The organism is Oculatella sp. LEGE 06141 (assembly GCF_015207605.1).
Taxonomy (GTDB): Bacteria; Cyanobacteriota; Cyanobacteriia; order Elainellales; family Elainellaceae; genus Oculatella.
The window spans coordinates 1-104,424 of record NZ_JADEWO010000019.1; the positions used below are offsets into that span (position 1 = coordinate 1).

The 104,424-nt window shown below is 51.9% G+C and carries 101 protein-coding genes; 59 read left to right on the forward strand and 42 right to left on the reverse strand.

The window, feature by feature from the left end:
• Positions 1 to 189: 189 nt before the first annotated feature.
• The 5 genes from IQ268_RS14560 to IQ268_RS14580 all read left to right on the forward strand — a co-directional run bounded on the left by IQ268_RS14560 (position 190) and on the right by IQ268_RS14580 (position 4,283).
• On the forward strand, positions 190 to 1,644 hold the full coding sequence (locus IQ268_RS14560) for an HNH endonuclease (RefSeq protein ID WP_193880122.1): 1,455 nt from the start codon (positions 190 to 192) through the stop codon (positions 1,642 to 1,644).
• A gap of 169 nt (positions 1,645 to 1,813) precedes the next feature.
• Positions 1,814 to 2,641 (forward strand): helix-turn-helix domain-containing protein, encoded by an 828-nt coding sequence (locus tag IQ268_RS14565; protein ID WP_193880125.1) that lies wholly within the window; start codon positions 1,814 to 1,816, stop codon positions 2,639 to 2,641.
• 843 nt (positions 2,642 to 3,484) lie between these two features.
• Entirely contained in the window at positions 3,485 to 3,718 is a 234-nt protein-coding gene (locus tag IQ268_RS14570; protein ID WP_193880128.1) for a hypothetical protein, read from the forward strand.
• Between the two features lie 60 nt (positions 3,719 to 3,778).
• Complete coding sequence (locus tag IQ268_RS14575) at positions 3,779 to 4,054, forward strand: BrnT family toxin (protein ID WP_193880131.1); 276 nt, start codon at positions 3,779 to 3,781, stop codon at positions 4,052 to 4,054.
• Positions 4,038 to 4,283, forward strand: a complete 246-nt coding sequence (locus IQ268_RS14580; protein WP_193880134.1) for a hypothetical protein — start codon at positions 4,038 to 4,040, stop codon at positions 4,281 to 4,283. The genes IQ268_RS14575 and IQ268_RS14580 overlap by 17 nt, the downstream gene beginning before the upstream one ends.
• A gap of 81 nt (positions 4,284 to 4,364) precedes the next feature.
• On the opposite strand, the gene IQ268_RS14585 is transcribed toward IQ268_RS14580, so the two are convergent.
• The gene (locus IQ268_RS14585) at positions 4,365 to 4,508 is read right to left on the reverse strand and encodes a hypothetical protein (RefSeq protein ID WP_193880137.1); all 144 of its coding nucleotides are present in this window, start codon (positions 4,506 to 4,508) and stop codon (positions 4,365 to 4,367) included.
• Positions 4,509 to 4,666: 158 nt separating this feature from the next.
• Between IQ268_RS14585 and IQ268_RS14590 the strand changes: the two genes are divergently transcribed.
• Both IQ268_RS14590 and IQ268_RS14595 read left to right on the forward strand, forming a co-directional pair.
• On the forward strand, positions 4,667 to 5,038 hold the full coding sequence (locus IQ268_RS14590; RefSeq protein ID WP_193880140.1) for a response regulator transcription factor: 372 nt from the start codon (positions 4,667 to 4,669) through the stop codon (positions 5,036 to 5,038).
• Between the two features lie 12 nt (positions 5,039 to 5,050).
• The gene (locus IQ268_RS14595; protein ID WP_193880143.1) at positions 5,051 to 6,475 is read left to right on the forward strand and encodes a cell wall metabolism sensor histidine kinase WalK; all 1,425 of its coding nucleotides are present in this window, start codon (positions 5,051 to 5,053) and stop codon (positions 6,473 to 6,475) included.
• Positions 6,476 to 6,531: 56 nt separating this feature from the next.
• Here the strand turns inward: IQ268_RS14595 and IQ268_RS14600 are convergent, their stop codons facing one another.
• A complete protein-coding gene (locus IQ268_RS14600) occupies positions 6,532 to 6,942 on the reverse strand; it encodes a hypothetical protein (RefSeq protein ID WP_193880146.1) in 411 nt (136 codons plus the stop codon).
• A gap of 73 nt (positions 6,943 to 7,015) precedes the next feature.
• Between IQ268_RS14600 and IQ268_RS14605 the strand changes: the two genes are divergently transcribed.
• The gene (locus tag IQ268_RS14605) at positions 7,016 to 7,249 is read left to right on the forward strand and encodes a hypothetical protein (RefSeq protein ID WP_193880149.1); all 234 of its coding nucleotides are present in this window, start codon (positions 7,016 to 7,018) and stop codon (positions 7,247 to 7,249) included.
• 93 nt (positions 7,250 to 7,342) lie between these two features.
• Here the strand turns inward: IQ268_RS14605 and IQ268_RS14610 are convergent, their stop codons facing one another.
• Positions 7,343 to 8,932, reverse strand: coding sequence for a hypothetical protein (locus IQ268_RS14610; RefSeq protein WP_193880152.1), 1,590 nt, complete (start codon positions 8,930 to 8,932; stop codon positions 7,343 to 7,345).
• A gap of 273 nt (positions 8,933 to 9,205) precedes the next feature.
• Positions 9,206 to 9,598, reverse strand: coding sequence for a hypothetical protein (locus IQ268_RS14615; RefSeq protein ID WP_193880155.1), 393 nt, complete (start codon positions 9,596 to 9,598; stop codon positions 9,206 to 9,208).
• Positions 9,599 to 9,658: 60 nt separating this feature from the next.
• On the opposite strand from IQ268_RS14615, the gene rppA reads away from it, so the two are divergent.
• Positions 9,659 to 10,339: a two-component system response regulator RppA gene (gene rppA / locus IQ268_RS14620; protein ID WP_193880158.1), complete on the forward strand. Its 681-nt coding sequence runs from the start codon at positions 9,659 to 9,661 to the stop codon at positions 10,337 to 10,339.
• A 7-nt stretch (positions 10,340 to 10,346) separates the two neighbouring features.
• Here rppA and IQ268_RS32895 read toward each other — a convergent pair whose 3' ends face one another.
• Positions 10,347 to 10,472: a hypothetical protein gene (locus IQ268_RS32895; RefSeq protein ID WP_255527198.1), complete on the reverse strand. Its 126-nt coding sequence runs from the start codon at positions 10,470 to 10,472 to the stop codon at positions 10,347 to 10,349.
• Positions 10,473 to 10,710: 238 nt separating this feature from the next.
• Between IQ268_RS32895 and IQ268_RS14625 the strand changes: the two genes are divergently transcribed.
• The 3 genes from IQ268_RS14625 to IQ268_RS14635 all read left to right on the forward strand — a co-directional run bounded on the left by IQ268_RS14625 (position 10,711) and on the right by IQ268_RS14635 (position 13,337).
• The gene (locus IQ268_RS14625) at positions 10,711 to 11,088 is read left to right on the forward strand and encodes a NirD/YgiW/YdeI family stress tolerance protein (protein ID WP_193880161.1); all 378 of its coding nucleotides are present in this window, start codon (positions 10,711 to 10,713) and stop codon (positions 11,086 to 11,088) included.
• A gap of 140 nt (positions 11,089 to 11,228) precedes the next feature.
• Entirely contained in the window at positions 11,229 to 11,747 is a 519-nt protein-coding gene (locus IQ268_RS14630; protein ID WP_228035370.1) for a response regulator transcription factor, read from the forward strand.
• A 321-nt stretch (positions 11,748 to 12,068) separates the two neighbouring features.
• Positions 12,069 to 13,337, forward strand: coding sequence for a cell wall metabolism sensor histidine kinase WalK (locus IQ268_RS14635; RefSeq protein WP_228035371.1), 1,269 nt, complete (start codon positions 12,069 to 12,071; stop codon positions 13,335 to 13,337).
• 37 nt (positions 13,338 to 13,374) lie between these two features.
• Here the strand turns inward: IQ268_RS14635 and IQ268_RS14640 are convergent, their stop codons facing one another.
• The 5 genes from IQ268_RS14640 to IQ268_RS14660 all read right to left on the reverse strand — a co-directional run bounded on the left by IQ268_RS14640 (position 13,375) and on the right by IQ268_RS14660 (position 21,838).
• Positions 13,375 to 14,514: an iron-containing alcohol dehydrogenase gene (locus tag IQ268_RS14640; protein ID WP_193880168.1), complete on the reverse strand. Its 1,140-nt coding sequence runs from the start codon at positions 14,512 to 14,514 to the stop codon at positions 13,375 to 13,377.
• A 68-nt stretch (positions 14,515 to 14,582) separates the two neighbouring features.
• Positions 14,583 to 15,488, reverse strand: coding sequence for a phytanoyl-CoA dioxygenase family protein (locus IQ268_RS14645; RefSeq protein WP_193880171.1), 906 nt, complete (start codon positions 15,486 to 15,488; stop codon positions 14,583 to 14,585).
• Positions 15,489 to 15,669: 181 nt separating this feature from the next.
• Entirely contained in the window at positions 15,670 to 17,415 is a 1,746-nt protein-coding gene (locus IQ268_RS14650; RefSeq protein WP_193880173.1) for a C2 family cysteine protease, read from the reverse strand.
• A 790-nt stretch (positions 17,416 to 18,205) separates the two neighbouring features.
• A complete protein-coding gene (locus IQ268_RS14655; protein ID WP_193880175.1) occupies positions 18,206 to 19,561 on the reverse strand; it encodes an alkaline phosphatase PhoX in 1,356 nt (451 codons plus the stop codon).
• Between the two features lie 159 nt (positions 19,562 to 19,720).
• A complete protein-coding gene (locus IQ268_RS14660) occupies positions 19,721 to 21,838 on the reverse strand; it encodes a TIGR00300 family protein (protein WP_193880177.1) in 2,118 nt (705 codons plus the stop codon).
• Positions 21,839 to 22,499: 661 nt separating this feature from the next.
• Here IQ268_RS14660 and IQ268_RS14665 point away from each other — a divergent pair.
• From IQ268_RS14665 to IQ268_RS14680, 4 genes are all read left to right on the forward strand, one after another.
• Positions 22,500 to 23,351 (forward strand): Tab2/Atab2 family RNA-binding protein, encoded by an 852-nt coding sequence (locus IQ268_RS14665; RefSeq protein WP_193880179.1) that lies wholly within the window; start codon positions 22,500 to 22,502, stop codon positions 23,349 to 23,351.
• 69 nt (positions 23,352 to 23,420) lie between these two features.
• The gene (locus tag IQ268_RS14670; RefSeq protein ID WP_193880181.1) at positions 23,421 to 24,395 is read left to right on the forward strand and encodes a hypothetical protein; all 975 of its coding nucleotides are present in this window, start codon (positions 23,421 to 23,423) and stop codon (positions 24,393 to 24,395) included.
• Between the two features lie 11 nt (positions 24,396 to 24,406).
• Positions 24,407 to 24,616 (forward strand): hypothetical protein, encoded by a 210-nt coding sequence (locus IQ268_RS14675; protein WP_193880183.1) that lies wholly within the window; start codon positions 24,407 to 24,409, stop codon positions 24,614 to 24,616.
• A 132-nt stretch (positions 24,617 to 24,748) separates the two neighbouring features.
• Complete coding sequence (locus IQ268_RS14680) at positions 24,749 to 25,630, forward strand: S-methyl-5'-thioadenosine phosphorylase (protein WP_193880368.1); 882 nt, start codon at positions 24,749 to 24,751, stop codon at positions 25,628 to 25,630.
• Between the two features lie 280 nt (positions 25,631 to 25,910).
• Here IQ268_RS14680 and IQ268_RS14685 read toward each other — a convergent pair whose 3' ends face one another.
• Complete coding sequence (locus IQ268_RS14685; protein WP_193880186.1) at positions 25,911 to 27,098, reverse strand: NAD(P)H-quinone oxidoreductase subunit H; 1,188 nt, start codon at positions 27,096 to 27,098, stop codon at positions 25,911 to 25,913.
• 386 nt (positions 27,099 to 27,484) lie between these two features.
• On the opposite strand from IQ268_RS14685, the gene rsmH reads away from it, so the two are divergent.
• Positions 27,485 to 28,357, forward strand: coding sequence for a 16S rRNA (cytosine(1402)-N(4))-methyltransferase RsmH (gene rsmH / locus IQ268_RS14690; protein ID WP_339383312.1), 873 nt, complete (start codon positions 27,485 to 27,487; stop codon positions 28,355 to 28,357).
• Positions 28,358 to 28,402: 45 nt separating this feature from the next.
• On the opposite strand, the gene IQ268_RS14695 is transcribed toward rsmH, so the two are convergent.
• The gene (locus IQ268_RS14695) at positions 28,403 to 29,317 is read right to left on the reverse strand and encodes a branched-chain amino acid transaminase (protein WP_193880192.1); all 915 of its coding nucleotides are present in this window, start codon (positions 29,315 to 29,317) and stop codon (positions 28,403 to 28,405) included.
• A 690-nt stretch (positions 29,318 to 30,007) separates the two neighbouring features.
• On the opposite strand from IQ268_RS14695, the gene IQ268_RS14700 reads away from it, so the two are divergent.
• The 3 genes from IQ268_RS14700 to IQ268_RS14710 all read left to right on the forward strand — a co-directional run bounded on the left by IQ268_RS14700 (position 30,008) and on the right by IQ268_RS14710 (position 33,286).
• The gene (locus IQ268_RS14700; protein WP_193880195.1) at positions 30,008 to 30,721 is read left to right on the forward strand and encodes a response regulator transcription factor; all 714 of its coding nucleotides are present in this window, start codon (positions 30,008 to 30,010) and stop codon (positions 30,719 to 30,721) included.
• 408 nt (positions 30,722 to 31,129) lie between these two features.
• The gene (locus IQ268_RS14705; RefSeq protein ID WP_193880199.1) at positions 31,130 to 32,854 is read left to right on the forward strand and encodes a SpoIIE family protein phosphatase; all 1,725 of its coding nucleotides are present in this window, start codon (positions 31,130 to 31,132) and stop codon (positions 32,852 to 32,854) included.
• Positions 32,855 to 32,857: 3 nt separating this feature from the next.
• The gene (locus IQ268_RS14710; protein ID WP_193880202.1) at positions 32,858 to 33,286 is read left to right on the forward strand and encodes an anti-sigma regulatory factor; all 429 of its coding nucleotides are present in this window, start codon (positions 32,858 to 32,860) and stop codon (positions 33,284 to 33,286) included.
• Positions 33,287 to 33,338: 52 nt separating this feature from the next.
• Here the strand turns inward: IQ268_RS14710 and IQ268_RS14715 are convergent, their stop codons facing one another.
• Positions 33,339 to 34,250 carry a phosphodiester glycosidase family protein gene (locus IQ268_RS14715; RefSeq protein ID WP_228035373.1) on the reverse strand — a complete coding sequence of 304 codons (912 nt, stop codon included), beginning with the start codon at positions 34,248 to 34,250 and terminating at the stop codon, positions 33,339 to 33,341.
• Between IQ268_RS14715 and IQ268_RS14720 the strand changes: the two genes are divergently transcribed.
• Positions 34,249 to 35,082, forward strand: a complete 834-nt coding sequence (locus IQ268_RS14720) for a pentapeptide repeat-containing protein (RefSeq protein WP_193880373.1) — start codon at positions 34,249 to 34,251, stop codon at positions 35,080 to 35,082. The two genes, IQ268_RS14715 and IQ268_RS14720, sit on opposite strands and share 2 nt — an antisense overlap.
• A 78-nt stretch (positions 35,083 to 35,160) precedes the next feature.
• Here the strand turns inward: IQ268_RS14720 and IQ268_RS14725 are convergent, their stop codons facing one another.
• The 3 genes from IQ268_RS14725 to IQ268_RS14735 form a co-directional block, all read right to left on the reverse strand.
• On the reverse strand, positions 35,161 to 37,812 hold the full coding sequence (locus IQ268_RS14725; RefSeq protein WP_193880206.1) for a glucosidase: 2,652 nt from the start codon (positions 37,810 to 37,812) through the stop codon (positions 35,161 to 35,163).
• A 183-nt stretch (positions 37,813 to 37,995) separates the two neighbouring features.
• Positions 37,996 to 38,805: a glucose 1-dehydrogenase gene (locus IQ268_RS14730; RefSeq protein WP_193880209.1), complete on the reverse strand. Its 810-nt coding sequence runs from the start codon at positions 38,803 to 38,805 to the stop codon at positions 37,996 to 37,998.
• A 304-nt stretch (positions 38,806 to 39,109) separates the two neighbouring features.
• Positions 39,110 to 40,279 carry an IscS subfamily cysteine desulfurase gene (locus tag IQ268_RS14735; RefSeq protein ID WP_193880212.1) on the reverse strand — a complete coding sequence of 390 codons (1,170 nt, stop codon included), beginning with the start codon at positions 40,277 to 40,279 and terminating at the stop codon, positions 39,110 to 39,112.
• Positions 40,280 to 40,367: 88 nt separating this feature from the next.
• Here IQ268_RS14735 and IQ268_RS14740 point away from each other — a divergent pair, with 88 nt between their 5' ends.
• The 4 genes from IQ268_RS14740 to folE all read left to right on the forward strand — a co-directional run bounded on the left by IQ268_RS14740 (position 40,368) and on the right by folE (position 43,980).
• Positions 40,368 to 40,886, forward strand: coding sequence for a GNAT family N-acetyltransferase (locus tag IQ268_RS14740; protein ID WP_193880215.1), 519 nt, complete (start codon positions 40,368 to 40,370; stop codon positions 40,884 to 40,886).
• Positions 40,887 to 40,997: 111 nt separating this feature from the next.
• Positions 40,998 to 41,981 (forward strand): acetyl-CoA carboxylase carboxyltransferase subunit alpha, encoded by a 984-nt coding sequence (locus IQ268_RS14745; RefSeq protein ID WP_193880218.1) that lies wholly within the window; start codon positions 40,998 to 41,000, stop codon positions 41,979 to 41,981.
• A gap of 493 nt (positions 41,982 to 42,474) precedes the next feature.
• Complete coding sequence (locus IQ268_RS14750; RefSeq protein WP_193880221.1) at positions 42,475 to 43,194, forward strand: SDR family oxidoreductase; 720 nt, start codon at positions 42,475 to 42,477, stop codon at positions 43,192 to 43,194.
• Between the two features lie 57 nt (positions 43,195 to 43,251).
• A complete protein-coding gene (gene folE, locus IQ268_RS14755; protein ID WP_193880223.1) occupies positions 43,252 to 43,980 on the forward strand; it encodes a GTP cyclohydrolase I FolE in 729 nt (242 codons plus the stop codon).
• A gap of 83 nt (positions 43,981 to 44,063) precedes the next feature.
• Here folE and IQ268_RS14760 read toward each other — a convergent pair whose 3' ends face one another.
• The gene (locus IQ268_RS14760) at positions 44,064 to 44,729 is read right to left on the reverse strand and encodes a phosphoribosylanthranilate isomerase (RefSeq protein ID WP_193880377.1); all 666 of its coding nucleotides are present in this window, start codon (positions 44,727 to 44,729) and stop codon (positions 44,064 to 44,066) included.
• Positions 44,730 to 45,132: 403 nt separating this feature from the next.
• On the opposite strand from IQ268_RS14760, the gene psaK reads away from it, so the two are divergent.
• From psaK to IQ268_RS14775, 3 genes are all read left to right on the forward strand, one after another.
• Positions 45,133 to 45,396 carry a photosystem I reaction center subunit PsaK gene (gene psaK, locus IQ268_RS14765; RefSeq protein ID WP_193880226.1) on the forward strand — a complete coding sequence of 88 codons (264 nt, stop codon included), beginning with the start codon at positions 45,133 to 45,135 and terminating at the stop codon, positions 45,394 to 45,396.
• 244 nt (positions 45,397 to 45,640) lie between these two features.
• Complete coding sequence (locus tag IQ268_RS14770; RefSeq protein WP_193880229.1) at positions 45,641 to 46,852, forward strand: site-2 protease family protein; 1,212 nt, start codon at positions 45,641 to 45,643, stop codon at positions 46,850 to 46,852.
• Between the two features lie 278 nt (positions 46,853 to 47,130).
• Positions 47,131 to 47,778 carry a calcium-binding protein gene (locus IQ268_RS14775; RefSeq protein ID WP_193880232.1) on the forward strand — a complete coding sequence of 216 codons (648 nt, stop codon included), beginning with the start codon at positions 47,131 to 47,133 and terminating at the stop codon, positions 47,776 to 47,778.
• Positions 47,779 to 47,782: 4 nt separating this feature from the next.
• Here IQ268_RS14775 and IQ268_RS14780 read toward each other — a convergent pair whose 3' ends face one another.
• From IQ268_RS14780 to IQ268_RS14795, 4 genes are all read right to left on the reverse strand, one after another.
• Positions 47,783 to 48,457 carry a biotin/lipoate A/B protein ligase family protein gene (locus tag IQ268_RS14780; protein ID WP_193880380.1) on the reverse strand — a complete coding sequence of 225 codons (675 nt, stop codon included), beginning with the start codon at positions 48,455 to 48,457 and terminating at the stop codon, positions 47,783 to 47,785.
• A gap of 62 nt (positions 48,458 to 48,519) precedes the next feature.
• Complete coding sequence (locus IQ268_RS14785; protein ID WP_193880235.1) at positions 48,520 to 49,002, reverse strand: YbjN domain-containing protein; 483 nt, start codon at positions 49,000 to 49,002, stop codon at positions 48,520 to 48,522.
• 283 nt (positions 49,003 to 49,285) lie between these two features.
• Positions 49,286 to 51,370: a single-stranded-DNA-specific exonuclease RecJ gene (recJ, locus tag IQ268_RS14790; protein ID WP_370584666.1), complete on the reverse strand. Its 2,085-nt coding sequence runs from the start codon at positions 51,368 to 51,370 to the stop codon at positions 49,286 to 49,288.
• Positions 51,371 to 51,509: 139 nt separating this feature from the next.
• Positions 51,510 to 51,932 (reverse strand): hypothetical protein, encoded by a 423-nt coding sequence (locus IQ268_RS14795; protein WP_193880238.1) that lies wholly within the window; start codon positions 51,930 to 51,932, stop codon positions 51,510 to 51,512.
• Positions 51,933 to 52,685: 753 nt separating this feature from the next.
• Between IQ268_RS14795 and IQ268_RS14800 the strand changes: the two genes are divergently transcribed.
• From IQ268_RS14800 to argB, 5 genes are all read left to right on the forward strand, one after another.
• Complete coding sequence (locus tag IQ268_RS14800) at positions 52,686 to 55,115, forward strand: ribonuclease R family protein (protein ID WP_193880241.1); 2,430 nt, start codon at positions 52,686 to 52,688, stop codon at positions 55,113 to 55,115.
• Between the two features lie 239 nt (positions 55,116 to 55,354).
• A complete protein-coding gene (locus tag IQ268_RS14805) occupies positions 55,355 to 55,996 on the forward strand; it encodes a flavin prenyltransferase UbiX (protein WP_193880244.1) in 642 nt (213 codons plus the stop codon).
• An 80-nt stretch (positions 55,997 to 56,076) separates the two neighbouring features.
• Positions 56,077 to 57,069 (forward strand): hypothetical protein, encoded by a 993-nt coding sequence (locus IQ268_RS14810; RefSeq protein WP_193880247.1) that lies wholly within the window; start codon positions 56,077 to 56,079, stop codon positions 57,067 to 57,069.
• Positions 57,070 to 57,124: 55 nt separating this feature from the next.
• Positions 57,125 to 57,697 (forward strand): shikimate kinase, encoded by a 573-nt coding sequence (locus IQ268_RS14815; RefSeq protein ID WP_339383315.1) that lies wholly within the window; start codon positions 57,125 to 57,127, stop codon positions 57,695 to 57,697.
• Positions 57,698 to 57,779: 82 nt separating this feature from the next.
• The gene (gene argB, locus IQ268_RS14820; protein WP_193880250.1) at positions 57,780 to 58,673 is read left to right on the forward strand and encodes an acetylglutamate kinase; all 894 of its coding nucleotides are present in this window, start codon (positions 57,780 to 57,782) and stop codon (positions 58,671 to 58,673) included.
• A gap of 47 nt (positions 58,674 to 58,720) precedes the next feature.
• Here argB and IQ268_RS14825 read toward each other — a convergent pair whose 3' ends face one another.
• The gene (locus tag IQ268_RS14825) at positions 58,721 to 60,118 is read right to left on the reverse strand and encodes a glycosyltransferase (RefSeq protein ID WP_370584665.1); all 1,398 of its coding nucleotides are present in this window, start codon (positions 60,116 to 60,118) and stop codon (positions 58,721 to 58,723) included.
• Positions 60,119 to 60,517: 399 nt separating this feature from the next.
• Between IQ268_RS14825 and IQ268_RS14830 the strand changes: the two genes are divergently transcribed.
• Positions 60,518 to 61,546, forward strand: coding sequence for a carboxylesterase (locus IQ268_RS14830; RefSeq protein ID WP_193880253.1), 1,029 nt, complete (start codon positions 60,518 to 60,520; stop codon positions 61,544 to 61,546).
• A 1-nt stretch (position 61,547) separates the two neighbouring features.
• On the opposite strand, the gene IQ268_RS14835 is transcribed toward IQ268_RS14830, so the two are convergent.
• The gene (locus tag IQ268_RS14835; RefSeq protein WP_193880256.1) at positions 61,548 to 62,030 is read right to left on the reverse strand and encodes a hypothetical protein; all 483 of its coding nucleotides are present in this window, start codon (positions 62,028 to 62,030) and stop codon (positions 61,548 to 61,550) included.
• Positions 62,031 to 62,373: 343 nt separating this feature from the next.
• Here IQ268_RS14835 and IQ268_RS14840 point away from each other — a divergent pair, with 343 nt between their 5' ends.
• The 7 genes from IQ268_RS14840 (at position 62,374) to IQ268_RS14870 (ending at position 71,004) form a co-directional block, all read left to right on the forward strand.
• A complete protein-coding gene (locus tag IQ268_RS14840; protein ID WP_193880259.1) occupies positions 62,374 to 62,907 on the forward strand; it encodes a hypothetical protein in 534 nt (177 codons plus the stop codon).
• Between the two features lie 122 nt (positions 62,908 to 63,029).
• The gene (locus IQ268_RS14845; protein WP_228035377.1) at positions 63,030 to 63,899 is read left to right on the forward strand and encodes a DUF3153 domain-containing protein; all 870 of its coding nucleotides are present in this window, start codon (positions 63,030 to 63,032) and stop codon (positions 63,897 to 63,899) included.
• A gap of 146 nt (positions 63,900 to 64,045) precedes the next feature.
• Complete coding sequence (locus IQ268_RS14850; protein WP_193880262.1) at positions 64,046 to 64,408, forward strand: lipopolysaccharide assembly protein LapA domain-containing protein; 363 nt, start codon at positions 64,046 to 64,048, stop codon at positions 64,406 to 64,408.
• A gap of 249 nt (positions 64,409 to 64,657) precedes the next feature.
• Positions 64,658 to 65,518, forward strand: coding sequence for a segregation/condensation protein A (locus IQ268_RS14855; protein ID WP_193880265.1), 861 nt, complete (start codon positions 64,658 to 64,660; stop codon positions 65,516 to 65,518).
• Positions 65,519 to 65,882: 364 nt separating this feature from the next.
• The gene (locus IQ268_RS14860) at positions 65,883 to 67,055 is read left to right on the forward strand and encodes a sugar phosphate nucleotidyltransferase (RefSeq protein WP_193880268.1); all 1,173 of its coding nucleotides are present in this window, start codon (positions 65,883 to 65,885) and stop codon (positions 67,053 to 67,055) included.
• Between the two features lie 133 nt (positions 67,056 to 67,188).
• Positions 67,189 to 69,513, forward strand: coding sequence for a CHASE domain-containing protein (locus IQ268_RS14865; RefSeq protein WP_193880271.1), 2,325 nt, complete (start codon positions 67,189 to 67,191; stop codon positions 69,511 to 69,513).
• Positions 69,514 to 69,573: 60 nt separating this feature from the next.
• On the forward strand, positions 69,574 to 71,004 hold the full coding sequence (locus IQ268_RS14870; protein ID WP_339383316.1) for a phospholipase D-like domain-containing protein: 1,431 nt from the start codon (positions 69,574 to 69,576) through the stop codon (positions 71,002 to 71,004).
• Positions 71,005 to 71,227: 223 nt separating this feature from the next.
• Here the strand turns inward: IQ268_RS14870 and IQ268_RS14875 are convergent, their stop codons facing one another.
• Positions 71,228 to 72,103 carry a DUF6875 domain-containing protein gene (locus tag IQ268_RS14875; protein ID WP_193880274.1) on the reverse strand — a complete coding sequence of 292 codons (876 nt, stop codon included), beginning with the start codon at positions 72,101 to 72,103 and terminating at the stop codon, positions 71,228 to 71,230.
• A gap of 248 nt (positions 72,104 to 72,351) precedes the next feature.
• On the opposite strand from IQ268_RS14875, the gene IQ268_RS14880 reads away from it, so the two are divergent.
• Positions 72,352 to 75,087: an amino acid adenylation domain-containing protein gene (locus tag IQ268_RS14880; protein ID WP_228035379.1), complete on the forward strand. Its 2,736-nt coding sequence runs from the start codon at positions 72,352 to 72,354 to the stop codon at positions 75,085 to 75,087.
• A gap of 95 nt (positions 75,088 to 75,182) precedes the next feature.
• Here IQ268_RS14880 and IQ268_RS14885 read toward each other — a convergent pair whose 3' ends face one another.
• Positions 75,183 to 75,596, reverse strand: coding sequence for a lysozyme inhibitor LprI family protein (locus tag IQ268_RS14885; protein WP_193880277.1), 414 nt, complete (start codon positions 75,594 to 75,596; stop codon positions 75,183 to 75,185).
• Positions 75,593 to 75,904, reverse strand: a complete 312-nt coding sequence (locus tag IQ268_RS14890; protein ID WP_193880280.1) for a lysozyme inhibitor LprI family protein — start codon at positions 75,902 to 75,904, stop codon at positions 75,593 to 75,595. Before IQ268_RS14890 ends, IQ268_RS14885 begins: the two co-directional genes overlap by 4 nt.
• Here IQ268_RS14890 and IQ268_RS14895 point away from each other — a divergent pair.
• From IQ268_RS14895 to IQ268_RS14905, 3 genes are all read left to right on the forward strand, one after another.
• Positions 75,885 to 76,163, forward strand: coding sequence for a hypothetical protein (locus IQ268_RS14895; protein WP_193880283.1), 279 nt, complete (start codon positions 75,885 to 75,887; stop codon positions 76,161 to 76,163). The genes IQ268_RS14890 and IQ268_RS14895 overlap by 20 nt on opposite strands.
• A 385-nt stretch (positions 76,164 to 76,548) precedes the next feature.
• Positions 76,549 to 77,739, forward strand: a complete 1,191-nt coding sequence (locus IQ268_RS14900; protein ID WP_193880286.1) for an NAD(P)/FAD-dependent oxidoreductase — start codon at positions 76,549 to 76,551, stop codon at positions 77,737 to 77,739.
• Positions 77,740 to 78,387: an HAD family hydrolase gene (locus tag IQ268_RS14905; RefSeq protein ID WP_193880289.1), complete on the forward strand. Its 648-nt coding sequence runs from the start codon at positions 77,740 to 77,742 to the stop codon at positions 78,385 to 78,387.
• 49 nt (positions 78,388 to 78,436) lie between these two features.
• On the opposite strand, the gene IQ268_RS14910 is transcribed toward IQ268_RS14905, so the two are convergent.
• Positions 78,437 to 79,771, reverse strand: coding sequence for a D-Ala-D-Ala carboxypeptidase family metallohydrolase (locus IQ268_RS14910; RefSeq protein ID WP_193880292.1), 1,335 nt, complete (start codon positions 79,769 to 79,771; stop codon positions 78,437 to 78,439).
• 238 nt (positions 79,772 to 80,009) lie between these two features.
• Here IQ268_RS14910 and IQ268_RS14915 point away from each other — a divergent pair, with 238 nt between their 5' ends.
• On the forward strand, positions 80,010 to 80,264 hold the full coding sequence (locus IQ268_RS14915; RefSeq protein WP_193880295.1) for a TIGR03643 family protein: 255 nt from the start codon (positions 80,010 to 80,012) through the stop codon (positions 80,262 to 80,264).
• Between the two features lie 96 nt (positions 80,265 to 80,360).
• On the opposite strand, the gene IQ268_RS14920 is transcribed toward IQ268_RS14915, so the two are convergent.
• Together IQ268_RS14920 and IQ268_RS14925 are read right to left on the reverse strand one after the other, a co-directional pair.
• Positions 80,361 to 81,236, reverse strand: a complete 876-nt coding sequence (locus IQ268_RS14920; RefSeq protein WP_193880298.1) for an MBL fold metallo-hydrolase — start codon at positions 81,234 to 81,236, stop codon at positions 80,361 to 80,363.
• A gap of 230 nt (positions 81,237 to 81,466) precedes the next feature.
• On the reverse strand, positions 81,467 to 84,202 hold the full coding sequence (locus IQ268_RS14925; RefSeq protein ID WP_193880302.1) for a GUN4 domain-containing protein: 2,736 nt from the start codon (positions 84,200 to 84,202) through the stop codon (positions 81,467 to 81,469).
• Positions 84,203 to 84,471: 269 nt separating this feature from the next.
• Here IQ268_RS14925 and IQ268_RS14930 point away from each other — a divergent pair, with 269 nt between their 5' ends.
• From IQ268_RS14930 to IQ268_RS14945, 4 genes are all read left to right on the forward strand, one after another.
• A complete protein-coding gene (locus IQ268_RS14930; protein ID WP_193880305.1) occupies positions 84,472 to 84,675 on the forward strand; it encodes a hypothetical protein in 204 nt (67 codons plus the stop codon).
• A 97-nt stretch (positions 84,676 to 84,772) separates the two neighbouring features.
• Entirely contained in the window at positions 84,773 to 85,528 is a 756-nt protein-coding gene (locus tag IQ268_RS14935; RefSeq protein WP_228035381.1) for a phosphatase PAP2 family protein, read from the forward strand.
• A gap of 65 nt (positions 85,529 to 85,593) precedes the next feature.
• Positions 85,594 to 86,160, forward strand: a complete 567-nt coding sequence (locus IQ268_RS14940; protein WP_193880308.1) for a hypothetical protein — start codon at positions 85,594 to 85,596, stop codon at positions 86,158 to 86,160.
• A 203-nt stretch (positions 86,161 to 86,363) separates the two neighbouring features.
• Entirely contained in the window at positions 86,364 to 88,205 is a 1,842-nt protein-coding gene (locus tag IQ268_RS14945; RefSeq protein ID WP_193880311.1) for an ABC transporter ATP-binding protein, read from the forward strand.
• Between the two features lie 309 nt (positions 88,206 to 88,514).
• Here IQ268_RS14945 and IQ268_RS14950 read toward each other — a convergent pair whose 3' ends face one another.
• Positions 88,515 to 89,096, reverse strand: a complete 582-nt coding sequence (locus IQ268_RS14950) for a hypothetical protein (protein ID WP_193880313.1) — start codon at positions 89,094 to 89,096, stop codon at positions 88,515 to 88,517.
• Positions 89,097 to 89,579: 483 nt separating this feature from the next.
• On the opposite strand from IQ268_RS14950, the gene IQ268_RS14955 reads away from it, so the two are divergent.
• From IQ268_RS14955 to IQ268_RS14970, 4 genes are all read left to right on the forward strand, one after another.
• On the forward strand, positions 89,580 to 90,482 hold the full coding sequence (locus IQ268_RS14955; protein ID WP_193880315.1) for an alpha/beta fold hydrolase: 903 nt from the start codon (positions 89,580 to 89,582) through the stop codon (positions 90,480 to 90,482).
• A gap of 236 nt (positions 90,483 to 90,718) precedes the next feature.
• A complete protein-coding gene (gene bcp, locus IQ268_RS14960; protein WP_193880317.1) occupies positions 90,719 to 91,189 on the forward strand; it encodes a thioredoxin-dependent thiol peroxidase in 471 nt (156 codons plus the stop codon).
• 65 nt (positions 91,190 to 91,254) lie between these two features.
• Positions 91,255 to 91,710, forward strand: coding sequence for an NUDIX domain-containing protein (locus tag IQ268_RS14965; protein WP_193880319.1), 456 nt, complete (start codon positions 91,255 to 91,257; stop codon positions 91,708 to 91,710).
• A 21-nt stretch (positions 91,711 to 91,731) separates the two neighbouring features.
• Entirely contained in the window at positions 91,732 to 92,544 is an 813-nt protein-coding gene (locus IQ268_RS14970) for an alpha/beta fold hydrolase (RefSeq protein ID WP_193880321.1), read from the forward strand.
• 36 nt (positions 92,545 to 92,580) lie between these two features.
• Here IQ268_RS14970 and IQ268_RS14975 read toward each other — a convergent pair whose 3' ends face one another.
• A complete protein-coding gene (locus IQ268_RS14975) occupies positions 92,581 to 93,372 on the reverse strand; it encodes a pantothenate kinase (protein ID WP_193880323.1) in 792 nt (263 codons plus the stop codon).
• Here IQ268_RS14975 and IQ268_RS32900 point away from each other — a divergent pair.
• The 4 genes from IQ268_RS32900 (at position 93,371) to IQ268_RS14990 (ending at position 95,594) form a co-directional block, all read left to right on the forward strand.
• Positions 93,371 to 93,499, forward strand: a complete 129-nt coding sequence (locus IQ268_RS32900) for a hypothetical protein (RefSeq protein ID WP_255527199.1) — start codon at positions 93,371 to 93,373, stop codon at positions 93,497 to 93,499. The two genes, IQ268_RS14975 and IQ268_RS32900, sit on opposite strands and share 2 nt — an antisense overlap.
• 175 nt (positions 93,500 to 93,674) lie before the next feature.
• Positions 93,675 to 94,757, forward strand: coding sequence for a hypothetical protein (locus tag IQ268_RS14980; RefSeq protein WP_193880325.1), 1,083 nt, complete (start codon positions 93,675 to 93,677; stop codon positions 94,755 to 94,757).
• A gap of 2 nt (positions 94,758 to 94,759) precedes the next feature.
• Entirely contained in the window at positions 94,760 to 95,149 is a 390-nt protein-coding gene (locus tag IQ268_RS14985; RefSeq protein ID WP_193880328.1) for a hypothetical protein, read from the forward strand.
• Entirely contained in the window at positions 95,121 to 95,594 is a 474-nt protein-coding gene (locus tag IQ268_RS14990) for a hypothetical protein (protein ID WP_193880331.1), read from the forward strand. The genes IQ268_RS14985 and IQ268_RS14990 overlap by 29 nt, the downstream gene beginning before the upstream one ends.
• 152 nt (positions 95,595 to 95,746) lie before the next feature.
• On the opposite strand, the gene IQ268_RS14995 is transcribed toward IQ268_RS14990, so the two are convergent.
• The 6 genes from IQ268_RS14995 to rnc form a co-directional block, all read right to left on the reverse strand.
• Complete coding sequence (locus IQ268_RS14995; protein ID WP_193880334.1) at positions 95,747 to 96,163, reverse strand: peptide chain release factor 1; 417 nt, start codon at positions 96,161 to 96,163, stop codon at positions 95,747 to 95,749.
• Positions 96,164 to 96,304: 141 nt separating this feature from the next.
• A complete protein-coding gene (locus IQ268_RS15000; RefSeq protein WP_193880337.1) occupies positions 96,305 to 97,219 on the reverse strand; it encodes a transporter substrate-binding domain-containing protein in 915 nt (304 codons plus the stop codon).
• A gap of 41 nt (positions 97,220 to 97,260) precedes the next feature.
• On the reverse strand, positions 97,261 to 97,611 hold the full coding sequence (gene rplT, locus IQ268_RS15005; protein ID WP_193880340.1) for a 50S ribosomal protein L20: 351 nt from the start codon (positions 97,609 to 97,611) through the stop codon (positions 97,261 to 97,263).
• Positions 97,612 to 97,684: 73 nt separating this feature from the next.
• Positions 97,685 to 97,882: a 50S ribosomal protein L35 gene (gene rpmI, locus IQ268_RS15010; RefSeq protein WP_193880343.1), complete on the reverse strand. Its 198-nt coding sequence runs from the start codon at positions 97,880 to 97,882 to the stop codon at positions 97,685 to 97,687.
• An 83-nt stretch (positions 97,883 to 97,965) separates the two neighbouring features.
• The gene (locus IQ268_RS15015) at positions 97,966 to 98,667 is read right to left on the reverse strand and encodes a rhomboid family intramembrane serine protease (protein WP_193880346.1); all 702 of its coding nucleotides are present in this window, start codon (positions 98,665 to 98,667) and stop codon (positions 97,966 to 97,968) included.
• A 394-nt stretch (positions 98,668 to 99,061) separates the two neighbouring features.
• A complete protein-coding gene (rnc, locus tag IQ268_RS15020) occupies positions 99,062 to 99,745 on the reverse strand; it encodes a ribonuclease III (protein ID WP_193880349.1) in 684 nt (227 codons plus the stop codon).
• Positions 99,746 to 100,002: 257 nt separating this feature from the next.
• Between rnc and IQ268_RS15025 the strand changes: the two genes are divergently transcribed.
• A complete protein-coding gene (locus IQ268_RS15025) occupies positions 100,003 to 100,212 on the forward strand; it encodes a hypothetical protein (protein ID WP_193880351.1) in 210 nt (69 codons plus the stop codon).
• A gap of 17 nt (positions 100,213 to 100,229) precedes the next feature.
• Here the strand turns inward: IQ268_RS15025 and IQ268_RS15030 are convergent, their stop codons facing one another.
• From IQ268_RS15030 to IQ268_RS32280, 5 genes are all read right to left on the reverse strand, one after another.
• Positions 100,230 to 102,758 carry a sigma 54-interacting transcriptional regulator gene (locus IQ268_RS15030; protein ID WP_193880354.1) on the reverse strand — a complete coding sequence of 843 codons (2,529 nt, stop codon included), beginning with the start codon at positions 102,756 to 102,758 and terminating at the stop codon, positions 100,230 to 100,232.
• 158 nt (positions 102,759 to 102,916) lie between these two features.
• Positions 102,917 to 103,447, reverse strand: a complete 531-nt coding sequence (locus IQ268_RS15035; RefSeq protein WP_193880357.1) for a DUF4330 domain-containing protein — start codon at positions 103,445 to 103,447, stop codon at positions 102,917 to 102,919.
• Positions 103,448 to 103,682: 235 nt separating this feature from the next.
• Positions 103,683 to 104,081, reverse strand: coding sequence for an endonuclease domain-containing protein (locus IQ268_RS15040; protein ID WP_193880360.1), 399 nt, complete (start codon positions 104,079 to 104,081; stop codon positions 103,683 to 103,685).
• The gene (locus tag IQ268_RS15045) at positions 104,047 to 104,259 is read right to left on the reverse strand and encodes a hypothetical protein (protein ID WP_193880363.1); all 213 of its coding nucleotides are present in this window, start codon (positions 104,257 to 104,259) and stop codon (positions 104,047 to 104,049) included. The genes IQ268_RS15040 and IQ268_RS15045 overlap by 35 nt, the downstream gene beginning before the upstream one ends.
• Positions 104,240 to 104,424 (reverse strand): hypothetical protein (locus tag IQ268_RS32280; RefSeq protein WP_228035384.1); only part of this gene is annotated, 185 nt, incomplete at its 5' end. The genes IQ268_RS32280 and IQ268_RS15045, both read right to left, overlap by 20 nt.

Below are 104,424 nucleotides of genomic sequence, written 5' to 3' on the forward strand. Positions count from 1 at the left end.
GTAGATCAACAGCAACCCCGCTGTTGATCTAGTCATATGGGATGGATCTACAGCAAAGTAGCCGTTGATCCATCCAAATCTGGGTAGATCAACAGCAAAGCTCTGTAGAATAAATTGTTAGCTTGCTTGATCCCTGGGTGTGGGAGTTGCTGATAGTTCACTTTTAGACGTAGTTATTATCTGGATGCCATGTCTGATCTAAACCAAACTTGGAAATGCGTGGCTGAATTGAGAGGTCATTCCAGTTGGATTTATGGAGTTCCAATTACTTCTGATGGAATGTTAGCTAGTGTTAGTGGTAGTAAAATCCTATTCTGGAATTTAGACACTCAAGAAATAGATTCTGTTCTTGAAGAACATACGGATACCATACCCTCTCTCAGTCTTAGCCCTGATAATCGGACTTTGGCTAGCGGCAGTCTTGATAAAACGGTTGGTTTGTGGAATTTAGAAACAAAAGACCTGATTTGTACGCTTGCCAAACGCAAAGATCCGATTTATTCAGTTGTGTTTAGTCCTGATAACAAGTTACTTGCAAGTGGAGGAGAAATTAAATACAGAACTGCCGATGGACAAAAAACAACTATTTATCTTTGGAGTATTGATAACAAGGAACTAATCCGCACTTTTGTAGGACATGATCTTAGAGTAAATACTCTTGCTTTTAGTCCTGATGGTCAAACCTTGGCTAGTGGAAGTAACGACAATACTGTTAGATTATGGGATGTCAATTCGGGTAGGCAGTTGCATATCTTAGAGGGGCACTCTAGTAACATTGGCACAGTTGCCTTCACTCTAGATGGTAGTAGTCTAATTAGTAGTGGTGGCGGTGGTATCAAAGTCTGGAATGTACAGACTGGAGAAATACAACAAAGCCTAGCTGAGCAGTCCGAATATACTAGATGCTTTGCAATTGATCCTACTGGTCAACTTCTAGCTTTTGAAGTACGCAATGGGATTGAGATATGGAACCTAAGAAGCAGCGAAAAGTTGCAATACTTAGATTTCAAGTGGCCAATTAGTATGAATTTCAGTACTGATGGGAAATTACTGGCTAGTGGAGATGCAACTGCGTTTACCGAAGATGGTGGTCTAGTTAAGGTGTGGAGTGTTCCAACGTTAGAGCGTGTAATACCAATTGACCAAAACTCTGAGCAATTTGAGTTAGCTGCTGAGCGTCAGAAAATTGAATCTGAGGGGTATTTTGATGCTGAGACTCTTGAAGATGCTAGAAGACGAATAACAGCTTCCATTGTACAGAGACAGGGACAGGCTGAATTTCGGCGTAAGTTACTGAAATCTTACGGTGGTCGATGTCCAATAACTAATTGCGATGTAGAGTCAGCTATTGAAGCAGCACATATCATCCCATATCAAGGAACTGAAACTAATCACCCAACAAATGGTTTACCGCTCAGAGCTGACATACATACTCTGTTTGATTTGCATCTACTGTCAATCCAATCGGATACCTTTGATGTAGTAATTGCCCCTAGACTTGTCAGTACCTGTTACCAAGACTTGGCTGGTCGGAAACTGACTTTACCGCAGGATCAAAACGCTGTACCAGATCGAAATGCTCTTAGTAAGCATTATGAAACTTTTCTTAGTAAGTGCAAGAATACTCAACCGCCAGCAAGCTAACAACCGTGGCGCAGCGGACTGTTGCAAGCCGTTGGCGATGTAGCAAAAGTGATCGGCAGCCGCTGACCACGAACGTTATGCTTCTAATCCACTAGTAAGGGTTAATTAGGATCAGTAACCTGAATCAGAAATGTAGCTACAATTGGATGTATATTTTTCCTCTACAAGCATGACAACCTCATCAAAATCTCAACCGAAAGGAATTAAAGAAGAATTTGCTAAGTTTTACGAAAACCCAAGTCGCGATAAATTCAGAGATTTAATACGAGACAATCTTGGAGAATTTTCCCATCTTGACTTTAAGGAAGACTGGTCAAGCCTTTCAAAAATAGCTCGACATATTTTGGGTCTAGCTAACTCGGACGGGGGCTGCATAGTTGTTGGAGTTGCTGAGAAAGAGGATAAAACGCTAGAGGCAACAGGAGTAGAAAATTTAAAGGACAAAGCTGAGATTGTTAAAGGAACTCAGAAGTTTCTACCTAATGTATTGTCAGATAGGGTAGAAATTTTAGACTTTACATATGAAGCTTCTGAATATCCCAAAATAGTTGGGAAGAAATTTCAAGTAATTCTTGTTGGAACTGATCCTAAGCATTTGCCTTTTATCTCAATGGCAGAAGGTGAAGGAATTCAAAAAAATAAAATTTATGTGAGGCGAGGCACTTCAACCGAAGAAGCAAATTATCAAGAGCTACAGAATGTTATTAATAAGCGGCTTGAAACAGGTTACTCATCCAGGAATGAGATTGATTTAAGAACACACATAGAAGAGCTTGAGATGCTGTATGGGCTACTCAAATCTAGCTATGTCATTCCTACAGGGTTTATAAGCTCCCAACTGGGGCTATTGGGTTCTACCCTTAAAGATCTTGCTAGTCAATATAAATCTGTTCCAAATCCTCATTATCCAGCGGAAAGTTATGAAGAATTTATTGCCAGAATGATTGAAAAGAAAAAGAAGCGAATTGAGATACTCCTTGATGTTGCTGATCTATGAGAAGCCTTACTAACCCTTTGAGTATTTTACTTAGTCAAAGCATAATCGGGTAACAGGGAGGTTTTCCCTCCCCGTCCCCACAACACCCCTCATGCGGGTCCGCAAGGGGCGTTTCCCCAAAGAGGTTTAGACAGCTCAATTCCAAAGAATTGATGTCCAGGGTCGGCTACGCAGTTAAGCGCCGACTGATGGCTCCCCCATCCGGGTTCATCGCCTCGCCGAGCTTTGCGACTCCTCCCTGCTCTTTGAAGTTCGGTCCTTCGCCTTATCTCACCCATTACGCTAAGCGTTTGACTACTATGACCTCTGCTGACTTCTGCCCAATCACGCCTAGCATTTCTACCAGACGCGCTGCCTGAATGACCGTAGGGTTCTGTGGGTTGTCCATCCCTTTCGAGATGGCCCTCAGTCAGACTCCCATAATCACCAGACCGCCATTTGGGCAGATCTCCCCAGATAAGAACATGAACCTTCACTGCACAACTGCGCCATTTACCGTGCCCCTTGAACCAGTGGATTTCGTTGTGTTGTGCCAACTCATCCTGAGGGTCTCGGCCTTCTATGGCATTTCTGTCCGTCAGCTTGCAGCTTTGCCGCTGGCTTCCTCCAGACATTCCCTCGCGGGTTTGCCCTTGCCTTAAGCTAGTAGTTGTCGTCACTCGGATCGTTTGGATCATTTGGACGTTGGTTCTCCTACAGGGGACTTTCACCCCATTGATTCATGCCCATGCTGGGCGTACACAACCGTGTTGCAGCAGACGGAACAGAGTTATTGGTGAGATGCAAAGGTTTCTAGCCGCCGCTGAACACAACCGTTAGCTGGCTATCTACTTGCTACCGAAAATGTCTAAGTATTGGCGTTATCCAGCAAAAGTTTTAGGTTGTTTACGGGGCGGAGAGATCACAATAATTCTTTGCGCTGGTATCGGATTAACAAATGGTGGAGGTCGGCAAGAACTTCCTATTCAATTGGTTTCAGTTGATTTAAGAATGCCAAACAGCGAATTTGATGTTCTGTTCGAGCGGGCTTCAGGACATTTTGTTAAAGTTTTGCGTAAAGAAGAAGCTTGCCCTTAAACTGACTGAAGAAGGATTAGCTGCTAGACTTCGAGGATAGTTGGCAGTGAGTGATTGTGGATGAAATTTGAATGGAATCCAGATAAAGCAAATTTGAACTACGAGAAACATAATGTTTCCTTTGAGGAAGCTGCTACTGTTTTTAACGATTTGCTATCAGTCACATTTCCAGATCCAGATCATTCAGTTGGCGAGAGCCGTTACGTTATCATTGGTATGTCCAGGTTTGGGCAGCTTTTGATCGTATCTCACACCGACCGAGGAGAAAAAGTACGCATCATCAGTGCCCGAAAAGCCACTCGTCAGGAGCGGAGATTTTATGAAGAAGGAAGTTGATAATGAGATGGACGACGAGTTACGACCTGAGTATGATTTTTCTCAGTTAGCGGGAGGAATTAGAGGAAAATATGTTGAGCGTTATCGAGCAGGAACCAATCTTGTTCTTCTAGCTCCTGATGTAGCTCTGGCATTTCCGAACGACGATGCTGTTAATGAAGCATTGCGCTTATTAATGCAGATTGCCCAGCGCCATCCAGCTAACAACCCGGTTGGAGCAGACGAATAAAGTTTTCGTGCTTTGTTTCAATTCGGCTTGTTGCTGCTCAACCGGAACGTTATCTGGCTTCGCACAAAGGTCTTGCACTGATCATTGAAGGCGATCGCGCTTATCCAAAACGTCACAGTCTCGATCGAAGTAGACTGTGTTTTGAGGCGATCGGGTTAGTTGCAACCGTTCCAGAAGGTGATGGTGGAGACAAGTGATTAGGGGCGATCGCCTCAGCTTCTCCAAGAGCCAGTTTATGCTCAGTGCTTCGACAAAGGGTAATAACCGCTGGAAGTGAGTGGGAACAACCTCTGCAACTTGATCCAGTGATTCAATATGTGTTCTTACACGGCCAGAGAGATACAATAGTCGTTGATCCAGAGTCGATGTTCAGTAGATCAGCCATGCCCCATGTTCTGTTAGTAGATGATGAAGCTCCTCTACGGGAAAGCCTGACGTACGCCTTGGAGAAAGAAGGCTACGACGTAACCACCGCTGCCGATGGAGCCGACGCTATCAAACAGTTTCACAAACAGGTACCTGATGTCATCCTTCTCGATCTGATGTTGCCGCAGATCGATGGCATGGAGGTCTGTTGGCGAATTCGAGCCTTTTCTGATGTGCCAATTGTGATGCTAACGGCTAAAGACCAGGATATTGAAAAAGCGTGGGGTTTAGAAGCAGGTGCCGATGACTATGTCACCAAACCGTTTGACACTAACGACTTGCTGACCCGCATTGAAACCGTGTTGCGCGATCGCCAAACCACCGACTAGCCTGGGTTCGAGATGCGTTGGCCGTTTGCCAAAATTAAGTGGAACTCCATTCACACGCAACTGCTGGCAACCTATCTGCTGTTGACGGCGTTGGGCACGTCTCTCCTGTCGGCCTATGTCCTGTGGTCTTTTTACGCCTACTTTATTCAAACCAGACAGGCTGACCTGAACGACTGGAGTGCAGCCCTCACCGAAAGTATTGCCGATGAGGTAGAGCAGGAAGACCTTGAGCGCATTGATTTGCTGGTGCAGCGCTATGGTGCGGCAGAAACCATGACGCTTCGCATTTTCGATGCTCAAGGGGTATTATTGGCAACTTCTAGTCCTCAGCTAGATCAACAGGTTGTCAACTGGGGTGAGGTCGTTGGGGTGAGAACGGCACTCAACGGTCAGGTTATGCAAGGCAAGGCAAAAGGGGTGCTGTCAGACGACGATCGCCTCTACATTGCACGACCGATTTTGCGGCAGGGGCAGGTGTGGGGTGTTCTCCGCATGTCGATCACATTGGAGCAGCTTCAAAGCCAGTTTGCCAGCGTCATCTGGACAGTGTTGGGCACGCTGGGTCTAACGATTTTGCTGTGTACTTTAATTAGTAATTGGCTGGCTCGCAGTCTGTCGAAACCCATTCGCACCATGCAACATTTTGCGATTCGCCTGGGGAGTGGGCATTTTGGCGATCGCCTCACCATTCACCAGAGTAACGAGCTAGATCAGTTAGCCTACGAATTGAACCGGATGAGCGAGCGCCTGGCTTCGTTAGATCAGGAACGGCGCGTATTCCTGGCGAATGTGTCTCACGAATTGCGGACGCCTATTAGCAATGTTCAAGTCACCGTTGAGGCATTGAGGCGAGGGGCGAAAGACGAGCCAGAACTGCGCGATCGCTTCCTGCAAACGGTAGAAGACGAAACTAGGCGCTTATCCCGGCTGATTCACGATTTGCTGGAACTGGGGCGACTGGAAGCAGGAGCAACTGCCCTAGAGAAGCAAGTGCTTTCGCTACAACCATTACTAGAGCGAGCCGTACGGGCAATGGAAACGCGAATGCAAGCTCTAGAGATCAGCGCTCAACTCAATGTTGCCGATCTGCGGGTAGAGGGCGACCCAGAACGGCTGTTGCAAGCCTTCTTAAACGTTCTAGACAACGCGATTAAACACTCCAAACCCAACTCGCAGATTTCTATCTCGGGGCAGAGGGATGGTAAATCCATCGTTGTCACCGTTCAAGATCAGGGGGTAGGTATCAGCCCAGACAAGCTCTCCCGCATTTTCGAGCAATTTTATACAGCAGACCCTTCTCGCCAGGGAAGTGGTACCGGGCTGGGGTTAGCCATTGCGAAGCGAATTGTGGAAGCCCATCAAGGCAGCATCGCGGTCAGCAGCACCGTTAATCAAGGCGCAACCTTTATCATTCGGCTACCGCTATCCAGTCTGTAGCTGGCTGGCTCTGGCTGCACTGGGTTGGCAAGCAGCCAGCGGAACCAGAACGCTGACTATTTTCCCGGATAGTTTTCTTTAATCCACAGCCGCAACTCTGCTTCAGAATCGGCATAGACATAGCGACCTGTTTGTGGATCAACAGCATACCACCAGCGATCGCTGCCATTGACAAACTCACACACGTTCAGCTCGGAGCGGCGGGAGAAGGCTTTAGCGAGGCGTTGGCTAGCTGTCTGCAACCAGCTCAGCAGCGATGTGGGCAGGGGCGCGGTTTTGCGAAATGGCGCAATGTTGTTGCGAACAGTGTTAGAGGTCAGTTGCCGCTGCTCCTGTTCTAACAGAGCAACGAGCTGACTATTGTTAGCGGTTCGGGCTACTTCCAGTCGGTGAGCCAGAGAGGCCATCATGTTGTCCTGATGGCGAGCCAGGAGACGAGAGGAATTGGGGCGGAGTACGTGAGCCATAATCTTCTATTAAATCGTAGGGGTAAATTGCGTTTGTCTCTACCAAACGATTATAAAAAACTTTCTGTAGCGTTTGCTACAAAAAACTGCGTTTGATGACATTTCGGCACCTGTGGGGCAAATACCTGATTGGCAAAACTCTCAAACACCTGATTCTGGTTCAGGATGGGTTATCGTAACTCACCCCACCCTGAATGAACAGGCGTTGCTGAATCGGGGTATGGATTTGACCCTATTGCCTCCCTGGAAGCGTCCGAACCTTCAAAGTTTCTCAGAGTTGGAGGATATCGGATGCGATCGCAGATAACCGCCCACGGCTTCATCCGGCAACGCCATGAATGTCAGCCTGAACGCTGTGAACCCCAAACTCCACAGAACACTGTGACAGGCAACTAACCCTTTACCTGCGACCCAATGCTGCAATGAAACGAATCACTCGGCTGGCCCAATGATTAAAGAAATGCTCGGTTAATGTGTCTTCCCCCCCCCATGCCGGAATTTTTTCACCGACCCTGGTCAAGAAGTCATACACAATAAACTGAGCAATTTTGCTTTGCTTACCAGCGGCTGAATAAATGAGTTGCACCGGATACGCGACAAACCCAACGGTTGGCAGTAGGCCAACCCAAAACGCCACCCACGGGATCTCTTGCCTGTTGAATGCGGCTTGAATCATTCGAACTACTGTATACAGGGTTCGATGCACTGGCCCACCTGCAACTAGCCATACCATCAGCATCAGTCCATCAATGAATCCTACGGCATACAGTAGTGGAACTAATACATACTCCAAACCTTTGATCGACAGTTTAAGGCCAAGATGGACGCTGAAATCATTCAGGTAATCGCTCGCCTTCTCACTGTTCAACCGCTGCAATAAATGATCAGCTTCATCATCGTTTAACTGGTTGCGGTGATGCCATTTCTCAATTCTGGCTGCAACATACTCTCTGGCGATCGCCAACCGATAGCGTTGGGAGGTAATGAGACAATATACTTTCAGCAGCAGCTTCCGGTAGTGAGTCGATAGCAGTTTGTTAAAGAGTGTTAGGGGAAGTTCAATCAGCAGCTTTTTGAAGCAAACGGCCACGAATCGGTCGAATTCGCGTGCGTACCAGGCTAGTGGATGTTGCGTATACCAACGGGCTTGCTCGTCAGTGATGTATCCTCGTTTGAGCTGATATTGAATGCTGCGATCGACCCGCCTCATCTGTTTCCACTGCTGCTGATACTGCGCCAACTGAGCGATATACCTTAACAGAGTGACGTATTGTTCCTGACCGATCGCGGTTGTTAAATCGGCCTGGCAAGCCTTAACATACCGCCTCAACTGCTGCGTATTTACATCATCAAACAAGGCACGACGATAGTAAATGGATTTGGGCAGGTAAAACCGGAATAACTCTAAAACGTTGAGCGGAAACAGGGCAGGCACCCCCGATTCCATATCGATCCACACAAACGATCGCGCTCTGTTCGTAGCGGTTTGCATCATGAAGTTATTCAAAGCAGAGGGGCTGCCTTTGCCCGCTTGCCAGAGCAACCCATCAAACCCAGCGGCCATTAAATGCTGTTGCAGCCGCTGCATCACGGCCAACAAAGTATCTAACTCTTGATGCTGGTGCGGTTGGAACGGTTGTTGCAAAGCAATGTGTTTGCCTGAGATAAATTGGGTATCGAGTTGATAGGCTCTGAAGGCAGGATTCCATTTTGTGGCGATCGCGTCTGCTACATCGAGCGTTCCGTCAAACCAAAAGAGAACCAGCTCTTTAAGAATTTTTCTGCGGTAATAGGCGCATGCGATCGCCCCTTCGTTCCACACATAGGGATTGGGCGCGCCAAAAAAGATGTAATGAATGAACGTGGCTATTTTGTCTTCAAAGAATATCTTGCGGGCAACGTTGCCCTGGTGGGAATCGACCAAAAAGACCTGCCCCGATCGCCCTGCACCCAACAGTTTGACGCTTGAACCCTGCTGCAACTCTGTCATCTTTTAACGGCCAATAAACCATTCAACACTTGACCACAGCAACAGGGGAACAGCAGGCGTTCATGCAACGCCATCACGTCAACACTATCATGGTTAATGCCACGACGATCGCTGTTTAACACCCGATTCGACCCCAGCGTGCTAGAAAGGGAATCCTCGCCAGCGGTTCGCTTATTGTTTCACCGTTGTGTTAATCCGTCGTCTAGCTTTTGTCTTAGATGTTGAGGGTTGATGTAGAGGTCATGGCGATCGCTCTATCCCAATGGGAGCATCTTAGTCAATGCGGTAGCGCGTCAGCCGCTTGACTAGCTCGCGGGACAGTCCCAACTCTTGCACCAGCGCATCTTCCACCTCAGCAAACTCCGTCACCGGAAAATCCATCTCTAGCTCTCGCAAAATAGAGTCGCTGGTTTTCACTGTGACTTCGGTTACGTCTTCTCGTCGGTCAATTTCTGCTTCGATCGCCACAATCCGCACCGTGAGAGAAAGGTTAACCTGAGGCTGCTCATCTGACTGGAGCTGAACCGTTGTTTCATAAGCATGAGACATAACCCGTTCTGTAATCCAGCCGGTGCCCAATAGGAACCCTAGCCCAACCAGAGGCAGCGGCAACCAAACGGCTAAATTCAATCTGCTCAAAGACGATCGCCAGGAAGATTTAAGCATGAGAATGTAGAAGGCTGTAAAACGCCAGTGTGATGTAGAAAAGGGTAGTCTAGGTACGATATGAGAATTCTACTGGTGGAAGACGACCCGGAACAATTAGAGCCGCTTCGCACCGTTCTCATCAAATCGGGGCATGTGGTGGATGGTGTCGAAGATGGTGCGATCGCCCAACAGCTAATTTATGCCAAACCCTACGATTTATTAATTTTGGATTGGCTGTTACCCAACGTTAGCGGCATTGACCTCTGCAAACAATTCCGCCAGGCAGGGAAGACCGCTCCTGTTTTAATGCTGACCGCCAGAGACGCGATCGCCGATAAAGTGACGGGGCTGGATGTGGGGGCAGATGATTATTTAGTCAAACCCGTGAATGCAATGGAACTGCTGGCACGGGTGCGGGCACTGGGACGGCGATCGCCCCTGTGGCAAGGAGACAGCCTGCATCTTGATGACCTTCAGCTTCACCTCACGACTCTCATGCTAGAGCGGCAAGGTACGACGGCCTCGCTGTCCGGACGGGAGTTTCAGCTTATGGAATACCTGATGCGCCATCCCAAACAAGTGTTAAGCCGTGATCAAATTGAGCAATCGCTGTGGGAGTGGAATACCTTCCCGGAGAGCAAAGCGGTGGCCACACTGGTATACCGCTTGCGGCAGCGCTTACAGACGGTCGGTGCAGACGAGTGGCTACAAACGATTTATGGCATGGGTTATCGCCTTGCTCCACCCGAAAGGGAATGAGCAAACTCTACTCATCACTGGGATTTGGCGATCGCTTCGGTACTGTAGAGACGTATATCATCCGGTAGTGAACGAGGCGATCGTCTACCTGTAATCTAATCACTGTGAACTTGGTGTGATGTTTGTCCTTCATTCTTAGAGGATGTCTTAAAAGTGCTAAGCTCCAACTCGAACCGCCCCCTAATCCCCCAATTTTGGCTTCGACGTGAGCGCTCAGCCGAACGGGGACTTCCGAATCAATTCTGTTTCAAAGTCCCCCAAAATTGGGGGATTTAGGGGGCTAATTTAGAATGTTGAGCCATTCTCAGACACCCTCTTAGGAATAGGCACAGACCACTCCATTCGATGTATAGATTCTAGAGAGAACCACCATGAAACGTATCATTCTTTTAACCAGTTTGGCGATCGCGGCTTTGGCGGCCTGTACGCCTGCGGCAGACCAAACGGCTCAACCCGTCCCCACGACTCAAGCTAGCCCTCCGGCCCAGCAACCGCAGACAAATACGGAAACGGCTCAAAATCCCAACTCGGTAACCATTTCCGGTGAAGTTGTCCGCGTAGAAGACGATGACGTTATCATCAACGACGGCACTCAAGAAATTCGCGTCGATGCAGATGATGATGTGTTGCGGCAGGCCAACCTGGCAGCGGGCGATCAAATTACCGTCGTTGGAGAGTATGACAACAACGAATTTGATGCAGTCACCATTACGCTAGAAAGCGGTGAAACGCTGGTTGTAGACGACTAAACTGCTGATAGATTGGCACCTGATGTCAGAGGTGCTGATAGGGACGTGGCATAACCCTGCGGGAAGCAAGCGACGGGCAAGACATCTGAGTTTATTTCAGGGTTGACCTGCTGGGTGCTACGCCCTTAGAGGCATTCGCTATGTTTCAAGTTGAAATGGGCATAGAGATGAGCAACAACTATTCAACGGTGATGGCGATCGCCACCACCAATCCCTTAGCCAATCCTTTGGTTAGCAGGGTAAAGCAAAACCAGGGGCGATCGAGTCATCAAACGGTTGACTTAATGCAGCCGAATTTCAACAAGATGAACCGCATCTTAATTGTTGAGGATCAACCGCGAATCGCTGCTTTTTTAGAGAAAGGGTTGCGGCAGGCAGGATTCATTACCACGGTTGCTCAGGATGGTTGGGAAGCGTGGCATTTAACCAGCAATGAGCCGTTTGATCTCATCATTCTAGATTTGATGCTGCCCGATCGCCACGGATTTGATGTGCTTCAAGATCTTCGCCACGAGGGGTATCACTTGCCTATCATGATCTTGACGGCTTCAGACAGTTTGCAAAATCGAGAACTTGGCTTTCAATATGGCGCAAATGATTACCTGATGAAGCCATTTAAGTTTTCAGACCTGCTCGAACGAGTTCGGGCACTGCTGTAGCGCTGGTTATATCTTCCTCACGCTCTCACTGTAACAGTTCAGATATAGGCTTACAGCAGTTCTCAATCGAGTCAGCCACAGTCTCGCCAAGATGGGTGTAGGGTTTGAGGCGTGGTGAATGCAAATGAAAATGGCTGTAATTAAGGGGCAGAGGCGATCGCTCTTCAATGTGGGTCTGCTTACTTTGCTTTACAGCTTAATATGCATGAAGTTGAGCTTCAGTACAGGCTCAAGTGCATCAACCCCAGTTAGTGAGTTTAAATCTCGATTTTCATGTTCAACCGCAGTCGTCAAGACCTTGCTTGTTGGTTTACGCTCTCCATGGGAAGCATCCTGATCATCTTTGCAGGTGTGCTTTACTTTCTGGAAGCCAAAGACCAGGTGCAGGCATTTGATCGACGGCTATACGATATCTGTCAGTTTATGGCAGCGGGTGTTGAAGACGGAAATTACCAGGATCGGCGGCGAGTGGATCTAGAAAACGTGCCAATTTTGGGAAGTGATGCCCTACCCCTGAGTACGACCCTGGTGTTTGCCCGCTGGTATAGCCCTGAACGGGAGTTAATTCAATTTTCGGGAGACATTCCACCACAGCGGTTAGAAAGCAAACTGGGGTTTCAAACCCTTGTAGAGGGCGATCGCGAACTGGCTTTCTTGCAGAGCTATACCTCAACCGTGCCGTTTGTCCGGCTGCGGCAGCTTACCTTGCCCGTGTTGCAAAACGGGGTATTGATTGGGTTTCTTCAGGTGGCCATGCCCCTCACTCCGGTGGAAAACGACCTGTGGCAATTGCGGTTATTTCTGGTGGTTGGTGTACCCGTTGCCCTGGGTGCGATCGCCCTCACAGGCTGGTTTCTGGGTGGATTAGCCATGCAGCCGATTCGGCAATCCTACAGCCAGCTTCAGCGCTTTACGGCAGATGCATCCCACGAACTGCGGGCACCGCTGGCGGCGATCGTCAACCATGCCCACGTTGGGTTGATGAGTCCTGCCGAGCCGCAAGAGCAGCAGTTTCGGCTGGAAAAAATTGTCAAAGGAGCCGAATCGATGGGAAAACTGGTCGGCGATTTGCTGTTTCTGGCACGCAATGAAGGACGATTGGCACCGGGTTCGCTGCAATCGGTTGATGTAGTTCAGGTGTTGCGATCGCTGCTCAACGAGTTTCGCCACCAGGCTGCCATCAAAGACATCACGCTGGTGGCTGACCTGCCAGACCAACCGCTGCTGCTCAAAGCAGAGCCAGATTTGTTGCGCCAAGCCATTGCCAACCTCCTCAGCAATGCCCTACGCTACACGCCCGATGGTGGCACTGTTACCGTTAAAGCCTGCTTGCGATCGCAACGAGCCATCATGCAAATTACAGACAGCGGGGTTGGCATTGCAGACAGCGATTTACCCCATATCTTTGAGCGCTTTTATCGAGCAGATAAGGTGCGATCGCGCCATACGGGTGGCTTTGGCTTAGGGTTGGCGATCGTCCAGCAAATTGTTGAGGCTCATGCCGGAAAAATCACGGTAACAAGCCAGTTAGATCAGGGTTCCACCTTTCAAATTGAGCTGCCTCTCCTGGCAAAATTAACGGCGAGCTGAACCCAGAACCCAATCCATCACAGTCCATCACAGTTCATCACAGAGCCGCCAGGTAAATACTGCGAATATCAGCCGCACTACAGGCGCGAGGGTTGAGAGGATGACAGCCATCGGCATAGGCCACCGCCACCAGTTCATCAACCTTGTGCTCTGCCACTCCAATTTGCGAGAGCGTTTTGGGAATCCCCACCTCTGCTTTTAACGTTTCCAGCCAGTCAATAAAGCGATCGCCCGTTGGCTCCACCCCCACCACTGCTGCCAACATTGCCAACTTTTCCGGAACGGCTGCCAAATTGAACTGCATGGCGTAGGGAATCATCAGCGCATTGGCTAACCCGTGATGCACGTCATACACCGTCGAGAGCGCATGGGCACAGGAATGGGTTACACCCAACCCCTTTTGAAAGGCAACCGCCCCCATCATGGCAGCGGCCAGCATATCGCTGCGAGCGTTCAAATCAGTACCGTTGTGTACGCTGGTTGCCAAGCTTTTCGCCACCAGCCGCACGCCTTCCAGGGCAATGCCGTCACACATGGGCTGATATCCTTTGGCAAGATAGGCTTCAACGCAATGGGTCAGCGCATCCATACCCGTAGCCGCTGTAATTTTAGGCGGCAACCCCAGCAGCAATTCTGGATCGGCAAAGACCGTTTTGGGCAAGATGTGCGGCGAAAAGATGATTTTCTTGGCGTGGGTGTCGTCATCGGAAATGACGCTGCTGCGCCCCACTTCGCTGCCGGTACCAGCGGTGGTAGGTACCGCAACCAGATACGGAATGGGTTGATCGACCGGACGAGCATCCGGCTTGCCGTCTTCGTAATCAAACAGGTTGCCCGGATGGTGTGCCATGAGCGCGATCGCTTTTCCCACGTCCATTGCGGCACCGCCACCCACGGCTGCGATCGCATCTGCCTCATGCGCCTGAAAAACACTCACCCCAGCAGTGACGTGCGACTGAACGGGATTGCCTTCCAGGTCGCTAAAGCTAGCCGCTTGCAAGCCAGCCGACTTGAACGAGTGCAGCATTTCCTCAAAGAAAGCAAGAGACACAACGCCGCGATCGGTCACCAATAGCGGACGTTGAACCCCTGCTGCCTTTAGCGCATCGGCTATTTCATGCCGCGACCCTGCCCCAAACCGAATGGTTGTTGGAAAGCAAAATTCATAAATGCCCATAGGTCGCTTCGTCTGGTGAATTGGCGGGTAAATTGGCAGATGAAGTAATGGGTGGAAATCTCAATTCCCTAAACTCCAACCGTTTGCCGATGATGCGATCGCACAATGGCATCGTCGCAATAGTCAGCCAGGTGGGGCGATCGATACCCGTCCTTTGTCCACAAAATGGGGAAAAAGTTTTCATCCATCGTGGTATCACCCACCCGCTTGTAACGCCCATAGATGTAGGCGGCTCCAGTGGGTTGAAATTGGGCTTCAGAACTGAGGGTATGAACAGCGAGGCTGCGACGGGTGCGATCGGGCGATCGGTTTTTGTCTGACCCATGCCAGGTCTTACCGTGATGAATCACGCAACTTCCAGCCGCCATTTCAATTGGCACCACTGTTGGGTTCGTTACTCCGGCTTCTGCGGCAGCTCGGTGCATAGCGCTGCGGTAATCAGAGTGGGGGGCGTGAAACTCGCCCATCTGTGTGATTAATGCCCATTGGTGCGACCCCGGCACATATTCAATCGTGCCGATCTCGGCGGTGACATCATCCAGGGCAATCCAGCAGGTAATCATTTCGGGTGGGTCAATGTAGCTGATGTAGGTGCCATCCTGATGAAGCGCCACTTCTTTGGCTCCGGCAGGCTTCATCCAAACGCTGTCCTGCCCAATTCGTGCGCCGTTCCAGCCAGCTAGCGTAGCGCTCAAGCGTCCAATTTCGGCGGAGAGGGCGATACTGGCGATCGCCAAATCGCTTTTCCAGGCATTGCAAATTTCGCGGGTGACATCGGGCAAGCTCAACCCGGCACGCCAATGCCATTCGTCGGGATAAATTCCGGTTTCAAACTTACCGTGAAATAAGGGTTCAATGCGATCGCCCACCCGCCTGGCTAAATCTGCATCCAACAGGTTCTCAACGACCAAAAAACCATCACGATGGAAGCGCTCAATGGCTTCGGCTGTTAACTGAATCGGCTCACGATCCATACGCTGTTCCCCCGTCTTAACGTCACATGTTATAACAAGACACGGGCGATCGAGTTGTATCGCTGCGTACGGTTATGGCTAATTGACCGATAAAACGCTCAAAAACCAACCCAGGAACATTGCTCAGTTAACCAGGCGTTGGAATAGATGCTTCCCAGCAGCCTGCTTGTCAACCCATATTTCAAGCTGTGGTGTAGACCTGCTCATTGAAGTTAGCTGTAATCTCGCTCCAGGTGAGTTTCACGAATCCAGGCGCATAGGTTGACTTGTAGTATCCCCCATCGACTCCCCAGGGATTGAAAAGTGTAAACGTTCGCGTGGACGAGTTGTAGTCTACCAGAGCATAGGAATGTCCAGGAACCAGATTAGAAGCGATCTGACCCTCACCTTTAGTGCCAAAGGTGATGAGTTGTCCTGAGTTGAATGCCTGGATGGCTTTGCTGTCTGTTGAGGCGGTTGTCAGCTCGTTGTACACCGCGTTTCGTGCTGTAATTTGAGTCAGGGCGACAGCCGAGTGCCCGATCTCAATGCCGTTGTAAGAGTTGGTTCCATCTTGCCCAATCCACTTCGATTCGTTCAGTTGAGCATATGCCTTTTCGGCCAAGGCCACCCACAACTCATTAGACGTGCTGCTGTACGAGGTGCCTCTTCCCTGCGCGTAAACAAATTGTCCGGCAGAGTTGGTGGGCAAATACCGATCGACCGTTACATAGTCGGCAACGCCCTGGTTATACAACCGAACGGTGTAGGTGTTGTCGCCATTATCGATGAACATGTTTTTAATCATCTCAGGCGAGCGAAAGGCAGTGGTTGTCAGTCCCACCAGGAAGTAGCAGTCGCCAAGCGTTCCCTGAGCAACATCACGGTAGTCGATGCCGTTTTGGAACAACGCGCCACTGGTCGAGCGGTAGGTGTAAGAGGTTGCAGGGCGATCGCCTCCCAAAAACCATTTATCAATTAGCTTTTCCATGTGCGTATCCAGGCTGTCTGCGACCAGATTGCCCAAACGATCGCCCTTGTAGTGTTCGTTCGCCACGTTCCCGTTGACAACCTTATCTGCCAGCACTCGCACATAGTCTGGAATCTGCAAATAGGATGCGCTGTTCACCAGAGTGCGAAGATCGGTCAGTTCAGTTTTATCGATCTTGCTGCCATCTTTGGCGTTTCGCAGGATATCAACGACATCGGTACGGTCTAAACGGTTGTCTGCAAAGCGAGAACGAGCGATCGCCTTTAGCTCGGCATCCTGAATGTTGCGATCAAACCAGTCAGGAATGAGTGATGTGGAGGATGAGCCGGGTTTGGGGTTGCCAAACAGGGTAGTAGCACTGGTAGGGGCTGGGGCGATCGCACCCGGTGTGGGGGAAGTGGAGACAGGAGCATCAGCCGTCTTAACATCAGAGACGGTCGTTGCGGGCATCGATGAGGGGAACGGCTCAGGCGATGCAGAAGGGGTAGAAGGGGTGTTTGTGGATAATGGAACTGGGGAGAATGTTAAGGGCGTCGCCGTCGATGATGGCGAATTCGTTGTAATGCTGCCTTGAAACCGGGGACTGCTTTGAGAGATGCCGCTCTGAACTGATGTGGCAAACAAGTTGAGCTTGTAAGATGTTTCCTGACGAGCGCCTGCTCGAATTTGAACAAAATAGGTGCCTGCTTCCAGCGTTTGGTTAATCGTTTCCGATTTCGTACCTGGACGATTAGAGGTTTGTAAAACGTTCCCTTGGCGATCGTGTAAAAGCAAATCTGCGTTGGCTTTTAAACCCTTAAGGGACAACGTTAGGCTACTGCGATTGGTGAGCCGAATTCCGTAGAAGTCTTTGCGATCAGCGCCTCCAATCCAATCTTCTTGACGAGTTGAAGAATTGGAACGAATACTAATAAATTTAGCTTGACCAATTCTGTTTCCGGCGCGATCGACAGACATTTTAAGTTTCTTCTCTGAATGGGATAGTACTAAATTCCCACATTGAACAGAAGTTTGTCTGCCAGAAATAGGCTTAAATTATGGGCTTTTTGGCTTAGTAAAAGAGCGGAATAGATAAAGCCTTTTGGCTTAGAGAACGACTTTTATTTGACCGTTTTATGATGATAGATTCGTACTTTTAAGTAAGCCAATTGTTTGAATAGATTACTTTAGTTGGCTTAGCATGTTGCGAAATATTCAGCCAATTGGCCTATGACAAATACCCATCTTTCAGCCATTTAACCTAATTCTATGTAGGGGCTTGATTTAAATGCCGCATTGCCTTACTAATAGGTCATAGGGTTTAATTTCTACCATTGGCAGCTTAGCTATCTCCTGGAGCAGAAAGCGCCGCTCCCTCTCTCGACCGAAGCTCTAAAAGGGATCTCCCTTTAAGCGGCTTAGTTTGGAAGGAGGCGAGAAACTCTCAAAGGTGGTCGTTTCTGTGGTGGGAATAGTCTAGAGCTAGTTGACTAATTGATGAAAGTCGTTGTGCAAGTCTTGTGTTTTCCTGAATCGATTTGTGATAAGTATCTGTTTTTCACATCTCAGTCTGTCTGTCATTTTTAGTGAACACAGAATGATTCTCCTGGAATCAAGCTCTGCCACATAAAAAAGCGCTCAGACTGAAACCCTGTGTAACTCAAGAATAAGGCTGCATATCATCTTGCTTGCAATACTCGCTTGAGATAGTTTGCCTACCGTTGGTAAGCATTGAAGCTAAAACTTCAATGCTTACCAATTTTTTGGCTTAAGGTTCCGACCAGATCGCAAACGTTATTCCGGGCTGATAAATATTGAGAAACATGGTTTGCCCGTTTGGTGAAAAACAGATCCCGGCAAATTCGGAACGATTGATTGCATTGCGAGCAAACTTGTATAGTCGGCCAGTTGGCGTTAACCCCACAACATACTGAGCGCCCCTGCCGTCTTCGCAGATCATCAAATCGCCAGAAGGTGCCATGACTAAATTGTCTGGAAAGTCTAAAACGGTTGCATTGTCGGGTTGGACAAACAGTTCAATGGTGCCGCCATCGGAAACGGTTAAACCGGGAATATAGCGCCAAACCTGTCCATACGGCCTGTTTCCTCCATTGGTGCAGGTAAAGTAAAGTTCACCATTGCTGTAGCAGATGCCCTCACCCCGTGAGAATTGGGCGGCTCCTTTGGCAAATCCCTCCATGCGGACGGTATCTTCAACCGGATCAACGGCTGCAATTCGCACCCACTCCACAGGCATGGGTTGCCCGATGGGAACGTTTGCCCGCGTAATGGCTTGCGATCGCCCCTGAATGCAAAGCGCTTCCAAAACGCCACCCGCCTGTAGTTGTCCCGGTGTGTGTGGAATAAACCGATAAAACAATCCGTCTATCTGATCTTCGGTCTGATAAACAACGCCCGTACGCGGATCAACCGCGATCGCCTCATGCTTAAATCGTCCCATTGCCACCAACGGTTCGGGCGTAACGGCGGCGGTTGCTGCAATTGGCACTTCAAAGGCGTATCCGTGGGGTTTAGAAACGCGGCTCCGGTGTATCCATCCACTCGTAGCTGGCGTAGATGTATCTTCTTCACAACTAATCCAGGAATTCCACGGGGTTGCCCCTCCAGAACAGTTGCGACAGGTGCCAGCCAGGGAGGTATATTGACGCAGGAGAGTGCGATCGCCCCCTATCACTACTGTAGTGGTGCCACCTTTGGCGTGAGGGTCGTACTGGTTCCCCGCAGGGGCAACGATTTGGGTGCTGGAGTCGGGCAGCAGTTCATGATTGCGAATCAAAACAGTGTTGCCGTGGGCATCAGCAAAGGCGGCCATGCCGTCAAAAGCACCGGGCACCGGATGGCCATCATTCATGATGTCGCCTTCTCTGGAGAGAACGTGGTAGCGAAATCCGGCTGGCAAATCAAGCAATCCGTTCGGGTCGGGCTGAAGTGCGCCATACCCCACGTCTTCTAAGATCAACTGACTGGCTTGTTTCGATCGCCCATCCCCTAGCCGCGATCGCACTGCTTCCTGAGCGTAAAAGGCTTTTAACGGAGCGGCGATGACGGCTCCGGCAGCGCTCATGCTGGCCCATGTAAAAAATTGGCGACGCGATACTGGCATGTCAATTCTTCGTGACATCCTGAATGGATTGACAGAGAAATAGAAACGAAGTTAGGAGAGCTATTCCATCCACCTTAACGGCAAAAGGGCGATCGCTTCCATTGCTTCAAGCGATCGCCCTTATTAATCTCGGATTCTTGCTCAACCGATGAGATTAAACTAAACCGTTTGAGTCAGTTGATAACGACTGGTAAGTTGGCTCAACTGCTGCACCAGCAAGCTGAGGAACAAGCCCACATCCGTCACCACGCCAACCGACTCCACCGAGCCGCGATCGCTTAACTTGGTTACTACGGCGGGGTTAATATCCACGCAGACCATCTTGACCCCCGCTGGTGTCATGTTGCCCGTGCCGATCGAGTGCAGCATTGAAGACAGCATTAAGATCAAATCGGCTCCTTCAATTAAACGAGCGTAATCGGCCTGGGCTTCAATTAAATCCATCTTAGTGTCGGGCAACGGTCCGTCATCGCGAATCGAACCCGCCAGCGAGAACGGCACCCTATGCTGGATGCACTCATAGAAGATACCGCTGGTTAACGCCCCTTGCTCCACCGCATGACCAATGCTGCCGCAGCGACGAATCAGGTTGATCGCTTTGAGGTGATGGCGATGGCCGCCCCGCACCGAAACTCCGCGTTTCATGTCCATTCCTAACGACGTGCCCATCAACGACTGCTCGATATCGTGAACGGCGATCGCATTTCCGCCCAGCAATGCCTGTACATACCCTTCCCGAATCAACTGCGATAGATGGTTGCCGCCTCCGGTATGAATGACAACCGGGCCAGCTACTACAACGACCTTGCCACCCTGATCGCGGATTTTGCGTAATTCCCAGGCGATTTGTTCCACCACCAGTTCAACGCGACGTTCGCTGGAAACGCCTGCACCCATAAAGCTAAATTCCTGTTGGGTGTTGCGTTGTTCGCGCAACTCCGGTTTGCGGACGGTACGAATGCCGTCGATCCCCACGACCACATCTTCACCTATCTCCAGGTCGCGCAGCAGCTTGCAGCGAGCTACCGTGCCGTTGGACGTTTGAGAAATGGCGATCGCTCCATCCATCCGCTGGTTTTGTACTCTCAACCACTGTGAGTTCACCCGCACTTCGGTGGGGTAAATCGTCGTGACATAGAAATCGTCGGGTGCCACTCCTGCCTGGACGATCGGTTCTAATTGTGCATCGGAAAGTTCTTGCGGTAGCCGCACAGCCCCAATGTCAATTAATTGAGACATAATTTTTTCCATGACATCGTGGGAGGGTGCTGTCACCTTCACTTCTGCCACAGACGTACTTTGCCGCTGTACACCAAGCTGGAAGTTTAAAATTTGGAAACTGCCGCCCCCTTCAACGACCGCATCCAACGTGCGATTCATCACACCAGAGTCGATCAGGTGCCCTTCCAGGCGAATCGTGCGGCTTTCAACCGCCGCCGCGGCGTGAACTTCGGGCTGAATTGGCTCTGTTACTCGCAACGTCAAACACTTAGCGGCTCCTCCAGCTTTCAGAAATTCGGTTAACGGCGTTTCTAATACCTCAAACCCAGCTTCAGCCAAACGCCGCTTCAGGTCATTACTGGCCTGGTTCATAACCACGGTGCGATCGACATTCACTGCATTACAGGCAAAGTTCACCGCATCGGCCTCGCCCACAGCAATCCGTTTTTCGGGAGCTACCCGCATTTCAATCAGGCGATTGGAATAGGCATCAAACGCAGGCGGATAGTAAAGCAAGTAGCCATCGGTTAATGGGCAGAAGCAGGTGTCCAGATGATAAAACCGCTCATCCATCAACCGCAGCGATAACACTTCAATATCCAGCCATTTTGCCAGATAGGGATGAGAATCAAGCTCCGAACGGAAGCCATACCCTGCCCACAGCCAGCGGCCTTCCCGGTCGAGCAGCGCATCGCCTGCCCCTTCAAACGGTAAATCTTGGGGTAACTCGTGAACCGTGTACCCCTGTTGTTCAAACCACTGCTTGAAGAAGGGTTCTTCACCCTGCCGCTCTTTGTGGTAAAAACGGCTAAGAACAACGTTGTCTCCCAGCACTAATCCAGCGTTTGCCGTAAACACCATGTCGGGTACACCTTTTTGCGGTGTTACCAGATCAACGATGACTCGCTCTTTTAGCAAGTGAAATAAACGTTGCCATTGTTCAACAGCTCGATCGCGCGAAGACTTGTGGATGTTCCCCTCCATCCAAGGATTAATCACATAATCCACGTCGTAGTGGTCTGGAGAACACATGAGAAAACGAATTGAGGCACTCATAATCAACCTGTAACGTTAGGATAGATGCGGAAAACCTGCTGTTTTCCTCTCTAAAAGTGGTATCAACGAACTGCGAAACTTAGACTAACGAATGGCGTGCTACGCAACCCACCTGCTTGCCCAAACGGCTCGTCTCTTGAGCCAAGCCAAGCTTCTATCTTATTACTTTAAAGAGCCGTGTTTCGAGTCGAGATGGGCAGCAAATAGCTGCAATCTATAGATTGGTGTGAAGCCTCAAGACCTGGAACGTTGATGTGTCGTGCCGTTTGCTCAAGCCGACTGGATGGCTGCATTTTCATCATAAATAGGCATTCAGTATCAGTGCTGCTAAACGAAACAGAAGTTTATTTCTGATGTCATGCTGGACACGAATTAAGCTGGCTAACTGATAACTAATAGTTCAATCTGCCGTTTCTTGAAGATACAAATGATACTTTCTTTAAAACAGGTTCTCAACCCAGCCGCACGTAAGAGGATGTTTAAAGAGTGCTGATGGTCACTCGAACCGCTCCCTAAATCCTCCAGGCTTGAAGGATTTTCGAGCCAGTTCTGTTTCAAAGTTCCCGTTCGGCTGAGCGCTCACGTCGAAGCCAGCATTGGGGGTTTGGGGGATGAATGCCGCCCGTTTGGTACTTTTAAAGCAACCTCTAAGAGCAAGTGTATGAAGGTTTGGCAAGCTGATTTTTATCGTCGTCCATTACAGGACGATGCAGGCCATGCGTTGTGGGAACTGGTCGTTTGTGGTGCGGCAGGGGAGTTTCATGTTGAAGCATTCTGTTCGCAACCGGCGGCCAATTCAGCCTGGTTGGCGGCACAGTTGCAGGCCATAGCGGACGATCGCCCCCTTCCCGATATCATCCAGGTTTTTCGTCCTCAGTCCCTCAGTTTAATTGAAGCAGCGTGTAAACCGTTAGGAATAGCGGTAGAGCCAACCCGCCGTACTCCTACCTTGAAGCACTGGTTACAGCAACGAGCCGAACAGTACCGCACGATGGCAAATTATACGGGGCAGCCCTACGCGCCAGTGGAGTTAGAAAAGCCACCTCCGGCACCTCTACCGGAGACCCTATGGGGAGAACGGTGGCGATTTGCGGCAATCGATGCTGGCGATCTCGTTCCCGTTTTCCAACATAGACCTATTCCTATTTTAGAAATGCCGGAGGCATTGTTGCCACTTCGCTTAAACGTGCCCTCCACGGTTGCGGTGCCCGGTGTAGTGATTGATGGCGGGCGGCAATCGATGCAACTAGCTCGCTGGCTGCAACAGGTTCGTCCCGTGTCGTTAACCTATATTCCTGGTGAGCCAGATGGATTGATTTTAGAAGCGGGATTGGTCGATCGCTGGATTGTGGCTACCTTCGATGATCGTGAGGTGGCGGCGGCGGCTCAAACCTTTAGGGAACGGTTATCTGCCAGCCAAGGACTCCACTTTTTGTTGGTGCAGCCCGATGATACTGGAGTAACCTACAGCGGGTTATGGTTGCTGCAATCCGATCGCCAAATTGGGCACTGAGACAGATGTGAGCGCTTGAAGCAACCTGGAGAATGGGCAGCGCAGATTCAATAGGGTAAATCTAGCATCATGATTGTGGCTAATTCAGACCTTCTGAACACCGCTCGCCAGCACAAAACCGAATTGATGGAGCGGCTGTTTGGCGTCTCGGCTCAGTCGGTTCAGGAAGAGCAAACGGCAATGATCAGCGCTCTTCCGGCAGGCAGCAACGTTGTGGGCATTGGGTTTGGTACGAAGATGACATCCGCAGGTGTGGTGCACTCGGATCTAGCCGTGCGGGTGTATGTGCGGGTCAAGTTACCCCGGCGATCGCTCTCCCCCGGTGAAGAAGTGCCGCTAGAGATTAACGGCGTGCCAACCGATGTGGTTGCGGTTGGTGATATTACAGCGTTGGTTCGTCCCACGCCCTGCGGTGTATCGGTGGGTCATCCCAATATCACGGCTGGAACGCTAGGATGTCTGCTGCGGTTGGCTGATGCCCCGGATGATAATCCTTACATTCTGTCTAACAATCATGTTATGGCTAATTCCAATCTGGCTCAAATTGGTGATCCGATTTTGCAACCTGGTTCCATTGATGGGGGAACGGCAAACGATGCGATCGCAGAACTGAGAGATTTTGAGCCGATTCAGTTTGATAACCGCAGCAACTTCATTGATGCCGCGATCGCCAGAGTAATGAATGCCAATGATGTATTGCCTGAGATTGTTGATATTGGCAGAGTGCAGCAACCGCCAATTGAGGCCGCGCTCTACCAATCGGTGCGTAAACGAGGACGAACCACCTTACAAACCGTTGGCAACATTGTTGATTTGAGTGCAGATATTCGAGTGGTGGTAGGAAACCAGATCGCCAATTTTGAGAACCAGTTAGCCATAATTGGCATGGGGCAGTTGTTTAGTTCGGGCGGTGATTCTGGCTCGCTCATTGTAGATGCGTTGAATCGGCAACCGGTTGGGCTGCTGTTTGCAGGCGGTCGCGATGTCACCTTTGCCAATCCTATTGCCGCTGTGTTGTCCCGTTTCCAGGCCGAGATTATTTGAGGAGAAACGAGATGGCCGAGTCTCCAGATTTACCGCGTCTTAAACAGCTTGCCAAACAGCAGTTTGGGCAACAACCGGGGGTACTCGGAGTTGGCATTGGGGAGCGATCGCTGCGAATTTACGTACGATCGTCTGATGTCTGCTCTCAGTTGCCCGGCGAGTTTGAGGGCGTGGCGATCGACTGTATTGTCACGGGCGATATTACGACTCAGTTTGGATAGCATTATCGCGGGTCGTCTGGCTTTTGCCTGGGGCAAGTGGCAGACAACTAAAATCCTGCCAGTTCAACCCAGTTTCCCGGTAGAATAGCCCCGGTAGAATAGCTTGGCATTGCAACTTAAATGGCAAACGTTATGGATCAGGTCAAAATTGGGATCATTGGCGGCAGCGGTCTGTATAAGATGGATGCCCTGAAAGATGTAGAAGAAGTGCAGGTTGACACTCCTTTTGGTGCCCCGTCTGATGCCCTGATCCTGGGAACGCTGGAAGGCACGCGGGTGGCGTTTTTGGCTCGTCATGGTCGCAACCATCACCTCACCCCGTCAGAATTGCCGTTTCGGGCTAATATCTATGCGATGAAACACCTGGGAGTGGAGTATCTACTATCCGCCTCAGCCGTTGGCTCCCTCAAAGCAGAAGTAAAGCCGCTCGATATGGTAGTGCCCGATCAGTTCATCGATCGCACCAAAAATCGGGCATCGACCTTCTTTGGCGACGGCATTGTGGCGCACATTGCCTTTGGCGACCCGATTTGCAAAAACCTGGCTAGTGTGTTGACTGAGGCGATCGCCAGCCTCAATCTACCGGAGGTCACTCTGCATCGGGGCGGCACCTATGTTTGTATGGAAGGCCCCGCGTTTTCAACCAAGGCCGAATCTAACCTTTATCGCAGTTGGGGTGCCAGCATTATTGGCATGACGAACCTGCCCGAAGCCAAGCTAGCCCGAGAAGCCGAAATTGCCTATGCCACGCTGGCACTGTCCACCGACTATGACTGCTGGCACCCGGATCACGACAGCGTCACCGTCGAGATGGTGATTGGCAACCTGATGAAGAATGCGGTCAACGCTCAGCGGGTGATTCAAGAAACGGTGCGTCGCTTAAGTGCCAATCCTCCCACGTCGGAAGCTCACTCTGCCCTGAAGTTTGCCATCATTACGCCGCTCGACAAAGCACCCGCCGCCACCAAAGAAAAGCTGAACTTACTGCTGCACAAGTATTTGCCAGAATCGTAATGGGGCACCAGTCGCACATTTGATCTCAGAGGATGTCTTAAAAGTGCTAAGCTCCAACTCGAACCGCCCCCTAATCCCCCAATTTTGGCTTCGACGTGAGCGCTCAGCCGAACGGGGACTTCCGAATCAACTCTGTTTCAAAGTCCCCCAAAATTGGGGGATTTAGGGGGCTAATTTAGAATGTTGAGCCATTCTCAGACACCCTCTCAGAACAGCTATTAAAAAAAGCGGGTCTGAACCCGCTTTTTCGTTACAATATGACGGCTTGAACTGGTTTTGTTTAGCGATCGACCGATCCCATGATGATGTCGATGCTGCCCAAAATTGCCATAATGTCGGCAACCTTTACCCCGCGCAACAACTGGGGCAAAATTTGCAGGTTGTTGAAATCAGGTGCGCGAATCTTCCAACGCCAGGGGAAGACGTTATCATCCCCGATGATGTAAATTCCGAGTTCACCCTTTCCAGTTTCCATGCGAACATAATGCTCCCCGGCTGGAATCTTATAGGTCGGGGCAATCTTTTTCGCAATAAACTGGTAGTCTGGATTTTTGGCCCAGTCGGACTTTGGCCCTTCTGCAATCCGTCGCGCCTCTAGATTCTCGTAAGAGCCGCCCGGAATTCCCTTCAGGGCTTGCCTGATGATTTTAATCGACTCGCGCATCTCTCGCACCCGCACGATGTAGCGAGCAAAACAGTCGCCAGCCGTTTCCCAATGCACATCCCAATCAAAGTCGTCGTAGCATTCGTAGTGGTCAACCTTGCGTAAATCCCACTTAACGCCAGACGCTCGCAGCATTGGCCCCGACAAACCCCAGTTGATAGCATCGTCGCGGGTAACGGTGCCCACTCCCTCAACCCGACGGCGGAAGATAGGGTTGTTGGTGATCAGGCGTTCGTACTCATCAACTTTGGGCAGAAAATAATCGCAGAAGTCTTCGCATTTATCAATCCAGCCGTAGGGCAGGTCGGCGGCAACACCACCAATGCGGAAGTAGTTATTGTTGATCAGCCGCTGACCCGTTGCTGCTTCCCAGAGGTCATAAATTAACTCTCGTTCGCGGAAGATGTAAAAGAACGGGGTTTGTGCGCCCACATCTGCCATGAATGGCCCCAACCAGAGCAAGTGGTTTGCAATCCGGTTCAGCTCCAGCATGATTACACGAATGTAGCTAGCACGCTTGGGTACTTCAATGCCCGCCAGCTTCTCTGGCGCGTTGACAGTAATCGCTTCGTTAAACATCCCCGCCGCATAGTCCCAGCGACTGACGTAGGGGATGAACATAATGTTGGTGCGATTCTCTGCAATTTTTTCCATGCCTCGGTGCAGGTAGCCGATGACAGGCTCACAGTCAATCACATCCTCACCGTCCAGGGTGACAATAAGCCGCAACACCCCATGCATTGAGGGATGATGTGGCCCCATGTTAATCACCATGGGTTCGGTTTTGGTTTCAAGCATTGCCATAAATCAGCAATCTCCCGATTATGAAGGTTTTGGCAACCGCACCGATTCAGCTTTGGGAGGTCGTCTCCAACGGTTCGGAGGAGCGTAATTGCCGCCTGTAACCAAACACCCGGAACGCTCAGCAGATCGGCACCAAAAGTCTAGATGGACTTCAGTGTTTACGTTTCTTCTCAATTATAGGGATAGAGCGCCATCCGTGTAGCCTCGATTTCAAGTTGAATTCAAGTTGAATAAGTCAAATCAGTCTGGGTGGGGTGCAGTTGGGAAGCAAAATGAGCCGCGCTACGACTTTGCTCCTCAGCAACGGGTGTAAAACGGTGCGCTACGCTGTTGTCTAAAGCCCTACTGTTATTGGAGCGGCTATAACCTGTAACTGAATGAGTGCAATGAGTCAAACGGAAGCGATCGCCTTCTCCCACATTCCGGTGTTAGGCAACGAAATAGTCGAAGGGCTGGCTATACAAGCTGGAGGTCATTATCTGGATGCAACGGTAGGGGGCGGTGGCCACAGTCGGCTCATCTTAGCAGCGGCTCCAGAGGTGCAGATCACGGCGATCGATCAAGATACCCAGGCGCTGGCTGCGGCTCAGGCCACGCTAGCGGAATATGGCGATCGCGTTCAGTTTCATCACAGCAACTTTGCGGTCTATGTTCCTGGAGCCGAGAGGTTTGACGGCATTGTTGCCGATTTAGGCGTTAGTTCAGCGCAGTTTGATATTGCCGATCGCGGCTTTAGCTTTCGCCATGCAGCACCGCTCGACATGCGAATGAATCAGCATCAGCCGCTTACCGCTGCCGAAATCGTTAACCATTGGGATGAAACGAAACTCGCCACTATCTTTTTCACCTACGGTGAGGAACGGCTGTCGCGCCGGATTGCACGACGCATTGTCGAGCGGCGACCGTTTCAAACCACCACCGAACTCGCCGAGGCGATCGCCTATTCTGTTCCTCCCAAATACCGCTACGGACGCATTCATCCAGCGACACGGGTGTTTCAGGCGTTGCGAATTGCGGTCAATCAAGAGCTTGAGGTGCTGGAGCAATTTCTTAAAACGGCTCCGAACTGGCTCAAACCGGGTGGACGCATTGCCATTATCAGTTTTCACAGCCTGGAAGATCGAATCGTGAAACACACGCTGCGCCAACAGCCAGAGCTAACGGTATTAACCAAAAAACCGATTCTGCCCACCGATGACGAGATCCAGCGCAACGGGCGATCGCGCTCGGCCAAGCTGCGAATCGCACAACACCTTTAGGGCTACACTCCCGTCTATCTTTCAACCTCGCCTGACGGGCGATCGCTAATCCAACGGAATGCTATAGATCCAATCTTGATACTTGGGGTCACGGTTCTCAGTAATGGCAGAAAGCGTCTCCCGCAACTGGTTGGTGATGGGTCGTTCGGTGGGCAGGTCGTAGATTTCAAGTTTACGAACCGGGGTAATTCGAGCTGCCGTACCGCTGAGAAATAGCTCATCTGCCACCAGCAGTTCTGATTTATCGACCGGACGTTCGACGGTGGGAATGCCAAGATCTCGTGCCAGGGTCAAAATACTGTCGCGAGTGATGCCTTCCAGGATGTCTTGCTCATAACCAGGGGTAATCAACTGCCCGTTACGAACCACAAACACGTTCATGCCAGAGGCTTCGCTGACTTTACCCTGGGTGTTCATCAAAATGGCTTCGTCAAACCCCGACTCAACGGCTTCAGTTTTAGCTAACGAAGAGGTGATGTAAGCGCCGCTAATTTTGCCCCGGAGCGGCAAACTGCGGTCTTCCTGGCGATACCAGGAACTAAAGCGACAGGTCACTCCATCGGGAGACAAGTAATCGCCTAGCTCCAGCCCATACACAAAAAAGTCTTTTTCGACGTTGTGCAGTCGCGGTGAGATACCCAGATCTGACGTGTAGACAAACGGACGAATATAAAATGACGTGGCAGGCTGGTTCTTTTTGACAAAATCAGTGATGACCGCTTGAATTTTGTCGGCGGGTAAGTCGTAGTTCAGCAGTTTAGCGCTAGTGCTCAGTCGGCGGCAGTGGCGATCGAGCCGAAATAGCAGGATCTGCCTTGGGTTTTGAGGGTCGGGAATGCCACGCAGCCCCCCAAATGCACCCGTTCCGTAGTGCAACGCATGGGTTGCGATCGAAAGCTTGGCATCAGCAAATGGCAGAAATCGGTTTTCAAAATAAGCAACAGGTAAAAAGTTATGCATGGTGCAAGCCATCCTCTAAAGGCTGCGTCATTGCGAATGAGGCGCGAGCGCTAGTGGTGTGTATTGATATCATATTGCGCCTGGGATACCACAATTAGCCAGCAATTAGCCAGCACGAAGCGACATCACCCGGTGCCACCCTTTGTACGATGCCCCCAGTCTTTTTGCAATACCAGAATTAAAGCGGCTAAACGCATTCTAAGGGGTGGACAATGATTGACAACGTCAGGTTTTGTTACCCGCAAATTGAGGGTTTGTAGATCACCACCACAGCGTCAGAAATTTTAGAAAACAACAATGTTTAACGTTTTGTGTAACAATCTGAATCTTTCTTTAAGGATTTACACATCGTATCAGTCATTTGCAGAGGAAACCGCTATTAATGGTATATAGAACAGCAAATTCAAACGGTTTGAACCCGTTGAGCGAATTGTTCTGGCCTGTGCTATTTCTTGATCTAGCCAGCCAGCTTGAGTAAACTGCCAAGACTGGGAGCGATCGCTCCTATTAAGTCGGTATACCTATAAAATCGGTATATAGATAGATAGACACTCAAAAATTAGACACGTCAGACTAAATGGGGTTTAAGACGGACTAACCACCCACCTGTTTACAGGTTAATATTGTCTGAATCAGCAAGTGTTGTTAGCTAATTCTTCTCGCTATCCTGAAAGGTTGCAGATATTGATTATGAGCGAAATTCGTGTTGCCCTAATTGAAGATCACGATTTGACTCGTGTAGGAATGCGTACTGCGCTGCAGCAAAAAGAAGGCGTCAAGGTAGTTGGCGAAGCTGCAAATGCAACCGAGGGCTTAAAGCTGTTACAAGCATCCAAGCCAGACGTCGCAATTGTCGATATCGGCCTGCCCGATATGGATGGGGTCGAGCTGACTCGCCGATTCAAAGCAGCTCGGCTCGAGGATGAAGAAACGCCTGAAACCAAGGTTTTGATCCTGACGTTAAACGACAGCGAAGAAGCGGTGCTGGCTGCGTTCGCTGCTGGAGCCGATTCCTACTGCATGAAAGATGTCAGCCTCGATAAACTGGTTGAGGCGCTTCAAGTCACCAATGAAGGCAACAGTTGGATCGATCCAGCGATCGCACGGATTGTGCTGAAGCAATCCAAGCAGCCGTTGCCCGAAAACATTGAGATGAAGACCGTCGCGATCGATGCTGTGGCTCCTGAGTACAGCCAGATTCTAGAAACCTATCCTCTCACCGAACGAGAATTAGAAGTTCTAGAGCTAATTGTGGCTGGTTGCAGCAATGCCGCGATCGCCGAACGTCTCTATATCACGGTGGGTACCGTCAAAACCCACGTCCGCAACATCCTCAACAAGCTCTGTGCTGATGACCGCACACAAGCCGCTGTGCGAGCGCTGCGGTCTGGCTTGGTTGGGTAACCCATGCGTTACTCACTCAACTGAATTCAAGCTCATGGATGGGCTTACACCCTGGTAGATGACGAGTCCACCAGGGTTCTTTATTGGGCGGTGCTGAATCGCGATCTGAATTTGCCCTCCAACCCTCCGTTCCAGAAAATGTCCGAACCGTCAAAGTCGAATTGGGGAATTTGGGGGTTGATCAGAGCCATGATCTCTCAATGATTTATCTGTCCGTTCAGCCATGTTCCTGATCGCGCCCCCTTCCGATAGCCGCCGCCAACCGCTCGTGTTAGCAACATGGCGAACCAGGGTACTTTTACTTGAGAACCTACGTCACTCACACGTCACTCACAACGGTTAGACGAACTGGCTCATTGACCATCCTGAGCGATAGAGCGCCAACCTCACTGAGAACAGGAGCAATGAATGAATGAAGCAGATTTGGGCAAGCTCAGGCTAATGGTTGTTGATGACGAATCCGATAATTTGGATTTGTTATACCGCACATTTCGCCGCCAGTTTGAGGTCTTTTTAGCCGACAGTGCGTTCAAAGCCTTACAGGTTTTAGAGCAAGAAGGAGAAATGGGCATTATTATCTCCGATCAGCGAATGCCCAAAATGAACGGCACTGAATTTCTGAGCCTCACCGCCGAGCAGTTTCCCGATACCATTCGCATCTTGTTAACGGGTTACACCGATGTAGAAGACCTGGTTAGCGCAATCAACGCTGGCAAGGTCTTCAAATACATCACCAAACCCTGGAAACCAGACGAGCTAAAAACCACGATTCAACAGGCCGCTGAAACCTACCGTGTTTTAAAGAAACGCACAAATGAACTGCACCGGGCGCTGCGCCGAGAATCGCTATTTAACACCGTCACTACAGCGATTCGAGGCTCTTTAGACTACCACAGTATGCTCCAGTCGGTTGTGGAGACGGTGGGGCAAACGTTTGCTGCCGATTGTTGTGTGCTACATCCCATAGAAGCGACGGGAACCACTGCCCATCCTTGCCATCTCGTCCCTGAAATGTACTCCTTTGTGCAGCCGGGAACGATCGCCGCACAGCAACCCACCATCACTCAAATAGACGAAACTATCCTGCTCTCTGCCGTTGAACAACATCAAATTCAGCTGATCCCCGCCGCAGAAACCCAGCAGGGGCACACCATCCTGATTGTGCCGTTGAGCTATCAGCAGGAAGGGCTGGCCGTTCTCGTTCTCTATAAACAAGGGCCAAACCATCCGTGGATGGCTGAAGAACTACAGCTCATTGCAGGCGTAGCAGAACAGGCCGCCCTGGCTATTTCTCAAGCCAAGCTCTATCAGCGGATTCAAGAGCAGACTGAGCAAATGCGTGCCGAGCTATCGGTCGCCCGTCAGATTCAAAGCAATCTTCTGCGCCAAAGCTGGTCTGAGCCAGAGGGGGTTAACATTCAAGCCTGTTGCTACCCGGCACGCGAGGTCGGAGGAGACTTCTTTGAAGTCTATATTCATCCCCAGGGTGATGTCTGGGCGGCGGTAGGGGATGTTTCTGGGAAAGGGGTTCCGGCTGCTTTGTTTATGGCTAGCGCCATTTCCTTGCTGCGACGCGAACTATCGCAGGAAATCTCACCCGAACCGAATAGTGTGCTGAAAAACCTGAACAGCAGCCTGTCAGAAGATTTAGTCAGCAGCAATTGCTTTATTACAATGGCGCTGGCTCGCTACAGTCCTTCTACTCAGGAGTTGGCCTATGCCAACGCCGGTCATGTTTATCCGTTGGTTTGGTCACCTACGTTGGTTAATGCCTCTGGTGCAGAGTCAGCCACGGCTGGGTCTGTTGCACCATGCTGCCCTGAGCCGAATTATCTCAAGGTGCGGGGCGTGCCGCTGGGGATTTTGCCAGATTGGCGATCGCCTGCGGGCACTACAACGCTAAAGCCGGGGCAAGTCTTGCTGTTAATTAGTGACGGCATCACAGAAGCCACGGTGATGGAAGAAGCGGCTGATGGCACCAGTAGCCCGTCGATGCTTCGAGAAACTGGACTGTGGCAACTGCTGCTACAACAGTCTGGCACATTGAATTTGAATCAGTTGTTGACCATGATTCAGGCTCGCAATCCGGTTCAAGACGACGATCAAACCATACTCTCTCTGGAGGTTCTGTAGGTAATGAGGACCGAACTGCACGTCCCAAGTGACCTCAAGTTTTTGACGATTGTTGAAGGTTGGTTGCTCGGCTCTTTAGAGGTCGAGATCGGTGATTACGTCGATTGGTCGCGGCAGTCAAACCGACTGCGCCTGGTGTTGGTGGAGGCATATTCTAATGTCGTCCGTCATGCCCATCGAAATCAACCTAATCTGCCCGTACTCATTCGCCTGGAACTCAAAGACCACAATATTTGTTTAGAAATTTGGGATCACGGTAAAGGGTTTGATTTATCGACCTATTTACCGCCTGCTCCAGATGATCATCAAGAGGGTGGTTATGGCTGGCTGATTCTCAACCGTTTGATGGATCGGGTGGAATATCGGCTGCAAGTCAACGGACGCAACTGTTTGATGCTAGAAGCCAGTCTCCCCAGCGAAGAGCCTTGTTGATCTCTGGTTGAGCGCATTGGCTGAATTCATTCCACCCCGATCCCCGATCTCCTCACTCTGGACGCACCGGCAGCGCATAGAAACCCAAGATGTTGGCTACTGGACGTTCGCGCATGGGAATTTTGGTGTGGATCGGCGCGTTTAAGAGCGTCGCGCCGTGTGCCGTTTCCAATGCCAGTGTCGTTGAACCGCCGCCATCCAGGTTGATCGCGGCATCTGCTCCAAGCTGGATCACTATCTCCGCTAATTCTGGCAGGGTTACGCCCTGGCTGTAGAAGCGTTGCTTGCCATCGACCACAATCAGCCACAGTTTTTGCCCTGATTGGTCGATCGCCACTGCTACGCGTGCGTAGGGTTTAACCTGGTCGGGTGAATGCTGATCGATCTCTACCGCTTTGCCGTTGGCTACTAACACTCGATTTCCGGCAACCGCTTGTTTTGTATGGTTGGGACATTTTGCCTGGTTGAAAATATGGGCACGCTGATGGTCTAAAAAACAAAGAACGACCCAGTTCGTTTCCGCTGCTGAGTATTCCGTACCGTTGGAAATGGCTTGCCCCACAACATTAGCGCGATCGCCACTGTGGGGATAGTAATTCCAGGGCGTTTTTTCTGTAAACGGATAAAAGAAGCTAGCATTCACGGCAAGCTGTAGATCAAACTGCGTCAGAAACTCTGACACGGTATAGGCAGTCGTTTCTGTTTGGTCGGGGGTTGGGGTGCCAGGAGCAACGAACGCCCGAACGCCCGGAGCCGTGAGATCAACAGAGATGAGATGGGTCACAAATGGACGAGGAGATGCGTGAATTTGCCGTTGATAGACAATGCCCTGAAACAGCGATCGCGTTTCCGCTGTCCGGGCTGGACGCAAAAAGTGGGGTATCCCATAAAAGACAAAGGGCAGTATCAGCAAACTGCTGCCAATCGTTTTGATAAATAGCTTCATTCCACCCAGCGACTCCATGTCTCGTCCTCACGCTCTTAATTTCTCGAATCGAAATTTACGGAACTGTTCCTTTCGCGGCCAAAACTTGAACAGAGCCGACTTCAGTGGATCTGATCTGCGCGGCTGCGACTTTAGCAAGGCGCAACTGATGGAAGCGAATTTTGAGCGGGTTAAAACCGGGCAAACTGTCCAGCAAACGCTGATGTGGTTTATGTTTACCGTCACCATTGGCTGGCTGGTCGGAGATACCCTCAGCCGCTTGATTTTTGGGGTGGTGGGTCAATCTCCAGAGGATGAAGCCTGGCCGTTTGTACTCATGCTGCATGGCGTTTTGGGCATGGCAGCAACGAGCGCCGGGATTTGCGCCGTTCGCGGCGATCGTACCAAGGCTGGACGAATGCCAGAACTGCTGACCAGCACGGCGATCGGTGCGCTGCTCGGCTTTTTCTATGTGGGCAGCCTGACGGACAACAATCCAAAACTGGCGATGGCAGGCTCAGCGATCGCGGCAGGGTTGACGGTGGTGGCTCGGTTGCGATGGCACAATCGGCTGATGGCGATCGCCATCGCAACAACAGGGGTGGTTGCCACGTACGGCTTTGCTTTCCTGCTGGGAACAACGGCGATCGCCTGTCTTAGCGGGCAGGTGTGGGGGATAGGTCTGCTGCTGGGTCTGTTGTCAATTCTGTATGTTGGGCTAACGATTGAAGCGATCGGGCTAGTGCTGAAATCGATTCGGTGCGCGGTGGGTACATCCTTTCGGGGCGCAAACCTGACCCACGCCAAATTCGATGGAGCCAGGTTACGCAATGCCGACTTTTCTGGAGCCGTTGGGTTTTGGGAACGATAGCCCTCTCTGGGGATAGCCTTCCTGCAATGGGTAGGGCAATGGGTAGAGGCAAACATTGCCCTTGTGTCTATCCGCCAATCAGCATAGAGGTTTACCCGTCGCGTTTTCATAGATCAAGGTTGCCGCTAACCCTGTCCATCCAGTTTGGTGATTAGCGCCCAGTCCGGCTCCGTTGTCTCCATGGAAGTATTCATAGAACAGCAGCAGATTGCGCCAGTGCGGATCAGACTGAAATAGCGCGTGCCCTCCATGTACCGGGCGCTGGTCAGCTTCGTTTCGTTGAAAAATGCGGACAAGACGTTGCGAGAGTTCGATCGCCACTTCGGCCAGGGTCAGCCATTGCCCGGAGCCAGTAGGGCACTCAACTTTAAAGTCGTCTCCCAGGTAACGATGGAATTTTTGCAAGGATTCAATGATCAGCAGGTTCATTGGGAACCATACGGGGCCGCGCCAGTTAGAGTTGCCGCCAAACATGCCGCTAGTCGATTCGGCTGGTTCATAGGCGACCTGATGCCACTCTCCGTTGACCTCGAATCCGTAGGGATGGTCAGCATGATATTTGGAGACCGATCGCACGCCATAGGGACTCAAGAACTCAGTCTCGTCTAGCATTCGTTGCAAAATGGGCTTGAGCCGATCTGGATTCACAATTGCGAGTAGGCGATCGCCCTGGCTGGCCTTGGGTTCCAGGGAGGCAATGTTCGTTTGCAGGTTGGGGCGATTTTGGATGAACCACTCAAACCGTCTCTTAAACTCCGGGAATGCCTCTAGCATCTCTGAGGACAACAGTTCCACGGCAAATAGCGGCACCAGCCCTACCATCGATCGCACCTTCAAGCGGTGGCGATCGTCATCCGGGGTGTGCAGCACATCGTAGAAGAAGCGATCGGCCTCATCCCACAAATGAATGTCGGTGCTGCCCATGTGATTCATGGCATTGGCGATGTAGAGAAAATGTTCAAAAAACTTGCTGGCGATATCTTCATAGGCGCGGTTGGTTTTAGCCAGTTCCAGGGCGATCGCCAGCATGTTGAGGCAGTACATGCCCATCCAACTGGTGCCATCGGCCTGCTCTAGATAGCCACCTGTAGGCAGCTCAGAACTGCGATCGAAAATGCCGATGTTGTCTAAGCCAAGGAATCCGCCCTGAAAAACATTGTTGCCATTGTTATCTTTGCGGTTCACCCACCAGGTAAAGTTCAACAGCAGCTTTTGGAAGACCCGTTCCAGAAACTCGGTATCGGCATGGCCATACAGCGCTTTTTCAATTTGGTACACTCGCCAAGTGCCCCAGGCATGGACAGGAGGATTGACATCGCTGAAGTGCCATTCGTAGGCAGGCATTTGCCCATTAGGATGCATGTACCATTCCCGCGTCAGCCGATCCATTTGCCGTTTGGCGAAGTCTGGGTCGATCATGGCCAGGGGAACGGTGTGGAACGCTAAATCCCAGGCGGCATACCAGGGAAATTCCCATTTGTCGGGCATGGAGATGATGTCATCATTGAATAGATGAATCCACTCTTCATTACGGGCATTGTGTCGCTGGGGCGTGGGCTGGTTCTCATCCCCTGCCAGCCAATCTTCTACCACATAGTGATAGTACTGCTTGGTCCACAGTAAGCCTGCAAACGCCTGCCGCTGAACGTTACGGGCATCGTCAGAATCATCAGGAGCAAAGCGCCGATAAAACTCATCTGCCTCCTGCTGGCGTTGCTGAAGTGTAGCCTCACTGTTTGCAAAGGCATCCATTTCTGGTTGTGGTGCCAGGTTAGATAAGCGCAAGCGCAAGACCTGTGTTGCTCCGGCCTCCAGGGTGCATGAATAGTGTGCGGCGGCTTTAGTGCCCCACCGTTCTGGGTTTACCGCTTCGGTTTTGCCATGAACGATGTAATCATTGATGCCATCTTTGACGTAGGGTGATGAGTTCGCCACGCCAAATAACCGTTCATTGTTTGTTTCGTTTTCGGTAAACAGCACTTCGTCGGGCGTTTGACAGTAGAGCCAGCGATCGCCCAGGTCAGGATGAGCAGCATGAATGATGCGATTGCCATTGCGAGACTCAACCTCTCGCATAAAGGGCTTTTCGTTATCTCCTCCCCATGACCAGGTGTTGCGAAACCAGAGAGTGGGCAACAGGTGCAAGGGTTTGGCTTCGCTGGCGCGGTTGGTAACGCTGATCTGGATCAGAATATCTTCGTCGCTGTGCTTGGCATAGTCCACCACCACATCAAAGTAGCGGTTGTCGTTAAAAACACCCGTGTCCACCAGTTCAAACTCAGGATCATGAAAGCCACGATGCTGATTTTCGGCCACCAGCTCGGTATAAGGGAATGCGCTCTGGGGATATTTGTACAAATACTTCATGTAGGCATGGCTAGGCGTGTTGTCGAGGTAAAAGTAGTACTCTTTGACATCCTCGCCATGATTGCCCTGAGGCCCCGTCAATCCAAAAATGCGCTCTTTAATGATCGGGTCTTGCTCATTCCAGAGGGCGATCGCAAAACACAGGCGTTGATGGTTATCGGAAATACCGCCAATGCCATCTTCGCCCCAGCGGTAAGCCCGCGATCGCGCCTGGTCGTGGGGAAAATGATCCCAGGCTGATCCATCAGAGCTATAGTCTTCGCGCACGGTTCCCCATTGGCGTTCGCTGAGATAAGGCCCCCACCTGCGCCAGTAGGCCGTGCGATTTCGATCGGCTTCTAACCGGGTTTGTTCAGCAGTCATAGTATGTATTGGATGAACGTTTGTAGGGAGGTTTGAAATGGAGTAACGGCCTCAAGGGCGTAGCATGAGCCGCTGAAACAGGCCGAAAAGTCTTGCCTGTACTTGTTTCTTGCAGGAGTTTCTTGCAGGAGGCCACGCCCTTAGCAGGTGTCGAGTTACCAATTAGACGTTTTTACCCATCATTTATGCAGACCAGGGTTCTTGAAAGTCGGCATAGAGGGTTAATCCGCCGTCGATAAATAGAGTTTGTCCGGTGATGTAAGCTGCTTCATCAGAGGCTAGAAAAGCAGCGGCGGCGGCCATTTCTTCTGATGTTCCGGCTCGCCCCATTGGGATATGGCTCTCGACCTCTGCCTGTTTTTCGGGGTCTTCTGTCCAGGCTTCATTGATCGGGGTAATGGTCGCTCCGGGGGCGATGCCATTCACGCGGATGCCACGGTTGGCGTATTCTAGCGCCAGGGTTTTAGTCATGTTTCCCATACCGCCTTTGCTGATGGAATAGCTGACATACAGCGGACGGGGAATGATTTCGTGAACGCTGGAGACGTTGATGATGACACCCGATCGCTTCTGCTCCACCAGATGCTTAATGGTTTCCCGCGCACACAGAAACGCGCCTCGCAGATTAACTCCAATGATGCGATCGAACTCATCGGAGCCCAGTTCATGCGAGGCTTTTTCACTTTGAATGCCGGCATTGTTGATCAGAATATCCAAACTGCCCAATGTCTCAATCACGGTGTTCACCATGTTGATGATGTCTGATTCGTTAGAAACATCGCCTTGAACGGGCAGCGATCGCACGCCGCATCCTTCTATGTCGCTACAGGCTTTTTGAATGGCTTTCTCTTCGGTTTCCTCTGCCCGTTCCGGATTGCCGCGATAGTTAATTGCAATGTTGCATCCTTCTTGCGCTAAACGAATGGCGATCGCCTGCCCAATGCCTGATGTGGCACCTGTAATCAGCGCCGTTTTACCTTTGAGTCCTTTCATATTCTGTTTGCTTTCTAAAGGGGTGAGTTGCCCTGCGGTTAAGGCAGGTTCAATACGGAACGTGTGTCTGCGGTACGATCATGCAGACGCTTGAAAGAATGGAGGACATTGTCTTGGTTCAATGTTCAACCGAGTTACGCGCAAACCACCCACCTGAGTAGATGTGGAATGCGCGTCTCCAATGCTGCACGTCCATCATCTACACAGGGGCACGGTAACAGGAGCAAAGCCGTTACTTCCCCTATCTATGGTTGGATTTGTCATCCTGTAGGCTCTAATCATCCGTTATGACGAACAGCCACCGTCAAGCGCCAGCGATCGCCACCCCACGCAATGCCTGAATGGTGGCGATCGTTGCCTCTGCCACGCGATCGAGTTCTGCTGCTGTGTTGAACCGCCCAATTCCAAAGCGGATGGAGGCAAAGGCCAGATTGTTCGATCGCCCCAGTGCGGCTAATACATGCGATGGTTCAATGTTGGCCGACGTGCAAGCCGAGCCGGAGGAAACAGCTACCACTGGCTGAAGCCCCAGCAATAACGCCTGACCATCGACCCCATCCACGCTGATGTTCAAGTTTCCCGGCAGCCGTTGGCTGGGATGACCATTAAGATAAATGCCATCCAAACTCTGTAACCGTTGCCACAGGCGATCGCGCAACTGAGTCAGGCGATCGGCTTCTGCCTCCATTTCCGTTTGGGCAAGCTGCACCGCTGCCGCAAAACCAACAATTTGCGGTGGATACAGCGTTCCCGATCGCATTCCCCGTTCGTGCCCTCCACCATGCAACTGCGGCGCAAGCTGCACCCTGGGGTTTCGGCGGCGGACATAAAGCGCTCCAATGCCTTTGGGTGCGTAAACTTTGTGCCCCGTCAGCGACATCAGGTCAATCTGCATGGTTTGCACATTCAGCGGAATTTTGCCGATCGCCTGAGCGGCATCGCTATGGAACAACACACTGCGGCTGTGACACAGGGTACCGATCGCCTCTAGAGGCTGCACTACACCGATTTCATTATTGGCAGCCATGACCGACACCAGAATTGTATCTGGACGAAAGGCGCGTTCTAGTTCCTGCATATCAATCAAGCCATCCGGCTGCACCGGCAGCACCGTTACGTCAAACCCCAACGATTGCAGATAGCGGCACGGGTCAAGTATGGCGTTGTGTTCGGTTTGTACCGTGATGATATGACGGCCACGAGTAATATACGCTTCGGCTACACCTTTAATCGCCAGGTTGTTGGCTTCTGTAGCTCCACTGGTAAAGATGATTTCTTCGGGCGTGGCGTGAATTGCTGCCGCTATGGTTTCGCGGGCTTGCTGGACGGCGGCCTCTGCTTCCCAGCCATACTGATGGGCGACGCTGGCCGGGTTGCCAAAATGCGTGGTGAAGTAAGGCATCATTGCCGCCAAGACTCGTTCATCAACCGGGGTCGTTGCGTGGTGGTCTAAATAAATAGGACGATGCGGCATGATAGGGGCATGTACCTCAACTCGCTAATTACATTATCTCAACTCAAATCTATTCGATGGGCTAATTGCTGCCCCGGTAGCGCTAGTGATGACTATTCGTTCTGCAACCCCATTCGATGATGCAGCGATCGCCGCAGTGCATCAGCAAGCCTTTGCACGACCCAATGAAGCTCGCGTGGTAGAACGCATTCGTCAATCCGAGCGCTACCTGCCCACGCTTTCCCTGGTAGCCGAGCAGGATGGGGCGATCGTCGGCCACATTTTGTTCAGCCTGATCGATTTGGTCAATAACGAGATAGTGTTGCCTGTTCTAGGATTAGCACCGCTGGCGGTTCATCCCGGTTGGCAGCATCAGGGGATTGGCAGTGCGTTGGTTCTGGCCGGTTTAACCAGTGCTGCCGCCACAGACGCTCCGCTGATCGTGGTTTTGGGGCATCCCTCGTTTTACCAGCGGTTTGGGTTTGAGCCAGCCAGCCAGTTTGGAATTACCGCCCCGTTTCCGGTTCCAGACGAAGCCTTTATGGTCAAATGGCTCAAGCCACAACAGGATAGCGGCGATCGCTATCAGGGGCGGGTTATCTATCCTGCTGCGTTCCAGGAAGTGTAGAACAATTACAAAGTTTCTGAAAACTGTTAGATAATTAGAGACTGAGTCCGCCCCGCTGTTAGGGAATTATCTCTGGCATCGTGGTTTCGCCACCATTGACCACCCCAGGCTATGACAACCTCCGATCGCCGACCCGTCCTTTTAGATTTTGAAAAGCCCTTAGTTGAACTAGAGGCGCGAATTACGCAAATTCGTGAACTCGCAGAAGAAAACGACGTTGATGTCTCGGAACAGATCTGGAAGCTAGAGGAGCGAGCCGCCCAACTGCGTCAAGAAATTTTTCACAGTTTAACCCCGGCGCAACAGCTACAGGTGGCACGCCATCCGCGCCGTCCCAGCACGTTGGACTACATTCAGGCCATTAGCGACGACTGGCTGGAACTGCATGGCGATCGCACCACGGGCATGGATGACCCGGCGATCGTAGGCGGCGTGGCTCGGTTGGCTGGTCGCCCGGTGATGATGTTGGGTCAGCAGAAAGGGCGAGACACCAAAGACAACATCACCCGTAACTTTGGCATGGCGCATCCCGGTGGCTATCGCAAAGCGATGCGGTTGATGGAACACGCCAATCGCTTTGGGATGCCGATTTTAACCTTCATTGATACTCCTGCTGCCTATCCTGGGGTGGAAGCAGAGCGGTTAGGGCAAGGAGAAGCGATCGCCTACAACCTGCGAGAAATGTTTCGCCTGGAAGTGCCGATCATCTGTACTGTAATTGGCGAAGGTGGGTCAGGTGGCGCGCTGGGAATTGGTGTGGGCGATCGGCTGATGATGTTCGAGCATTCCGTTTATTGTGTTGCGCCTCCTGAAGCCTGTGCCGCTATCATTTGGCGCGATGCCAGCAAAGCCCCCCAGGCCGCAGAAGCGTTGAAGCTCACCGCAACCGATTTGAAGCATTTAGACATTATCGATCAGGTAATTCCAGAACCGCTGGGCGGTGCCCATGCTCATCCTGTCAAAGCGGCTGAGAGCCTGAAGCAGGTCTTGCTCGAAAACTTATCAGAGCTGCTGCAAATGACTCATCAACAGCGGCGGGAACTGCGTTACCAAAAGTTCCGCAACATCGGCGTGTTTATGGAAATGTCTGCTTGAGCGTTATCACCACAAACCGTTAGCCTGAATCAACCGTTGGCTGAGCCTTGTTTTCGTGGAGCATTAATTCTTGAGGCATTAAAGAGACGCGATTGCCAGTGCTATAATTCTGAAGGAAACAATTGTTTACATTGTTCCTAATCTTTGAGCGGCTGCTCCCTTGAGCGCTGGCTTTTTTAGCGCTGTTGTTAACTAATAGGCGCGACTTTAAAGGTTTTATCCCAAGTCATCACTGGAGAAGAACAGAGCCGATGGAGGCACATAAAGCACATCTTTTTTGCAACGACTGCACTGCAAAACTACCCTGGGCTAGCACCAGAGTGCTGATTACCTGTTGTCCATCTGTTCATCTTCCGGTGTTTATCTAAGCCTAATCTGCCGTTAATCGTTTATTGCACCCCGACCTACTAATCTTGAACAGACCAACGAACCGATGTCCTAAGCTTTGGCTGAATAGGACACCAATGAACTTGGCAAAGATTTGGAACCTTTCATGATTGCAACAAACCGTCGTGCCCTGATTACAGGAGCCAGTAGTGGAATTGGTAGAGCAACTGCGATCGCCTTTGCTAAGGCCGGAATCGATCTGGCGCTGGTGAGTCGTTCTCAGTCCAAACTGGACGCTGTTGCCGCCGAAGTGAGCCAACTGGGTGTCGCGGTCAATGTGTATCCGTGTGATCTGTCTGCCGTGGAAACGGTGGAAGCGCAAATTGGCGCGATCGCGGCTGATTTCGGTTTAGACATTCTGGTAAACAGTGCCGGAATTGGCTACACCGGAGATCTGCGGGATACATCGCTGGCTGACTGGCAGCAGGTGATGACCATTAATCTGACCAGCGTGTTTCAGTGCATTCAGGCCGTTTTACCGGGAATGCGCGACCGCCAACAGGGCACGATCATCAACATCGCGTCCATTGCCGGATACCAGGCCTTTCCGGGCTGGGGTGCCTACAACGTTAGCAAAGCCGGATTGATTGCCCTATCCAAAACGCTGGCGGCTGAAGAACGAGCAAACGGGATTCGAGTCGTTATCCTCAACCCTGGGGCGGTCAATACCTCCCTTTGGGATACAGAGACGGTTCATGCTGATTTCGATCGCTCTCGGATGCTGACCCCCCAAACGGTTGCTCAATCGGTGCTTCATGCCGCGACTCTCCCCTCGGAAGCGGTGATTGAAGAACTGACGGTCATGCCAAGTGCTGGAGCGCTGTAGCGTTTCATCGCTTCCTCTTTGCCCCGTTTAACCATTTTTGGAGACTTCTGAGTACTTATGTCTATTGCTTCTTCCAACGGCTACAACGGCCAAAACTCGAAACCCACAGCCGATTCTACCCCCTCTGAGACGGCTAATACAGCGCGTCTTGAATCTAGACCCGATCGCAACACGTCCCACGGTCAGGAGTCGCAGTTGAAAACCACTCCAGAGGTTGCTACAGATGAAATGATGGACGCGGTGCGTACCATTCTGCTAGGCGTGGGTGAAGATCCGGAACGGGAAGGGCTGCTTAAAACCCCCAAGCGGGTCGCTGAGGCCATGCAATTTCTGACGAATGGCTATCATCAATCCCTGGAGGAGCTGGTTAATGGTGCCATCTTCGACGAAGGGCACAACGAGATGGTGCTGGTCAGAGATATCAATTTCTTTAGCCTGTGCGAACACCACATGCTGCCCTTTATGGGAAAAGCTCATGTGGCTTATATCCCCAATGAGAAGGTCGTGGGCTTAAGCAAAATTGCTCGCATTGTTGAGATGTATGCCCGTCGGTTACAGGTACAGGAACGGTTAACTCGTCAGGTTGCAGAAGCGGTTCAAACCATTTTGGAACCCAGAGGCGTGGCGGTGGTTATGGAAGCAACCCACATGTGCATGGCAATGCGCGGGGTGCAAAAGCCAGGTTCCTGGACGGTGACTAGCGCAATGGTCGGTGTTTTCCAGGATGACCAGAAGACTCGCGAAGAGTTTCTCAGCTTAATTCGTCACCAGGCTGCATTCTTCTAGACGAGCAGAAATAGGGGCAAAGCGTAGAGGGTGTGGGCGATCGACCCACACCCCTTCTCGTTTGGAGCCTTCGACGCGATCGCTCACCGCTCAACCAACGACGACTGCGATCCCAGCAGCGGTTTGGCCTTCAATCGTTCGAACAGTTGAGCCACCCGGTCAAGATCTTTGTACCCTGGTGAAATTTCGACTCCGCTGGACAGATCAATCCCATGCGGCTGAATTTGGCTCAGTGCGTTTAGCACATTGTCGGGATTGATGCCTCCGGCTAAAAACCAGGGACAGGTTGGACAAAATTGCTGCAAGGCCGACCAATCCAGGGTTTTACCTGTGCCACCCAGCACATCGGGATGGTATGCATCTAGCAATAAGGTATCTACTGCGCCGTAATACAACTGAGCTTGCTCTAAGGCATTGCTGTTGCGAACTCGCAGCGCTTTAATAACTTCAATGCCAGGCAATGCTGATTTGAGCTGGCGGCAAACGGCGGGCGATTCGTTGCCGTGAAGCTGAACTCCGTTTAGGTTGGCGATCGCCACTACTCGCACCATCTCCTCTAGGGGCACATCGGCAAACACCCCAACCCGATCAACCGGAACAGCCAGGTGTTCGACAACGGCTCGGATTTGCTCTGGTACAACGTAGCGAGGCGACTGCGGTACACAGATAAACCCCAGAGCGGTTGCGCCTAACCGGGCGATCGCAGCTCCCTGCTCTGGTTGTGTAATGCCGCAGATTTTGACTCGCATGATTAACTCATTGCCTCTAAATTCAAGTTGGGATACAGCAACCACCAGGATGCTCAAATCCATTCAACCAGTAGTTTAGCCGCTGAACGGCTCAGCCACCCTGGAATCAACCCATTGAGCAACTGCTTCCAGAATTACATAGTTTTGTTTCAGTTTTTCCAATAACTGTTAACTCTTCAAACAATTTGGAATTCAGGATCAGGCACTTTTTTATAATCCTTATTGCTTTGAGACTTTAGCCATACAAAGTTTAGGCAGGAGATTGTAGAGCGTTTGTTCTAATCGTGACTCTGTGTCCAGCATCAATTCATGTGTTGTCTGCACACCTGATATCTCTGAGCCAAACCCTGGGCGCTGGCTTGAAGCAAACCCATATCAAATAGAGTTAGGAGAAGAAGTCTTGATGTCATCTACTTTATTATTGGCTGTTGCTCGAACCACTAGCTGGTCGCCTAGCGTCGGGTTGGTGATGATTGTTTGTAACCTGCTGGCTATTGCCATTGGCTACTATGCCATCCAGAAGCGGGGAGTTGGCCCATCCTTACCCGTTGAAGTGCCTGCCATGTTTACCGGATTTGGCATTCCAGAACTGCTAGCCACTGCAAGCTTTGGTCATATTCTAGGGGCTGGTGCTATCTTAGGCTTGTCTAACGCTGGCATTTTGTAATCGGATTACAGTATTTCCATCTCTAAGCCATCCATGATGGCTCAGGGGGCGATCGCTGCATAGTCACGGAAACCGCACAACTGTGGTGTCATTGCCTCAGTCGTGTTTGGGAGCCGGAAGACCAGCAGGGTCGCCTCTTTCGATTTTCGGTAGAATCGAAGAAAGCTCAGGATAATACAAGATTCTACCGGGAGTGTCAGCCTGCTGGCTGCTTCTTGGAATCACTACAGTTAAGGACAGCGGCATGAAATCTGGTTGGCGAATTGGCTCACTGTTTGGTATTCCCCTGCTGATTGATTCCTCTTGGTTTTTGATTCTGGCCTTCGTCACGTTTTTGTACGGTTCGGCCTGGCAGACTCAAAACTGGTCATCAACCACTGCATGGATTGCCGGATTTGCCATGGCGCTGTCGCTGTTTGCCTCGGTGTTGCTACACGAACTGGGGCACAGCCTGGTGGCGCGATCGCAAGGTATCAACGTCACCTCAATTACGCTGTTCCTATTTGGGGGAATTGCCTCAATTGATCAGGAGTCTAAAACGCCGAGTCAGGCGTTTCAGGTGGCGATTGCCGGACCAGGGGTCAGCTTTCTGCTGTTCCTGCTATTGACGGTGATTAGTCAGGTTTTGCCGCTGCCAGAACCCATCAGCGTTGTGATTAACAACCTGGCCGGCATCAACCTGGTGTTAGCCATTTTCAATATGATTCCCGGCTTGCCGCTAGACGGTGGGCAGGTGCTTAAGGCGGCCATTTGGAAAGCAACTGGCAGTCGGCTGCAGGGGGTTCGCTGGGCGGCGAAGTTTGGGCAACTGTTGGGCTGGGCAGCAATCATCATTGGGTTTACGCTGTATGTCAGCTCCTCGTTTACCCGAATTGGGATGCTGTGGATTGCGTTGTTAGGATGGTTTGGTGTTCGTAATGCCAGTGCTTACAGCCGCGTTACCGATTTGCAAGAGGCGCTGGTTCATCTCAACGCGGCAGCAGCGATGGGGCGCGAGTTTCGGGTGGTGGATGCCAACATGACGCTGCGCGAGTTTGCCGACAAATACCTGATCGAACGTGTGCAATCCGGTGAATATTTTGCCGCGTCGGACGGTCGCTATCGGGGGCTGGTGGTCGTGGATGATTTACGCCAGGTAGAGCGGAGCCTGTGGGAAACGCAAACCCTGCACGACATTGTTCATCCGTTGGCCGATATTGCTACCGTGACTGAATCGACCCCCTTAACCGAAGTGATTGAGCAGTTAGAAGTTGGCTCGCTGCGGCGCATTACGGTGTTAACGCCTGCGGGTGCGGTGGCCGGGGTGATCGATCGGGGGGATGTAGTGCGATCGCTGGCCGAAAAGCTCAATATGCCTATTTCCGATACTGTGATCAAGCGGATTAAAGAAGAAGGCGCTTATCCACCCGGTTTGCAGCTCCAGGCGATCGCCAAAGCCACCAACGAATCGGCTTAACAAACATCTCACCTATCGCCGTCTTGCCGCAGGGTTCTGCACCCCCTACAGGTGTCGGGCTACACATTGGACTCGCAAAACAGCTTTTAAGCGAAATTGATTGCAACTGTGCGGAACGCGCGATCGCTTCCGGCAGTCATGCTATACAGATTCGCTCCCTTCATGCTCATTGAACAATCGCGGCTGGTCTTCTCCCCAAATGACTCGCCAGTGGATTGTGCCCTATTCGTGTTAGCGGCTAGCCGTTTGGGTTGCCGTCACATTATTTGAGGATCAACATGAACGTATTACCGACTCTCGATTTAGATGATCTGGTTGATGATGTGCTCGATGTCGTTGACACTATCTTTGACAACGTTGATGATCTTGACCTGCTCGATGGCCTCAGAAGTTTGTTCGATCGCCTGGATGATGTTGATCTGGATCGCTTTGTTGGCAGCGACATCGTTAGGGGCGGCATCGGCAATGATGTGGTCACTGGATTCGTCGGCAGACGGGTATTGCTGGGGCTGCTGGGTAATGATGTTTTGATTGGGCGGATAACAGATGACTTGCTCAACGGTGGGGCAGGCGGCGATCGCCTCAACGGACGCGGCGGCAAGGATATTCTGGCGGGTCTGCTGGGCAGAGATGTCCTCGACGGCGGCAGAGGAGATGATATTCTCGCAGGCGGCAAGGGTCTGGATGATCTAATTGGCGGCCTGGGACGCGATACCTTTGTGCTCGAACCGAATGCCGGGCGCGACACCATTTTCGATTTCAAAGTTGGTTTTGATCAGATCAGAATTCTGAACGACATCGACTTCAGCGATATTGCCATCACCCAACGGGGTCGCGACGTGTCGATTAGCTACGACGACAAAACGCTGGCGTTATTGAAGAACGTCAAAGCCGACCAAATTACCGCCGTGGATTTTGTCAATTAGGTTGCTATACCCGCAGCGTCTCCTGGGCAAGAACAGCTTGCCATTCTGACTCTGCCAAGGGTTGGTGCAAAAACTGCACCCCAAAACACTGACTGGCGGCACGAGTCAATGCTTCAGTCAGCGCTTGAATTGGCGGATCGGGCAGCACGTTCAGCGGTGGCCGTTCCGTTTCAAACACTCGGTAAAACAGGTCAGGGTCTAAACTGAGCTGAATCGACCCGTGCTGCAAAATGGCATCCCCTCGGCGCAGTTGGGCACTGCCAATGATCTTGGTGCCATCTGGCAGCACCAGATCGGCTGTGGTCGCGGTACCAAAGCAGTTGGGATTGTGGATGTAGCCGCGTCCTGCCTGCCCAAACTGAAGCTGGATGCCGAGCGATCGACATCCGGCAATCAAAAACTCACACAGGGTCTGATAGGCTTGCATTCGGTTGCCGCCAATGCCAGAGGTCACTACAGCGTAGGTTAATTCCCCTTGATGCAGTACCGCCCGCCCACCCGTGGGGCGACGAACCAGATCGATGGGTTCTCCTTTCCAAGTGAGATGCTGCCAGCGCTCAGGATACCGACGTTGATGATAACCCAGGGAAATGGCGATCGGCGACCAACGGTAGAAGCGCAGGGTCGGCGGGTGAAGCCCTAAACAATGCTGCTCAAACAGCCACCGATCAAGCTGCATTTGCACCTGACCGGACGCTTGCAAGCAGGGAACGAAGCGCCACACAGAAGCTGTCAACCGGGTTAGCTCTTGCCAAATTCGGCTTGCAGCGCTTCGTCATACTCATCGGCGATCGTGGCAACGACCGTGATATTGCGAGAGACTTCCGTTGGCGAGAGTTCGGCTACGGTGCGCTGCGACGAAACGACAATCTGACCGTCGAGAATGCCAAAGTACGACTCATAAGTGCTAGACCAGTTCAGCTCTAGCAGTTTCCGCATCAGTTGCGGTTCGTTGTTAGCAGGTAGCTTTAAAACCGGCGACCAAACCGTCAGCATGTCTTCGTCTGTCGTTCCTGTCAGTTGAACAAAGACTTCCACGGTTCCATACTTAAACTTCCACAGATAACCGTCGTCTGTATGGCTCACCATCGCGCTGTTGTCTTCTTGCAGACTGGAGATGACGGTTTCAATCACCTCTAGATGGTTGGCAGCGATAGTGGTTTCGCTGACGAGGCTTTGCTCAGATGATTGGTCTGGGTCGTTTTTGGGATTGTAGGTCGTCATAATTCAGGAATTTGCCTCAAACCTTGCCATCACAACTCTAGCTTCTATGGGGTTTATCGATTGGAAGTTGCGTGATTTTTTTTACGTTCGATCGCCCCCTCTGTAAACGTTGACCGTCCATTGCTGTCGAGGACAGACCTAGACTCATCCCAACGCTTCATCACCCCTGGAGAGTTTGCTTTCAGACCGACCTAACTGTAGCGCAAGGAGCGAACGGGCAGTCTCCCACCTTTGGTATATTGCGCTGGGGTTTGAAAGCGCTCGTCGATGGGTTGCCCTGGCGTTAAGAGGTCGGTGCAGGCAAGGGTGCCTGCGCCAGTTCGATCGCCTTCAGAGCCGCCTGAATCAGGTTGGAATAGTGAGGTTGAGAAATATCAACCTCCTGAGCCTCTTCACGGCTTTTGCCCAGCAGTCCTCGCTGGTGCTGCGGTTGAACGGCTAATATTTGACCTTCGGCGTTTCTAATTCGCAGTTCTCGTTCAGTTGCCACCTGGGAGATGCAGCAGGTGTAAGGGCGATCGCCATAGTAGAACTCGGCTTTGGCCGGAAGTGGGGCGTTGAGGTTTAGCGTCAAGTGGGTTTCTTGGGCTGAGGGCAAGGGTGGCGATGCCGCCAGCGGCAGGCGAACCCCAACGAGTTCCAGTTCTACGCTTTTAGAGCCGTTCCATTCGTTGACGCGCAGCCGATAGGCGATATCGAGCCGACTGGGGAGCGGATAATATTCGCCCCAACGCCATGCGATCGCCTTCATCTGTTTGCCGTTCGTTTCGCAGGCCAGGGTTAGCTTGAGATGCGCGCCCTCTTTGCCGATCGCTCGCTGTTCCAAAATTGGCACATTAGGTGTCCAAAAGACCGGATCGGGGTTTTCGATGCCGCAGGGGTGCAGGCGATCGATCTGGTCATACAACGGCAAATCGAGCTGGCCCAAGGTTGCCTGAGCATCAATGACCACCAGCGGCTTCAGGTGTTCAGGACGAAGCTGCATGGCCGCAACGCTTTGCAGCCGCGATCGCACGTCGTCCAACTGCTCCGCCTTGAAGGAAAACCCACCCGCCGCCCGGTGTCCGCCAAATTTTCCCAGCAGGTCGGCACAACATTGCAGGGCTTCAAAGACGTTGAATTCTGGAATGCCACGGGCAGACCCCCGAATGTGATCCTGCTCCTGCGATTCGTAGGTGCCAATAAACACGGGCACGCCATAGCGCTCTACTAAGCGAGAGGCCACAATGCCGATCACGCCGTGATGCCAACCGGGTTGCACAATCACAAGCACCTGCTCCTGGGTGGGATTGAACTGCGTCTGTTCGCACCAGGCGATCGCGTCTTGCTCAATTTGTTCGCACAACCGCTGCCGCGTCTGGTTAATTTGCTCGCACTGCATCGCCAGTTCCAGGGCGCGACCGTCATGGTCGGTGGTCAGCAGTTCAATCACAATTTGCGGGTCGGCCAGACGACCGATCGCATTAATGCGCGGCCCCAAACGAAAGCCGATCGCTTCTGGCTTCAGCGCTTTTTCCTGACTCAACCCGGCCACTTGAATCAGCGCTTGCACTCCCGCCAATTTCGATTTGGGCAACAGTTTTAAACCCCGTCGTACCCAGCGCCGATTAACCCCAGTGAGCGGTGCCAAATCGGCGATCGTCCCCAGGGTGAATAGCTCAATCAGCGGTGTGGTCAAATCGTGTGTCTTCTGTAAACATTGCGCTAAACATACCGCCAGAATGTACGCTACTCCCACACCCGCCACGCCCCGGTAGGGCGACTCTTCTGCAATCAGTTTGGGGTTGAGGATAGCATTGGCTGGCGGCAATTCTGGCGGAATGTCGTGATGGTCGGTCACGATCACGGTTAAGCCCAGCTCTCTGGCACGGGCGATCGGTGCGGGGGCGGCAATGCCGTTATCGACGGTGAGAATTACACCAAACCCTTCCTGGTGAAATTCTTCAACCATGCGCTGATTGATGCCGTAGCCCTCCTGCATCCGGCTGGGAATGGCGTAGTCTACGTGCGCTCCTAGCGATCGCAACGCCCGCAGCAGCAGCGCCGTGCTGGTCATGCCATCGGCATCGTAGTCGCCGCAAATGGCGATCGCCTGATGGGTTGAGATCGCCCGCATCAACAGCTCTAGTGCGATCGGCAAATCGGGAAATTCCACCAGTGGCGATGGCAACGACTGCGCCTCTGGTTGTAAAAACGTTTGAACCGCCTCAGGCGTATCCATTCCCCGATTGATTAACACCTGCGATAGCAGCAGGGGAAGTTGGGTAAGCTGTGATAGCTGAATTGCTCGTTCTGCCTGAGCTTCAGCAATGCGCCAGCGTTGATTGGGAATACGCATTTGTCGGTGCGGTGCGGTTGATTGGAAAATCGGCACGATCGATCCAGGTTAAGGGATAGGGGTGCGCGGCCACGGGGTGCGATGGTTTGGGGAGTCGCTGTATCAGCTTCGCATGAGCGTTTGCTTCCTGGCAAAAATAACATTGATCTCGACTCATCACCTCAACGGGCTAGAACACAGCCACCTTGCCATCATTTTGAATATAAACGGAGCGATCGCCTGGGGGTTGCCCGCCTGGAAAAATTTCAATCCGCAGGGTGCGCTCATTCGGGCGAACCAACTGTGCCCGGATCGACAGAGCCGTTTCATCCCAAAATACGACTGAGGTGTTTGGTGCCGTGCCAAAACTTGAATCAATTTCTAACGCTTGCCCCGGCAATAGCGGGATTGGATTTGTTCTTACGATCTGCTCAACCTGCACCAGGCTCGATGTGTGGTTCACCATTTCCAACCGAATCGGCTGCCCCGGTGTGAACTGAATTTGCTGAGCAACACAGTTTGTTGCACAGGTTTGAGCCAGTAAACCCGACAGATCAGCCGGGGCAATTAGCCATACTGTCGTGCCTAAAGCAATCGATACACCCTTTGCCACAGCGACCTCCCAGCTATTGAAGCGGCATTAAAACCAATCAGCACGATGCAATGTGAGTAAAGACATCAACCAAATAGAATGAGCGGCTTAGCCCTTAATGTCAATCGATTCAGTCAACGGCTCATTCTGTTCACGGTGAGTTGATGGTGCTAGTTAAAAAAAACGACAAAATTTGACAGTTATATACACAGTGCGAAAGTATAAATACAATGTAAAAAGTGCAAAAACGTTGTCTGCTTTTGCGCTGAACATTAAGTGACCAATCTCGGTGTTTACCACTGCTGACCATTGCTGCATTATCGTTTTGCAACCAAGTGTACTCGCCTCTAAGACTCGAAGCTCGGAGCTAGAGCATTTCAGGCCGTTGCCGACCAAACTATGCAGGTGATTCAAAGGTCATGGTCTGACTGCAAACACCGTTGCTGCTAGCGGCACCGCTCAGCGTCTCGACTCATACCGGGCTGTTTTTAAGGCAAAATCTCGGCTGGTCTTGACTCTGACGGTTCGCACATTGAAGGTAGGCTACGTACCTCAAAGCAAGAAGCGGCGGCTGTTATGGAAGAGTGACAGGTCGCGTCTGTAGCGGCACAAAATAGTCGAGATGTCCGACTGTGTCGAGATGTTTTGCGCTGCTCGTTGCGGTCAGACGAAACCAACTGGAATCAGGGAATCCTGTGAGCTTGTTGCAAATGGTGCTGGGTTTTGATGGCAACGGTTGGCAAATTAAACCAATCAGTAAGGATCTATCGCTACATGGAATTCTCGATCGCAACACTGCTGGCAAATTTCACAGATGATAAACTTGTTGCCCCCAAGGTTTTAGAGAAAAAGCTGAACTGTGAGGATGAAGTCGGTGTTCGGCGGCTTCAAATTGCTCTCGATGCCCTGGAAAAAATCGGTATTTTAGTTAAAGAGCGGGGAAAATACCGCCGCATTTTTGAAGAAGATGTGGTTGAGGGTCGGCTGCGGTGTTCCAGTAAAGGCTTCTGCTTTGCCATTCAAGATGTGGAAGCGGCAGAAGACATCTACATCCGTGAAAGCCATCTCAGCACAGCCTGGAATGGCGATCGCGTCCTGGTCAAGGTTACGAAAGAGGGCAGCCGGCGGCGCAGTCCAGAGGGTGAAGTTCGCCTGATTTTAGAACGAGCCAACTCGTCGGTGCTGGCGCGGGTCAAGCAAGACAGCAACAGCTATCGCGCTACCCCGTTGGACGATCGCCTGCTGTTTGAACTCGAAATTAAGGCCAACGGTCTCAACCTGGAAGAAGCCGTTGACCAACTGGTGCATGTTGAAATCGTGCGCTATCCGCTGGGTTCTTACCCCCCGTTGGGTCGGGTTGCTCAAATTTTGGGCAGCGATGCCCAGGCCGCATCTGAAATCGATATTGTCTGCTGTAAGCACGATTTGCCGCGTCTGTTTCCGGAGGCGGTACTTAAAGCCACCAAAACCCTGCCCGGAAAAGTCCGTAAGACCGATCTCAAAAATCGGCTCGATTTTCGCCATCTGCCGACCATCACCATTGATGGCCCCACCAGCCCCACCGGGCCAGCCATTGATGACGCGCTGACCCTGGAAAAACTAGGGGACGACCTCTGGCAAATTGGCGTTCACATTGCCGATGTGTCGTACTACATTCCGCCGGGTTCACCGCTCGACCAGGAAGCTCAACGGCGCGGCAACTCGATCTATCTCGGAGAAACGGTACTGCCGATGTTCCCAGAGCAGGTGCATCGTAATTGCACTCTGATTCAAGGACAAGATCGCCTGACGGTATCTGTTTTGTTGCAGGTAAATGCCAGTGGAGAAGTGCTTGAATTTGAAATTCAGCCCAGTGTAATTCAGGTGGATCATCGGCTCGATTACCAGCAGGCGCAGGCGATCGTCCAGCGGCACCAGTCGCCTGAAGAAACACCCGCCCCAATGGCATATGAACTGCCCCCAGTGGAAACCCTGCAAGAGTTTGAATCCATCTTTGAGATGTTGGATCAGCTCTTTCAACTGAGCCATGCGGTGCGGCTACAGCGGCAGCAGCGCGGTGCGTTTGATTTGAACTTGCCCGAAAAGATCTTTCCAGATGAAACGAACCCAGAGTTAGGAAAATTCCTATCCACCAAGTTCCAGTACGACGATGAAGGTGCCCTGGGTGCCATGGTCGTGTCGTCCTTTTTACCCGCCCGCTCGATTGTGACGGAGTTCATGCTGCTAGCGAATCAGCTCGTAGCGTCCCATCTGCGAGCGCTGCAAGTGCCTGCTATCTACCGGGTGCATCGCATTCCTGATCCGGCAGATGTTCAGGAAATTCTCAAGCTGATCAGCAACATGGGCATTGATTACCGCCTGGAGGATGAAGAAACGGTTTATCCCCGCGACTATCAAAGCCTGGTGCAGCTCTTTTCCACCTCCAAAGCAGAAAAAGTGCTGACGTATTTGCTGCTATCTACGCTAAAACCAGCAACCTACAGCACGTCTCCAGGGCCCCACTTTGGTCTGGCGCTGGATTTGGGGTATACCCATTTCACCTCTCCTATGCGGCGCTATCCCGACCTGTTGGTGCATCGTGTTTTACATGCGGTGTTTGAACATGGGCGCGATCGCCGTTCCAGCCGTTCGAAAGAGCGGGTGAACCTTCGCAATAGCACCTGCCACGGCAAGATTACCTGGAACATTCTGCCCAACGACGTTCAGGAAGCCCTAGAGGAGCATTTTGCTTCGGTGGCGGTGCATGTCAGCGAACGGGAAAAGCTGGCACAGGAAGCTGAAACCGACCTGGAAGGGTTGAAGAAAGCGGAATTCATGCAGCAGCACACGGGTGAAGTGTTCCACGGTTTAATTACGGGCGTTCAGTCCTATGGCTTCTTTGTCGAAATTGAGGAACTGTTGGTAGAAGGGCTGGTTCATGTCAGTTCGCTGAAAGACGATTGGTACGAATATCGATCGCGGCAGCAAAAACTGGTTGGGCGCAAGAACCGGAAACAGTATCGCCTGGGCGATCGCGTTGAGGTTCAAGTCAAGAGCGTTGATTACTACCGTCAACAAATTGACCTGGTTGCAGTTGGCGGTGGCAGCGAGGCCACCGATGATGAGGCTCCCGATGAAGCCCCCGATGACGAGATGGACGAATTGGGGCTGGATGCTGAACTGGATGCAAACGACAGCATTCATGCCAATCCCTACGAGGACTAGCCTATGAGTACAACTTCAGCCGATGAGGACTCGTTAGAGTCCTCGTCCAGTTGCTTGCGGTGTTAAAGCCAGGTTAGTGTGCCATGCAACAGGTGCCGTGCAAAAACAGTCTTTGCCGGGGTCGCTAGACAATAAATTAGAGAATTTGGCTTCAGCGGCTTGAAATTAGGGGTTAGGGTAAGGTTAGGGGCTTCAATTAACCGAACCTCATTTTTAACCACCCACTTCACTGACTGTTAATGACTTCGGCAAGTACACGTCCTCTAATTTTGGGTATTACTGGTGCATCTGGCTTGGTGTATGCTGTTCGCGCCATCAAGTTTCTGCTAGAAGCAGAGTATGCGATCGAACTAGTGGCTTCTAAATCAACCTACATGGTGTGGCAAGCCGAGCAAAACATCCGAATGCCAATGGAAGCGGTGCAGCAAGAGCACTTTTGGCGGCAGCAGGCGGGTGTTGACGATGGCAAAGGCAAACTCCACTGCCACCCCTGGGGAGATGTCGGCGCAACGATCGCTAGCGGTTCCTTTCGCACCGTTGGCATGTTGGTGATGCCGTGCAGCATGAGTACCGTTGCTAAGCTTGCCGCCGGACTGAGTTCCGATCTACTAGAACGAGCCGCCGATGTCCAGCTTAAGGAAGGGCGTAAACTGGTCTTAGTGCCCCGCGAAACGCCGTTTAGCCTCATCCACCTCCGTAACCTGACCCGTTTAGCAGAAGCGGGTGCGCGCATTGTCCCTGCCATTCCTGCCTGGTACCACAACCCGCAAACCGTTCAGGATCTGGTGGATTTTGTGGTGGCTCGCGCGTTGGACCAGTTCGAGATGGACTGTGTTCCAATTCAACGCTGGCAAGGTCATTTGCAGGAGGTTGACCCGTAATTTAGTTATCACGTTTGTTTGTCAGCATTCCCCTGCCCATTGCACCCTTTGTTTCTCACGCCTCAATTGAGGAGGACATTATGCCAGCGACACGCATTCTACTCTTGCTCTTAATTTTGGGAGGCTTGATTCTATTTGCCTTGCAAAATTGGTCGCCGGTTTTGCCGCTGGTTATTTTTGGGCTACAAACGTTGGCTTTGCCGCTGGCCTTTTGGATGCTGGGAGCGATCGCCGCTGGGGCATTGACGACGTTAGTGGTGGCTGGTTTGTTCAGTTTGGCGAACCTGACCTCTGGAGGACGGCGATCGCGTGCGGCTCAACGAGCTGCCACCACTCAGGCGGCTAGCGCCAGCAACAACGCCACCTGGAACTTTGGTTGGACGGGAAGCCAGACTGCTCAGCCGCAATCAGAATCAGCTTCGGCGGGCTATTCTGGCGGCAACCGTAGCCGCGACAGGGACGACTGGGAAGGCAGCGGACAACAGAGCGAAGAGTGGGAGGACTGGTCGGGCTTTCAGGCTCAGGCACCCAGCCGCGAACCCGTTGACGGTATGCCAAACATCAGAACCCCGGTTCAGGATACAGAAGACCAGGAATGGTCAGATTGGGATGGCTTTGAAGAGGGGCAAGAGCCAGCCGATCGCGCTTCCCGCTCATCGACACCCCCACCCCGCACCGATTACGAAATTCCGCAGGAGCCGGTTAACCGCTCTCAAACCGGATCAATGTATTCCTACAGCTATCGCCGCTCCGATGACACCCGAGCAGATAACACTAGAGCAGATAGCACCAGAGCAACTAACACCCGAGCAAATCAGCCAGATAAATCAGAAACGGTCTACGATGCCGATTTTCGAGTCATCCGACCGCCCTATCGTCCAGAACCCGATGCCGAACCAGAATTTGATGAACCCGATGCCGCTGATTCTGGCTTCGATGAATCGTTTGACGAACCGGGCTATCGTGAACCCAGCTTTAGATCTCCCGCTGCGGCTGACCGTGGAACGGCGGACGAAGACGATTGGGACTTTGATGATGATTGGAGCGATAGCCCCAAAAACAAAGACTGGTAAGATGAGAACCGTTTGACAGGTTCGTTGAACGGGTGGCTTAGTTAGGGCAAATGCTGTGAAGAACTCGCTGCAAGGCGTTAACCTTTACCTCGTTGGCATGATGGGGGCAGGTAAATCTACGGTGGGGCGCATCTTAGCGTCGCAGTTAAACTATCGCTTTTTTGATACCGATACCCTGATCGAGCAGGTCACCCGGCAGTCGATTGCTCAACTGTTTGCTGAATCGGGTGAAGCGGCGTTCCGCGAGCTTGAAACGCAGGTCTTAGCAGATTTGTCGTCTCGTCCCCGGCTGGCGATCGCCACAGGTGGCGGCATTGTGCTTCAGCGCAAAAACTGGAGCTACCTGCATCACGGCATTGTAGTCTGGTTAGATGTTCCCATTGATGTGTTGTATCGTCGGATTCAGCACAGCACCACCCGCCCATTGCTAAACGATCCTGACCCATTCGCCAAACTGCAAACCCTGTTTGAGCAACGGCGATCGCTCTATGCTCAGGCTGATGTGCGTGTCTCGGTAAGTGAAACCGACGAAGCGGAGCAAGTAGCGGCTCGGGTCTTAACCGAACTGGATCAGGTCATCAAACCACAACATCCTCCCATGTCGCCAGCTAATGGCGAGTCTGGCTGATACACTGCATCCTATTACCTCCGTTATCTCGCTGGTGAATTGAACAGCTTGTTGATTGAATAGCTTATAAATAGCTCGCCCTATGATTAGCGAAAGCGAATATATCCAGGAAGCCGCCGCCACGCGCGTTCGTGTTCTCAGTGAAGCGCTGCCCTACATCCAGCAATTTGCCGGACGCACCATCGTTGTGAAGTATGGCGGTGCCGCCATGAAAGACGGCAGCCTCAAGGCCAAAGTGATCCGAGATGTGGTGTTTCTGGCTTGCGTTGGCCTGCGTCCCGTGGTGGTACATGGCGGCGGCCCCGAAATTAACTCCTGGTTGGGCAAACTTGGGATTGAACCGCAGTTCAAAAACGGGCTGCGCGTCACCGACTCCGCCACGATGGATGTGGTAGAAATGGTGCTGGTCGGTCGGGTCAACAAAGAGCTGGTCTCCCTGATTAACCGCGCGGGCGGTTCTGGCATTGGCCTGTGTGGTAAAGACGGCAACATTATCAAAGCTCGACCCGAAGGGCGCGAAGGGGTTGGTTTTGTCGGTGAAGTGAACAGCATCAACACCAATTTGCTGGAATTGTTGGTAAAGGCAGGGCATATTCCCGTTGTGTCGAGCGTGGCTGCCGATGACAGCGGACAAGCTTACAACATCAACGCTGATACTGTTGCCGGAGAACTGGCGGCAGCACTGGGGGCTGAAAAGCTGATTTTGATGACCGACACTCCCGGCATTTTGCAGGATTATCACGATTCGTCTACCCTCATCGCCAAGCTCGATATTCAAGAAGCCCGTCGGTTAATTGATGATGGCGTGGTGGCAGGTGGCATGATCCCCAAGGTGAATTGTTGTGTGCGATCGCTGGCTCAGGGGGTTCGGGCGGCTCACATCATCGACGGTCGCATTCCCCACGCGCTGCTGCTCGAAATCTTTACCGATGCCGGAATTGGCTCCATGATCGTCGCATCAGAGTTTGACCTGTAGCATCGGGTTAATTCCGTAGTGCTGCAACCATCCTGTCCTGTCCAGGCTTATTGGTAAACTTCCTGTCTGGGAGGCCCCGAACTCGCCAGGATAGTTTGATACAGTGCCTTTAGCTCTGCGGCTTCCGTGGCAACCGTCCGTACCGGGCGAATGCCGCGACGTAGCCGAGCCAGCGTGTTTGGATGGTGTGCCAGTAGAGCCAACGCGTCTGCCCATGCCTTGATGTTGCTGGCTGGAACCAATAACCCATCAACCTCATGCCGAACCCGCTCTGGAATACCACCCAGATCGGAACCAACAACGGGAATATCGTGGGCATGGGCTTCTAAAACCACCAGCGGACCCGTTTCTAGCCATTGCGAGGGCACTGCCAGCACATCTAACTGGGAAAACGCCAACGGGATCTCTTCGCGCGCCAACTGGGGTGCTACCTGAATGCGCGGATCGTCGCCAATGCGATCGATCACCTGTTTTTTGTAAATTTCGTCCTGCTCTACGCCATGAATAACCAGTTCGATCGGTGTCTCGGTGGGCAACTGTTTGATGGCCTCCACCAGGATATGAATGCCCTTATTCATATCCCAACGGCCTAAAAAGCCGACGCGCAGGGGGCGATTTGGCGGCGAAGGACGCGGTAATTTTGGCCGGACAGAAATACCCTGCCTTAACAGAGCTAACTTCGTTTCAGGAATGCCGTTGATCACCATCGCGTCGTAAAACCACTGGCTCATGACAAGAATGCGATCGGCAAACTGAGCCATCTCCAGCAAGCCATGCCGCCGCGCGGCCACCCACGCCGGGATAAATGCAGGGCGCAGTATGCCATCGGTTAGGGGGGCGATCGCCGCAACCGTCTCCAGGCGACGGTGAATTCCTTTCGCCGCAAGGCTAATTGGCCTGGGTAGATGGCTTAACCCTTGAACCACAGGTGGCGGCAAGCGGTGCGATACACCATTGCAATAGCTACACCGTACCGTATCGATTCTGCCGTCACACTGCTCGGTACCGTTCAGCATTAACGTTTGCCGCAAGCAAATAGGTTGAGGCAGATGAAGCGAGATCACCGTCGCCAGACCGAGTTCTTTGGCGAGGCGTAAATGCGGTAAGCCACATTGAGGAGTCCATTGATGCTGGTGGTACAGATCGGCGCGGTGTCCCTTGAGCCAGTTGGCAAAGATGGGAAACCCTCCATGGGGAGTCGCTCCATGATTCGGTTCTGGCCTGGGTGGTGGAAAAACCGGATAGCGGTAGACCGCAACGCCGTTGTACAGATAGTGGTCGTCTGTCGATTGCGCTTGAGAAGCCGCAACGTGGCAGTCTACCCCTCTGGCTTGCAGCTCAGGCATCACTTCACTAAGATGAGTCTGAATCCCGCCGCAGGAACCCGGAAAGTATCGATGCACAGCTTGAATCGTCTTCATATGCAGTAAAGGCAGGTGGGTCACGTTGAGGAATGTCTTCTAATTCGGAAGAGACAGGAATGCAGCACCAGTGCTGTTGAATAGCTCAACGGAGCCTCAACTGGTTGAGACCAAAATCCCTGTTTTTACCGTTAGAAATTGTCGTTAGAAGTTGTAGGTTGATAAGTTCATCTTTCTTAACGCGGTTTCTAACTTAACCTCTCAGTTTATGAAGTGGGTCGGAAGGTCAAGTTTCTTGAATTATCTATACTCCTAAACCACCCGTTCTCTATCGTGTGGCTGAAGAACACTTGTTCTACTCGCATGGGTTACTAACCCACCTTGAGGGCTGCAACGCCCGGTTATATGAGCTACAGTCTGTTGAGAACCGGGTGTGACGCTGCGCGGCTTTCTACTGCACTACCATTCCTCAACCTATCGTTAATGGTTCGTTATTCTGAACTCACCGCATCTCTAATTAACCGAATTAAAGTTCAAGAAGACGCTCTGCCCTTGCAGAATGACGGTTGCCGTTCCAGATTCTTGTTTAAATCGGCTCCAACCTCCAAAGTTTGTCTGTTTTTTCATGGCTTTACAGCCGGCCCTTATCAGTTTGATCCCATTGGGAAAGCGCTGTTTCAGGCGGGCTACAACGTTTTGGTGCCTCGAATGCCGGGACATGGGCAGGCCGGAGAGTGGGGGCGCAACAATCCGCCGCCCCTGCCCGAGCAAGCAGAGATCTATCAAAAGTTTGCGCTCCAGTGGTTGCAGGTGGCGCAGGCTCTCGGCACAAAGGTGGTGGTCGGTGGCCTTTCGGGCGGTGGCACGCTGGCAACCTGGCTCGCTTTTCAGCGTCCTCAGCAGATCGATCGCACGCTTGCCTTTGCGCCTTATTTAAGCAGCAGCAATAAGGTTATTGACCTGTTTGTGCGCAACTTCAACACCTATTTTGAATGGGTATCGGCTGACCCAAACCCCAAAGGCAAGTTGGGATACGGCGGCTTTATGGTGCCAGCGCTACGGGTGTTCTTGCAGATGGGCAAAGAAATTTTGAACCAGGCGGCTCGCAGCCCGGTGGCACCGCTGTTTATTGTGTCGAGCGAGAGTGATATGGCGGTTGGCAACCGAGATCACCGTATCCTGTTTGAAACAGCGCTGAAGCACCAACCTAAATGTTGGTATCACCGCTTTGATCAGGTGCTTGATATTCCCCACACGATGATGACCCAGGTGGAGGGCAATCAATACGAGAATCTGCTGATTACCATGAGCAAGGCGTATATCGAAAGCGATTTGACCTGGGCAGAGGTAGAAGAAATCGGATACCGCATGACCAGAGGCAAAACGTTTAACACAGCGGTATCCGAGCTGAATCTGGGTCAGCGAGTCTCTCGTGATATGCCTGCAATGATGACGATGGTAGACAAGCGATCGATCGTTATTGCACGCAGTAACCGCAGTTCGCGGTTCTAGCCTACTGGCACGCCGCTCGAATTTCGGCCATCAAACGGCACGACGAGCTGGTGCTGCGTCCGGGAGATTGAATAATGATCGATCGCCCCACTGTTCTACCGCCACGGCCAGGAGAATCAACAATCACCGGGTTAATCAGCGTTGAATCTCGAATGGACGAATCAATGACCACTGGATTAATCAGCGTGGAGTCTTGAATGCGGCTCCGCACCACCTGCCCAGAGCCAGGACGATAAAACACAGGATCGCTCACTGTAACCGTGGATGGGGGTGACACTGAAATGCGTCGTCCTCGTAAAGTGCTGCTGGGCGGGTACGATCCGCCAACCTGGACGGTCAGTCCGCCGTCTCGAATCAGCACTTCGTTAGCCTGCACTGGCACCGTATCGATCGCTAGCGCTAACGCTCCGGTCACCAGTGCGGTCAAGATGAGTATGGGTTTAGCCTTGCCAACGTGCCGTAACCCGGATGGGATTTGCAGCATGGAATGTTCCTCAGCGTCTTAAGTTTGGTTTATGCGGCAGATGACCCTCGATCGCCAACTGACTGAATCAGCCTAGAGTAACCTGGAACGGAAGCCTGCACTCGCTGAACGTACAACCTGAACCATCAGCACCATCAGCCCAAAGGGTTGCTATCTCCGGCCTCGGATTCTTTCACCCTAATCTGAATTTTGTAGTTGTTTTCTTCAGCCTAACTCGCTTCGATAAAATTTGAAGGGTATGGCTCATTTGACGTTGCCAATTGTGAATTAGATTCCACCGAACCCAATTTGATCAGATTTGGCAAGCCACATGGGTCAACTCAACGTTTAATCAAAAAGCATCGTGAATACTGAGAATTTAGATTTAGCTAGAGTTCAATATGAGGCGGGTAAGAGCGCCTTCGAACGAGGGCAATATCGGCAATCGGTACAGTGTTTAGAAAAGGCTCTAAATTTGGCTGGCCGCACGTCCAAGCTAGGTGGAGAAGTGCAAATCTGGCTCATTACTGCCTACGAAGCTACCGACCAGCGTGCCGAGGCGATCGCCCTTTGTGAACAGGCCAGCAGACATCCCGATATCGATACGCGCAAGCAAGGTCGTCGCTTGCTCTATATCCTTAAAGCCCCCCGGCTCAAGGCTCGTCCAGAATGGCTGACCGAAATTCCCGATTTGGCGACCTTAGAGGATGCCAATGGCGATCGCATTGCCACCTCGCGCTATGGCAGCACCGCTCAGCGAACGGCTCGCCCCAAACCCAAGCTTGAGCCTGAACCCATCGACTTAAGCCAGGTTAATACTAAAGACAATCGGTTTATTTGGGTGGCGCTAGTGGCGATCGCCCTCACAATGGCGAGCTTGTTCTGGGTTGGCAGCTAGCCCCCTTGCCCTAGCTTGCCTGCATTAAGGACACCCTCTCACCTCATCAGCCTGAGCCAATATCAGAGTACTATCGTTCAATTAGATCTCTTTGCCCCATTGCAATTAGAAGATGACGTTCTATGAGCAGAACTGCACGCCATGCCGCTTCGTACCGTACTTCTTCCCCGTTCGGCATGGGCAAGCTGAACCCAACCAGGCTTTCCAGACAAATCGTGCGCCTTCTGGTGAAACTGCGGCTGTTGTGGATCATTGCGATCGCGTTTCTGTTCCTGTCTGGCTGTGTGCAGTATGACGTGGGCATTCACTACGCCAGCCAAACCAGGGGTGAAATTGTGCAGCAGATTCAAGTGAGCGATCGGCTCACTACCTTTAGTGGGTCTGTGGTGCAAGACTGGCTCAAAAGCATCGAGCGCCGCACTCGCCAACTGGGTGGTAAAACGCGGCGAACGGGCGATCAATCCCTAACTATCACCATTCCGTTTAATAACGGCAAAGACTTAGAAGCCAAATTCAACACCTTCTTTCAACCTACGCCATCGGAGGCGCGATCGGTCAGCGAGGCTGGCATTGAGTTACCCGAAATTGAGTCCACCCTGCACCTTCAGGAAAGCAATTTTTTGCTGTTGCAGCGCAACCGTCTGGTGTACGACCTGGATTTACGGTCGTTAGGCGTTTTGTCGGCCAATGGCAACCTGCTGGTGAGTCCAGGATCGTTACTAGAGCTAAACTTTAGCCTGAACACCCCCTGGGGGGCACGCAGCCCCGCAACGGCTAATACACTCCAGCCTGTCCAGCAGGGAAATCAGTTGGTGTGGATCTTACAAGCCGGACAAGCCAACCATGTGGAAGCGGTGTTTTGGGTTCCTAGCCCACTCGGCATTGGCACCGCTGTCATTCTGCTGCTGGTGGTTGCCGGAGCCTTCTTAAAAACTCAACTGGCTCCTACCCTGGCAGAGGGCGGCGAAGTGGCGCTCTCAGAAAGTCGCTAGAACATCGGGTATCGCGTTGAATCCAACCGTTAAACTCTGTTGGAGCGATACAAAATTGGTGATCAAACTAGGAGATATCTCCAGGTTTATGCTAGAGTCGCCTCGAAGTCAACGTTTAGGTTTTCGCAAGATTGAGGACTCAGTCCATGCGTCAAATTAATTTCGTCATCATTTTTGTCATTTGTCTAGCTCTGGTTCTGTTTGGAATTGAAAACACCGAACCTGCCGCCATTCATATTATTGAAGGAGTTCAACTCCAGGCTCCGCTTTGCGTTGAGTTACTCATGGCGATGGGGATTGGTGCGGTCTTGGCCTGGGTCTTCAGTGTATGGACTCAGCTACAGAAAATGATGGAATCAGGTAAAGAAATTCGGCAGCGTGATGTTCGCATCGAGGAACTCGAACAGAATATTCAGCGCTATAAGGTAGAACTAGAAGAACAGCAGCATCTCCTGCCTGCTTCTAAGCCCATTGACGACAGCGTTGATGCTGAGGTGTTCGCGCAATAGTTCCCCGGGCTGTAGGGCTGAATGATTGAATGGATGGTTGCCCAACTGGAGACTTCAGAGATGAAGCGCTGGGTCGAATGGCTGCTGTAACGTACCAACTGCCGTGAGGTCATCTCAACCAATGGATGTTACCCCGCTGATTGACCCGCTTAATCTCTGGAGTCTTTGGGTGCCTTTTCTGCTTTTGGGGCTAATTCTAGCTGCCGCTATTTTCTTTATTCGCACCAGTACGAGGTAAGTGTTTCCTCTATGGCTGTCTCTCTGGCGCAAAACGCGATCGCTTTTCTAATCGACCTGGCAGAACAGGGAGAAATTGACCCGTGGGATGTGCAGGTGATTGATGTGATCGATCGCTTCCTGAGTCAGCTTCAGCCAGCGGAACTTACGAAAGATGGTGGCCCTTCCTATGCGGCAGACCTGTCCGAATCGGGGCAGGCTTTTTTATATGCGTCGATGTTAGTGCTGCTCAAGGCCGATAGCTTAGCCCGTCTGGAAGCGCAGGTTGAAGACGAACTGGAACCGGAGGAGTTTTTTGCCGATCCCGAATTGGCCGAGCGATCGCTCCCCTCTAATTTGGAACGCACCCTGCGGCGGCGAGCGGTTGCCCGTCCCCAGCAAAACCGCCGGGTTACCCTGCCAGAGCTGATTAATCAGCTTGAGCTAATGGCTACGGCAATGTCAGACGCGACGCCGCGCATCCGCACGCGGCGACCTCGCCCCCCGTCTCGCAGCAAGGCGCTAAAAGCGATCGCTGAACTTGCCCACGATGAAGACTTATCTGAAGTGGCTGCTGCCCTGGAAGCGTTTTTGCGACACCGCTGGCAGGAGATTGGTTCAGGCCAGGAATGGTTAGATTTTGAGAGACTGCTGGACTGGTGGACGGCTGAACAGGCGCAATCTCCAGCAAAGACGGCACCGGAGGACGATACGGCACACCATTCCCCCCAGGGCGAACGAGTAGGTGTGTTTTGGGCGCTGTTGTTTCTGTCGGCACAGTCTAAAGTTGAGCTAGCTCAGGACGAGTTTTATCAGGACTTAAAGGTGAGGAGTTTTGACCCTGCTTCAGACCTCAACCCGGCAGAACTGTCTGCATTTGCCCTGCCCGATTAGCTCGGTTCGCGCCACCAGGGAAGGTAGAATTCAGGATCAGGACGACTTCTAACTTCTCTACTCAGTCTTTACACCCTGGTTGTTTTTTTGGAAGCGATCGCTTGCTACCGACCGCTTGCTATTCGTTCGCGTTGCTGTTCCTATCCGGCTGCAACATTTGTTTGCGGAGAGCCGCACGGTTGTAATGGAGTTATCTTTAGAAATTAAGACATTCATCTATTAACTTTTTTAGATGTAGATTCTGCAAAATTACGATTCTGGTACTGGCAATCTGAAAAGATTGTGAAAAACTGGAACAGATTGCTTAATTTAGAACCAAAACTCTCAGAAGCTCAACAGCCCAGGATAAAGAGACGAATAATCTATGAAAGCGATGATTCTCGCCGCTGGGAAGGGCACTCGAGTGCGTCCCATTACCTACACCGTTCCCAAGCCCATGATTCCCATCTTGCAGAAGCCAGTGATGGAATTTCTGCTGGAACTGCTTAAGCAGCATGGGTTCGATGAAATTATGGTGAACGTCAGCCACCTTGCCAACGAAATTGAAAACTATTTTCGAGATGGGCAACGGTTTGGCGTGCAAATTGCCTATTCGTTTGAGGGACGTATCGTAGACGGGGAGCTGGTTGGCGAAGCGCTGGGTTCCGCTGGCGGCATGAGACGAATTCAGGATTTTGCCCCGTTTTTTGATGATACCTTTGTGGTGCTTTGCGGTGATGCGTTGATCGACTTGAACCTCTCGGAAGCGGTGCGCTGGCACCGGGAGAAGGGCGCGATCGCTACCGTTGTCACCAAATCGGTACCGATGGAAGAGGTTCCTAGCTATGGTGTGGTTGTCACCGATCCATCCGGTCGCATTCAAGCCTTCCAGGAAAAGCCGTCCGTTGAGGAAGCGCTGAGCAACTGCATTAATACAGGTATTTATATCTTCGAACCCGAAGTTCTAAACTACATTCCATCTGGCACGGAATTTGATATTGGCGGTCAGCTTTTTCCGAAGCTGGTTGAAACGGGCGCTCCGTTTTACGCGGTTCCGATGGAGTTTGAATGGGTTGACATTGGTAAAGTGCCCGATTACTGGCGTGCTATTCGCAGCGTGTTGCTAGGAGAAGTGAGAAACGTAGCGATTCCTGGTCACCAGGTCTTTCCAGGCGTTTACACCGGGTTGAATGTCAACGTAAACTGGGACAAAGTAGACATTAAAGGCCCCGTTTACATTGGCGGCATGACCAAGATCGAAGACGGTGCCCGCATTATTGGTCCTTCTATGATTGGCCCTAGCTGCTATATTTGCAGCGGTGCAACCGTCGATAACAGCGTCATTTTTGAATACTCTCGCCTGGGGCCAGGGGTTCGCCTAGTCGATAAGCTGGTCTTTGGTCGCTACTGTGTTGATAAGACAGGTGCGTCCATTGATGTACAAGCGGCGGCGCTAGATTGGCTCATTACCGATACGCGTCAGGCTCCTCCTGAGCATTCACCTGCCGAGCGCAGAGCGATCGCCCAGTTGCTGGGCACCGATGGGGTGAGAGGATAACACTACATCTGCCCATTGGGTGAAGCGATCGGGTTACGTGTGGGGACATGGCATTGCCGTGTCCCTACTTGAGTTTTGGGCAAATGTGCTTAAACTCATTTCATAACGTTTCTCGCATACGACGCTTAACCCAATGAGGACAGAACTGCAAGAGCGGGCTGATATTTTGGCAAGCAGCTTACAGCGCAGTGTAGACGCTTGCTTTGAAGTGTTGCGATCGATCAGCCAACTGTTTGCTTCGTCCGGGCAGGTAAAGCGAGCCGACTTTACCCGATTTGTGCAGCCTGTGCTGGCTCGTCATCCCAGTATTCAAGCGTTGGAATGGCTACCGCGCCTGGGAGCGGCAGAGCGGCTGGCGTTTGAGCAGGCGATTCAGTTGGAATATCCCAACTTTCAAGTCACGGAACAAACGCCAGTGGGCGAGATTGTGCGAGCGCAACCGCGATCGGAATACTTCCCGGTTTGCTATGTTGAACCGTTCGACACGAACCAACTGGCGCTTGGCTTTGATCTGGCTTCGGATGCGATTCGCCGCTCGGCACTGGAAAAGGCGCGAGACACGGGGGCGATCGCTCTCAGTGGGCGAGTCGAGCTGATTCAGGAACAGCAGCGGCAGTTTGGGGTACTTGTCATTCTGCCGATTTATAGCCAGGACGCTGTGCTAGAAACGGTTTCGAGTCGGCGGCAGCACCTCCAGGGGTTTGTGTTGGGGGTGTTTCGTCTGGCAGATATCATTCGCAACGCCTTGCCGGGGCTGAACCTCGAAAACATTGATTTTTATTTGTACGACCGCTCGGATGTACCAGGCGACAGTTTCCTGGCAGCTTACGACGCTGAAGCCAAACGGGTGGCTGCCAGCCCCACTGCCCAGGCGAATACTGCCTTTACGGTGCAACCCTTTGCTTCTGCCTCACCGCGATCGGCAACCCATCATAGCGCTAGCGCGCAGACGGCAAGGCCATACAAATCAATTTGTACTCGCAATTTTGATATTGCCGATCGCCAATGGTCGCTGGTGCTGGCTCCAACAACGGCCTATGTCGATCGCGCCGAACTGTATCAGCAAAGCCGGATTCGAGCCGATGCGGCAACAGCAGAAGCGACTAAGCTCAAACAAGCACTGCAAAATTTGCAGCAAACCCAGGCGAGATGGCTGCTAGAGAAAAAGCTGATTGCGGCGGGAGTGGGGTTGGTGTTGCTGGTGTTGGCGGGTGCAAATGCCGGGTCTTTCTGGAACATGTCTCGCTTGCTCCACAGTAAAGATAAGATTGAGCAGACCTATTCTGTGCTGGCGAGTCTGGCAAAGCTTGGGTCGGTTAGTACGGCTACCGGAAGGTCTACCGGAAGGTCTATCGGCCAGCCCCCAACGGCATCTGATATTGATCCGGCGCTGACTGTCTTGCGTGAAGCGACAGTCAATAATGCCGTGCAACAAACCCGGTTTACCCGGCTTGCACGGCTGTTGGCTCAACCGCTGCCATCCACCCAACTGTCTGTAGAACCGCAGGTACGATCGATGATTGCTGAAATGGAAGCAGAGGCGCGATCGCAGCTTCGATCCTGGCAATTGCAGGCAGAAACCAGCGCCCAAGCCATTTTTTGGATCAACCTCACGGGTATTTTTCTCAGCTTTGCGCTGTTGCTGGGCGTTTATTATTTGTTGCAGCGACAAATTACGGAACGCCAGCAGGTTGAGTCAGCATTGTATCAAGCCAACAACCAACTGGAACTGGAAGTGCAAGAGCGAGAGGCAGAACTGGCGCATACCAGGGAATTAACCGATCTCAAACTGCGGCTATTCTCGATGGTGTCCCACGAGTTTCGCAATCCGCTTAGCACTATCCTGGTGTCTACGCAGCTATTGTCCAGCAGCCAGGACTGGCCTGAAGAACGGAAAGTCAAAAATCTGTCGCGCATCCAAACGGCAGCCAAAACCATGGCGCAACTCTTGAGCGACATTCTCACCCTCAACCGAGCCGAAGCCGGAAAACTAGAGTTTCGTCCAGAACCGATCGATGTAGAGCCGTTTTGCCGTCGTGTAATTGAAGACGTGCAGTACAGTACCGCCGCGCAGCAGTCCATTCATTTTGTCAGTGATACTCGGATTCCGTCTGCCTGTTTCGATAGCAAGCTGCTGAATTCAATTTTGTCTAATTTGCTGGCAAATGCCATCAAGTATTCTGCACCCACTAGCTCCATTCAGTTCCGGCTATCCTCCACCCCGACTCAGGTGTATTTCCAGATTCAAGACCAGGGGATTGGCATTCCGGCGGACGATTTGCCCCGGTTATATGACGCTTTTTATCGCGGACAAAACATTGGCGAGGTAGTGGGGACTGGGTTAGGGTTAGCGGTTGCCAAAACCTGTGTTGATTTACATGGTGGGTACATTGAGGTTGACAGTGAGATCGATAAAGGCACCCTATTCACAGTTACCTTGCCGCATCATTCCTGTTAAATCTCGATCGCCACCGGGCATTACTAAAAGCAATGTCTCATTTATCCTGGTGCATCTCTAGTGCGTTTACTGTCAAAGCCTTGGGTTGGGGTTGGAGTGCTGCTTGGCTTAGGCGCAGTGCTGTGTTTGGGTATCAGCAGCCGCAAACAAAGTGCCGCCCTTACACCGCTGCTGGAACCGTTACCCCAAGATCCACTGATTCAGGTTTATTTCAACCATTCCCAGGCCGCTGCTTATACGGAACCCTATCGGCAGCAGGAACGGTTAGGAGATGATTTGGAACAGGTGGTCGTAGAGGCGATCGCCACTGCCCAAACGTCGATTGATGTTGCCAGCCATGAGTTTCGTCTGCCTCGCATTGCCCAGGCGTTGCGGGAAAAGCAGCAAGCTGGCGTGCGCGTGCGGGTGATTGTTGAAAATGAATATCGCCAGCCGTGGACGAGTTTAACCCCAGATCAGGTGGCGCAATTGCCAGAGCGACAGCAGGGTAAATATCTTGAAGCGGTTCAATTAGCCGATCGCAACGGAGATGGGCAATTAAGCCAGAGCGAAATAGACCAGGGTGATGCACTCGTCATTTTGCAAACCGGGCAGATTCCGCTGATTGATGATACGGCAGATGGTTCTAAGGGCAGTGACTTGATGCACCACAAATTTGTGGTGATCGATCGCCAGCGGGTACTGGTTGCATCTGCTAACCTCACCACTAGCGATGTTCATGGTGATTTTGCCTCCGAAGAGAGCCAAGGGAACGCCAATCATCTCATTGCGATCGCCAATCCTGATGTGGCGCAACTCTTTGCCCAGGAATTTGAGGTGATGTGGGGCGATGGGCCTGGTGGCAATCCTGATAGTCTGTTTGGCTTAAAGAAGCCCTACCGCTCGCCGCAAACGGTGACTGTTGCACCCGGTTCCACCGTGACAGTTCAGTTTTCTCCCACATCTCCCCGTTTACCCTGGCAACAAAGCGCCAATGGGCTAATTGGTCGGGCGTTGAACACAGCCACTCGTTCTGCCGATTTAGCGCTATTTGTCTTTTCTGAACAAAACCTGAGCAACCTGCTGCAAACAAAACACAGCCAGGGGGTGCAAATCCGAGCCTTAATTGATCCAGGGTTTGCCTACCGCAACTATAGTGAAGCGCTAGACATGATGGGGATTTCTCTGGCAGACGATCGCTGCCGCTATGAAGCCGAAAACCAACCCTGGACTTCGGCCATTGCCACGGTGGGCATTCCCAATTTGCCAGAGGGAGATATCCTGCATCACAAGTTTGGCCTGGTAGACGGGCATTTGGTCATCACTGGCTCCCAAAACTGGAGCAATGCCGCCAATGAAGGTAATGATGAGAATGTGTTGGTCATTGATAACCCAACCGTTGCGGCTCATTTTGAGCGAGAGTTCGATCGCCTCTATAGCACTGCAACGCTTGGCGTGCCCACCTGGCTACAAGGTAAAGTTCGAGAACGGCAAACCCAATGTAACCTGTAGTGCGATCGCTTAACAATGACTGACAACAGGGCTAAAACCTGCCCTTGCAGAAATTGGTCAATCAGCCTTACAGTGAGCCAAACCGCAGTTGAAAATAGATAAATTCTGATAAACCGCAGTGTTCGAATCAGAGGGGAGATGCATTCATACCAGTTCGAGGTAACGATTCGAGGTAATGAAAGGCGATCGCGTCTAACCCTGATTTCACTATGCTTTCAATGCGCTAGAAACTGAGCCGAAACGGCCTGTTGAACAGGTTAACCAATCGGGCAAAGGGGCATTTCGAGGGGGTTTGGGCTGGTTCTGTTTGGTTTGGTTCTACCTGGATCGGCTCTATCTGGATCAGTTCTACAGTATTGCCCTGCTCCAGTTGCGCGTGGGCCAGTGCCAGGGCTTTGCGAGCATTCGTCAACTTCCGCTCATCTTTAATGGTGGTACTCAAGCGGTTGATGTAAGCTTCAAGATACTGAATCCGTACCTGGGGTTCATCTGTCAGGCGATCGAGAAACGGCAGATCCGATTCAGCCATAAAGCGAATCGCCAGCATGGGAATGGGACTGCGAAGCGGTCGGAAGTTTGGATTGTGTAGTCCTTCGCCTTCATTGCGCTCATGAAATTCTCCGAGCATCAGTCCTGATTCGACAAAGAAGGGTTTGAGTTTTTGTTGCACCCCATCAATGAGCTTGAAGGCGTCCTCGGCTGGAATATCTGGAAAAACCAGCATAATTGCTTTGTAGAAAGCCAGATCGCCCTGTTTTGGCTCCAGTTCAATAAACACATCTCGATAGCGTTTAACAATCTCTTCGATTTGCTGCTGCTCTAAATCTTTAGCACGAATGACTTCTAGCCGAATGGTGTTGAGCTGAAGGGCGCGAGGCACAAATGGGCAAACAGGGCCAGATCGCCCTAACTCAGGGTGAGGCTTTGCCAAAAAGTTCTTAACCCAATCCGTAATTTCGTTGAAGTACGGGAGATCGCGTTGAAGCTGATCAAGTTGAGCAGGTGCATAGAGCTGCATTGTTCTCACATCCTTGAAGAGAAGGTCGGTCTTCACAAAGAAACCTAACTGTTGCCGCTTGAAGCAGATGGTCAAGCTCATAGCACGTTAGGTTCTAGATACCAGGAGTTAATAATTGATGGCCAGCCGTTTAATGTTCCGTATGCTTACTGAACTGTATATTTGCTTATGGATTCAGCCATTGCCTACTCACTGGTAGCTTGAATTACAAAAACTTTATGCTGTTACGCAAAACGATGAAGTTAATGACCAAATAGAGCCAATCCCCTCTGTGTACTAAGACTGAGTGATTAAGCTCAAGTACATAAAGCGTTTTTCAACGTGTCTCGATGAACTTAGAGAGTAAAGCGTCACATCATCAGCCCAATTGCTCGGTGGAGCCTTTCACGGAAGCCGATCGCCAGCTCGTTCTAAATCAATGGAATGACACGCAGGCTCCTTACCCAAACGATGTATGTATTCATCAACTGTTCGAGGCTCAGGTCACGCAAACGCCTGATGCCGTAGCGGTGGTGTTTGGCAAGCAGCAATTCACCTATCGACAGTTAAACCAGCGTGCTAATCAACTGGCTCATTATTTGCGTGATCGGGGTGTTGGTTCTGATGTGTTGGTTGGTGTTTACATCGATCGCTCTCTCGACATGGTGGTTGGGCTGCTGGGCGTTCTTAAAGCTGGAGGGGCGTATGTTCCTTTAGACCCGGCTTATCCCGCCGATCGCGTGGCCTTTATCCTGCAAGATACTCAGGTACCCGTAATCCTGACGCAAGCGCAATTCACGGGTAGCCTCCCCGCTCATGAGGCGCAGGTTATTTATCTAGATTCCGATTGGCCGATCATTGCTCAGAGCAGCCAGGAGACTCCAGAGTGTGAGGCGATCGCCAGTAACTTAATGTATGCGATCTATACCTCCGGCTCGACCGGGCAGCCCAAGGGAGTGATGATCACTCATACCGGAATCTGTAACCAACTGCACTGGCGACAGACCACCTTTCCACTAACCGAGACAGACCGCGTTTTACAAACCATTTCCTTTAGTTTTGATCCATCCGTTTGGCAAATCTTCTGGCCGTTGTCGTTTGGGGCACAGCTAGTTTTGGCGCAACCCGGCGGCCATCAAGACAGCGCTTACCTGGTGGAAACGATCGCCCAGCAGCAGATCACCGTCATTGCCCTCGTTCCCGCCATGCTGCGCCTGCTTCTAGAAGAAAAAGGGCTGGATCATTGTCACTGTCTCAAGCATGTCTTTTGCGGCGGTGAAGCGCTGCCGCTTGACCTGCAAGAACGCTTCTTTGCCCGTCTGAACCTGGATCAGGTTTTGCACAATGTTTATGGGCCAACGGAAGCGTCGATTGATGCCACCTTTTGGACATGCCAGCGTGGCACCCATTTCCCCATTGCGCCCATTGGTCGCCCGATTGCGAATACTCAGGCGTATATCCTGGATCAGCAACTCCACCCTGTTCCCATTGGCGAACCCGGTGAACTGCATATTGGGGGTGCCGGACTGGCGCGGGGCTATCTCAACCGTCCCGAATTGACCCGTGAGAAGTTCATTCCTAACCCCTATAGCGATAGGGTGGGCGATCGCCTCTACAAAACGGGGGACCTGGTTCGTTATTTGCCCGATGGCACCATTGAATTTTTGGGTCGGATCGATCATCAAGTGAAAGTTCGCGGCTTTCGCATTGAGCTAGGAGAAATTGAGGCCGCATTGAGCCAATCGCCTGCTGTGGCTCAAACGGTAGTAATGGCTCGTGAGGATCATCCTGGCGATAAGCGTCTGGTGGCCTATGTTGTTCCCTCCCAGGAACACGCCCCCAGCGCTAACGAGCTGCGAAGCCTGTTGAAGGACAGCTTGCCCGACTACATGATACCTGCTGCTTTTGTGATGTTAGAGACGTTGCCGCTTAACAGCAACGGTAAGGTCGATCGCCGCGCCCTGCCCGCCCCAGAGCAAGAGCGCCTTGATTTGGACGACTTTGTTGCACCCCAAACCTCGCTGGAACGTGAGCTAACCCAGATTTGGGAACAGGTTTTGAGCATTCACCCTATTGGTGTGAAGGATAACTTTTTTGAGCTAGGCGGAAACTCGCTACTCGCGGTACGGCTGTTGGCGCAGGTTGACGAAAAATTCGGCAGAAAACTTCCCCTGAGTACTTTCTTTCAGGCATCGACGATTGAGCAGTTGAGCCGTATTCTGCAAGAGGACGAACAAAGCACTCCCTGGAAAGCACTGGTTGCCATTCAGCCCAATGGTACTAAACCGCCTCTATTTTGTGTCCATGCCAGAAATGGCAACGTTCTTAGCTACTACCATCTGGCACACTATTTGGGGAACGACCAGCCGGTTTATGGGCTACAACTGCAAGACCTGGAAGATGAACTGTTACCTTACCTTAGTGTCGAGGAAATGGCGGCTGGCTACCTGAAGGAGATCCAATCGCTGCAACCGTCTGGGCCTTATTTTCTGTGTGGATACTCGTTTGGTGGTTTAGTAGCCTATGAGATCGCCAGATATCTCCATGCTCAGGGGGAAACCGTAGCGCTATTGGCCTTGCTGGATACACACAACCGTCCCGCAGGTTGGTTTGAACCCCTGCCGTTGAGTGTTCGGGTCTCGCATCGTCTGAAGAAATGGTCGCGCCTTGAACTGAAAGATCAGGTTGCTTATGTGCAGCAGAAGTTGGTTCGCAAGTTATATGCCGATCACCTGCCCACACCGCCGTTACTAGCAGTGGATACGATCCGAGCAGTTTGCGATCGCGCAGTAAGGGCATACAGTCCTCGGAGCTATCCAGGTCACGCCGTTCTGTTTCGCGCCACCCAACAGCCTGACCATTCATTGCGAGCAGTCAGGATTGATTCTAAATTAGGCTGGGAAAAATTGATTGCTGGAGGGGTGGAAGTGCAAGACATAGCGTGCAACCATTTCGATATGCTGCGAGAGCCGTATGCCAGAGTGCTGGCAGAGAAACTGCGAGTTTGCCTGGATTTGGCACAGGCTCTCGCGTTGCGGAACAGCTCATCCACACTCTCATCCGTTCCCTTGTCCCCCTCGAAATGATGGCTACACCAAGGCATTCAAAGGCAATGGCTCATCATTCCCCATTCCTGCTCAGTTCTGCCAGGCAGGATGAGTGCACGATCGCCTGGAGGACATCACATCTGGCGAGATTCTATTTGTTTTTGTAATCCTGCGGTGCGAGCTTTAGTCATGCGTTCCAGGCAGGCATTCAGATAAGCCGGGTGGCCTGTGCCGCCGACCGACAAACGCGTTTCAAACTCACAGTTTGCATCTCGATAGCGAATCCAGGCGCGTTGGGCGCGGGTCAATTTTTGGGTGGCCGATGCACCTAACTTGGTACGAAACTCTTGATAGACCGCGTTTAGAGCCTTGTCTGCTGTTTGATACAGTTGCTCGGCACAGTAGTTAATTTCGGGCGTACTCTGAGCATTCTGGCAATTGACCTGAGGCGCACTGCTTTGTGCTTGCGACACCCGAACGGTGCCAGCGCTGGCGATCGCCGCTACTACTAGCAGAGAAGCCGTCTGCTTCAATACGTTCATCTTCATAGGGGTGACTCTAGCTGTTGCTGCAATTCGGCAGTGCGGTTTCGGGTCATCTCTTCTAAACAGCCATAGCGAATGGTTGGCTGAATTGAGCCGCCTTCAAACTGGCTGCTTTCGAGTTCGCAGTTGCTATCTCTAAACTCAATCCAGGCTTCTTCTGCTTCGATCAGTTGCTCTTGCTCTTGCGAATTCAAGCTATTTTTCAACTGTTGATAGACTCGATTGAGCTGGCGATCGGCGGCTTCGTAACCGGCCTGGGCACAAATGTTGATTTCAACTTGCGTTTGCGGGTTGTCGCACTCTGCTGCCACAGGAGCGCTATCTGAAGGGGGCGATGGTAGCTGGGCAGAGTCGGGTGGCTCTGGAGTTGGGGTTGGGGTCGGGGTTGCGGCATCGGGAACAGGTTGTGTTGGAACTGACGGAGAACTGGTTACAGGCGGCTGGGTGGGGTTGGAAGCGCGATTGAAACATCCAGACGTAAGCGCTACCAATGCCGCTGCTACCAATGTCGTCAGAGATCTAGCAGTCGTCATTATTGCCTCTAAGGTTGCGCCTTCAGGCGCAGAGTAAGCGGGAGAACCGAATAGTGCCCCCATATTCAGGATCTTAGAGCGATTAGTTCAGCAATTCCCAATTTGCTATGTATCCTTTCAAACTGACACATTGATTTAAGGAAATGGGCGCGATCGCTCACGGTTACAGTCTGCCTGGGAGAGCCACATCATCGATCGACACAAAGGAATAGTGGCAGCTTCAAGCAGCTAAACGGTGCGACAATGCAGCCATTGATGCTGCTATTGACGCTGCCATTGACGCTGCCAGTCGATCGCGCAGTTGCCCTGGGCGTGCCTTACATAGACAGACGCTGACCCATCATTTTCCGGCAAGCTCTCCTCCCGGCCAGGCGAGTGGCTTGTTATCCTGAAGGAAATCCCTTCGCCTGAACTGCCAAACCATGACTCAGCAACCCCGAATCTGTATTCTTGGTGGAGGCTTTGGTGGTCTCTATACAGCTCTGCGCCTGAACCAGTTGCCCTGGAACAAATCTGAAAAGCCGGAGATTGTTTTAGTCGATCAGCGCGATCGCTTCCTCTTCTCACCGTTGCTTTATGAACTGCTGACGGGCGAGCTACAAACCTGGGAAATTGCGCCGCCATTTGCTGAACTGCTCGCCAATACCTCAATTCGCTTTTATCAGGACACAGTTACTGGAATTGACACCGACGCTAAACGAGTCCAGCTTCAAGACGCACCTGAGCTAACCTATGACCGTTTGGTGGTGGCAATGGGTGGGGAAACGCCGCTCGATATGGCTCCCGGTGCGGCAGAGTATGCTATTCCGTTTCGCACCATTGCCGATGCGTATCGGGTAGAAGAACGGCTGCGCCTGCTGGAGGAAACCAGCACCGAGAAAATTCGGGTGGTGATTGTGGGTGCCGGATATAGCGGTGTAGAACTCGCCTGCAAACTGGCCGATCGGTTGGGGGAACGGGGACGGTTGCGCCTGGTGGAGCTAACCGACCAAATTCTACGCACGTCGTCTGAGTTTAACCGCGAAACGGCAGAAAAAGCGCTGAGAGATCGCGGTGTCTGGCTGGATCTGGAAACTAAGGTGGAGGCGATCGCTGCCGACTCCATTTCGCTGGAATATCGAGGCAAGCTAGACACCATTCCCACCGATCTGGTGCTGTGGACGGTGGGAACCAACGTGCCTGAGGTGGTGCAAAATCTGCCGCTCAAGCACAATCAGCGAGGCCAGTTGGTGGTAACACCAACGCTGCAGGCGATCGATCATCCTGATATTTTTGCCTTGGGCGACATGGCCGAGAGCTACGACGCAGAGGGCAAGCGCGTTCCGGCAACGGCACAAGCGGCCTTTCAACAGGCAGAGTACACGGGCTGGAATGTCTGGGCATCCCTATCTGGGCGACCGCTCCTACCCTTCCGCTATGAGAATTTGGGCGAAATGATGACCCTGGGAGCAGAAGAGGCTACCTTCAGTGGGCTGGGGCTAAAACTGGATGGGCAAATGGCCTATTTGGCTCGTCGGTTAGCGTATCTCTATCGGATGCCGACACTGGATCACCAGCTAAAAGTTGGGCTAAACTGGATCGCTCAGCCGATCCGAGAGTGGCTTGCACCTTAGATGAACCGTCCTCAAGTGATATTTTTGGATGCCGTTGGTACGCTGTTTGGGGTAAGGGGCAGCGTGGGGGAGGTCTACACAGACATTACTCGCCAGTTTGGTGTTGCGGCTGATGCCGAACGGTTGAATCAGGCGTTTTTCCAGAGCTTCAAAGCTGCTTCGCCAATGGCCTTTCCGAGTGCGATCGCAAGCGATATTCCTGCCAAAGAATATGCCTGGTGGGAAGCGATCGCCATCGAAACTTTTCGGCGAGCCGATCTGCTAGCGCAATTTACCGATTTTTCTGCTTTTTTTGCAGTGCTTTACGATCACTTTGCCACCGCTGCGCCCTGGTTTGTCTATCCAGACACCCACCATACGCTGAGTCACTGGCGAAACCAGGGCATTGAATTGGGTGTGTTGTCCAACTTTGACTCTCGGCTGTACCCCGTGTTAAGTGCGCTGGGGCTGGCAGAGTATTTTAGTTCAGTGACCATTTCAACCGAAGTGGGAGCCGCCAAGCCCGATCGCCGCATGTTTGAAACCGCTCTTGCAAAGCACAACTGTCCTGCCAACGCGGCGTGGCATATTGGTGACAGCTTCAAAGAAGATTATCAAGGCGCTACAGCGGCTGGCTTACAGGCATTTTGGCTAAAACGCCAGGATTGATAGCTGGTTTAAACGGATTGGTGAGCCTGATGGAAAGGGCATTGGTGCCCTAAAAGCCCCAGGTGCGGCGAGATCCGACATCCAGGTGAACTACATTCGGCATGTTGCTGTAAATGCCAACCCCTCCCGGCCACCACGACATCACCGCATTGGCCACCCGTCTGCCGCTGTAGCCCGACACTTCCAGATCGGCAGCCCTGCCGTAGAGGTGCTGGCTCATGGATGCTCCCCCTACTGCTCGGTTGACCGCCGGGGGGCGATACCAGGAATTGACCCTAAACGGCCTGCCAATTTGGGTTCTGGCTCGTTGTAGCTGCCGTGCCAGCGCAATGATGTTGTTGACGATCGCGGTCGTCTCTGGGATACGTGTTCCGTTTTTCGTTGCTTCGCCCCAGGTAAAATTGCCGCCCGGAATGATCGGCTGATCGGTGTAGAACGTACTGCGATTTCCCGGCAGCCGAATGGCGCGTCCGCTAAAAGCCGGACTGGGTGAGGGGGAAGGAGAAGCACCAGGAGAGGGTGTAGGGCTGGGCGCTGCGGCAGGAACGGGATACACGACTTTGCCCGCCTGCTCAATTCGTGCATGTCCCTGGTAGACGTACCAGGTACTGAGATATTGGACGTAATCCCGCTCGTACTTAATGGCGAATTTGATATGTCCGTTAAAGCTACCGCTAGCGTCGGCATAGGCATAGGATTGCAGCGCTAGCGTGGTGCCCTGTTGTACGGTGTACAGCTCGTCAGCCGCCAGACTGGATGCCTGCACAGGACGACGTTTAAAGACCGTCGTTTGGGTGACACGCAAAACAGGCGCGTTTGGATCTTCGGGCGGATAAATCACTTCGCCATCAAACTCGACAAAGGCATGTTGGTCGTAGACATACCAGGTATTGAGTCCCCGAATGAAATCCGCCTGGTCTCTTAAGGCAAATTTGATGTGGCTGCTAAAGTCTCCCTGGGCATCGGAATAGGCATAGGACTGAAGATTGAAACTCCTTGCCCGTGCTACTTGCTGAAGCTCATCCTGTGGCAGTTGGGTCGATTGCAGTGGACGGCGCTTGAATACCGTATCTCTCGTAATTCTGAGAATGGGGGATGTTGCCTGATCTTCCTGGGGATAAACGACGGTACCGTCAAACTCAACCTGGGCGTGCAATCCATACACGAACCAGGTATTGAAGCCTTGCAGTGACGTATTTGACAAGGCCACTCGGATGTGGCCGTTGAAGGCTGCGCCGTTGGGGTCGGTATAGGCATACGAATGAATTTCATAGGTTGTGCCAGCCGGAACCGAATACACTTCCTGAGCTGTGAGCTGTGAGGACTGTTCAGGACGGAGCTTAAATACGGTATTCTGTGTGACTCTTAATATCCGCTGGACCATGAAGCGTGCCTCTTCAACGTGACTAGCCTAATCAGCAGGTACATTATGCAACAGGACGCTGTTTTTAGAACGGATTGTGTCATAAATTCGGCTTTTTTCACCCATTTGGTCAGTTTTGGCTGGAGGGCGTTTGTAATGACTGAGGTTTAAGCCGCTCTCTCTAGAGTCGCAGGTCTGCTCTAACGATTTGCATTACATTACAAATGATGTCGTTATGTGAGTCAATGTGTTGCTGCCAATGAACAGTGCTGACCTCGATTCTGAAACGATCGATCGCGTCATTGAAATGGCATGGGAAGACCGCACTCCGTTTGAGGCGATCGCGCTTCAGTTTGGTTTACTGGAAAAAGAAGTGATTGCGCTGATGCGGCGCGAAATGAAGCCTTCCAGCTTTAGAATGTGGCGCAAACGAGTTTCTGGTCGCCAGACCAAGCATTTGCAAAAGCGTGAGTTTGTAGCGGGTCGGTTTAAGTCGCAGAACCAGAAGACCTAGTAGTTTGATAATGGTTTAGTGCCATTCAACGGCGTTCTGCTGAAGCTGCTGTGCTCCTCGGCTGCACCTCTGCTCCAGACCGTGCGATCGCTTTTATTATGCTGCGTCTTGCATCCACGCTAAACAGCGCTGCATTTGTTGCTGCATTGTGGCGCGATCGGCGTGATAGCGGCGACCGTGCCCCGGCAACACCCACTCAAAGGAATAGGCTGCCAGTGTGTGCATGGAGCGAACCAGCTCCGGCCAGGAATACCAGCAGACGCGGCGAAACGCAATCAGATGATTCAATTCATCCGACCAGGCGAGATGGTCTCCGGTAAACAGAAAGCGGTTGTTGTAGAGCAAAACGGTGTGCCCCTTGGTGTGACCGGGCACCGGGATAATTTGCAGGTCGGGTGCGATTTGTACTGGGTCTGTCCCAGACAGTTGAATTTCGACACTTTGAGTGCTGCGATCGATCTCATCCTGGTGAAGAATGCGATCGCAACCAAAGTGATCGTGAAACTTTTGATGATCGGCCACATCATCACGATGGGTGAGATACAAATAGCGAATGCCGCCCATCCCTTCTAGCCGCTTGACCAGTGGCGGTGCAAATCGAGGTGAATCTACCAATACATTGCCTTCAGGCCGCTGAATTACATAACTGGCTGCACCGTAGGAATTCTCGGCATGATAGCCACAATGATAAACAGTGTCAGCAATGTTAATCGGGAAGGTGTGATGAACCTGTTTAATATCTCTGGGTTTCTCGACGGTGCCAATGGAAGCCGTTGGACAGGCTAACAGAGCTTGCATGGCTCGCAATCGCTCTGCTTCATTGGCAGGCTGATGATATACGATCGACTGACTTTCTTTTCGGCTGAAGACTTCCGGTGTCATCCAACGGCACGTATCGCAATCAATGCATGTGCGATCGACATAAAAATCGCCACTCACGTTTTGAGGACGACGCTGACTAAGCTGAGCCATCGTTCTACCTCCTGAAGGGGTATCTCCAGGCTACTCTGTCAGTTTCAAAATTGTGTTGGTAAATAGTTTTGACCCTGGAATTGCTGGTTGAAGTTTGCAGTACCCCAGTGCCCTAGTACTCTTAGTGCCTTTGGTGCCAGGTAACGAATTCTTGAAAGGGTTGATTTTGTGTAGAGATAAGTCGTGAAACTAAACTTACATAAATCCTCAAGACTAGCTTGTGCTACAGTCTACAAGTCTTCGCGCGAGAAAAGAGAACAACCTACCATACTCTCCAACCCCCTACGAAAAGAGAACAACCCTCCAATACTCTCAAACCCACTCCAATCCCCACCACCCCACCGACTAGGAAATTCTCCTACGGAAGAATTTTGAAAGTTGTATGTCAGCGAGTTGGAGTCCCTCCACCGCTCCTCCTTGCGCCACCCGACGCGATCGCCAAATGTTTCCCAATCGTCATTGTATTCCATTGGGCTATTACATTCTTGCCAAATTCGCTTCTGTACACTAAAGCCCCATTTACCGTTGCTATATTGCACCCAGAGCTGATCTAAGGTTCGCAAATCTTCACAGGGAAAGTTTTCTAGATCGGCGCGATCGAACCATTGCCCATCCCGCTTGCCGACGGTGGTAATCATCAGTCGATAGGTTTCCTGGTCGGCTTCCCGCCAGCTTGCACTCGCCAGGTAGTTCAGCAGTTTAGCGTACCTGGGGTGAATGGCTTTACGAAGCACATAGAACTGCCCATTCTCCGAGAGGGTTGCTGTTTGATGGTGGCTAGAATCCGGCACGCCATAAACGTACAGCATGTTGTCTGTGTGCAAACTGGTTTGGGTTGGCAACCAGGCACAGAACCAGTTGCGATCATCCTCAGGAATCCCGGTTACAGGTAAATCTAGTTGCTCTGGCAAAATCGTTTGAGGCTGTGCGGTGGAGTGAAACTGTCCGGCGTTTTGTGCTTCCAAAAACCGCTGGTATTCACCCCAAGTAATTGGGTTGGAGGTGATTTCAGTCTGGTCATCCAGGCGAATCATCTGCTGAAACCGCTGTTCTAGAGTGATTTTTGCGACGGTTGCTCCAGAAACATTGGCTCCGGTAAACTGCGTTGTGGTCAGCAATTCATCCAATTTCTGACATAATTCAGGCTGCTTGATCTGGCTCTTTTCCTCCTTCACAATTTGGCGCGATAACAGCAAGGATTGTTGCCGCTTTTCTCCCTCCGGCATAGCAATGACGGCTTGCACCAGCCAATCTGCCCCTTCTAGCGCAGCATAAAAGCTAAAGATTTCCCTCCAATCTTCCACATCTTTCCAGTCATCGCTCTGTAATCGTGCGTCCAACCGTGACCGCAATCCCTGCTCCTTGATTTCTACAGCGGTTAAATACTCCTGAAACGTCTTGTGGGTAAATTGGTACAGATTGCTATCACCGCCCGTGAGTAGACCTGCAACTTGTTCAATCTCTTTCAGAAATTGCTGCGGGGTACAATCCCTGTCACTACAGTGCTCTGCCAGGCGCGCTTTGATCCACTCTGTGCCCTGTTGGCGGGTAAACTGGGTTTCTCCTCGCTCCGTCAAGTTCAAGGCCAGGGCTTGCAAAACGGTTTGATTTTGCGCCGCTTCTTTCAGTCTCAGATGGGTGTCGCGGCGGTTGGGTCGGTCTTCCAGCAATAGCCCAAACATCTTGCGATATAAGTTTACCCGTCGCTCTGGCAAGGCATCAAAAGCTTTGTGTACGGCGGCAATGATAGTGAGCAGGAGGGGATTCACCGCAAGCTGATTATTAATTGCCGAATGACCAACAACTTGCCGATACAAATCGTCTGCCGCTCGTTGCGCCTCGTCGTTACTTTGCGCCCTGGCCTGCTCTTCAGAAAGACGCTGCGCTTCAGTCTGCTGGCTATTCCTGTACAGAATCTCCCACTTTTGACACCACAGGACAACGCGATACCACTTTTCTAAAAAAGTTCGCTTCTGGTCGTTGGTAAAATCGAGAATGCCTAATTGCCGCACACCAATGCCTTGAAATAGCGAGGCATCATACCCATGCGGGCGAGAGGTCAGAATAAAAACGCTGTTATATTCCTGCATTTGGCGCTTTGTCCAGCGGCTCAAGGTTTCCCGTCGCGCTTCTGGCACCTCATCCAGGCCATCTAGCATTACGAGACACTTCCCGGCTTTGAGTTGCTGCTTCATCCAGGGCACCGTGACTGGCAACTCGCTGCAATTGGGTAAGCCTTTAATCACCTGCACAACCAAATCGTCCAGGGTGGGCTGGGTGGTGCTCTGAACTACTCCATGAATATCGCGAAACCGCAGCAACACGGGCAACCGTTTGGCAGCACCCTTTTCTTCGTAGGTAGGGCAACTATAGCTCAGTGCCAGATAGCGAGTCAGGGTTGTTTTGCCATAGCCCGGATCAGCGACGATCGCCAATCGATATTGCGATGATGAGTGCTCGTCTGAACCAGATTTAGGCAGAAATTGCCAGATGGTTGTGTCAATGTTGATCTGTCCATAAACATGGCCGCGATCGGTATTCAGCCGCAGTGGAATGAATACATCTTTCAATGCCAGGGGTGGCAAATGGCCTCGAAATCCTTCCACCTCCAAAGCATGGCAATAGGCTTGTAACGCTTCCAGGTATTTGCGTTCAGAGGCCGATAAGCTGCTCCACCACTTTTGGACGGTATTCTCACCACCTGAGGCAACGGCATCACCCACATAGCCAGCGCCCTGCCGCAGTTTTTTCGAAACTGGCTCGATAATGGCAAATGCGATCGGAGCAGCCCCTCCACCAATCAAGCCTCCCAGCGCTAATTTGGGCAAATCGCTTGTATTCAACAATGTGATAAAGGCACTAAAGCCACCACCTGCTACAGCCTGAAAGATGATTTCAGACAGCTTCACGTTCCACTGAGGTTTTTCGTCTTTCGCTTCAGACGGTTTAGCTAACTCGTTTGGCATAGGGGCTGATCAGCGAGTAACTGTCTTTATTGTTAACCTCAAAAACCAGTATCTGAACTATTGATATTGTTAGTAATACAGTATTGCAAACCGACCAGAGCTATCCCGATCTAATTGACTGAAAAACGTTCTGGAAGGCTGATTGCTTCGTTGCCAACCTGCCCGGAACTAAAGTTTGGGCTAATAGAGGAAGTCCACTGAACTGGACTGAACTTCTGATGGCATCTTTGGCGGGCTTGAGCGATGAGCCGAGACATTGATTCCTGGCGGTGCAACTTGGTGTTCAAGCGGTTTGTCAGTTAACTAGCTATCCCGATGCAATGGCGATCGCCCACAACCAAACCCTATGCGAACCGTTGCTGCTGGTTGACGGTGCATTTACCCATCGGCGCTTGGTTGGAACTGCCGATATCGGGCATTGCTTGAAAACCGCTGCGATCGCTTTAATTGAAGCTCAAAATGGTTGGGTTTAACGGTTTGCCGTTGCCGATCGCCGTGGCACCCGTTCCGCTTCATAATGGGTCATTAGCCTAATGTTGTTTCATCAATCCGTAACCAGCGAGCAGTTGTATGCCAAAACCTCGATCGCCCCATTGGTTTATACTTGCTGCTGCAAACTCGCTTTGGCACCAGTTTCGGCAAGATTGTCGAGCGATCCCCAGCATTGCCTGGAAACGATGGGGCGCAACGCTCATCCTTGGATTTATTGCGACCGACCTGCTGGCCGTTCTGGTTACCCGTATCGCGCAGTTTTGGCACGATCGCGGCTTACAAACCTGGGATGAACAAACGCTTCTGTGGATCGCAGCCCAGGCTCCGCTTTCGTTTGCCCAGGGAATTACATGGGAGTCTCCCGGAAATTTAATCAGCATGTTGCCCGTGGTCATTACAGTGGTGGCGATCGCGGTCTGGCGTTCCTATCCCCTGGTGGCGGTGACAATGGCCACCGCTTACGTGCTGCAATTTGGCTTTGCCTGGACAGGATGGCTGTTGTGGAATCGCGATCGCCCCGAGCTGATTGCCGATGGCATTGCGGCACCAGGGTTACATTCCTTTCCGTCGGGTCATGCGTTGGTGGTGTGTACGGTGTATGGCTTCATCGCCTATTTATGGTGGCGCTCGGCGCATCACCCCATCGAGAAAGGAATCGCGATCGCCCTGTTTGTCATTTGGATCGGACTCATCAGCCTGGCTCGTCTCGTGTTGGGGGCACATTGGCCTAGCGATATTGGGGCAGGATTGAGTCTGGGGATTGCGTGGCTCATCACCATTATGGTGGCCTTAAATCGGGCAGAAGTCGCCAATCGCCATTTCTCCAGACACTAAATCTGGGTTGAAATGTAGGTCGGATGTCTCCATTCGTGTTGCGCTCAAATTCTCACGTCATCTTCATGAAAACCATTGTTTATAGACCTGCACTACCTGCCGATTATTCTGATATTTTGACGCTGCACCAGGCCAATTTGGTCTCGAATGTGCCCGACGAGCAGCGGCATGACGGCTTTCTATCCGTTGATATGAATGCCGAGCAGCTTGCCGCCATGCATGAAGACCTGGCGATGATTGTTGCTGTAGATGATGCCTCGGTGGTGGGTTATTTGGGCGCAACTACGATCGCCTACAATCGACAGATTCCGTTGCTCAACCATATGATTAGCCTCTACCAAGACACCCCGTTTCAGGGGCGATCGCTGAATGAGTACCATTCTTTTTTGTATGGGCCAGTTTGCGTGGCTACGGGGTATCGTGGCTCCGGCGTGTTGCAAGGGTTGTTTTATGAATTGCTGTTTCAGGTGAAAGGACAGTACGAGGTGGGCGTTGCCTTTGTCGCTAAAGCCAACTCGCGATCGCTCTACGCCCATACCCAAAAACTAAACATGGAAGCGCTGCGGGAGTTTGAGTTTAACGGCAACCACTATCTCATGCTGGCCTTTCCCGTGCTGGGAGGATGGCTTTGAAGGAACCTACGTCCAACGCGGATGCTTCGACATACAGCACGGGACTTATCGCTCCCAAAACTCCTCATTCGTTAACAAGGCCGATGAGCGCAGCTTGATCAGCAACGGATCAGACCCATGCCCCCGTTCGTCCCCTTCGTCCACCCCATTTCTACCTGGTAGGCAAACCCTACTTTTGCGTCAGAAGGCTATCGTTGAAGGATATGAATACGCAGAACCAACAGGTTACGTTTCGATCACGCCTTTTCGGTCTTCGGCAATCGCTTTCTATCTTTCAATACTGTGGCCGCGCCATTAATCTGGTCTGGACGACCGATCGCCTCCTCACAGTCATACTCGCCAGCCTGACGATCGTTGTGGGTTTGCTGCCTGCCGCCATTGCTTATCTGGGTAAGCTGATTGTGGATGGGGTGGTTGTGGCAGCGCAGTCTGGAGCGATCAGCGATCGCTGGACAGCATTGGGCTACTTGGGGTTAGAGGCGATCGCCGTTGCAGTGCAGGCCGGGGCGCAACAGGGAATTTCGCTTTGCCAATCGCTGCTGCGGGTACTGCTAGCGCAAAAGGTTAATGTTCTCATTCTAGAAAAAGCGCTGACGCTGGATCTGCCTCACTTTGAAGACTCCGAGTTTTACGACAAAATGACCCGAGCGCGGCGCGAAGCGTCGATGCGTCCGCTCAATTTGGTAACTCGCACCTTTGGCCTGGGACGCGATCTGCTGTCGCTGGTCACGTACAGCGGTTTGCTGCTGCAATTTTCGCTGTGGGCGGTTTTAATTTTGGTGGTGGCTGCCGTGCCAGCCTTTGTGGCAGAAACCCGATTTGCCGGAGAAGCCTTCCGCATCTTCCGCTGGCGCGCTCCCGAAACGCGAGAGCAAACCTACTTAGAAACGCTGGTGGCTCGTGAAGACTTTGCCAAAGAGGTCAAACTCTACCAGTTGGGGCCAACCTTGCTCGATCGGTACCGCACCATCTTCGATCGCCTCTATACCGAAGACCGCGACCTCACCGTGCGTCGTAGCTTCTGGACGTACTTTCTCAGTTTAATCAGCACGGCTGCTTTCTATGCCGCCTATATCTGGATTGTGCTGGAGGCGATCGCCGGACGTATTTCCCTGGGTGACCTGACAATGTATCTGGTGGTCTTTCGTCAGGGGCAAACCACCTTTGCATCCTTGCTCAGTTCCGTTGGCGGCATGTACGAAGACAGCCTGTATTTGTCTAACCTGTACGAATTTCTGGAGCAAGAGATTCCTACACCGGGCGGAAACGCTCGCTATGGCCCTGTTCCCGGAGATGGTATCCGGTTTGAGAATGTGTCGTTTGGCTATCCTGGGAACCCTAAACCCGCCCTTCGCAACGTCTCGTTTCATTTGCGACCGGGCGATAAACTTGCCATTGTGGGTGAAAACGGTTCTGGTAAAACCACGCTGATCAAACTATTAACCCGCCTCTATACGCCCACCGCTGGCCGTGTCTTGCTAGATGGACTGAACCTGCAAGAGTGGGACATTAACGTATTGCAAGAGCGAATTGGCGTAATTTTTCAAGACTTTGTGCGTTATCAATTTACCGTTGGCGAAAATGTCGGCGTTGGCGACGTTAACCATCTGCGAGACGAAACCCGCTGGCTCGCTGCGGTTGAAAAGGGAAATGCGCGATCGTTCATAGAAGATATGCCCGAACAGTTTCACACCCAGTTAGGGAAATGGTTTAGAGGCGGACGCGAACTCTCTGGTGGCCAGTGGCAGAAGATTGCCCTTTCTCGCGCCTTTATGCGAACCAAGGCCGATATTTTGGTGCTAGATGAACCCACCTCGGCTATGGATGCCGAAGCAGAAGTGCAGGTGTTCGATCATTTTCGCCGCGTTACCCAAAACCAGATGGCGATCTTGATCTCTCATCGATTTTCGACCGTCCGCATGGCTGACCAAATTATGGTTCTGGTGGAGGGTGAAGTCATTGAGAAAGGCACCCACGAAGAATTGGTAGCTGCCGGAAAGCGATATGCCCGGTTGTTTTCTCTTCAGGCGGCTGGGTACCAGTAATATTCCGGAGTAATACTAAGTGTCCCGTTACTGAAATCTTCTGAGTACGGAGAGCGGGGTACCGGGTTCCTTGATACTGAAGCGGCCTTCATGCCGCAAAAACAGGGTGACAGCGGATGGACTTTGTTTGATAGTTCATCTTGATAGTTCATCCGCTGTTCGTCAATCTGTTAGCACCCAATGCTGCAATTCGGATAAAAATAGAGTTGCCGTCAGGAGTTACGCAGTTGCCTGTAAACGTTTATTCCGCCGCAGGGTATTGTCATCGCAAAACCGTACCAACGGTATGAACTACGTAAGTTCTGGCTGTTACCCGCCGAAGCTGAAGTCACCGATCGTCAGGTGCCCGTCGAAGGCATAGAAGGTGACTCGATGGATTTCATCGGCACGTAAGCTTAGCTCCACGTTTGGAGCAATACGAGAATCTGAGCCGGCCAGGTTGGCACCGTCTGTTACGACCTGTCCCAATGGGCGATTGTTGGCATCAAACGCAGCCATGACGGTGCGTCGAGAACTGGTGACTAACCCACTGACAAACCGCACTGGCGACGAAAATGTTGCTTCTACCCAACCGCTTTTAGGCGATCCCATCAGCACGGTAGTGCCAGAGTAGGATGGATAAGCGGGATTAGAAGGGCGCAGAGCGATCGCGTTAGCAAACGTCACTCCAGCCTGTTGAAATTGGCGATCGACCACCTCGAAACACTTTAGTAACTCTAAATCTAGCCGAACACAAGCAGGTAAGCGGGGCAGTAAATCTGGCCCAGGTACCTCAAATTTTTGGAATACCGATCGATCAGGGGTAGTTGCATCCACGAAATCAACCAACCGTTCCGATTGATTGACAACCGACATCCCTCGGTCAGACCGAGACCCAAATGATTTTTTCATAGACTTCCCCGTAGCATGCTGCCGCTAGGCTGAATTGGTAAATTGAACACTGCTTAATGAGCAGCGGGATTCCAGTTTCTCAGCCTCACACCTAAATCTTCAGTCAGCTCGATTCTTCAAGACTCGACTGACACTCCTATCGTTGGAGACTCCGCTAGTAGCTCAAAATGCTTGTCTCTCAGGGAATCAAACTACAAAGGCGCTACAGATTCGTTGCACAAAGCTAACATTGGGTTGAACCTGTCTCGACTTGTATCCTAAATTCACCTAATCTGCACCCCGAAGATTTTGTCGCTACCAGAATTATTACTGATTTATGCTGAATAAACCGTTTCCAGAAACACGAATGTGATACACCCAAACTGATTCAAAAGCTTATAAGTAGTGAATTTCACACAACACTGTACCAGGGATCGAGGGATCTCCAATACTCAATCTTTAGCCTGCGCGTAATATACTTCATTATTTCTTTACGGTCTAGCCATGTTTCAACCTCCTGGTTTTCGCCAGCATTCTATCAGTACCTCTCTTGGTCAAATGGTGTTCTACGTTCCAGAAGCTGAACCCTGGGCTAAAGAGGTGACCACGAAGCCCAGGCTGGTCTTTTTGCATGGCTTTGGTGGAGGTTCATCCGCCTATGAATGGTCAAAGGTTTATCCAGCCTTTGTGGCTGACTACAGTGTCATTGCGCCCGATCTACTGGGTTGGGGACGCTCAGATCATCTCGATCGCCCCTACCGCATTGATGACTACCTGACGACCATGACGGAGTTTTTGGAGAAAACCTGTGAAGAACCCGTTGCGGTCGTGGCCTCATCGTTAACGGCAGCCTTTGTGATTCGCATGGCGATCGTACGTCCTGAGCTGTTCAAATCGCTGATTCTGGTTGCCCCAGCGGGGTTATCCGACTTTGGAGAAGACTACACCCGCAGCTTTTTCGCTCAGCTTGTGAGTACTCCCATCCTCGATCGCATCCTCTACAGCACGGCACTGGCCACTAGCGGCGGCATTCGCAACTTCCTGGAACAGCGTCAGTTTGCCCATCCCAACCGGGTGTATGCCGAAATCGTTGAAGCGTATCTTGCCTCTGCCCAGCAGCCCAATGCTGAGGCCAGTGCCTTATCGTTTGTGCGGGGCGACTTAAGTTTTGACCTGGCACTCTATCTGGGGCAACTCACGATCCCAACGGTGTTTCTTTGGGGGAAAGCGTCTCAATTCACCACGGCTGAACTGGGTACACGGCTGGCTGCTCTAAATCCGGATGCGATCAAGGGGCTAGAAATTTTAGAGGATGTTGGCCTTACGCCTCAGTTAGAGCTTCCTGCTGTCACCGTAGGGCTGATCCGAAAATGGCTGAAACGGCTAACTCCAGACATCCCATCTTGATCGAAGATTGATCGATACACGATCGCGTCACTCTACAGAAAACGGTTGCTTTACCTGTCACCCAGAGTTGAGTCACTCGATAGGTGTGACCTATTCTCCACTATGATTAGAAACTGTTTGCTGAACGGATGGGATAGCCTGGACACAGCGGATCATCTGTATAGTTAGGAGGACTGGTTAGCAGGATGAACGCTCTACGGTGTCACTCCGTCTGAGACTACGATCGAGGTTCTCACATGACTCTCAACCCTGGCGATGTCGCCCCCGACTTCAGTCTGCCCGATGGTAACGGCAACCTTGTCCGTCTTACCGATTTACGCGGCAAGCGGGTCGTGCTTTACTTTTACCCCAGAGACAATACCCCTGGCTGTACCAAAGAAGCCTGTAGCTTCCGTGATGCCTATGGCGACTACCAGTCTCAAGATGTGGTAGTGCTGGGAGTCAGTACCGATGATGCTAAAGCGCATACTAAGTTCACCACAAAGTTCAACCTGCCGTTTCCGCTGCTCACCGATGCAGATGGTCAAGTGGGAACAGCCTACGGTAGCTATGGGCTGAAAAAGTTCATGGGAAAAGAATACATGGGAGTGAGCCGTCACACGTTTATCATTGGCTCAGATGGTAGGATCGAAAAAATTTACCGTAAGGTAAAGCCAGACAACCATGCCGCAGAAATCTTAGCTGACCTGGAAGGGCTTTCCGCCTAACCCAGCCAAAGTTCGGCTTATGTTTGTTATGTTATTGCTCATTGTTCAGGCTAGCCCTTCCAGCTATGCGTCAGTTGTGGCGGTTTCTCCAAGCGGCGATCAAGATTATCTTCCGCCATCCTATTACTGGTACCAGCATCATCCCGGTGTTATCCGATGGGCAAATTGTTTTGATTCAGCGTCGGGATAATGGCTGTTGGAGTTTGCCCGGAGGCATTATTGACTGGGGTGAAGATATCTCGTCTTCCGCTCGACGAGAACTGCTAGAGGAAACCGGGCTAACCCTGATTAATATTCGTCGGTTAGTGGGGGTGTATTCATCGCCCGATCGCGATCCTCGCTTCCATTCCATTTGCATTGTGCTTGAGGCTGAAGTAGACGGCACTATGCAAGTTGTGGATCAGCTTGAAGTGATGGATGTACGGGCGTTTCCACCGGAATCGATTCCGTTAAACCAGCTTTCCCATGACCACGGCCAGCAGTTGCGCGACTACTTTGCCGGGTTAACCAAATTGGCATGATCGAATAGTGACGATGGAACGATGACTCTACCAATCCGCAATTCTCGCGTCAAATTATCGCAAGGGCAGCTATTCTGGCGTGAAGTCGGTTATGGCACCACGTTAGTATTCCTGCATGGCTCCTGGAACGATGGCAACCAGTGGTTACCCATTGTGGAGCAGCTTGGAGTAGACCACCACTGCGTTATTCCCGACCTGCTGGGGTTTGGAGAGTCTGAACGTCCTAGGGTGCATCATTCCATTGAGCTACAGGTAGAGTGCCTTGCCGAGCATCTGGAATTTCTGCGGTTGCGGCAAGTGTATTTGATTGGTCATTCCGTTGGCGGCTGGCTGGCGGCCAGCTATGCGCTTCAGCATCCCGACCAGGTAAAAGGACTGGTGTTACTGGCGGCTGAAGGCAGCAGCGTTGGGCAGGTGGGGCGACGATGGCGATGGGCACGGTGGTTATTAAGTCGTCCGCCGCTGATGCTGTGGTGCTTGCGGCTGCTGCGGCTGTTTGGGTGGCGGCAGGCGATCGCCCACTCGTTACAATTTCGCCAGCAGTTGTTGCAATCTCCTACGGCCTGTCAGTTGCTGTTTAAGCGCCGTCGAGCTGAGATTCAGTCGGACTATTTGGGCGATCGCATCTCCTGGCTCAAGTTACCCATTTTGCTACTGCAAGGAGAACAGGACAAATCCACTGAAGCTCAATCAAACCAGGCGTATACAGCAGCACCGCAGGCCACGTTGCAATTGACTCCGGGCATTAAGCACGACCTGTTAAGCGCTGCACCCGAAACAGTCGCTCACCAAATTCGGGACTTCATCCAGCAGCAGGAAGGCCAGCAGCCGTAGCAGTGTGGCTGATGCTGCAAGCCAGTGACCTGCAACCTAGGGTTGATTGGATGCGGCCTGTTGGGTCTGCTGCCAAATCGCTTGCATTCCATCAAAAATCAGGGACGGCTCCACAGTAATGCCAGTCGTCAAGTCTGGCCAACTCAGGGTAAGACATTCCAGCAGCACAGCACCATCTCCGCCAGTAAAGGCGATCGCCCCCTCTGGAAACGGCTGTCTCCACGCTTGAATAAAATCCTTGAGTCCAGCCAGGAGGGTGTAAAGAATGCCGCTGTAAATGGCATCTGGTGTACTGGTTGCCCACCGTTGAGGGAGTTCTACTTGCTGATCCGGCGTAACGAACGGTAGCGCTGCCGTGTGTTGAGCCAGCGATCGCAACTGTAACTGCAAACCGGGAAGAATTGCCCCTCCTACCAACTGTTGCGCTGCATTGGCACCCGTCAGGGTTAACGCGGTTCCGGCATCAACGACCAACACGGGTGCCCCCAGGCGTTGAATTGCGCCCCACAGTGCCAGAGCGCGATCGATGCCCAGGGTTGGATAACGCCCCTGGAGCGGCACCTGATCGAGCGTGACCACCCGGGTATGGCGATAGTCTTGCCATAGCCGCGTTTGTTCGGGCACCACAGAAGCCACCCAGAGCGGCAAAGCGGCATGGCTTGCCGGGGGAAGAAGCTCAGGGTTGAGCCAGCCGGGGCAACAGCGGAAGTCGAGCTGGTGTGTAATTAAACTGGCGATCGCCTCTGCCGACCGATGGGGCATATCGCAGGTCATGAGGCAAGTGTCCTGCTCAAACCACCCCCAGTGCAACCGGGAGTTGCCAATCATGAGCGCGATCCAGGTGGGGGTTGCGGTGTTGGGCACGGGCAGAGGGAATCGGGATGAGGAAAGAGACCATCAAAGTGCAGGGCGCGATCGCTCATCCCTGATCAAGATTTCTTTACACGAATGGTGATCGAACGTGGCTACCGTAATTGAAGGGTCTGGAGCTGATTTGAAGCTGTTCCAGAGAATTTTTTTAGCTATTTGGGAACATAAACCCATTTTGCACCGTACAAAAGGGCTAGACTATAGTACACTTGTACCATTCTCTCCAGGTCTAGTTGAGCCGTGCCCCAGGAGCTAATGCCATGAAAGATTCACAAGCTGAAATTAGAGCGATCCAGGCCAAACTACAGGCTATTCAAGCAGGACGGAGTTATCTTCGTCAAGCGACTGCGCCTGCTACGGTTGAAAGACCGTCTGAACCATCCCGCCTGCCCAGTGCCGCACCGCTGGTCAACGACTGGTCGCGTGGCGATCGCGCCGCGGCCGCTCCATCTGCCGATTTCGTCAAAGAAGATTTGATGGCGGCTGTCAATGCGCTTCAGCAGCGCTCAAACGATTACCTGCAACCATTTCGTCAACTGCATCCCCAGCCCGCTCAGCCAACCTCGCCACAACGACTCAGTGATGCCTTTAAGCAGCTAGAGGAGCGGGCAAACTATGTGAACAAACTGGCTGCCGCTCAAGAAACAGCAATTTTAGAACTGAAGGCGATCGCAGAACGGTTAGAGCGAGATTGGAAGGCGATCGAGCTGGAAACACCAGATGCCGATCTTGATGCTGAAGTGCCCACCATTTGCGACTACATCACCGCCTCTGTTCCCCACATCGAAAAAGACGATCACGGCACGTTTATTGTCACCAGCCGCTCTGTCGATCTCTTCAAGGCCGAGCGGGATGCGGCTCTAGTTGCTCACGGCTTGCGGCATCGCATCAGTTCAACTGACCCTGAACCAAACAGCCAACGCGATCGCACCATCTCCCCAGACAGCACCCGGTTTGACCAACCGCATCATGCAACCGCTGCAAACCCGCCAGATTTCTGGAAACCGCTTCTAAATCGGGGACTGTCATTGCTCGGCATCCTCAACGCTGCTCCCCCACGCCGCCGAACCCGCCGAACTGCGCGACGCGGTATGTCTGCACAAGCTGGCTTCAGCGCTCAAACGGCAATGCTCTGGTTCATCGGTGCCGTTGCTGCCCGTGTTGCGCTCAATTCGGTGCTGGCGGTCTTCCCGGCGGGTTGGCTCCCGGCTGTTGTACTGATTGTGGTACCGGTTGCGATCGCCATCTACCGCACTAGCGCCAGTCCACAAACCAGTACTGTCTGGGGCTATCGCTTGTTGCTAGTGATGCTAGGTCTGCTGCTAGGAGGTCGGCTGAGCTAACCATGCACCACCCGCCAGACTACCCCAACCTCATGCCCCTACTTGCCGGTGGGCTAATGTTTATCTTCGTTGCTCTGCTGATTGATATGCGTGGCACCCTATCATCAACCCGGGTCGATCGCCAGTCTGAGATTTGTCCAAACAACGTCACGTCCGGAAACTTGCTCTCTGAAGAACAGCTCGCCAGGCTGTTAACTGTGCCAGAGCGAGGCTCCAAAACCAACGTCCGCAGCATTCTGCAAGCACCCTACTGCGAACTCTCCAGTTTGCAGATTCGAGCAGGGGTTGCAGCGGAACGAGAAGCCTATCTGCTGGCGGTTGAGCCGGAAACCTGGCTAATCGTTTTGTATGAAGGCGATGAATATGCGGGGTTCCAGTTCCGTTTTCAGTAAGACGTTGCGGCTAGGCTGTGCTTTAGCGCTAGTGTTGCTCACAGGCACAGGTTGCAGCATTAGCAAGCCAGCCGAACCAACACGCACGGTGCAAATTCAACAAAGCTGGGAACTGCAACCCGGTAATACCGTTGGCGGACATCGGATTGTAGGCGGGCTGGGAGATATTTCAATTGAGCTGAAGGGTGATAACGTCTACGCCCCTTTTGCCGGACGAGTTCAGCCCAACGTTGAAGGGTGTGTGATCTTCTCCACACCTGATGTGCCAGCCTACTTATTTCGGTTGTGTGGATTAAGGCAACCCCGACTGGGTGCGGTGCAGCAGGGAGAGGCGATCGGATCAGGCGATGTGCTGCAATTTGCAGCACTCCGCAAACAGCCCGATGGAAAATGGGCAATGGTAGAACCCGCCCGCGATTTTCTAGAACAAACCCTCCAGCCATAGCAACAGTGCAACCATCATGTCCTGTGTTGCTCTGCCGTGGTCGGTGAGCGGGTTCAGCCGTCGCTTGATAACCTCCGTTGCCCTGGTGGAACGGAGGTTCAGCCATTGTTGAATTCAACTCCGCTTCAACTCAGATCTACCTGCGGCAACGGTTAGTACCGCCAATGCCGCCGACCCCGCCAAAATACACCCACCAGTATGCCAATGAGTAGAACCTGATTCAGGCTAATGAAGACGGAAGGCAGTTGTAGCAGCGACTTTATTGCCACCATCACAATCAGGCAAAACACCAACGCCCAAAGAATGCCGCTGTTAATTGACAGTTTTGGCTGGGTTACTTCTAGCAGCCACACGCTTAGCGTTCCAATGCCTGCGGCGATCGCCACAATCACCAGTAAACCTAGCGGTGGGGCAAACAAGATGTTGAAAACGCTCTGGATCAGATCCACTTGCGTATAGCCAACCCACACCAGCAGTTCAGCCAGAAATGCCAAAAGAATCGTCAGTGCCGCAACCTGCAACAAGGCAAACCAGGGCAAATACTTTAATCGCTGCAACGGGTTACCCATTCAGAACACTCCAGACACTCCAGCAATGTGAGTCAATCTTATCGTGACTTTCTGGGTTGGCGATCGTTGCGTTTCTGGTGGGGTTGCCAGAGATCAGGACTCATTACGGTGTCATATCTCCCGGCATGGCATACCCAATCTCTAAGGCGATTCCACCGGGCGGATATCAGGATCAATCACCGGGGACAGTGGCTCAAAGCTGGAGGTACCCGTTTCGGGCAACCCCCAATACCCGATCCGTTCCTGGAGCCAACCCTCTGCCCATAACTGGTTAAGCGTACTGTTCACTTGTTGCCGTAACTCGTTGTACTGCACTCCTTTGGGTAAGGCTATGCTCAGCGCTTCTGCCGAGATCAGCGTAGGTAATAGCCGATACGACGGATACTCTTGCACCCATCCTGTGAGGACGCTGGAATCGGCTGCAAACGCCACCGCGTCTCCTGCTTCTAGCTGCTCATAAGCGGCCTGGTATGAACCAGCCCCCACCAACCGCACGGAAGGAATGAGCGATCGCACCGTTGAAATGGTACTGGAGCCTTCCAACACGGCAACAGGCCGATTCGCCAGATCTCGAAAAGCCTGAATTCCTGGATCGGATGTGACAAAGGCCGTGCCATCAATGTAATAAGGGATGCTGAAATCCACCAAACGCGATCGCGCCGCTGTGGCGGTAAATCTGGCAATTACCACATCCACGTCATCGTTCAACAGTGCCGATAGTCGCGCTTGATTGCTGACGGGTTCAAACCGGACAGCATTGGGCTGATCGAGCAACGCTTCGGCCAACCGTCGCGCCAGGTCAATTTCAAACCCTTCCAGTTCCCCTGCTGCATTTCTAAAGCCCAACGGTCGCACATTGTCTTTGACAGCAACAATTAAGTAGCCGCGTTGCCGAATAGTTTGCAGGTCAGCCGCGACTGCCGGAAACGGTTGGATTAAAGGAATTCCCACCACCAGGGCTGTGCAGGCACCCCACCAGCGGTTAAACCGATAGATACGACAAATGGAGGCACAGATAGACTGCACCTCCAGTTGACGGAAGTCAAAACTAAGCATCAATCTCGCGCATTAGGACATGGCCTGACTCGATCGGAGTACTAGGCTTTGCTGGCTACTTCAACGACTTTACCAAACCCAGTTGGGTCGAGGATGGCCATCTGCGCCAACATCTTGCGGTTAATTTGAATGTCTGCTTTCTTCAACTGACCAATGAGCTGGCTATAGCTGATGCCGTGCTGTCTGGCAGCAGCGTTGATGCGAGTAATCCACAGGCGACGAAAATCGCGCTTCCGTTTGCGGCGATCGCGATAGGCGTTCCGCAACGCCTTCATTACCTGCTGGTTGGCAGTCCGAAACAGGCGGGAGTGAGATCCACGAAACCCTTTCGCTAACTTAAGAATCTTTTTGCGGCGTTTCCGAGCAACGTTACCGCGCTTTACGCGAGTCATCTAAGCGTTCCCCTAACTTTCATCTAAATCAATAACTACGTTCGGACGGAAGACTGATCTGGCTTTACCTGCATTACAAGTAAGGCAGCATCAGCTCTACATTTTCGGCATCTCGCTCGTTTACCACAGCAAACTGCGAGAGACGACGCTTACGGTCTGCACCTTTTTTCTGTAAGAGGTGATTCTTAAAAGCTTTGCGGCGAATAAGTTTTCCGCTGCCGCTGCGCTTAAATCGTTTAGCAGCGGCTTTACGAGTCTTTAGCTTGGGCATGAGCTTAGTGATTCCGTCTTCAATCGACACAGTCTACGATTATACAACCGATCGCTGCTGATCGGCAAAAGTAACTGGAACGGCTAATACGATTTGCTGGCTGAACTGTTGCTAAACAAACCTAGCAGCGGCCCTAGAATTGCCCCAAACACAAATCCGCCTGCGTGGGCCCAATAAGCAACTCCGCCTTCTTCCATGCCCACATGGGCTGAAACGCCAAGGCTAGCAACTCCATAGAAAGCTTGTTGAATAAACCAGAACCCCAAAAACAGAATGGCTGGAATGCGGATCACTGTAATAAAGAGGAAGATCGGCACGAGGGTCAAAATCCGAGCCTGGGGAAACCGCAGAATGTAGGCTCCCATTACCCCGGCGATCGCCCCACTGGCACCCAGGGATGGAATTTCGGATTGGGGGCCAAAGAACCATTGCGCCAGAGCTGCCAAGGCTCCACAGAGCAAATAGAAAATGAGAAATCGAACGTGGCCTAGCTGTTCCTCGACGTTGTTGCCAAAAATCCAGAGATACAGCATGTTTCCAGCAACGTGCAGAAACCCCGCATGGAGAAACTGAGAGGTGATGAGTGTCAGTAACTCTGGCCCACCCCCTTGGGCGAAACTGGCGCTTAATTCACTGGGAACCACCGCCCACATTCGAAAAAAAGCTTCTAGCTGCTGGGGTGGCAGAGTAATTTCATAGAGAAAGACTAGAATATTTGCCGCAAGTAATGCATAGGTTACGTACGGAGTGATGCGTGTGGGGTTGTCATCACGAAGAGGAACCACGGGTTTATTTCCTGAGATTACTAGGCGTTTACTACGGTGAAGTGTATCTGCTTCTAACCAGGATTGACTCTTACCTGGGTTAGGTTCTGCCAAAAGAAAAATAGCCTGACGACCCACCAACCAACCCTAGCACACCTTCTTCAGGGCAATTTGTTCACCAGTAAACCAACACTATTTCTGTTATTGAACACATTAAAGGAAGGGGTTGAAATTTGCAGGTTGAGTGCGCTCAACCCGTTCAACCATCCTGAGAGGGTAGTTTTAAGTTTGTAAGCCCAACCCGTGTCGGGGCGTAGCATACCCTGCGGGAAGCAAGCTATGTGGCAATACATCGGGGGCTATTGCAAAGATTACGTGCCGAATGCTGCACTCTTACAGGAGAGATATACGGCTGTTAAGCGAGACCCAGTTTTTTTAGCGCGTTTGCTGCTGCTGCCTTTTCGGCATCTTGTTTACGGCGACCGTTTCCTTTGCCGTATTTTTTGCCGCTAATCCACACTTCTGCTGTAAATTCTTTGGCGTGGTCTGGCCCGGTTTGGTGGACGATGATGTATTTTGGGTTTTCCTGCGTTTGTTTCAGTGCCCATTCTTGCAAGCGGCTCTTAACGTTAACGCTGGGGGCTGAAATAGCCAGGTCGGGCATCACCGATTCAAATAGCGGCGTAACAAACTCCCGTACGGCTTCAATGCTGGAGCCAGTATCCAAAAAATAAGCGCCAACGATCGCCTCAAATGTGCTGCTCAGCAAGTTGGCATTGGTTCGTCCACCCTCTAGATCGGCTCCTCTCCCCAGATGCATGACGTTGGGTTGATCCAGGTTAAGGGCGATCGCAAATTTGGCAAGCTGAGTTTCATCCACTAGCGCCGATCGCAACGGAGTCAGTTCTCCTTCCGGTTTGTGGGGATAGCGCTTGTAAAGAAACTCACCGCTGAGGAAGTTTAAAACCGCATCGCCTAAAAACTCCAGACGTTCGTTATGCTCCCGTGTCTGCACATGTTCATTGACGTATGACCGATGTGTTAGCGCTTGGTGAAGCAAAGATGAATTTCTGAAGGTTGGGAGATTAAACGTTGCCACGGTTGATGCGAGGTTTTCCGTAGAAATACAGAAACTTAGTAAAAAATTAGAGACAGTTCATACCTTCTTGATTTTACTTACGGGATAGCACGGTATGTTTAGTTACAAGGTGCATTGCTGACATTAGTATGCTTAAAACACAGTTCTATCACCCGTCTGGGTACTCCGAATGCAGGGTGCAGCAATACGTAGATTAACAGACCATATTTGTATTGATCATTGATCGATTCAGTATTGACCCCCGCTGAGGTATCTCAATGAGTATTGAAACTGCAACCCACCCATCTCAAACCACACTGATGCAGGTGATTAACCGCATTCTGATATCGGGTCAGATCACACGAGCTGAACAGAACTGGTTTTTGAGAGCGACGCTCAATGATATTTCCCTGAGCATTGATGAACTCAAGCAGATTCGGTTTGTGTTCGATCGCCTGCAAATGGGCTTGTTGAAAGTAGTGGATTAACGTCATTACTAGCCCCTTCACCAGCCCACAATGATTTTCCACAGCACTGAGCCAATCGCTACCGTTGCCAGGTGCTGTGGAATCAGGTTTAAGAAGGGCTGTCGCGCAATCTTTTGAGTCAAAATTACGCTTAACCACACCGAGACAATTAGCGCTACGGCTTGCAGAAATGCCGTCACCGCTGGATCGGCAATGGCAAACGGCATACCCACACCGCTATAGCCAAAAGTGGCCATGGTCACCGGCACGACTCGCCCCGCTTCGTTTAGCCCCAACCGCAGGTAATGTGCCAAACTGCCGCCCAACACCAGCGGTAAATAACCGTAGGCCAGTTCAATGAAGCGACGCGGTTTGATTGTGCGGTTCATCAGTCGAATGACCTGATGGGTCAGCAGGGCGATCGCTCCCGGCAACAGCAATGCCAAGACCGATACCCCGGCATGAATGCCAAAGTGGCTCAGGTGCAGATTCCAGCCAAACTGTTGCTCAATTTCGGGCAGGCGATGCAGGAAGATGGCACCCAATAACAAAAACAGCAGCGATACCTCATAGGCGGTTGGTTTATGCGTTGTCCAGAGTTCGATGCCGGGTGGACGCAGGTTTAACTCAACCGAGCGATGGGGGCAGGCTTTGAGGCAGGTCATACACAGCACACAGTCGCGGTTGTCCTGAAGCTGTGCCGGATGGGAATACACCGGGCAGCCACCCGTTTCCATGCCTTCGCCTTTTTGGGGGCCACCTTTGTAGCATTGATAGGTGGTGCAGGTGGCCGAGCAAATGCCCTGCTGGGCACGCAGTTCAATCATCGACAGCTTGGCAAATAGTCCGTTCATGCCACCAATGGGGCAGAGGTAACGGCACCAAAACCGCCGTTCGAATAACAGGGAAAAGGTGACGGCACCCGCTGTAATTAGCAGCAGCAAACAGCCCGACAGATAAGCGGTATTCTCCAAATTCCACAGTTCTTCCCACAGCAGAATCAGCGTAAACAGACCAAACAAAAACCAACCGCCCCATTTCTCGGCTTGCTGACGCGGCCAGGTTTGAAGCTGCCGGGGAAACAGTTTAAGCGAGACGAATTGCGCCAGTTCGCCGTAGATCATAAAAGGACAAACGGCGCACCAGATTCGGCCTAAGAACGGGAAGATCAGCAGAACGATCGGCCACCACCACGCCCAAAATAAATTAAGCGCCACATTTGAATCGCGCGATTGGGGGCCAAATAGCAAAAGGGCGACCACCACCGCAAAACCGCCCAGGGTGATGCCGTAATTGATGCGATCGGGCCACCACGAACTGCGAAGAAACTGGCGTAAGCGGGGATAGGTGTTGAGCAAGTTGAGCCGAAACCGCCGATTTTTGCTGCCTTCTGACCAGAACACTTCTTCCGTTAAGGTGGAAGCACCGTTCGACTGGATCAGGGCACGCTCAACCAGGCTCTCTAGCTCTGACAGGTTACCGGGGAAGTCGTAGCCCTGCAAGCGGCGAATGGCTTCGGGCGATAGGTCTGGTTTAGCCAGATTTTTGGTGCGGCAAAATAAGCTGATGTAGTAGTTGACCTGAGCCGCGATGTCGGCTTTGCGGACGCGCAGTGGCGGCGTTTTGATCGAATGCCCAACGATGCGATCGATCTTGGGTACGGCTCGCTCGGTGGTCATAATGATCCGGGCTTGCGCCTGCCGGGGGGCGGGTTCGGGTTCGCCTTCGCGGCTGATGGGCGTGTATTCGCCCGTTTCTAGTAGCCGAATTAGCTTTGCGTCTAGCTCTGGCGGAAAATCTTGCAGGTTATTGAGCAGCAGGGTTCCGGCACCGAGCAATTCTAGCAGTCCGGGTTTGCCGCCGACTCGGCCAAACAGTTCTGCACCGCTGACTTGAATCGTGTCGCAGTTGACTTTGATGATCGGCTGTTTGCGATCGCGCGAGCCAAAGTGAATCAGAGCGGCGGCGTTATCTTTGCCCAACCCTGGTTCACCAAACACCAGTGCCGGTTTGCGATCGCCCGACGCTTTACGGATCTCTTGCCGCAGCCGCACCGCGTAGCGGCTGGAGCCAATGATGCCTCGTCGCACTTTGGGAACTATGTAAGGACGCAACGCCGCCTGCCGCTCTTGCTCGTAGGCCAGTTGAGAGGCAACCTGGTTTAGCTCGTCGGCCAGTTGGCGCGAGAGAATGCGGTTAATGGCGGGATATTGCTCAACCAGTTCGGCAAAGGTATCCCGTGGAATGATCCACAGTTCGCAGTCCGACAGGGTAACGATGGTTTGCTCGGCTGGCTGGTCGAGCAACAGTTCCTTCAAATGCAAGACGGTTCCTGGCAGGAGGCTAATGACCTGTGCGGCGCTGTCGGGATTGGTGTGGTAGGCTTCGAGCCGTCCAGTTTTGAGGATGTAAAGGGCAGAGGGCGATGTCTCTTCTAAGACTAAGCGACGATTTTCCTGAACCGTTTCGGCCTGAATTAGAGGGGCGATCGCCTCCAAAATCTCTTGTGGCAGTGCGTTTAGCGATGTGTTGGCTTGCAACCACTCGACACGCTCATTGTGCTGCATTAGCGTAACCTCCGGTTGAGGCGGGTTGGGTGAGGCGAGAAACCTACCCTTCCAGGTTATGCTAATGCCGCCCAGGTATTAATGAGAATCATTAAGTTCGCCATCCCAGGGAAGGAAGCGATCGCCATTCATGGCGATCGCTTCCTTCCCTTCCGTTGCTATTCCAGAATCCGTACGCTAACCACAGAGGTATTGAAGCGATAGGTTAAGCCTTCAATTTCGATCGGGGTGCCAATTTTGATGCGGTTGTTGCCGAAGACGGGGCCACCGTTCACAATTTGGGCGTTGTCTTCGAGGGTAATTAGCATGTCGAGGGTGAAGTTGAGTTCCGGTCTGGGATCGGGTTCGGCCACCACAGAGCCATCCGGCTGCGGCACGGCAACGGTTCTGGGTAGGGTTTGAATGCCTTTGACGTTGACTTCACCGTGGGGCTGGTTACGAATAATCAGGCTGGTTTTTCCGGCTTCTTCGATCGCCTGTACTAATGTGGGCGGATTGGAGACGGTTAATCCGCGCACGATTAGATCCACTTCGACGGGTTTGGTGTTGACACCCACCTGAGCGACGGAACCACCGCCACCGGGAATCAGGAATACACCGATGACCGCCAGCAGAATCACCAGTGCAGCCCCAATGTCTAAAACGCTGAGCTTGCCGAATAAGCGACCTTTAGAATCCAGAATAGCCATGTGAGGTTCCAATCCGTAAACGCGAGTGATGGGATAGGCGTGGGTTAGTTGCCTAAGAGAATACAGAGGCTTGTGACCGTTGTCAGCCTATCATGACTGAAATTTTATGGAGCAGGTTGCGGATATCTATTGAGAGATCGGTTAAGAGATCGGTCTTAATATACGCGTCTCGGCCCCCTAAATCCCCCAAAATTGGGGGACTTTGAATGTCATATCTGTGCTTCTAGACCAGTTTTCAACCCTCTAAATTATCCAATTCTGGGGGGCTTTGAGGTTCACCGCTAGCTTCTAGAATCTGGTGCAGCACACGATCTAAGTCTGTCATCACCTCCTCATTGCGGAAGCGAAGCACACGGAAGCCGAATTGGTTGAGTTGCTCCGTACGGGCTGCATCGTAGTCAAGCTGTTGATGATGAATGCCTCCATCCAGTTCGATCGCCATTCGTCGCTCTGGGCAGTAAAAATCAACGATGAATGAGCTGATTGGATGTTGGCATCGAAACCGCAAACCACCGAGTTGCCGTTTCTTAAGAGCTTGCCATAGAGTCTGTTCTGCGGGAGTCAAATTCTGTCGCAATCGTCGAGCTGCCGCAACAATATCAGGCGTTGTCCCTCGAATTCGAGCCGATTTCATAGTGAACATGCGTCAGGGCTTTTTCCAAAATGCCCATTGCACTCGCAAAACTTCCCCTCTGAGAATCAGCCTGAGTGCGATCGCCCATTTCTACAAACGTCCTCACCGTCCAACCTGGAAACCTTTCAACCCAGTCAAAGTCCCCCAGAATGGGGGATTTAGGGGGCAAATGCAGCATGTCTGAAACGTATCAGACAACCTAACCATGCTTCCCCTGAACGCCCGATCGCCAGAGTATTAAAGTCGATCGCACCCCAGAGCCAAAACACCTGCAAGGGTGCCCCCACCGCTAACTGAAATATGCTATCTCTGTACAAAATTGGCTGACCCCACCCTCCCACTC

Coding starts and splice junctions, on each gene's coding strand:
- IQ268_RS14945 (WP_193880311.1), top strand. CDS start 86,364: ATGAATACGCAGAACCAACAGGTTACGTTTCGATCACGCCTTTTCGGT.
- folE (WP_193880223.1), top strand. CDS start 43,252: ATGTCTATTGCTTCTTCCAACGGCTACAACGGCCAAAACTCGAAACCC.
- bcp (WP_193880317.1), top strand. CDS start 90,719: ATGACTCTCAACCCTGGCGATGTCGCCCCCGACTTCAGTCTGCCCGAT.
- IQ268_RS14580 (WP_193880134.1), top strand. CDS start 4,038: ATGAAGAAGGAAGTTGATAATGAGATGGACGACGAGTTACGACCTGAG.
- IQ268_RS14910 (WP_193880292.1), bottom strand. CDS start 79,771: ATGGTCCAGCGGATATTAAGAGTCACACAGAATACCGTATTTAAGCTC.
- IQ268_RS15035 (WP_193880357.1), bottom strand. CDS start 103,447: ATGGCTATTCTGGATTCTAAAGGTCGCTTATTCGGCAAGCTCAGCGTT.
- IQ268_RS14865 (WP_193880271.1), top strand. CDS start 67,189: ATGAGGACAGAACTGCAAGAGCGGGCTGATATTTTGGCAAGCAGCTTA.
- IQ268_RS14670 (WP_193880181.1), top strand. CDS start 23,421: ATGATTGTGGCTAATTCAGACCTTCTGAACACCGCTCGCCAGCACAAA.
- IQ268_RS14980 (WP_193880325.1), top strand. CDS start 93,675: ATGAAAGATTCACAAGCTGAAATTAGAGCGATCCAGGCCAAACTACAG.
- IQ268_RS14600 (WP_193880146.1), bottom strand. CDS start 6,942: ATGGCTCACGTACTCCGCCCCAATTCCTCTCGTCTCCTGGCTCGCCAT.
- IQ268_RS15025 (WP_193880351.1), top strand. CDS start 100,003: ATGAGTATTGAAACTGCAACCCACCCATCTCAAACCACACTGATGCAG.
- IQ268_RS14710 (WP_193880202.1), top strand. CDS start 32,858: ATGAGGACCGAACTGCACGTCCCAAGTGACCTCAAGTTTTTGACGATT.
- IQ268_RS15030 (WP_193880354.1), bottom strand. CDS start 102,758: ATGCAGCACAATGAGCGTGTCGAGTGGTTGCAAGCCAACACATCGCTA.
- argB (WP_193880250.1), top strand. CDS start 57,780: ATGATTAGCGAAAGCGAATATATCCAGGAAGCCGCCGCCACGCGCGTT.
- rplT (WP_193880340.1), bottom strand. CDS start 97,611: ATGACTCGCGTAAAGCGCGGTAACGTTGCTCGGAAACGCCGCAAAAAG.
- IQ268_RS14970 (WP_193880321.1), top strand. CDS start 91,732: ATGACTCTACCAATCCGCAATTCTCGCGTCAAATTATCGCAAGGGCAG.
- IQ268_RS14905 (WP_193880289.1), top strand. CDS start 77,740: ATGAACCGTCCTCAAGTGATATTTTTGGATGCCGTTGGTACGCTGTTT.
- IQ268_RS14830 (WP_193880253.1), top strand. CDS start 60,518: ATGGTTCGTTATTCTGAACTCACCGCATCTCTAATTAACCGAATTAAA.
- IQ268_RS14760 (WP_193880377.1), bottom strand. CDS start 44,729: ATGCGAGTCAAAATCTGCGGCATTACACAACCAGAGCAGGGAGCTGCG.
- IQ268_RS14845 (WP_228035377.1), top strand. CDS start 63,030: ATGAGCAGAACTGCACGCCATGCCGCTTCGTACCGTACTTCTTCCCCG.
- IQ268_RS14640 (WP_193880168.1), bottom strand. CDS start 14,514: ATGGGCATTTATGAATTTTGCTTTCCAACAACCATTCGGTTTGGGGCA.
- IQ268_RS14705 (WP_193880199.1), top strand. CDS start 31,130: ATGAATGAAGCAGATTTGGGCAAGCTCAGGCTAATGGTTGTTGATGAC.
- IQ268_RS14850 (WP_193880262.1), top strand. CDS start 64,046: ATGCGTCAAATTAATTTCGTCATCATTTTTGTCATTTGTCTAGCTCTG.
- IQ268_RS32900 (WP_255527199.1), top strand. CDS start 93,371: ATGAGCGCGATCCAGGTGGGGGTTGCGGTGTTGGGCACGGGCAGAGGG.
- IQ268_RS14950 (WP_193880313.1), bottom strand. CDS start 89,096: ATGAAAAAATCATTTGGGTCTCGGTCTGACCGAGGGATGTCGGTTGTC.
- IQ268_RS14730 (WP_193880209.1), bottom strand. CDS start 38,805: ATGAAAGGACTCAAAGGTAAAACGGCGCTGATTACAGGTGCCACATCA.
- rsmH (WP_339383312.1), top strand. CDS start 27,485: ATGAGTCAAACGGAAGCGATCGCCTTCTCCCACATTCCGGTGTTAGGC.
- IQ268_RS14735 (WP_193880212.1), bottom strand. CDS start 40,279: ATGCCGCATCGTCCTATTTATTTAGACCACCACGCAACGACCCCGGTT.
- IQ268_RS14700 (WP_193880195.1), top strand. CDS start 30,008: ATGAGCGAAATTCGTGTTGCCCTAATTGAAGATCACGATTTGACTCGT.
- IQ268_RS15000 (WP_193880337.1), bottom strand. CDS start 97,219: ATGCTTAGTTTTGACTTCCGTCAACTGGAGGTGCAGTCTATCTGTGCC.
- IQ268_RS14855 (WP_193880265.1), top strand. CDS start 64,658: ATGGCTGTCTCTCTGGCGCAAAACGCGATCGCTTTTCTAATCGACCTG.
- IQ268_RS14615 (WP_193880155.1), bottom strand. CDS start 9,598: ATGCTTAAATCTTCCTGGCGATCGTCTTTGAGCAGATTGAATTTAGCC.
- IQ268_RS14695 (WP_193880192.1), bottom strand. CDS start 29,317: ATGCATAACTTTTTACCTGTTGCTTATTTTGAAAACCGATTTCTGCCA.
- IQ268_RS14625 (WP_193880161.1), top strand. CDS start 10,711: ATGAAACGTATCATTCTTTTAACCAGTTTGGCGATCGCGGCTTTGGCG.
- IQ268_RS15040 (WP_193880360.1), bottom strand. CDS start 104,081: ATGAAATCGGCTCGAATTCGAGGGACAACGCCTGATATTGTTGCGGCA.
- rppA (WP_193880158.1), top strand. CDS start 9,659: ATGAGAATTCTACTGGTGGAAGACGACCCGGAACAATTAGAGCCGCTT.
- IQ268_RS14630 (WP_228035370.1), top strand. CDS start 11,229: ATGTTTCAAGTTGAAATGGGCATAGAGATGAGCAACAACTATTCAACG.
- IQ268_RS14740 (WP_193880215.1), top strand. CDS start 40,368: ATGACTATTCGTTCTGCAACCCCATTCGATGATGCAGCGATCGCCGCA.
- IQ268_RS14610 (WP_193880152.1), bottom strand. CDS start 8,932: ATGACAGAGTTGCAGCAGGGTTCAAGCGTCAAACTGTTGGGTGCAGGG.
- IQ268_RS14725 (WP_193880206.1), bottom strand. CDS start 37,812: ATGACTGCTGAACAAACCCGGTTAGAAGCCGATCGAAATCGCACGGCC.
- IQ268_RS14650 (WP_193880173.1), bottom strand. CDS start 17,415: ATGTCTGTCGATCGCGCCGGAAACAGAATTGGTCAAGCTAAATTTATT.
- IQ268_RS14570 (WP_193880128.1), top strand. CDS start 3,485: ATGTCTAAGTATTGGCGTTATCCAGCAAAAGTTTTAGGTTGTTTACGG.
- IQ268_RS14575 (WP_193880131.1), top strand. CDS start 3,779: ATGAAATTTGAATGGAATCCAGATAAAGCAAATTTGAACTACGAGAAA.
- IQ268_RS14810 (WP_193880247.1), top strand. CDS start 56,077: ATGCCAGCGACACGCATTCTACTCTTGCTCTTAATTTTGGGAGGCTTG.
- IQ268_RS14990 (WP_193880331.1), top strand. CDS start 95,121: ATGCGGGGTTCCAGTTCCGTTTTCAGTAAGACGTTGCGGCTAGGCTGT.
- IQ268_RS14880 (WP_228035379.1), top strand. CDS start 72,352: ATGAACTTAGAGAGTAAAGCGTCACATCATCAGCCCAATTGCTCGGTG.
- IQ268_RS14835 (WP_193880256.1), bottom strand. CDS start 62,030: ATGCTGCAAATCCCATCCGGGTTACGGCACGTTGGCAAGGCTAAACCC.
- IQ268_RS14805 (WP_193880244.1), top strand. CDS start 55,355: ATGACTTCGGCAAGTACACGTCCTCTAATTTTGGGTATTACTGGTGCA.
- IQ268_RS14560 (WP_193880122.1), top strand. CDS start 190: ATGTCTGATCTAAACCAAACTTGGAAATGCGTGGCTGAATTGAGAGGT.
- IQ268_RS14885 (WP_193880277.1), bottom strand. CDS start 75,596: ATGAAGATGAACGTATTGAAGCAGACGGCTTCTCTGCTAGTAGTAGCG.
- IQ268_RS14780 (WP_193880380.1), bottom strand. CDS start 48,457: ATGCAGCTTGATCGGTGGCTGTTTGAGCAGCATTGTTTAGGGCTTCAC.
- IQ268_RS15045 (WP_193880363.1), bottom strand. CDS start 104,259: ATGCTGCATTTGCCCCCTAAATCCCCCATTCTGGGGGACTTTGACTGG.
- IQ268_RS14860 (WP_193880268.1), top strand. CDS start 65,883: ATGAAAGCGATGATTCTCGCCGCTGGGAAGGGCACTCGAGTGCGTCCC.
- IQ268_RS14745 (WP_193880218.1), top strand. CDS start 40,998: ATGACAACCTCCGATCGCCGACCCGTCCTTTTAGATTTTGAAAAGCCC.
- IQ268_RS14680 (WP_193880368.1), top strand. CDS start 24,749: ATGGATCAGGTCAAAATTGGGATCATTGGCGGCAGCGGTCTGTATAAG.
- IQ268_RS14995 (WP_193880334.1), bottom strand. CDS start 96,163: ATGGGTAACCCGTTGCAGCGATTAAAGTATTTGCCCTGGTTTGCCTTG.
- psaK (WP_193880226.1), top strand. CDS start 45,133: ATGTCATCTACTTTATTATTGGCTGTTGCTCGAACCACTAGCTGGTCG.
- IQ268_RS14940 (WP_193880308.1), top strand. CDS start 85,594: ATGAAAACCATTGTTTATAGACCTGCACTACCTGCCGATTATTCTGAT.
- IQ268_RS32895 (WP_255527198.1), bottom strand. CDS start 10,472: ATGAAGGACAAACATCACACCAAGTTCACAGTGATTAGATTACAGGTA.
- IQ268_RS14915 (WP_193880295.1), top strand. CDS start 80,010: ATGAACAGTGCTGACCTCGATTCTGAAACGATCGATCGCGTCATTGAA.
- IQ268_RS14665 (WP_193880179.1), top strand. CDS start 22,500: ATGAAGGTTTGGCAAGCTGATTTTTATCGTCGTCCATTACAGGACGAT.
- IQ268_RS14645 (WP_193880171.1), bottom strand. CDS start 15,488: ATGGATCGTGAGCCGATTCAGTTAACAGCCGAAGCCATTGAGCGCTTC.
- IQ268_RS14955 (WP_193880315.1), top strand. CDS start 89,580: ATGTTTCAACCTCCTGGTTTTCGCCAGCATTCTATCAGTACCTCTCTT.
- IQ268_RS14720 (WP_193880373.1), top strand. CDS start 34,249: ATGTCTCGTCCTCACGCTCTTAATTTCTCGAATCGAAATTTACGGAAC.
- IQ268_RS14565 (WP_193880125.1), top strand. CDS start 1,814: ATGACAACCTCATCAAAATCTCAACCGAAAGGAATTAAAGAAGAATTT.
- IQ268_RS14875 (WP_193880274.1), bottom strand. CDS start 72,103: ATGAGCTTGACCATCTGCTTCAAGCGGCAACAGTTAGGTTTCTTTGTG.
- rpmI (WP_193880343.1), bottom strand. CDS start 97,882: ATGCCCAAGCTAAAGACTCGTAAAGCCGCTGCTAAACGATTTAAGCGC.
- IQ268_RS14595 (WP_193880143.1), top strand. CDS start 5,051: ATGCGTTGGCCGTTTGCCAAAATTAAGTGGAACTCCATTCACACGCAA.
- IQ268_RS14935 (WP_228035381.1), top strand. CDS start 84,773: ATGCCAAAACCTCGATCGCCCCATTGGTTTATACTTGCTGCTGCAAAC.
- IQ268_RS14675 (WP_193880183.1), top strand. CDS start 24,407: ATGGCCGAGTCTCCAGATTTACCGCGTCTTAAACAGCTTGCCAAACAG.
- IQ268_RS14660 (WP_193880177.1), bottom strand. CDS start 21,838: ATGAGTGCCTCAATTCGTTTTCTCATGTGTTCTCCAGACCACTACGAC.
- IQ268_RS14985 (WP_193880328.1), top strand. CDS start 94,760: ATGCACCACCCGCCAGACTACCCCAACCTCATGCCCCTACTTGCCGGT.
- IQ268_RS14655 (WP_193880175.1), bottom strand. CDS start 19,561: ATGCCAGTATCGCGTCGCCAATTTTTTACATGGGCCAGCATGAGCGCT.
- IQ268_RS14925 (WP_193880302.1), bottom strand. CDS start 84,202: ATGCCAAACGAGTTAGCTAAACCGTCTGAAGCGAAAGACGAAAAACCT.
- IQ268_RS14715 (WP_228035373.1), bottom strand. CDS start 34,250: ATGGAGTCGCTGGGTGGAATGAAGCTATTTATCAAAACGATTGGCAGC.
- IQ268_RS14750 (WP_193880221.1), top strand. CDS start 42,475: ATGATTGCAACAAACCGTCGTGCCCTGATTACAGGAGCCAGTAGTGGA.
- IQ268_RS14800 (WP_193880241.1), top strand. CDS start 52,686: ATGGAATTCTCGATCGCAACACTGCTGGCAAATTTCACAGATGATAAA.
- IQ268_RS14775 (WP_193880232.1), top strand. CDS start 47,131: ATGAACGTATTACCGACTCTCGATTTAGATGATCTGGTTGATGATGTG.
- IQ268_RS14685 (WP_193880186.1), bottom strand. CDS start 27,098: ATGGCAATGCTTGAAACCAAAACCGAACCCATGGTGATTAACATGGGG.
- IQ268_RS14965 (WP_193880319.1), top strand. CDS start 91,255: ATGCGTCAGTTGTGGCGGTTTCTCCAAGCGGCGATCAAGATTATCTTC.
- IQ268_RS14785 (WP_193880235.1), bottom strand. CDS start 49,002: ATGACGACCTACAATCCCAAAAACGACCCAGACCAATCATCTGAGCAA.
- IQ268_RS14920 (WP_193880298.1), bottom strand. CDS start 81,236: ATGGCTCAGCTTAGTCAGCGTCGTCCTCAAAACGTGAGTGGCGATTTT.
- IQ268_RS14975 (WP_193880323.1), bottom strand. CDS start 93,372: ATGATTGGCAACTCCCGGTTGCACTGGGGGTGGTTTGAGCAGGACACT.
- IQ268_RS14590 (WP_193880140.1), top strand. CDS start 4,667: ATGCCCCATGTTCTGTTAGTAGATGATGAAGCTCCTCTACGGGAAAGC.
- IQ268_RS14770 (WP_193880229.1), top strand. CDS start 45,641: ATGAAATCTGGTTGGCGAATTGGCTCACTGTTTGGTATTCCCCTGCTG.
- IQ268_RS14635 (WP_228035371.1), top strand. CDS start 12,069: ATGGGAAGCATCCTGATCATCTTTGCAGGTGTGCTTTACTTTCTGGAA.
- IQ268_RS14900 (WP_193880286.1), top strand. CDS start 76,549: ATGACTCAGCAACCCCGAATCTGTATTCTTGGTGGAGGCTTTGGTGGT.